The following is a 115343-nucleotide window of genomic DNA, read 5'->3' as shown; positions in this document are numbered from 1 at the left end:
CAAGACCGCGCGCATGTCGAGGCGCTGATGGAGCGCCACCGGCAACTGCTGAAGCCGAAGTTCGACGCGGTGCTGGCGCAATTCGACCTCTACCTTGGCGCTATTGACGGTGTAAGGTGGACGCGGCCGGCAGGCGGATATTTCATCGACCTCGTTACTCCGCCGGGTTGCGCCAAACGCACTATTGCGCTGGCAAAAGAGCTCGGCATCACGCTGACCGCCGCCGGCGCTGCTTTCCCCTATGGCCGCGATGAGGAAGACCGCCATATCCGCATCGCCCCGAGTTTTCCGTCGCTGGCCGAGATTTCGCAGGCGGCCAAGGGGATTGCACTTGCCTTGAGAACAGCATTGGAAGAGCTACATCGCTAGCGTAGTGCTTCCAGCCGGCCACGCGGTTCGGATCAGAACTTATAGTTCACGCCTGCCGACACGCCTTGCACACGCCCGCCGGCATAGCAGTTGGGCGCGCCCGATGCGATCGTCTGGCCATCGTGGCAATCGGTAGTCACGCCGCGTCCTCCGGCGCCCAGGTCATAGTGCGCCAAGGGACGATTCATGGTCACCGCATAGTTGGCGTACCAGGTGGTTTGCTTGTCGATCTTGTGCTTGTAAGCCAGGGTGTACATATTGGCGCCGTTGTCCGGATTGCTGGTGCCGATGCCGTCCGCGGCGCTGGTATTGTGCTGACCCGGATCGCCGGGAGTGGCGTTGGCGTGCGCCCAGCCTAGCGACAGGCTGTCGTCCGGCGTCAGTTCTTGCGTCAATGCCAGCCAGTAGCCGTTGCGCGAGCGCTCGTTCTGCTCGGCCAGGTAAGCCGGGATATTCCTGCGCATCACCTCATAGATGGCGCTGACGGTGGTTTTGGTGGGGAAGGCGTACTGGACGCCTACTTTATAGGCATACTCGTTACCGACATCGTTCTGATCCAGTCCGGTCGGACTGGCCAGCGCCTGCGGCGTCGCACTGACGTCGCCGGTACGGTTGACCCTGGAATGCAGCTCATACGCGCCGGTCACATACAGCGGCCCATTTTCATAGGCGATGTTGGCGCTGTAGGCCGAACCATAGCTGCCGTCGTTGCAAGCGACAGGACCGCCGCCGCTACCGGGAACGTTGCCGCCGGTGCAACTGGATTCGCCGCTGGCCTGGATTGAATTTTCGTAGCCGCGGTTCTGGCCCGGCGAAATCAGCGCATTGAAACTCCAGCCTTTCCACTTGGGCGATTCGTACCAGAGCGCATGATCCAGGCGCGTGCCGAATTCGACCCGGTTATCGCCGCCGGTATTGCCCATGATGACCGCGTAGTCGCCCCACATGCCGGAGAAGGGATTCATGCGGGCGGTGGAGGTTTTATACGGCGCATCGGTTTTGCCGAGCTTGAGCGCACCCCACCTGCTGTCGGCCAGGCCGAGATAGCTGTTGCGCGAGGTCAGCGCGCCTTTGACCGTGGTGTCCTGGGCACTGGTAGAGTTGGCTGAACCGGCGGTGGCGGTGATGTCGATCTGCGTTTCCAGCTGGTACACCAGCGACAGGGTGTCGCTGACAGAGTGCTTGCCGCGGATGCCGACATAGGAGAGATTGGTGGAGAGGTCGGCCTGCCAGCCGTTGTGGCCGACCGGCGAGACCACCCGGGCGCCGCCGACATCGTTATAGGAACTCTTGAATCCCTTGCTGCTGCCGTCGATCGAGACATCCAGGTTACCGTAAAATTCGACGTCCTTGATCGCCTCGAAGAATTTCCTGGCGCGCTCGTTCAACGCTTGCGGCATGGACGAAACCACATCCTCGTGCGCCTCTTTTTTCTCGGGTCTTTCCACTACCTGTTCGAGCTTTGTCGTCAGCATTTTCACCTGTTGTTCCAATGCTTCGATGCGGGCATCGGTGGCCGCATCGGCCAGGGCGGCGCTCGGGAACATGAGTGGTGGAATTGAAAATACAGCAAGCAATGCCGCATGCAGCGGCTTTGATTTGAATATCATGAGGTCTCCATCGTTGTAGAATAATTTTATGTACGACGATTCAGAGTGCCGCTGTTGAGGGCCACGCGGCGTTGACTTGGCTCAAGTTTTTCAAAAATAGATGTCGTGCGGGGCATTCAATGAACAGCTTTTGTGGCTAATTTGCGGCCTCGCTGAGATTCACGTCTTGCGTAATCACTAAAAAAGGAAGCGCTCATCCATGTCTTTACATATCGGCATCGTCGGCTGCTCCGCCGAGGGCGCAGCGCTCTGCTATCGGACTATCTGTGAAGAGGGCGCTCAGGCGCTGGGTCCGTATGCTCACCCGGAAGTATCGATGCACACACCGTCGCTGGCTGGATACGTGAATTGCCTGGAACGTGGCGACCTCGACGGCGTGGCAAGCCTGATGCTGTCGTCCGCAGAAAAACTGGCAGCGGCCGGCGCAGACTTCTTGGTCTGTCCGGACAACACCATCCACCAAGCCTTCGCCCTGGTCCAGCCGCGCTCTCCGTTGCCATGGCTGCATATTGCCGAAGTGACCGCCGAGGCCGCTGTCGTGCATGGTTTCAGGAAAGTAGGCGTCACCGGTACGCGCTGGCTGCTCGACAGTGCGGTGTATCCGGACGCTCTGAGTGCCAAGGGCCTGGATTGCGTGCTTCCCAGCCATGCTGAACGCGTGCAGATCGGCCGCATCATCATGGACGAACTGGTGCATGGCATCTTCAAGGCAGACAGCGTGGCCTACTTTCAAAGCGTCATCGCCGGACTGAAAGAGCAGGGCTGCGACAGCGTCATCCTTGGCTGCACAGAGATACCGCTGATTATCAACGACCGTAATTCGCCGTTGCCTACGCTAGACACTACCAGGTTGCTGGCGCGCGCCGCCCTGCATAAAGCGACAGCAGCGCAGGTAATATCGAATTCAAAACAATAAACCTCGCCTGCCGATTTGCCATCGACGATCTGGGTTTCCGGGTTGCCCGCTCGCTTGACGTCGGCCGCGGGTGATCCGGCACGCCAGCCGTGGGCTGGGGGAGGGAGGCTTTTCCTGCGCTGCGGGGGAAATCAAGAGGGAATAAATTGCTTGATTTATTAAATATTTCAATTATTATTGAAATATGAAAACAAAATCAGTCGTTGCCGCCCTTGCGGCGCTTGCCCAGGATTCCCGCCTTGCCATCTTCCGCGCCCTGGTGCAGGCCGGTCCTGGCGGTCTTCCCGCTGGAAAAATCGGGGAAATCACCGGCATCTCGCCATCCTCTGTATCGTTCCACATGAAGGAACTGTCGCATGCCGATATGGTGGCGTCGCGCAATGAAGGGCGGTTCGTGATTTACTCCGCCAACTTCACCACCATGAATGCACTGCTGGCATTCCTCACTGAAAATTGCTGCGGCGGCAACCCTTGCACGCCAGTCTGCAACCCTGCCTGCATCCCCGCGGATGGCGCTACATCATGCTCATGATGCGTCTGCCTGCCCATATCGCTGGTGATATTGCTGTCGAAATCGACACCGTTGAGTTTTCATCCGAGATCGCTTATGTCGATTCAATATGAAGTCGCCGGCAGGCGCGCCCCGGGCGTGCCCATGAATTTCTTCGAGCGCTACCTGACTGTCTGGGTGGCGCTCTGCATCGTCGCCGGCATCCTGCTTGGGCAGCTGCTTCCTGCTGGCGTGCAGGTAATCGGCTCGCTGGAAATCGCCAAGGTCAACCTGCCGGTCGGCGTCCTGATCTGGGTGATGATCATTCCGATGCTGCTCAAGATCGATTTCTCCGCATGGAACCAGGTCAGGGGCCATATCCGCGGCATTGGGGTAACACTATTCATCAATTGGGCGGTCAAACCGTTCTCGATGGCGCTGCTGGCCTGGCTGTTCATCCGCCATTGGTTCGCGCCGTATCTGCCCGCCGGGCAGCTGGACTCGTACGTGGCCGGGCTGATCTTGTTAGCTGCGGCGCCGTGCACGGCGATGGTGTTTGTGTGGAGCCGCCTCACTGGCGGCGATCCGTACTTCACGCTGTCGCAGGTCGCCATGAACGATGTGATCATGGTGTTCACATTTGCGCCGCTGGTGGCTCTCTTGCTGGGTGTGTCTAGCATCGCCGTACCGTGGGCGACGCTGCTGACCTCGGTGGTTTTATATATTGTGGTTCCCGTGATCATCGCCCAGGTCTGGCGCAAATCCCTGCTGCGGCACGGACAAGCCAGTTTTGACAAGCTGATGGAGCGCATCCAGCCGTGGTCGATCTCCGCGCTGCTGCTGACTTTGGTCCTGCTGTTCGCCTTCCAGGGCAATGCCATCATCGAACAGCCGCTGGTCATCGCATTGCTGGCGGTTCCCATCCTGATACAGGTCTTTTTCAATTCCGCGCTGGCCTATTGGTTGAATAAGATTGTTGGAGAAAAGCATTCCATCGCTTGCCCCTCGGCGCTGATCGGCGCCTCCAACTTCTTCGAACTGGCAGTGGCCGCGGCGATCAGCCTGTTCGGCTTCAAGTCCGGCGCCGCGCTGGCGACCGTGGTCGGGGTATTGATCGAGGTACCGGTCATGCTGCTGATCGTCGGGATCGTGAACCGTACCCAGGGCTGGTATGAAGGGCGCTGATCCTTGTGCAACGATGGCGGTCGCCCCGTAAATTTTAAGGAAAGTGCAGGCATGAACATTACGATTTACCACAATCCAGAATGCGGAACTTCCCGCAATACGCTGGCGCTCATACGCAATACCGGCATCGAGCCCGAAGTCATCGAATACCTGAAGCAGCCGCCGTCGCTGGCCGCGCTGATCAGGCTGATTGCGGATGCCGGGCTCTCGGTACGCGACGCGATCCGGCAAAAGGAAAGCCCATACGCTGAACTCGGCCTGGATGCCCCGGACCTGAGCGATACGCAATTGCTGGACGCCATGCTGGCCCATCCTATCCTGATCAACCGGCCATTTGTCGTCACACCCAAGGGCACACGCCTGTGCCGTCCGTCAGAGCTGGTGCTGGATATCCTGCCGTTGCCGCAAAAGGCGGCGTTTACCAAAGAAGACGGTGAAGTAGTGGTCGATGCGGAGGGACAACGTGTCAAGAAACCTGTCTGATTTGCCAAACATAGATATGGAGCTTTTCCATACGCCGGTCGCCGCCGATTTTTCCGCTGTGGCACGTTCTACCCATGCGCCGCGCTTCCTGCTGTTGTATGGCTCTTTGCGCGAAAAATCCTATAGCCGCCTGCTGACCAGGGAAGCGGCGCGCCTGCTGGAGGCAATGGGCGGCGAAGTCAGGATCTTTGATCCGCGCGGCCTGCCGCTGCCGGACGGCGAGCCGGAAACCCATGCCAAGGTCCTGGAACTGAGGGAGCTGGCGCAATGGGCCGAAGGCATGGTGTGGACCTCGCCCGAGCGCCACGGCGCCATGACCGGCATCATGAAGGCGCAGATCGACTGGATTCCGCTGTCCATCGGCGCGGTGCGGCCGACCCAGGGAAAAACCCTGGCGGTGATGGAAGTATCCGGCGGCTCGCAGTCGTTCAATGCTGTCAACCAGATGCGTATACTGGGCCGCTGGATGCGGATGATCACCATCCCTAACCAGTCATCGGTGGCCAAGGCGTTTCTGGAGTTCGACGAAGCAGGGCGCATGAAGCCATCGTCTTACTATGAACGCGTGGTCGACGTGATGGAAGAACTGTTCAAATTTACCTTGCTGACCCGTGACGTTTCTTCGTTCCTGGTGGATCGTTACAGCGAACGCAGGGAATGCGCCGAGGAGTTAAGCAAGCGGGTAAATCAAAGATCGATTTAGGAGAAGCGAGGCCTGATCTTTTCTCACACGTTAGCCTTGCCGACGCCGTGGCGCCTCAAAGCCACGGTTTTCAAGAACCGGCAATACGCTTCTTGCATAGGCAATCCGCGCCGGATCGATATCGGCAAAAATCAAGGCCGGCGCTTCCTCTGCTCCCGTCACAGCGACGCCCAATGGATCCACCATCATGCTGGTACCGATATTATGCGGTCCGCGCTCGTAGGCAGCCGCGATATAGCAAGTATTTGAGTCTGATTAAACTCGTTCTTGTTCAGGCGTACATTTGGCGTAATTCGGCGGAAATCATAACTAGTAAAATATACAGGTCTGTCTGTTTATTAACGTTTGAGCCTCTGTTTTTGGGTATGATTCCAGAATCCAGCCGTCAGCTTCGATGGATATGCGGTGCGGCAAGCGGTGCACTCTGCCCGGTTTTGTTGATCGAGATGCAATCTGCAGAGCCACCTTGCGAAACGCATTTTCCTGTGCTTTTTGACAGCCATACAACGGTATTTAGATGCAGTAGAATAAAATTTCTGCTTTGTGGGCTTAGTTATGTGGGACTGGTCTTATGTAGATTTTCCACTTGAATTTCAGGGACTATAAGAAGAATTCGATGAGCAAAAACCAGCCGGACTTTCGCAAATAGCCCGGCTTTCCACTTTGCTTTGTCAATGGATCAAAGTTAATTAACGGTTGAATCAGGAAAAAAAGATGAAATTAACGCCGTATGGATTATGCGTAAGAAAGATTCGATTGGAGCTTGGCCTTGCTCTGAAAGATATGGCCGCATCCTTATCCGTGAGCTCTGCTTACCTGAGTTCGATTGAACTCGGAGAGAAGGCGCTTAGTTACAAGATCGGAGACCAGGCGCTGGCATTTTTAGCGCCAAAAATCAGCGTGGAGCAATATGACGAGTTGCAGACAGCACTCGCGCAATCGATGAAAGCGGTTCCTGTTTCCGAATTACAGGTCGACGAGCGGAATCTTGTAGCCGCTTTCGCTCGAAAAATGAGCGATGGGAAAGGGGTGCCGGAGGAAGTTTTGAAATGGCTGAAATCCGGAGAGGTTGATGATAGCCACTGATTCACGCTGTCGTACAAACAGGAGGCAACTCCTGAGCTGAATCACGCCGCAGCTATGCGGAAGCACGCGGGTGCGGGGCGTGTAAATGTCACGCCACCCGCACGCTTAAGTGCTGGGCGCGGGCGCCGGCCTGGAGCGCAAACTACGGCATGTCAATCAAAGTAATTTGCATGCCTCGTCGAAATCGAGGCGAGGGCTGCGCGGGAACAGCTTGTCCGGGTCGCCGTAACCCAGATTGCACAGAAAATTGGTTTTGATGTGACTGTCCGGAAAATACTCATACTCGAAGTTCGACGATTTCGCATCCGGGAAAAACTCGTGATCCACTTTCACCTGGTCGAATCCTGACATCGGTCCGCAATCCAATCCGAGGGCGCGCGCCGCCAGCATGAAATACGCTCCCTGCAGGGAGCTGTTACGCCTCGCCGTGACGCCAGCGAGTTCCGGCGTATCAGCGAACCAGGCACGTGCGTCGGCATGCGGGAACAGTTTTGGCAACTGGTCATAGAATTTTCCGTCGTAACCAATGATGGCCGTGACCGGCGCCGCCATGGTTTTATCCACATTTCCAGGCGCCAACGCAGGCCGCAGACGTTCCTTGGCTTCCGCTGTCCGCAAGAACAAAATCCTTGCCGGCGAACAATTGGCGCTGGTCGGTCCCCATTTCATCACGTCGTAAAGACGACGCAGAATATCGTCGCTTACTGGCTTATCCAGCCATGCATTATGAGTGCGGGCTTTAAAAAACAGCAGGTCGAGTCCGTCTTCGCTTAATTGTTGGCTCATGGTCATCACCTCAATGCTGGTTAGATTGATCGGCGCTTTCAACACACCAGTATAGTTGGCAGGAATTAAAATGGAATGGCTTTCTGACTCTGTAGCCAAGAAGCACTCAGGGGAGGGGATAGTTCAAATATCCGGCTTACGGATTGTGGATTGGCGGGAGGAATTCAACGACGGTGGGGAAACCGCTAATTGACATTTCGCGGTTTTAGTCGGAAATATCCATTTTTATCATTCTTGCACTTATTGCCCATTGTGAGTTGAAGGCTGGCTCCACTGAGTTCGGCGAGCAGGGCGAAATGAGCGTCATCAGTGTTTCATCGAATTGACCCGGCTCGCCTGCAGGCCGCATATCGGTTAAAGAAAGCGGAACAGATCAGACGGCGTATCGATCAGCACGATGCGACGCTCTTCTGCATCAGGAAGCCAACTATCAAGCAACGTTCGGGCGTGATCATAATCGGCGTTCTTTTCGAATTGCGTATGCGGCCAGTCGCTACCCCACATCAGACGCTCCATCCCAAAGGTATTGCGCAGTAGCGGAATCGCGGCCAGTGCGGTCTGCTCACCGGCGCCGTTGCCGCCATTGCGATAGGCGGCAGACAGCTTGACCCATATGCGCCGGCTGGCCGCGCTATCCAGCAGGTAGCGGAAGCCAGGATCGTTGACGCCCAATGCCGGGTCTGGCCGGCCGAAATGGTCGACCACTACATTGACGCCGGAACGCAGCAGCGGTGGCAGGACCAGCGGCAGGTCGCGGGCTTCGCGATGTACCTCCACTTGCCAACCCAGACGAGCAAGCTGTTTGAGAAAATCTGTCCACACACGGCTAGAAAAATCCGGCAACGGCGTACCAACCAGGTTTAGCCGCACACCCGCTACGCCGGCCGCGTTAAGAGCGTCTAATTCAGGGGGGGAGATAGCTGGATCGACGACAGCGATGCCGCGCAGACGAGCGGGGGACTGGCGCAGGGCCGCCAGCATGAAGCTATTGTCCGTACCCAGAAAACTAGGTTGCACCAGCACTCCGCGTGCAATCTCGTGCTGGTCAAGCATGGCAAGATAAGTTTCCAAAGGCGCGTCGTAGTCGGGAGCATAGCGCCGCACATTCGCCAGTTTCAGTCCTCGTTTAAAAATATGGGCATGAGTGTCCACAGCAGCTAATTTCCCTTCCTTGTCTTGCTTTGCAATAGATGTGCAGCCAGGTAGTACGGCCGCTAAAGCCGAGCCGATCAGGCCGGCATTGAATTCGCGTCGGTTCATCTTGGATGTCTCGTTCCATTTTCTGTTGCTATCGGTAGCCTGCCATGCGGCCGGCTTGCGTTCTGATGTCAGGCGGATGCATGACGCTTCAAGCGCTTGCCTTGGCATCTGCCCCGGCCAGATTTTCTGTGACACACGGGTCTTCGTTCAGATTTTTACCACGTGTCTCCGGTAAGGCCAGCACTGCCAGCACCACCAGCGAGTAAGCGAGCGCCGCATCGATGCCAATGGCAGTTCCGAGCGACATCTTGCTGCTCATGTGCCCAACCAGTATTGGAAAGCCGGCCGATACAATACGGCCGAAGTTGTAGCAGAAACCCACGCCGGTGCCGCGCACACCGCTCGGATACAGTTCGTTGAACAAGGCGCCCAAGCTTGCCGGAATGCCCGCAGCAAAAAAGCCTAAGGGAAAGCCGAGGAATAGCATCGCGGTATTGCCGAGCGGTAAAAATACGTAGGCGAGCACGGTGATCACGCAGCACCCCGAAAACAGGATCAGGTTGAGCCGACGGCCAATGCGGTCAAGCAGATAGGCGCTGACCATGCAGCCGCACCAGAAAGCGACAATAATCACCGCCAGATAGCCACTGGTGCCGAGTACAGACAGGTGACGCTCGGTTTTGAGGAAGGTCGGCAGCCAGGTCATCAGCGCATAGTAGCCACCGTGTGCTCCCACGCCGATCAAAGCGCCGATCAGCGTCATGCGCAGCATGTCGGGCTTGAAGATGGCAAACAGTTCACTATAACTGGCCTTGTCCTTCTTGTTCTTCTTTTGTGCCATAACGAAAGTCGCCGGTTCTGGAATGTTGCGCCGGATGTAGATGATCAGGAAGGCCGGCAGGATGCCGATGCCGAACATCACCCGCCAGGCCATATCAGGCGACAGCAGCAGGAACAGGGTCGAATATAGCAATACGGATCCGGCCCAGCCCACGGCCCAGGCGCTTTGCACCATGCCCATCGCCTTGCCGCGGTGCTCCGGACGTATCATCTCCGCCATCAGCACCGCACCGGCGGCCCATTCGCCGCCGAAGCCGAAGCCTTGCAGTGCTTTCAGCACCAGCAATTGATTGAAACTCTGGGCAAACGCTGACAGCAGCGTAAACAACGAGAACCAGACGATGGTCAGTTGCAGCGCGCGCACCCGGCCGATGCGGTCGGACGCCGCTCCCATGACCCATCCGCCCAAGGCCGACGCCACCAGGGTAACGCCGCTGATCAGGCCGGCTTCAGCCTTGTTGAGACTGAAGGCGGCGATCAGCGCCGGAATGGCTAGACTGAACATTTGCACGTCAAGCGCATCCAGCGCCCAGCCGCTAAAGCAGCCCCAGAAGGTCTTGCGCTCAGTTGGAGTGATTTCCCGATACCAATGAAACATTGCCTATCTCCTATATATGTCGATTGGCGGGGGTTACGTTGACCCCCGCCTTGTTAGCGATTGAATATGTTAAGCAGGTGTTGACCGCCCTCAGCGGATTTCCACGTGATAGCGGAAGTGATCGGCCGGTCCGCGCGAACGACGCCACTCAAGCGGCTGGCGGTCATAGCCCAGCGCCAGGCGTTCCACCACGATTACCGGTGCGCCGGGCTGCAGTTGCAGCAAGCGGGCATACAAGTCGTTTACCGCCTCGGCGACAAGCGTTTCTTCGGCTGAAGCGATTACCTGGCCGCAGCGCTCTTCGTACAGCGGATACAGTAAATCACCGAATTCCGCTGTGTCGATTTCCAGCAAGGCGGCGAATTTTTCCTTTGGCAGCCAGATCGACTCCGCAAGCAACGGCTTCTGATCGAGTAGGCGCAATCGCGAGAAATGAATGACTTCCGTATCGGGCGCTAACCGCAAAGCTGCCGCGACCGCTGTGGGAGCCGGCATGACTTCACGGCGCAGGATGCGTCCCTCTGGAATACGCCGCTCACCAGCCTCATTCTGAAAGCGGAAAAAGCGGAATAACGAGGAATCGAAACGGGCGCGCCGCACGAATGTGCCTTTACCTTGAAAGCGCTCCAGCAACCCATCAGCCACCAGCATGTCGATGGCTTTGCGTACGGTGCCAATCGACGCCTCGAACTGCTTTACCAGTTCGCTCTCGGTAGGAATCGCTTCCCCCGGACGCCAGTGCTGATCGGCGATTCGTGCGGCAAGTTCATCGCGCAGGCGTTGATACAAGGGAAGGCGGTGATCATGGGAGATTGCGTAATTCATTCAATCCTCTAGTCATATATATGAATTAATGATTAGCTTTTTACGCTAGTAGATTTCTGATGTCAAGCTGATTTGCAGATGACAGCCCAGCTCAGTTATCGCCAGACCTAGCGGTTTTTATAGCGGATAGGCCGCCAAACAATCAAACTCGCGCGCAGTCGTGCACACTTTTTGAAAACGGTATATGATGACCATCATGTTCACGAAATCAACCCAGACTGGCGTCAAGCGCGCCACCCAGAGCCGCAAGGAAGCGACGCACGAGCGCATCGTCGAGGTGGCCGCACGCGCGATCCGGCGCAGCGGTTATGCCGGCACCGGAGTGGCGGATATCATGAAGGAAGCCGGGCTCACGCACGGCGGCTTCTACGCGCACTTCGCCTCGCGCGAGACCTTGTTGGCCGAAGCGGCCGACCGCGCCGGCGCCGAAGCGGTCGGCTTGTCGGCCAACATCGCCGCCGCTGCGGCGCCGGGGCAATCCTTGCAGGAGCTGATGCGCGCCTATTTGTCACAGCAGCACCTGGAAGACGTTGAGAATGGCTGCCCGGTGGCCGCGCTTGGCTCCGAGATGCACCGCCAAGCGCCGGAGGTGCGGCATGCGGCTACGCGCCGTATCAAGGAGATGATCGATGTGGTGGCGCGCCAGTTGCTCGACTGGGGAACGCCCGGTGCGCACGAGCAGGCCATGTTCATGGTCAGTTCGATGGTCGGCGCCATGGTGATGGCGCGCGCGGTCGATGATTCCAGGCTGTCCGAGGCGTTGCGGGAAGCGGCGCTCAAGCATTTTTCAGGGGTTGGCAAATAAGGCTGGCTTGGCAGCCATGCGCCGGGTTTTTTTGATTATAAATATGATTATCATCATATTAAATGGGAACATAAAGGGGAAGCACAATGAACCGCAAGATAGCAATCGTGACCGGAGCGTCATCGGGCATCGGCGAAGTCACTGCCGAGCAACTCGTCAGGGCAGGTTACAAGGTGTATGGCAGCAGCCGCAGTGGCGCGCAGGGGCAAAGCGGCAAGCGCACGTTTGAGATGCTGACGCTGGATGTGACCAGCGACGAATCGGTCGCCGCCGCCGTCAACCAAGTGCTGCGGCTTGAAGGGCGCATCGATCTGCTGGTCAACAACGCCGGCTTTGGCGTCGCGCCCGCCGCGGCCGAAGAGAGCTCGATCCGGCAGGCGCAGGCGATCTTCGATACCAACTTCTTCGGCGCCGTCCGCATGATCCGCGCCGTCGTGCCCCACATGCGGCAGCGCGGCAGCGGGCGTATTGTCAACATCAGTTCGGTATTGGGTTTTGTGCCGATGCCGTACATGGCACTGTACTCCGCCACCAAGCATGCGATGGAAGGCTATTCGGAATCGCTGGACCAAGAGCTGCGCACCCAGGGGATTCGTGTTTCTCTGGTCGAGCCGGCCTACATCAAGTCGGCGTTCGACGCCAACCAGTTGCAGCCCGATGAAGCGCTCGACGAGTATCGCGACCTGCGCGCGGGACTGGATCTGCGCGTGAAGGAAGCGCTGGAAGGCGCGGATGGTCCGGGCGTGGTGGCCGAGACGGTGGTGCAGGTGGCGCTGGCGGCGACGCCGAAAGTGCGCTACACCTCAGGCGCACTGGCCGGCCGCCTGCGCTTCCTGCGCCGCTTCGCGCCAGCCGCGCTGGTCGAAGCCGGCGTGCGCAAGGACTTGAGACTTGACTCCCAGCCAGCGCTGCGCAAACGCGCCACGGCCTTGTCACAATAATTTACGATAGAAACGGGAGCAATACATGAAAGCTTACTTCATCAAGCGCTACGGCAAATCGGACGTGCTGACGTCGGGCGACTTGCCCGAACCGGCAGTGCGCGAGGATGACGTCCTGGTGCAGATTCACGCTGCCGGCGTCAATCCGCTGGACAATAAAATCAGGGATGGCGAATTCAAGCTGCTGTTGCCATATAAAATGCCGTTGATTCTGGGTAACGACCTGGCCGGCGTGGTGGTGCGCGTCGGTGCCAGCGTGCGCCGTTTCAAGGTAGGCGATGAGGTCTACGCGCGGCCGGACGACGACCGCATTGGCACGTTTGCCGAATTCATCGCGATTAAAGAAGATTCGCTGGCCCTCAAGCCGGTCAACCTGACGATGGAGGACGCCTCGTCGATGCCGCTGGTGGCGCTGACCGCATGGCAGACACTGGTCGAAAAAGGCAAGCTGAAGAAGGGCCAGAAAGTGCTGATACACGCCGGTTCGGGCGGTGTCGGCACGATTGCGATTCAACTGGCCAGGCATATCGGCGCCACGGTCGCCACCACCGCCAGCGCGGCCAATGCTGACATGCTGAAGACCCTGGGCGCCGACATCGTCATCGATTACAAGAAGGACGATTTCTCGACCAAGCTGAAAGACTACGATCTGGTGCTCGACACGCAGGGCGGCGACATCCAGAAAAAATCCCTGAGCGTGCTCAAGCCGGGCGGCAAGCTGATCGGCATCGCCGGCCCGCCCGATCCCGATTTCGCCAAGCTGCGTGGCATGAACGGTTTTGTCCGCCTGGTGATGGGGCTGCTCAGTTACGGCATCCGGAAAGCGGCCAGGCGCAGCGGCGCCAGCTATTCCTTCCACTTCATGACTGCTAACGGCCAGCAATTGGGCGAGATCACCAGCTTGATTGAAGCCGGCCATATCCGGCCGGTGGTCGACCGCGTCTTCCCGTTCGAGGAAACCAGACAGGCGCTGGACTATGTCGAAACCGGACGCACGAAAGGGAAAGTTGTGATCAAAGTGCGCTAGCGGGCATCCGATTGCAGTGCTGCTACCAGCGCAGCAAACGCGGCCCGCAAAGTGCTCCGACCAAGGTCGGGATCAGCATGCCCAGCACATACCAGACACCCCAGAACGGCACGCCCATTTCCGGACAGTGCAGGCAGTAGGCGGCGGTGGCAATTGCACCGGACAGGAGACCGGCGGCCGCACCAGCCAAGCGCAAGCGCGTCGGCGCCAGCCCGCGCATGGCCCAGAATACTGCAATCAGCGAGGGCGCCGACAGCAGCGCAATATTGAACGGACAACTGCGCCAGGTCGCGCCCATGAGCAAGGAGGCACGCAGTTCCTGTGGCGCCGACCAGAGGATCAATGCGGATGCGCTCCACACCAGCAGCAGCGGCAATGCCAAGGCTGGCCAGGCATTGCCCGCGGCCAGGCCGGGACGCGCCAGGCGTGAAGCCAGCAGCAGGGCGGCAGCGCCCAACAGAAGCGGGAATGCCAGTTTGAGCCAGAACAGGGGAGTGCCGAGCATGGCGTGGATATCCGGCCGTACTCCGTAAAACAGCACGATCAGGATGACAGCGCCCAAGCCGCCCAGCAGCAGTGCGCGGCCGAAGCCCTTGGCCGATGCGTGACGGTCCACCGGCGCTACGCCGGCCGCCAATAAGGAAACAAAGTCGTCTGTTTTCATGCCAAACCTCTGATTTTCGCCGCCAATGCCTTCAGGCCGCGGTGCACGCCTATTTTAACTGCGGACTCTGACAGGCCGGTGAGCTGTGCCGTTTCCGCCACTGACAAGCCTTCCAGTTTTACGTGCACGATCGGCAGGCGCTGACGATCCGGCAACAATTCGAGCAATTTGCCGATATCGCGCTTGGCCGCTGCGGGCTGTTCGTCGCTGCCGGTAAAAATCTCCAGATAATCGTCGAGCGGCTCGTTCAAAGCCTCGTGGCGTGACCGCGCGCGCAGGAAATCACTCAGCTTGTAGCGGGCAATCGCGTAGACCCAGGCTGTCAGGGGCTGGTCGGCACGGAAGGTGTGGCGGCCGTTATGCACCGCCAGCAGGGTTTCCTGCACCACGTCCTCAACATCATCCTGCAGATGGTATAGACGCTTTCTCAGGAACGCACGCAAACGCCCGCTCAGTTCATCCAGGAAGCTGCGGTATGCCGCTGCGTCGCCATCCATCCCCGCAAGCAGCAACATTTTCAGGCGTTCTTCTATCGGCTGTATGGCTTCTGTTTCGCTTATTCGCTTCATGGCATCTTGATTAAAACGAACCTTAATTCAGTCGGAGGGCAGCTTGTTTGCCGCCCGCCGCGCCGACGGGCAAGATTGGAGGGTTGCTCATCGTCGCCGCTTTCTTCCTTTGTGACAAGAGAAACCGCGGTAGCGGCGTTCACCAGCGCAGCCAGCGCGGACCGAGCAGGGCCCCTGCCAGCGTCGGGATCAGCATGCCGAGCGCATACCACACGCCCCAGAACGGCGGCGCCATTTCGATGCAGTATACGGTGTAGACCAGCACCGCCTGCGCTCCCGCCAGCAAGCCGGCGCCGGCGCCGGCCAGCCGCAGCCGGGTCGGCGCCAGGCCGCGCATGGCCCAGAACACAGCGCAGAAGGTTGGCGCAGACAAGATCACGATGTTCAAGGTGCAGATGCGCCAGGTGCTGCCGAGCACCAGACCCAGCCGCAGCGCCGGCGGCGTCGCCAGGAGGAAGCCGGCGGCAGCGCTCCAGACCGCCAGCAAAGGCAGCGCCAGCATCAGCCAGCCGAGCTTGCTGTCCATGCCAGGGCGCGCCAGCCGGCTGGCGATCAGCAGTGCTGCCAGCAGCACTGCCAGCGGAAATGCCGCTTTCAGCCAGAACAGCGGCGTCACCAGCATTTGCGGCATGTCGCTGCGGACGCCGTAAATCGCCAGCAGCAGGGCGGTCGCGCCCAGCAATCCCATTATCAGGGCGACGCCGAAGCGCTTGGCCAGTACATGGGGATCGGCGGGTTGCACGCCGGTCGCCAGCATGGCGACTAGTTCAGGGGTATTCATGGTGTTTCTCCAGACACGCTTGCGCAGGCGCGCATGGATAGTTATTCGCCGCAGCCGTGCCTTCGGTTACAGCTGCCGCAAAAAATATTTTTTCAATTATTTTGCTTGCCGCTGTAACCGGATGCTCGGTCCTGGCGAATTACCTGTCAGATCGCTTGCACAACACAGTTTCCAGTGCAATCGATCGGTTCTTTTACCTAACCTTTTCTGGAGCAGACATCATGAATGCACGTAATCTCGTTACCGCCGCTTTTACCCTGGCAGCCCTGACTTCCGGCGTCGCCATGGCGCAAGACCACGCTACACCGGCCAAACCGGCCGTGGAAAAATGCTACGGCGTGTCAGCCGCCGGCAAGAATGACTGCAAGGCAGGCGAGGGCACCACCTGCGCCGGCACCGCCAAGGTCGACTATCAAGGCAATGCCTGGAAAAACGTCCCTACCGGTACTTGCACCAGCATCAAGACGCCGCATGGCATGGGTTCCCTGACTCCAGCCTGATGCAGACACGGCCGGCTCATCATGGATAACCGACTTGGCGCAGGCCTGGGCCTGAAACCCCAGCACTACGACGATGCGCTGGATTGCAGCGCGGACGGCCTCTGGTTCGAGGTCCATCCGGAAAACTACATGGTGGCCGGCGGCCCTCGGCTGGCCTGGCTTGAAGCAATCCGCCAGCGTCATCCGCTGGCCTTGCACGGCGTCTCGCTGTCGCTGGCGGCCGACGCAGCGCCGGATGAGGCGCACTTGCGCAAGCTGGCGCAACTGGTGCGGCGTTTCCAGCCGGCGCTGGTGTCGGAGCATCTGGCATGGTCGGCATGGAACGGCAATTACTATCCCGATCTGCTGCCGGCGCCGCGCACCGGCGAAGCACTGCTGCGCATCGCCGCCAATATTGCGCGCACCCAGGATGCCCTGGGTTGCCGCATCGCTGTAGAAAACCCTACCCACTACCTGCGCATGGAACAGCATGCCTGGAGCGAAGTGGAATTCCTGACGGAGCTGACACGCCGCACAGGCTGCGGCCTGCTGACCGACGTCAACAATATCTTCATCAGCGCCCACAATCTGCAGTTCGATGCCGCTGCCTATATCGACAGCCTCCCGGCCGCCGCCATCATGGAAGTTCACCTGGCCGGCTACAGCGCGGATGCCGATATCGGCGCCGCCTTGCTGATCGATTCGCACGACACCCCGGTAGCGCCGGCGGTATGGGATCTGTACCGCCGCCTGGTCGAGCGCATCGGCGCGCGCCCCACGCTGATCGAGCGCGATGACCACTTACCTGATTTCAGCGTCCTGCTGGCCGAGCGCCGGCAGGCGCAAGACATCCTCGATCTGCAAGGAGCATCGCATGAGCGCGCCGCTTAAGCAGTTCCAGGATGATTTTATCCGCGCCTTGTATGGCGAAGGAGATGCAAGCCCGCACTTGGCGGAATTGAGCGCACAGCCCGGTTTTGCGGTTTACCGGAATACGGTGATCAAGGGCTGCATCGATACCTTGGCGGCAAATTTTCCGACCGTACAGCGGCTGGTAAGCGAGCAATGGTTTCGTTCCGCCGCCCTGCTGTACGTGCGGGCGACGCCGCCGCGTGTGGTCAGCATGATGGATTACGGTGAGGATTTTCCGCAATTCCTGGCGCAATTTCCACCGGCGGCTGAGCTACCGTATCTGGCCGGCGTCGCTCGGCTGGACCGATTCTGGATTGAATCTCATGCCGCATCGGATGACACCCGGCTCGACGCCGCGGTGCTAGGTGCCCTGGCGCCGCAAGCGCTGGCACAGACTGTCCTGCGGCCGCGGGCCAGCACGCGCTGGCAGTGGTTCGCAGAGAACCCGGCTTACCCCATCTGGAGCGTCAACCGGGCGCAGCAAGAGATGCCCGGCGATCTGGCCTGGAAAGCGGAAGGCGCCTTGCTGACACGCCGTGATGGCGTTGTCTGCTGGCAGCCGCTGGATTTTGCGGGCTGCGTACTGCTCGACGCCTGCGCTGCCGGCCTGCCGCTGGAAGCCGCCGCCAGCCGCGCCGCGCAAGCGGACCCCGCGCAGGATGTGGCGCGTACGCTGGCGCACTTGATGACTGCCGGCGCGTTTGCCACAACATAACAACCACTCATTTATCCATGGAGATCAATATGAACACACCCGCCATCACCGCCGCTGCAATGCCAACCGGCTTGCGCCAGCGCTGGAACAGCATCGCCGACAGCTTGTCCGGCCTGGTTGGCCATTCCTTGCTGGCGCTGATCGCCCGCATCGGCATCGCCGCCATGTTTTTCCTGTCAGGACGCACCAAGGTGACGGGATTCCTGACTTTAACGGAAAGCACTTACTCCTTGTTCCGCGAGGAATACAAGATTCCGCTGATCCCGCCTGAAATCGCGGCGCACATGGCCGCCTATGCCGAACACCTTTTTCCGCTGCTGCTGGTGCTGGGTCTGTTTACGCGCTTTGCTGCGCTGGCGCTGCTCGGCATGACGCTGGTGATTGAGGTATTCGTGTATCCGGATGCCTGGCCCATCCATCTGTCGTGGGCCGGATTGCTGCTTTATCTTGTGGGGCGCGGCGGCGGCGGGCTGTCTATGGATAACTGGCTGGGCGTCAAATGATGGGGCATCGCTAGATTGAAGAATGCCCGGGTGATATTTGCTGGAGGAAGCCCGGTCGATTGTTGTTCTGGATATATCGCCCATTGCATGAGGCCGGTCGATATGCATTTATCTTGGAGATGAACGATGAAATCTACTCGCCGCGTTTTTCTGGGTGCCGGCTTGTTTGCCGGCCTGTCTGTCGGGCTGGGCTCCTTGCTCACTACGACTTCCCGCGTCACCGCCGCCGAAACGCAGGAGCATTTCGATGTAACGCACACGGACGCCGAATGGCGCAGTTTGCTGGGCGCCAGCAGTTACGCCGTGCTGCGGCAGGAAGCTACGGAACGTCCGTACAGCAGCCCCTTGAATGCGCAGCATGGCGCCGGCGTGTTTACCTGCGCCGGCTGCGCCCGTCCCTTATTTTCGTCCAGGACCAAGTTCGACAGCCACACCGGCTGGCCCAGTTTCTGGCAGCCGCTGGAGAACGCAGTGCGAAATCGCGAGGACAGCACGTTTGGCATGCGGCGCACGGAAGTGCATTGCCAGCGCTGCGGCGGCCACCTCGGCCACGTCTTCGACGATGGACCCAAGCCGACCGGGCTGCGTTATTGCATGAACGGGATCGCGATGAGTTTTACCGAATCCGCAACCTGAGCAAAGGTAAGCAGAAGCTCATCCATTTTCTGCTTCTAACTTACGAGCCATGCTGAAAAGTTGCTGTTCAAGGATTTTGATTTTCTTGTCTTGGGTACTCTCGACAGCTGGAGCATCCCGAGCTGGTTCAGCGATAGCCGGAAAGGCTTCTTGGATTTTTTGGCATCGGGATAGGTCGAAAGATCAACCGTTGCTGCTTACGTGTCAGCTGGCGGTATCGACCGACACCTGCCAGCTGGAGCGATTTAGCGTTGAGATTTTGAAGCCAAACTAGATTTTTCTGAGCCAAGCGAGAACGCCGGCGCCAAGCAAGAATGCAACTGCATGGCTAACCACCAGCCACATTACAAGCCTGTCTTTGACTGTTGCTTCGGTGTTACCTGATTCCATGAAACCTCCCCAGGTTAAGCTAGGGATGAGGGGCAGGTGAGGGCAGTCCTTAGGGGATCGTTATGCGCCTCGGTCGTCAAACAGGAACATCTGCATGCTCTCATCCTCCGGAGCATAGAGTAGACGATCAGCAGCACAAGCCCGTCCGCATTCGGAAGCGAATGCCTGCGTGATAGCTGCAAGCGAATCAAAATGCAGAATCCCGACAAGGTAAGGATCTTCAGCACCTGCCAATGCGACGATTGGTCCTTTGCTGATTTCGTACTTTCTGAGCCCGGGGAGCTGCTTAGCCAAGGGCAGATGGATATCGAAGTAGTGTTTGTCGAAAGCGACAGGATCTTTTGGGGTCTTATAGATTACCAACATGCGTGCCATTGCGTTCTCCTTGTGGTTGCTTCGAATTCGTCCTATGAGTTAAGACGAAATTTCTATCCAAAAGGAATCGAGCTGACACGATTTTTTTGATCCGCGTTTGCCGGGGTGCGGCTACTGCTGGATCAGTGGCGTCCAAGAGCTCGATAGGGTGCCTGTCTAGGGCCTTCCAGCACATCTGATGCTGCTTGCGGCGGCGGAGAGGGGCGGGCCTCGCCAGGCAATGGATCTGTCTCTCACCGATGGCTCTTGACTCAGGCAATAGACCGTATTTCTATTCGTTCCATCGCATATCGCGCATACAGAAAGTCGCGAATGCCAACGACCTGGCCGCCGGCAAATTCGAGCGCCACAAAATAGGCCGGCGTATCGAGCGACACGTTGCGGTCAAAAACCAGCATCGCGGCGCCTCCCTCAACCATGGCCGGTGAGAACGCCCATTGCACGGCGGTGGCGTAGGCGCCGAAGTATTCGCCGACTTCGCTCTTGCCGTTGCGCCGCAGTTTGGTCACAAGCTCAAGCCTGACATCTTCGGCCAGCATGGCGCGTACCGTATCGAAATCACCGCTCTTGAATCCGTCCACATAAGCAAGCAGCCGGGCACTGGCGGCGCCATCGATAACGGTCAATGCCAGCTCCTCGGGCTCGCTGGCAACCGCGCGAAGCCGTTCGCGCCCCCGCTGCAGCGCCGATTTGACGGCCGGCTCGCTGGAGCCGGTGATCAGCGCCGCTTCCCCCAGCGAATGGCCGAGCACGTCCTTCAGAATCACCGCGCTGCGCTGCAGCGCCGGCAGCCGCATGAAGCTGCGCAGGCAGGTCGCGGCAATCTCAGGGTCGGGGACGTCGGGGGTCGCCAACCTGGCGAGCTCCTCTTCGTCCTCCATCAGCGGCGCACGCGCGCGGTGCCGCAGAAAATCGAGCGAAGCATTGTGAGCGATCCGGTACAGCCAGGCCTGGGGATTGTCCAGCCCGCCAAAGGACGCACGTGCGGCAAATGCCTTCGCCAGCGCATCCTGGACGATGTCTTCGCCATCGACCACGGACCCCGTCATACGGGCACAATAGCGATGAAGTTTTGGTCGCATCTCGCCGAGCAGTTTTTCAAAATCTTGCGCTACATCGTCCATCGCGGCCTGTCTCAGGTTCACTTGCTGACTGCGTTCGTATCTATCGGCACGATGCCGGTGCCGGCGCAGAATCGATGGCCAACGTCCCCGGCAAAGGCCGGGTCGTCGACCCATTTCGACACGATCTTACCAAACCTGTCGGATTCCAGGCCGGTTGCTCAAGCCTTGGCCGCGTGGACGACTTCGCCCGTGATGGCTTCGATCGTAGCGAGGGCGGCCAGTTTTGGATAGTAGGCGACCATCCGAGGGTCGGTTTGCATCGCCCTGACCGCAGCGGCGTCACGCCATTGAGAATGAATAACGATTCGCGTTCCGTCCGCGGTCGCCATCAGGTTGGTGGCAATCCACCCGTCAAGCGTGCGGATCACCGTATGGATATTGTCGCGCAACATATCGAGAACTTGGGTCTGGTTGGCAGGATCGACCGTCAGGGGAATCAGCAAGGTTGTCATGGTTCGTCTCAGGTTATACAGGTCCGCCGATCGGGCCTGTAATCTGTTAGACGATGAACTGCAGCAAAACGGATCGGACCTGGAGAAAAATCATGGAAGCTCGCCGCTTCCAACCATGTGCTGTGCCATGGCGTTCGCCTGTCAAGTTATCCATATGCGGCAGCGTTTGAGAAAACCATCGATACATTGCACGGTACCGGCGTGGCGACGGATAATAGCGGCTACATCAATTTTAGAGTTCCCCCATGGAAATTAAGGTCAACTTTCTCGATAAGCTACGTCTTGAAGCCAAGTTCGATGACTTCACGGTAGTGGCCGACCAGCCTATCCGCTATAAGGGCGATGGCTCGGCGCCAGGTCCGTTCGATTATTTTCTGGCCTCATCGGCCTTGTGCGCAGCTTATTTTGTGAAGTTGTATTGTGTAACTCGCAACATTTCTACCGAAAATATCCGCCTGTCGCAGAACAATATTGTCGATCCGGAAAACCGGTACCAGCAGATTTTCAAGATTCAGGTTGAGTTGCCGGCGGATATCTCTGCCAAAGACCGCCAGGGGATTTTGCGCTCCATCGACCGCTGTACGGTGAAAAAAGTGGTGCAAGCCGGACCCGAGTTTGTGATTGAAGAGGTTGAGAACCTGGATGCCGATGCTCAGGCCTTGCTGACGTTGAAGCCGGCGTCCGACGTCAGCACCTATATTGCGGGCAAGGATCTGCCGTTGGAGCAAACCATCGCCAATATGTCGGGCGTTTTGGCGAACTTGGGCATCAAGATTGAAATCGCTTCGTGGCGCAATCTGGTTCCCAATGTGTGGTCGCTGCATATCCGCGATGCGCACTCGCCGATGTGTTTTACCAATGGCAAGGGAGCAACCAAGGAAAGCGCGTTGGCGTCGGCGTTGGGAGAGTATATCGAGCGGCTCAATAACAACCATTTCTACGCCGGTTCGTTTTGGGGCGAAGACATCGCTAACGCGGCGTTCGTCCATTACCCGAACGAGCGCTGGTTCAAGCCTGGCCGTAAAGATGCGCTGCCGGCTGAAATTCTGGATGAGTACTGTCTGCCAATTTACAATCCCGACGGCGATTTATTTGGCTCGCATCTGATTGACACCAACTCCGGCAATGCGCAGCGCGGAATTTGTTCGCTGCCGTATGTGCGGCAGTCGGACGGCGAGGTGGTGTATTTTCCGTCCAACCTGGTCGAAAACCTCTACGTCAGCAATGGCATGAGTGCCGGTAACACGCTGGCCGAAGCGCAGGTGCAATGTCTGTCGGAAATTTTCGAACGGGCGGTAAAACGCGAAATTCTGGAAGGTGAAATCACCTTGCCCGATATGCCGCAGGAAGTGCTGGCGAAATACCCTGGCATTCTGGCCGGCATTCAGGGCTTGGAAGAGCAGGGCTTTCCGGTGCTGGTGAAGGATGCGTCGCTGGGAGGGGTATACCCAGTGATGTGCGTCACTTTGATGAACCCGCGGACAGGCGGTGTATTTGCCTCGTTCGGCGCGCACCCAAGCTTGGAGGTGGCGCTGGAGCGTAGTCTGACGGAATTGCTGCAGGGTCGCAGTTTTGAAGGCCTGAACGAATTACCTCGGCCCACCTTTGCAAGTGAAGCCGTGACTGAGCCAAATAATTTTGTCGAGCACTTCATCGATTCCAGCGGCATTGTGTCATGGCGCTTTTTCAGTGCCAAAGCGGATTTCAATTTTGTTGAATGGGATTTTTCTGGCCAGGGTGAAAACTCCAATGCCGAGGAAGCCGCGACCTTGTTCGGTATTCTCGAAGAAATGGGCAAACAGGTGTACATGGCGGCGTATGACAATTTAGGCGCCGTAGCCTGCCGGATTTTGGTGCCCGGTTATTCGGAAATTTACCCGATAGAAGATTTGGTCTGGGATAACACCAACAAGGCACTGCTGTTCCGCGCCGATATTTTGAATCTGCATCGCCTGGACAATGCCAGCCTGGAAGCGCTGCTTGATCGCCTGGATAACAATGAACTCGATGACTATTCCGACATCGCCACATTGATCGGTATCGAATTTGACGAGAATACGGGCTGGGGGCAACTGACAGTCCTCGAGTTGAAGCTGCTGATTCATCTCGCCTTACAGCAATTTGAGGACGCGCATGAACTGGTGGGTGCCTTCCTGCAGTACAACGACAACACGGTCGAGCGCGGATTGTTTTATCAGGCCTTGAATGTGGTGCTAGAGGTGCTGCTGGATGACGACCTGGAACTGGACGATTACCTGGTCAATTTCCGCCGGATGTTTGGCGACGCCCGGATGGACGCGGTAATGGGGTCAGTAGACGGCAGCGTGCGTTTCTTCGGTTTAACGCCAACGAGTATGAAACTGGAGGGGCTCGATAGGCACCAGCGCCTGATCGACAGCTACAAAAAACTGCATATGGCTCGGGCCAATGTGGCGATTACAGCCAGTTAGGGTTACGAGTCATGGCTGGGGTGGCGCTTGAAAGTTGCAGAACTGCCTAGCGTATGCGGTTTTGCCGGCATTGGTGGGAGCCTGCGGGTCAAGCGCGTCGTTATCTGGGTATCGGGGATCATTTTTTCTCGGACACCTTGGCCGGGTCTTTTTCGACGCGGTCGAATTCTTCGACGATAGCGCCATGCGCTTGCTCTCCAGCGCCGCTAGTTTTACGCTAGATTTAGGCTAGATTTAGGCTAGAGCGTTTTAGAACGCTCAACGGTATTGTCGGTAGACGGCGCTTCTTACAGATATAATTTTACATAATACAAATTATGCGTATTACAGGTAGTTTGTCGGGTGTTGCGTTTTTACACCTAAGTACCACAATAGGCATTAAGTAAATGGTATATTTTCTCGATGCTTACTTCTCCCAACAGAGAAATGATCATCCAAATCGCCAGCCCCGTTATCCCGCCGAGTCTTTCAGGACCAGTCCTGCTCGACAACTATGGCGTGCCGCGATATTGGGCGGCCGTTTGGTCGACGGCTGTGGCTGGAGCCTTCGCGCACTCGACCCACCTCAAGAAACTTCGATACATCGACAATCTTTATAGGCATGGCGACGAACTACAAGGATATGGCGCGCTAGATGATGCACTTGGCACATTAAGTGACCGCACCTTGGCTGAAATCCTCGAGTCATGGTTTATCTCGATACGCAATCAACCTGATACATCTGAAGCTGATGAGACGCGTTGGCAAGTCGGACTTGGCTTCGTTATTTCTGTCGTATCATGGATCGCGAAAAGCGGTACGGACAAGAAGCTGCGGCACATCGAAAGCCGTCTTCACCAATTGTCGGTTCTCTACAGCCAATTCCGTGTAGGCAAGCGAAATGCGCCTGAGACTCTCCGATCGCTTCCAGCCTCCACCGTCGAGGCGCTATACCAGATCCTAGATCCAGAATCTGAACAGAATCCATTCCCAAGAATTCAAACACGTTGGCGGATTTACGTGGCATTCATACTAATGCTCCATCAGGGCTTGAGACGCGGCGAAGTTTTACTTCTGCCGGTCGATGCAATCAAGAGCGCATTCGACAAAAAATTGGGTCGAGACAGATCGTGGATCAACATCCGTGAAAACAGCTACGAGAACTCTGCCACCGATCCTCGCTATTCCAAGCCGAGCATCAAGACAACTGACTCGATCCGCCAGATTCCCGTTAGCGAAACGACGACACGAATCATTGAGTCATTTATCCAAAATTACCGAGGCAGGCCTCAGCACTCCTATTTGCTTAATTCTAAGTCAAGCAAGCCATTGTCGACCGAGGCGCTGACGAAAGCATTCGCCATAATCTCCAGACAGTTGCCTCGCAACGCAATCAAGGAACTCGAAGAACGAACGGGAAAAGTGACCGCGACTCCGCATGATCTGCGGCATACCTGTGCAGTGGTTCGCCTTCACCAATTGCTGTTGCAAGGCGATTCGATGGACGAGGCGCTCCAAAAGATGCGAACTTTCTTCGGTTGGTCTCGACAGTCGACCATGCCGTCACGTTACGCGCGCGCCGTATTCGAAGACCGGCTTGCGAACGTTTGGAACGACGCGTTCGATGATCGCGTCGCGGTGCTGCGTGCGCTTCCTAAGGGACACTAATGGTTAGCCGCGAAGTGGTAGCCCCACAAGGTTCGGTCTCGGGCGAAGACGTTTTGCACCAACTTTGCGCGAGCTTGCAGCCCTTGCCATCTGTATTGCGCTACTACGATGAATTTGACGACACTATCAGGGCAATTCGCAACCCGTCGATCGAATCCGTGTTCGAATTGTTCTGTCATGGTCGTAGCGTAAAGGTGGACTTTGGCCGGCGTCGCCGCGAATGCGCGTTGATATTCAAGCACATTCTGATGCAGATGTTCAAGCAAGACCTAAGTGTCAGGACTGTTGCCAACTATTTCTCCGATTTCCATCATTTTACCGACGATGATGTTGCTGCCCTTGCTCGTACCAGTCCGCTTGACGTTGGGCTGTTATGGGCCGAATGGCGAGCACGAGAGCTGAGCCAAAGTGTATATAAACTCGCGAAGCATATGCTACAGCTCCTGTGCATTTACCGATGGAACGGCTGGTCGCAAGAATATCGAACGTTCTTGAGCACTACCCTTCCCCTGCCGGCCCATGACAAATATGCGGCGGTACGGTCGGGAGACGCGTTCCTGTCAGCTGACGAAGAAGCTGCAATTGTCCGGCATCTTGACGAAGCTGTTATTGGAATTAAGCAAGGCGAACCCATGTTGCTCGACGCGGTGGCGGATGCAGGGATGTTGCTTTGTGCGTATCAATTTGCAATGCGCCCGGTTCAGATTGGCATGTTAGACACGCGTCACGTGAGAGTTTGGAATGACGAAGTTACCGAAGATCCGACAGTACATCTGACGTTTCACATGGCAAAGCAGCGCCGGAATAAGCAACGAATTCCTCTGACAAGGCGCGTGAAACGCGAGTGGACCCCAATTTTCACCTATCTAAAAGCACACTTAGATGCTGCGAACTTAGGTGGCGTACCAAGATTTTTTCAAGTGGAGTCAGTGCAAGAAGTAAGTATTCGAATTTCCAAGCTAGTTCGGGGCTTGATCGGTTCGGAAGACATCGGCACTGCTACAGACCTTAGACACACGGCTGCCCAGCGCCTGGTGGATGCCGGCGCCAGTCATGAAGAGCTTGCAGAATTCATGGGACATGCGCAAACGAATACTGGATTAGTGTATTACGCAACGTCGGCCTCCCACGCCGAACGTGTTAACCGGGCATTGGGGGCCTCAGAGGTCTATCGGCGCGTCGCGAAAATCGGCCATGACCGTTTCATTTCGCCTGACGAACTATCGATGCTCAAGGAAGAGCAACAGATCGCAGCTGTCCCACATGGCATACCCATCTCTGGCATTGGCGGATGTCAATCTGGGCAACCGCACTGTCCATATAGTCCAGTTGCGTCGTGCTACGGATGCCGTAAGTTTATGCCGGTTGCCGACAAAGCGCTGCATGGGAAAGTGCTGAGCGACATGAGGGAAATTGTATTGTTTTTTGAACAGAGTTCCCGAGGCGATGTGAGATCACCGACCTACTTGCAGCTTCAGCGAACTATCGGCGAAATCCAAACCGTGATTGCTGAGCTTGAGGTTCCTGAACATGAATGATCATTATATTTCCTTCGTCGAACTTGGCAAGTCGATTGCCGGCGCCAAGGGATTGGACTGGAGCTTTGCGATTGACAGCGAAGGTCATGCTGCTGATGGAGCCGGTTGGAATCTGACTTCATGCGTCGGTGATGTCCCTCCCCCTGCCTATTTTCTGCGTGATCTTGGATCTGACCAGAAAACGCTGAGAGTCATCAATACGGAGCGCACGGTAGAGGGCCTTCCACCATTGAGCCGGCGCGCTCTTTCATCTGCTTGGCAGGATTTCATTAAGGCTGCTGTTGTTCAACAATTGCTAGTGAAGCGCAATACGACGAGCCACGTCCATCAAAATGTCGCTAGACCGCTTCGCGTGTTAGGAACCTGTGTTGAAAATGAGCCGTGGGAGCTGACACTGGACGATCTTCAGAAAGCAATTCGCATTGCCAAGGCAGTGCAGGCATCCGGCAAGCTGGGCGACTTACTGATTGGCTTGGTCAAAGTTGTATTGGACGCCTATCACATTTGCGATGTCGGGCACATGTACAACTTGCTTGACCTGAAGAGAATACCCGTTACGAGCGTCAGATCGAAGCAGACAATGTCTGAGGATGAACTTCGCACGAAATTGGAGCAACGAAAACGCGCCGAGAGGTTACCCACTCGACAGGCGTTCTGGGAATTGGTTCGCATCGTGATGACCGAACGACCCAAAACGTTTGTGGATGAATTACGATTTGCCGCAATTCGGACGATGATTATCACTGGGCTACGCGCCGGCGAGACCGCCCTACTCCCCGTCGACTGGAGACGCGAACGAACTTACGTTGATGCAAAGGGACAATCAGCAGGGGTGGCCGGCGGCTTCGCAAGCGCGCTGATGCTTCGACATTTCGCCGAAAAGCAGCAAGAGGAAGAGTCTGATAGCCGTGTGCTTCATGAGAGTACCCAGCCAGTGCCTGAGATGTTTCGCCAGATGTTGATTGAAACGCTAGAGCGAGTCGTTCATATCACGGCACCGCTCAGAGATACGCTTAAACTGCAATGCGAAACCGGACGATTGCTGCCTTGGTATAAGGAGCATGAGATCGCTCCCTTTACCGAACTCTACACCCGAATCAGCGGCAATCCTTTCTGGCTTGCTATCGAACGCGAGACTTTCTTGAATGAATATCGCAAGGACTTCGACCCTGCTGTATTGCGCAAGCTACATTGCTTTCAGGCTGAGAAGTATGCTGGATCGGTTCGAAAACTCGACATGTCGATCTACATGTTTGGAAATCGCCTGCAAAAACAAATGCAGGCCGAGGAAACTAGCTTACGCTTTCGCACCTCGACTGGCCGCCCGATTTATGACAATGCAAGAATGTCTTGGATCGATACCTACCTCCACATCGGGGAACTTGAGGCACACATACGAAAAATGACTCCGACGAAAATATCCGACACTCTGCCGATGCTAGGGGATTTGGGCGCGATACAACCGTGGGAGCTACTATTTTTGCATCCAAAACGATCACTCGCCGAGGAACGTAACGACGGGCTGTGCGACGTCACAAAATACATCTCAGTGAGCCGCCCTGACTCTACCCTTGTGGGTGTAGGACTTGGAGATCAATCAACGATGCCCTCGCTGTTCAAACGCTATGGCGCCACCGAGGCGGACCAGGCATTGCGTCTTGAGTCTCATATGCTGCGACATTTACAAAACACCGAGCTCTTTCGCTTGGGCGTAGCAGACACCATTATCTCGAAGCGCTATAACCGCCGCGGTGTTGCCCAGAGCTATGAATACGATCATCGCAGCCTGGCGGAAGAGTTGGAACAGATTTCGATACCTGAAGATGTCGAACTTTTTCTTGGTGAGAAAGCTACCACTGTCGCCAAGATGATCAAGACCGGGAAAGCCAACGGCCCTATTGTCGATGCATTTTTGCGAATCCAGGCGAAGGATGGTGATGCTTCCGCATACGAATACTTGCGCGTGGAGGCGGATGGTTTCCATGCTACACCTTACGGGCACTGCCTTAATTCGTTTACGGTGGATCCTTGCCCCAAGCACTTGGAATGTTTCGCAAACTGCCGTCACTTGTCTGCAACCGATTTGCCGGAAAACAAGGTTAACTTAATTCAGCTTGAAGGCAAGTTTAAAGCAGCCATTGAGACGATACGATCGCGCCCATCGGCAAGCCTAGGATGGAAAAACCAACTCCAACACGCCGAAGATCGTTTAATCGGCGTACAAAGATTGCTTGCAACGCGACCAGGTGAACGTCCGTTCCCCAATGGCGATGACCTTTCCTTACCGCATGCGCGGGCTGTGGTGGACGACTAAAAAGGCAAGACGATGCGGGAACAAGATCCGGAAATGGAAGAAATTATGGCACAATTGCTTGCAGTTGATGCAGATATCACAGCACGCGCAGTCGCTCGTTTGCATCCAACGATCAAAGCCGCATCATCGATTACGCGCAGCGAAGTCCGGAGCAAGCTGTTGGCCGACTACCAAGAGCGTCAGCGTGAATATCGCCGTTGGCAAAGCCGCGCGAGCAAGCAGTCGAGCGCCGATATATCTGCAACTTTGGCCAAGAAAGAGCTACGCATTGCTGAGCTTGAGGCCACAGTACAACTGCTGACTGCTTCCCATGTGGCTATGCTTCGCGCTGTGGGTGCCGCTGGAGGCTTCAGCAAGTGGGCTCAATTCTTCGACGCATTTAAGGAGGTGCGAGATACGTTAATTCAGGTAGGTGCTGTGCCATTGAATGTCGCACTTATCGACGAACCAAACGTTCCTCGTGCAGCAAGCAAAACGCCGAAAAGGAAGCTTTGACACCGCTATAGCGGTTGAACATCATTCGTCATGGCCGGCCTTCCCTGCTTCGGCCTCCAACCGAATGCGTTCGACAAGCTTAACGCGTTGCTTGGCCTGATCCGACTTCATTTCCTCATGTGATATCCACTGAGTATTTGGGTCGTCAGCTTCTTTCAGACCTTGCCGGACTTGCTCACGAAACCAAACATCGTAATTCGATGATTTCATATTCAATACCCCATTTCTTTTTAGTGCCAGGACGCCAGCACATTCCCGACATCGGCAGTCGATTCACAACGGCACAAGGCGACTTAACTCAACCCGCTGAAAAAATCCATCATTAGAAGATAATCCAGGTATACGATCCGAAGATGCGAGAAATCCTGGAAGAACTGCGTGCTAATGATGCAGATATAACGGCGCGAGCGGTCTCGCGTTTGCATCCAGTGATCAAAGCAGCGTCATCTACCCTCAGTAAGGTGGCTTACCGCCCGGCTGCCAATCGCTAATTCCGGAAGTAATTCCAATGAGTACATGTTATCCCTGTGCTTGCGTTATTCTCACGTACGTTCTATCTAAAATTTGTTATGACTTACCGCAGATTGCCTTCAAAGAGGTTCCTAATTTATTGAGAGAAGCTAGGATTTCGCTGACGTCTTTCTCTGAGACTACAATACGCTGCCCCTCCTTATAGGTCGTGTCTCCAGATTTTTTCATATATTGTGAATCTACCACCCCATCATTATGGGCTAAGAGGTGTCGTTTTTGGTAAAGGACCATTAGCCGCTTAAGTTCATTGCTGTCCAGCCAATCGCCGTAGCCGTGACCAATAGCAGCCTCCCATAATTTGCTACCATGGTCTATACGCTGAAAAGCATTGAAAGGTGCCGTGCCGAAGTCAGCATACAGACCTTCGCAGAATTTCTGAAATGCAACGACCCCGTCTGAAATACAAGTTTCCAATATTGACCTGCAAGTCACCTCAGCTTCATCTTTGCCGACATGGTCAATTAAGGCGCGGCGGACAATTTCTAAGTTGTCACGCTTTACTTGAATTTTATTTAGCGCATCCGAGTAGTTTCGGGTCACGGAGTTGTGGCCGCATGAAGGACAAAAAAATGCGCTACCAATTACGGCATACCGCGAACTGCATACTTCACACCGTACCTCCAACTGCATCTCTTCAGCAGCTTGAGCAGGAATGACAGAGGTTTGAACTCTGCCGCCAGTGACCTTCATAGAGATAGAAACGAAGCCGTTTCTCGACTGCTGGCGGTTAAATTTCTCTGCACCTGAAACCAAAGCATTGTGAATCTCTCCCCTTACCACTTTAAGGGCCTGCTCTCTAGCATGATTAACCTGCGCTATCGAGTGCCACTGATTTGAAGGTGCCTCATGGCGACACATAGGGCACCAAACAGCTTCGTCCTTAAATATGTTAGTCCAGTCATCGGTATGGACCTTAAAGAGAAATTCACAATCCTTTGAAGGACATTGCTTGTCGATATAACCCTTGGCGTCACCTTCTACGGGAACCGATATTGATTTCAAAGTATTAAGCTTCTTTATGAGGTCTTCAAACATATCTCACCATTCCGTAATGAAAGTAGCCAGGGCTTCGCAAGAAAGGCGCTGCATGGCATCGTTTCTGGCAACTTAATCTGCATCGCTCTTACTTGAGATTAATTTAAGCACAAGCCGAAACAGTTCGGCTTGATACTGCGCGTCATGCAACGCGTTATGGTCGCCGGCAAGCTTTGGATGCACAAACGCTGCAATGGAGCTCGATTTTGTGCCGTGCCAAGAGCAACCCGTCGCGCCCATAAATAGCGCCTTGATATCAAGCGCAGTGAAGCCAAAGGGATTTTCCCCACAGAAACGGTGAAAGTAATAGTTGACAAACGACCAGTCGAATGGCGCGTTCAATCCAACGAATACAGGCGTCACCCCTTTCGGCACATGTTCAGCAATCCAACTTTTGAACTGTGCCATCCCCAGCTCCGGCGTAAGGCCTTCCTCATCGGCTTGTCTCAAAGAGAGCCCCGTGACTTTAAGTGCCTCGGCGATAAATTTATCGCTGATTGGTTTCAACATTACAGAAAAACCGACGTTCGGATTTTCAACCAAACAAGCGCCTATGGTGAGCATGCTGTACTCGGCCACAATTGGCCCCGCCGTCTCCACATCCACGGAAATAAATACTTCTCGCTGCTCACTCATATAGTCCGCTTTCTAATAATTTTAGCCCGACTTACAACCTAGCCAGCCATCACTGGCGATGGTTGAAGACCTTTGGCCGCCTGTACGAAATGTTCCACCTTTAACGCTTGGTCAGGAAAAGCCATTGCGACTGCGGCTGGATAGAGGCGTGTGCGAATGTCCGAATAAGTCCAACCAGGTTTATCCCCATCAGGAGCAGTCGCCTTAACGAGCACCGTTACCTCTGTCGGCTTGACGTGAAGATCCGCCAAGTCTTTGCTAAACAACTCAGTGCGCTCGTCGTCTGATGGCCGGAGGAACTCTTCAACAATGGACGCCCTCCTCAGTACTGCAGCGTCGAGCGCCCCAAGGCGGTTCGTACAAAGAATGGCGAATATTCGGCCGCCATGCTTGCGTAGGTCATCGATGGCTTGAATCAGAGTATTTACGCCTACCTTGTCTTCATGGTGGCTTTGGTCTTGGCTACGGGAAGCTCCCAGCGAATCACCTTCATCTATTAATAAGAAAGCCCGCCGTGATTTGCCGATGGACTTCGCGATTTCGGCAAAAGCTTGCGAAATCAGTGTCCCCATCTCTCCAACTTGGCCTGAGCCCCGTACTCGATTGCTGAGCTTGTAAAGGATGCAGTCCTCTATCTTTGCCTCTCGCGCAAGACGGTTCGCTATCGCTTCCGCTGTTGCTGTCTTGCCTGTACCTACGTCACCGTAGAAGATTGCCAATGGATACTGCTCACTTAGCATACTGACCACCGCAAGCTTGGTTCCATGGTGCTTCTTGCTCCAAGCCTCCAGTTCGCCAGCTTGAAGCAAAAGCCGCAGCTGCATATTGACTCTTGCATAACGTGCTTCAAAACCAAGCAATCCTTTTTCTTGTCGCCCAAGATGCTGGTCTGGAAGCACTACGCTGGTCTCGAATACTGATGTGCTACTCATTTATAGTCCTTCCTGTCCGTTCCAAAGCCGTTACTGCTATAGCCACGCTCGCCGGACATCTCCAAGCTGTTATGGGTCGTATCTGCATCGGTTGGGCTCCAACCAATGCGAAGTTTTGACGAAGTCGCCGCTTTTATTTCAGTCGTGTACTTGGAACTGTAGTAGAGCACCACACGGATGTGGCCTGATGGCTCCTCAGGCCACCGTACACCACCTGGCCTCGATGAGCCAGTAGCATCGGCTCCAGTCACAAAATTGAAACGGGTGGCACGCAACTCATTGGAATTGGTCAGCAAAGTGACATCGACCGAATTTAAATAACCATTCTTTACTAGGTGCTCGATATCATGTGCGTAGTCGCGAGCCATCACCTCTGTCATTGCCTTTGTACTTGAAGCAATCATGACGAGGTCGGCAGTCACGCGACGCATCACATTTTCTACGTCTGCGACGGTATAGGTGCTGGTCTCGGTTTTAGTGAAGGTCGAACTCATTCTGCATCCTTGATCTTGAATCGCGGCCCAAATATTTCCTTCCACACGGAAACATCCCCCTCCTCAGAGGCGTGGATTGCCGTTTCCCAAGATTCGTCGGCAATCTTGACGATTTCCTCACGCTCATCCTCTGAGATTCGAGAAGCCACGTTGTTCTCGCTATTTGCTGGGTCGACGATGACTACTGGCGTCGTAAAGGCGGTAGCTGTCTTCCCATGATTTTCACGAAAGTCAATTCGCTCCTTAAGTCCAGACTGCGCGATGTAAAGTAAAAAATCACGAAAACGCTTCTCGATGCTCTCTTGTGCGCCGTCCCTATCTAGGAGATAGGCCATAATGAGTTCGATATGGAAAGACTTCAGCCCAGGAGGCTGTGCGTGGTTACGCCAACGTTTGGCCAAGCGTACCAATGTGCGGAAATGTGCGTCATCTTCTTTACGGTCACGAACGAATTTGATTTGGCAAGGCGCGCAGGTTGAGCTTTTGACTCCAGTCGATAGATCATATTGCCAGCCGTGGTTCTCGCGACTCGGGTCCTGCACTATCGGTACGACATCAACGCTGAGCCCCGAACCGATAAACGTAACGGTTGCTGCTTTTTTTTGAATTTCGAAGTCTTCGACGGACTTGCTGGGATAAATGTTGATGAGCAGGGAGTGAATCATTTCGCTCAGGCTATCTAATGTTTCCTGATTGGCATCTTTGCCGCTGATATAAAAAACTACGTCAACATCTACGGGGTCGTCCGTTGTTTTCCTGAGAATTGTGTATTTAGCGAACGAGCCCGCCTTGACGACCTTGGTAATCTTCAGCGCGGATTTTTCGGTCACATGCTTTCGTAGCTCATCGATAAGCCTGTCCACCTGCTGATGGTACTCCTTACGTTTCTCTGCCGGAAGTCGTAGAACGTTTCCATCGTAGTAAGAGAGTTCTGTATTCGTCAGCCCCATCCATATCCCCCCGTGATTCCGCGCCAGACAGGCGGGAGTTGAAAAATCTCTGTAAATCAGCTAGTGATAGACAGGCCGTTAGCTACGTAATCCGCTGTGACAACAGCGGCCGCCTTAGCCGCCAAGGCGTGAAACCGGTTGTCCTTAAGTGAATCGCCAAAGTCGCTGATTCCACGAATCACCAATACCGGTACATCCCGCTGCGCGCAGGCAGCAAACACTCCGGCTCCCTCCATCTCGGCAACTTCTGTCTTGCCATGCAGTTCACGCAATGCACGAAACTTGACTGGGTCACGGAGAAGCAACTCCCCGCTCGCGATGGTGGCCGGCCTCGGCATCAGGTCAGTTACGATCGGGCCAGCGTCTGTTTCGATGGGGAACACAACTTCAGCGGCCGAGTAAGCACGCTCTAACCGTACTCTTGCTGCAGTTGTGTTTGCAAGATATCCATTCAAGTCTTGCTGCACTTTCGTTCGGAGCTTGGTGATTTCAGGACGAGCTTCAACCTTTCCCCCCTCTAGCGCTGCACCACCTTCATACGCCACCATCCGGTCTGAAATTACGACCTCGCCCAACTTACACTTGTCACGCATACCTGCAGCAATCCCAAGCATTACTACATGAGCCGGACGTAGTTCTGACAGCAAAAGCGCTGTGGTGGCTGCCGCGTCTACATTACCAGCGCCCCCGAAACTTGCAATAATGCAATTAGCGAAAGTGCCGTCAGGGCGAGTAACATGAGCGCTCCAAATGTGAAATCCAGATGCTGTACGGGATGCAAATATTTCCTCGCCAATCTGAAAGGCCTGCTTGGCTGCAGCCAACTCGATAGGAAGTGCCGTCAAGACAAGGACATCCGGTGGTTCTGAAGCCCGTTTTGCCAGCACTTCCGCCTCAAAAATATCAACTATCTTTCGTGCGATTTCATCGAAGTCCAGCACCGGCTCCTGAAGCGACAACGCGGACAATTTTCTAGCCACTTCCTCTCCCGTGTGCGGCATATAGGTCAAAGGCTGCGCTCGAAAAGCCTTCATTATCGCAAGCGCTCCCTGACCATCTTCACTGTTGGCACCAAGCTGCAGGTCAAGCGGTAGAACAGGAAGAAGCTTCTTGACCATCTTTCGGCCCCTGTCTAAGACTCCCTTGCCACCGCCGAGCGCAACCATGGCAGAAGCAATATTAGTCTGCTCGTCACCGACGTTGCCACCTGTCAAAAGTTCATCGTCTATTGTTACAGACTCCGCGATACCTCTGGCGACAAGTCGATTTATGAGGACTCGTTGCTCTGGGCTTGCCTTAAGTTGCATTCGCGCATCGGAAACAACGACTTTTAATCGAACCTTAGGTGATTCACCTGGCAATGTCGCATCTATTGCGCGGACGACGGTCCAATCAAAGAGAAGAGGTTTCTGATCCAAATTGACTGGTTCAGACGAGAGGTAAACTACGAAGCCAGCTCCTGCGTCAAGAACCCTCGTCACAAAGGCTCGGACAAATTCATGGGCCCTATCAATTAGTGAATTATCGGTAGTGTCAGAGATGCTCCCGGCCAGCAGGAAATATTCATTGACTAGCGTCTTATTGGCATTTTTCATTTGTTAAATGTAACATAAGCTTGCTCTATTATTGCTCGCCAGCCACTTGATATTGTTTTAATAATAGATATACGTTGCGCCATATTATCTGGCCCGGGCTGCGCGTTCATCTTTTGCCGGCTATTAGTTATCATGTATTTAAGTCGCGACGATGCTCTATTCGCATCGAGTTGTATGCGTTGGGGACGTTGAATTTATATGCATCAATTGAAAATTTTCTCAATGGATCACACTATGAAATATTTATATTTTCCGGACTCGGATAGAGGACTTAACAAAACTGAAGTGTTTGTTTCCATGCCAATATCGCAAGACATACTGAGTGTCCATGAAGCTGTGCGATATTTACGCGACAATTTTCCATCTCCACTCCATCTGAAAATGACCTCGCAGAAAGGTATGACTGTAAAACTGAAGGTAATTGCAAATCCGCAATTTTCATTTGGCCGAGAACTCCCTCAAGAGAATTCCCAATTAGATATTGATGAAATTCTTTCGGTGCTTACTTCAAATGGACTGCCCGCCAAAATCATTTGCGAATCAAATTAAGCGAACTGCTATCAGTTTTCTGCACAACTGGCTAACAATTGCAGCGCTGCAAATGGATTGAGAAAGGCAGCACAACAAGTGTGTAGTTAGCGGTATGGTGTTGATGAACAATAAGAGTTTCATAGATGAAATTTTTCCGCGTTGCTTCACGTCAAGTAACGGAACTCGGCTTTGATGCGAAAGCGAAGAAGATGCTCTGTTAGGGGCTCTCCATGTAACACATATAGCAATAACCATACGCCTATCGATTCTTGATGGAACAAGGGAGATAGTTTTGCTCGAACGTATTCAGTTGCTGCGAAATATGGGCCAGTTCGACTCCGTGGATGGCGGCGCGCAGCTTCCGTTTGCGCGGCTAACGCTCATTTACGCGGAGAATGGGCGCGGTAAAACTACACTCGCATCGATCTTCCGCTCCCTATCGACTGGCTCGGCGAGTCTTGTTCTTGAGCGCCATCGTTTAGGCGCGGCCAATCCGCCCCACATAGTCCTTGGTGTAACAGCCGGTGTGGCGCAGTTTCACAATGGTGCGTGGGCCGCACCCATGCCAGAAATTGCCATCTTCGACGATGCCTTCGTCGCTGCCAATGTTTGCTCGGGTGTGGAGATCGATGCCGGACATCGCCAGAATTTACATGAATTGATCCTCGGCTCTCAGGGCGTCGTACTGAATGCGGCCCTGCACGGGCATGTGCAACGTATTGAGGAACATAACCGAGCGCTCACACAGAAAAACAATGCGATCCCTGCCGTCGCACGTGGCGGCATGGCCGTTGACGATTTTTGCGCGTTACCCGCCAATCCTGACATCGACGCCGCTATCGAAGCAGCCGAGCGTAATCTTGCAGCTGGACAATCGGTCGAAGCCATCCGCCAGCGAGAAGCCTTCCAGGCACTCTCGCTTCCAGCCTTTGCCCCCGATGCACTCAATGAACTCCTAGTTCGCACGCTCCCTGACCTTGAAGCTGAAGCAGCTACACGTATCCGCAATCATCTGCGCAACCTGGGTAACGGCGGCGAAACTTGGGTTGCCGATGGCATGGGGCTCGTCGAAGGAGCCTCCAATGAGCATGATCACCGTGTCTGCCCCTTCTGCGCGCAGGATCTCGCGGGTTCTGATCTGATTGCCCACTATCAAGCTTATTTCAGCGACGCTTACCGTGGACTACGAAACGCTATCAGTGAAGTTGGAGAGAACATCAATACCATGCACGGCGGCGATATTACCGCCACTTTTGAACACGCCGTGCATATCGCTAAGGAGAACCAGGCGTTCTGGAATGCCTTCACGGAAATTCCCGAAGTGTTAATCGACACTACGTTCGTTCTGGAATGCTGGATCGCAGCCAGGGATGCCGTTCTGACCACCTTGCGTGCCAAGGCGGCCGCACCGTTAGAGCATATGGAGCTCTCAGAGGGCTCGCTTACCGCCATTCGTGCTTATGGCGCCTGTCGTGACGACGTTATAGCTCTATCCAATGCGCTTCAGGCCACCAATCCGACCATCGCTTTCGTCAAACAGCAGGCTGCAGCTGCGAACCTTGCCGCTCTGGCTGCGGATTTGACACGGTTACAAGCGATTAGAACCCGTTACTCTGATCCAATTAGCGGCTTGTGCCAAGACTATTTAGATGAGAAAGCTGCGAAGACGGTCACCGAGAACCTTCGCAGCCAGGCGCGCGCCACACTCGACAATTATCGCCAGAATACCTTTCCTGCCTACGAGGTAGCGATCAACACTTATTTGCAGCGGTTCAATGCTGGTTTCCGTCTGGCTTCGGTCAATCCTGTCAACAATCGTGGCGGCTCGTCGTGCAATTACAACGTGGTGATCAACAACGTGCCGGTCGCTCTATTGGCTGACGCCGGCCCCGCCTTCCGAAACACCCTTAGTGCTGGCGACCGTAATACGTTGGCACTTGCGTTCTTCTTCGCTTCACTAGACCAAGATCCGCAGCTCGATCAAAAGATCGTCGTGATAGACGATCCGATGACAAGTCTGGATGAGCATCGCTCGCTGACGACGGTCCAGGAAATGCGTCGTCTGCTGATGCGCGTACACCAGGTGATCGTGCTTTCGCATTCCAAGCCGTTTTTGTGCCAATTGTGGGACGGAGCTGATACGGCTGCGCGCCAAGCAATCCTGATCCACCGCGAAGGAACAGGATCAAATCTCGCCGCTTGGGATGTCAATCAAGACTGCATCACCGAGCATGACCGCCGCCATGCCCTCGTTTCGGCCTATTTGCATGCGGCTGATCCGATGACAGAGCGCCGAGTTGCCGCCGCGCTGCGTCACATCCTCGAAGCCTTCATGCGAGTTGCCTATCCTGCCCCGTTCCCGCCAGGGACTTTGCTCGGACCTTTCCTCGGAATCTGCCTGCAGCGCGTCGGTCAACTGAATCAAATACTAAGTCAGGTCGATATCGATGAGGTCCGTGCCATTCTGGCCTATGCCAACCGCTTTCACCATGACACAAATCCCGCCTATGAGCTCGCTGCGATCAATGATCAGGAGTTATCCCACTTTTGTGGCCGCGTTCTCGCGTTCACCAAGCGTGGATAGCCAATGGAAGAATGACGCATTCATGCGCGACTAGCCATGCAAAGACCTTAAAAGACAACGACTCCTGAAATCTTTATGGATGCAGGAGCCGTTTTTATCCCAGTAACCCCCAAGGATTACTTATCTAAATACATATGTCGTGCACGACGAAGTAACAACTAAGAAGGTACGGTCACACCTTTGCCGGATTCCGCATCCAGGAATTTTTGCATTGATATTTTGACCGAGTGCTCAAGTGACTCCTGCGCGGAATATTCGAGCTTTTCTTCTTCGTCAAGGTCACGTAGCCATTTCAAGGTTTCCCGGACTCTCACTGCAAGATGGTCAATCATGGCTTCAGCAAAATCACAATCGGGTTTTACCCATTTTTCGTCGTCGGCGAGTTCGTCGAACACACAAAAAATATTATCTCGCACCATGTCAAAGTCTATATCCCAATTTGGCTCGTCGCCAATTTCGAACACTTCCAATATCGTGCTAACAACCGCGTGAGTGGAGACGTCCACGCGTTGACTAAAGTATTGGAAAAACGCCTGATTTGCCTGTTTATCCCCTGCTCGACTACTGGAAAAAAAGATGTCTGCAGTTTTGTCAAAATTAATTCCAGCCGCTGCATTGATAACTTCTACTGCAATGTCCGAATTAGTTCGCAGCCAAGCGAAGTCGCTCTCACTTCCGGCTACGAACGGCAAAGTACTAACGGGTACGTAACCGCCTCTCCCCTCTCTGAGTATCCCCAATCCAGTTATGTCCCCGTGAACGGGAATCACGCAGGCACCTTCGATTTTGCTAAGTACACGAGCTAGTTCGTACATTGTGTTTGACAGCTCAATTAAGTCGCTACTGATTGCTGCCGTGAACAAGGTACATGCCGTTTTGATGTCCACTTCTCGATTGCGGATTCTCATCTGCGCACGAATATTGGTCTCAGAAATGTCATTCGCCTCGATACAGCCATGGCGGTTGAGACTGGCAGAAGCTGCAGAGTAATTTCTTCCCATGACAATTTGAGCCCAGGTATCCTGTGCGGAACTCAATGGAAGGTCTAAGTTTTGATCTTTGAGCGCTTTTCTGAAGCGAGCAAATGTACTGCGCAATGTCTGGCGTGTGAATTGCATCGTCAACCTTTCGTGTTCGATAGATAATCTGGCCGCTTAAAAACATCGAACATCGTTAACGAGGAAATCCATTACCGTTGGGAATATGAATAGTGTGCTGGTCGGCCAGAACCAAGGGGACCACCCTTCGAACAACGCTTATACGCCGCTCTCCTGTAAAAATTTTAACCCATATTTATCAATAAACAAAGATAATTTTTTGACCAGTTCTCCAGCGACCTTTGTCAAATGATCGAGGACGGATCTCCGTTGTTCGCGGCAGTTGCGACGCAACAGTAAGATGCTAAACACGTCTTCAACATCGATTCCCTGTTGCGTGATGCGACAATTTAAACGCAACAAAAAGGTAATCAAAGATAGCGCAACAGATAATTGTGCTATTTGTGCTGTTTTGACGAATAATCTCTTGGAATATCTGAAGATTCGTGCAGCGCAACACCTAGCCTAAAGTACCAAGATTGCGTACTTCGTCGTGCGCAGAACAGATTGCCTTATTTCTGAAAAGAAAGAATAAAGTCTGTCGAGTTTTAATAAAGTCTGTATGGATTACCGCGATTTCCCTTTCAATCCAACCGATCCAACTATCTGTTCAATATCACCAATCGTCGTCATCTACGACGCCACCTCGATGGAAAAAGATCAGCAATTGCGCCAGATAAATATCCAAACCGTGCGCGTCAAGCTCGGACTGGTCAGCAAAACGGCAATCATCCACGAATTTCCCCGCAGAGTGTTGCCGTATAAAAACGCAATATAAGAACAGCCGCACCGGCATTGCTACACCAGAATGCATCGCAGGATAGCTGCGAATTGCGAATGTGATACATTACTTATTCGCAACTAACCTGGGGGAGGTTCTATGGAGTCCGGCAATACCGAATCAAGGTTTTCTGACAAGATTGTGATGTGGCTGGTTCTCAGCCACGCCGCAGCACTCTTAGTCGGCGCTGTTATTCACTGGCGCCTGACCGCTATCTAATTCGGCTTCAAAATCTCAACGCTAAATCGCTCCAGCTGGCAGGTGTCAGTCGATACCGCCAGCTGACACGTAATCAGCAACGGCGGATCTTTTGACGTGTCGACCGCCGCCGTCACACCCCCCCGAAGCAGACGCGCCAAACGACTTATTTGCGTAACTTCATGCCAATGAGTAGTTCGGCATTTCAGTACCGACCGACTGGTCATGGTCGTTCGCATTAACCATCCTCTTGCTGAACACGACAGCATAGCTTTTTGCGAAGCATTCATTTATAAGCAGATCAGTCTGCATTCCAGCTTGTGGTCAGCGCTAGCCACGCATTAGATCGAATTGATGATCGCAGCAGCCGAGGAAACCTGATGCGCAGCCAAGTAGCCGGCGGCCTGATCGAGTTTCTGTTCCATGCCTGTATTCCCGGAGTACTTCACTCTCTTTTGATACAAGGTATAGATCAGCTGCAATTCGCTTTGGCTCGAACTGACCCCGAAAGCTTGCTGCATGGCCGTCAGGAAGCTATATCCGAATTGCTGTGTCGGCTCTATCATCGTGCCTTCGCCATAGTCATTCCAGGTGGCGATCTGGATATTGTTGACGTCGGCGGCGGCAATGGCCTTGTTGAGCGTTGTCGAAAATGTCGCGCCATAAGGCAGGGTCCAAGCTGGCCCGGACCAGCCGCCGGCGCTATAGAACGTATTGAATCCCGGATAGGCGACGCCGAATTTGATGTTCAGGGAACGGTTATTGTAGAAACTATCGAGCCCAGCCATGCCGTCTGAGAAAATCCACGGGAATTCGCCTTTGCCGTTAGCGCCGACTTTATCGATCGTGTACCAGAGAGAGAGGAAAGTGGGCGGCGTGGAAAAGGCTGAAAGTATCGCGTTCCAGTCGGAGCCATTGAGAAAAGTCTGCGGCCCGAAGTCCATCACCAGCGGCGCACCGTTCAGCTGGATATAGTTGCTTTTCGTGGTGTAGTTGTTCTTCAGGTATGCCATGTCTTGTTTGGCTGCATCGATCTTGTTCGGGATCAGTCCGGCGTCATAGGCCATGCCTACATTATGGTCTTCATAGACCATGGCGAAACTCAATCCCATCTTTGCAGTCTGGGCCACGATGGCCTCGGCATTCTGCCGGTTCTTTGGATAATCCCAGACATTCTGGCTGCCCGGCCAGTCAATCAAGACGCCGTCGACACCTGCATATTTCATCAGGAGCAGTTGATATTCGATGATGTACGGATCGCCGGAAGCGTACGGTCCGGTTTGCGGATAATAATACGATGCGATCTGGCGCTTGCCGTTTGCATCGACGATATTCGGATTCTGATTCGCCATGGTCCAATGCTGGCCCCATGCGCCGTTGCCCGACGAACTATTGGTTTCAAACCACGGCATCATATGGACATACACTTTTTTGGTCCCTGTTTTGGGAACCGCGACAGGTCCGGTCGACGTCGATGCACTGCCGATGCTGAACCAGTTGAAGTTGCCGACCAGGCCGCCGTTGACTGCGCTGTCCAAGTGCAGCTGGATCACGTGCTGCCCTGCGCTGAGCGTCATGTTGGTGGAAAGCGTTTGCCAGTTCTGCCAGCCCTTGGTATCCGGAACCGTCAATTCCGGCGTAGCGCTCACGCCGTCTACGTTGAAATGGAAAGTGCCGCCCTGCCCTTGGCTGGCGACCCGGACTTGCACTGTGTAGTTGCCGGCAGCCGCCACATTGACTGTGTAGTTGAGCCATTCGCCGGCGGTGGTCCAGCCGACGTCATATCCAGTGCCGGTATCGGAGGTCGCTTCGATACCGACTCCTTCCGTCTTCCGATACTGGCCGCCCTGGTTGTTATTGCCCTGATTGTAGTAACCGACATTCTGTCCGCCGGTATCAAAATTTTCAGCCTGGATTGTCCCTGGAACTGCCCATGGCGTCCCGCCATAGGGAGCGCCGGCGTTGGCAGCGAGTTTCGAGCTGGCGCTAGCCGACGTCGAGCCGGATGTGCCGCCGTCGCTGCAGCTGCTCAGGAGGCACATGCCGATGAGGACAGGCGTGACGCTTTTTACTAAATATCTGATAACGGTAGTTTCCAAAATATTTTCCAATACGATTTTTACTTCGGTGTGGGGTAATTGCCGATTGGTACCGCTAACATAAAGCCGGTATTGCAGATACCCAGGCCGTCGTGTTGCAGCGCTCGGCCGCTTGGTGTGCGAAGTGCCTAGTTATAGTCCGAGAGTCGAGATGAACTTGTTGGTATGCCGGACCACGTTGCCGACCGCATAATTGACGCCGGTGCTTTCAGGTAGAGTACCGGCAGGTTGCGGCAGGTGTTGCAGTGGCTTGGCTGACCACGCTTTCCGTGGCAACCGGGCCGGCGCCACGCGCTGAGAAAACCAACTGATTGCGAATCCTTTTATCATCTTCGATTTCACTTGATTCTCCTGGATAGATTGGGAGGACTTGCTTGTTGCGAGCGCGGTCCGGGATGCCATAAATCGATGCAGAAAGTTGCCGGTCCGGGTTTTTCGCATCCGTGTAACCTATCCAATATATTTCCATATGGAAATATATTGCCTGATGACTGTAGAGGACGGGAAAATTGCAGTCAACCTGTATCTGAGTGGTATTACCAGGAAGATTTTCCGCTCATGTTGCGGCGCAATGAATGCGATGGCAGGCCGTTGTTTACAATGGATTTTCCGCAAATTATCCGGCCTGTTGTTTTTACAAGTGGACTTAATGTTTTCTCGCGAATTTTTAGTAAAAACTGGGAGACACCATTGAAATTGGGAGAATTAAGATCTGCGCGCACCAGGAAAGGCGGCACTCGCCAGAGAAATATGAACAACTGAAAAATCGACGTTTCGCCGGGCCGTTGTCCAGCGAAACGAGAGATTCTGACGGACCCGCATAATGACTTGCCTGATCCTGTCCGCTTTCAGCAAGACCAGGTCTGCGATCCCCTGCTGATTGCGCAAGCGATTGCCAGCCTTGTATAGAACACATAACAATTTAAGTTCCTGGAGCTTCCCATAGCTCGACCCGGTTACCTTCGGGATCCATCACCCACCCAAATTTGCCAAATTCCGATTCGTCAACCTTGGCATCGACAGAGCAGCCTTCCGAGCGCAACTGCGCCAGCAAAGCATGTAAATCATCGACGCGATAATTGATCATGAAAGATTGGGTGCTCGGTGCAAAATAGTCTGAGTCGCTTGGGAATAAGGACCAGACAGTTTTTTCCTTGTCGATGGGGCCATTGGCGGCATTCGGTTGAAATACCACACCGCCCCATTCTTCCAGGCTGAAACCAAGATGATCCCGATACCATTCGCGCAGTTTTTCAGGATTCTTTGCTTTAAAAAACACGCCGCCGATGCCAACAACACGCTTCATATCGCCTCCTTGGAGAGACATTTATCGAAAAAAAATCGATTCAGATAACTGATCGCCACCTCGCAGATACTACATGATCAAGTAATTCCTGTGCCCGGATTATTGCCCGCTGAAAATAAGTCCATTCAGGAAGCGGCTATGCGCCAAGCATCATCGGGCTGGGATTGATTGCTCAAGCGTAGGGCGTGCCGGCCATTGTAGCTTTCAGACCGATGGTTCCCTTGTCAACAATAGCGAGAAAGACGGCTTTCGCTTCCTCTGTATCCCGCCTCTGTCGAAAGGTCCGGTGCCCCTGGATCAGGGCCACGGTCCAGGTCGCCAAGAGCAGGCTGGCCGCCAGCTGGGCGGCGGGATCGGCAGGTTCCCGCCCTGCGCATTCGGCTAGCGCCACCGCTACCACTTGCGCGATCTCGTCGCGTATCGCCCTGGCCCGGGCCTTGAGGGTTTCGCTGCCCTCGATCGTCTCTATGAAGCCTTGGCTCTCAGCAGAAAATCTGACGTAAGGGCTATCTTCCGCAACCAGCCGATGCGCCAGCAGACGTAAGGTCTCGATCGGAGCGATGCCAGCATCGCGCTGCCGCAAAGCGTCGCGCAGGATCTCCCTGCCCTCCTCGTCACGGTCAAAGAACATATCCTCCTTGCGGGGAAAGTGATTGAACACCGTCATCCGCCCGACGTCGGCGGCTGTCGCGATCTCGTCCACCGTCACATGATCGAAGCCCCGCTCGAAGAAGAGGCGCGTGGCGGCATTGGAGATGCCTTGTCGCGTGGCGAGGCGCTTGCGGGATCGAAGGTCAGATGACATTGAAATGTAGCCTTGATATTTATATGTACTGAGTATATATTACGACTCGGTATATGTAAAGGATCAGATATATGGAAAAACAATTTGATGTTGTGGTGGTTGGAGCCGGACCGGTCGGACTCCTGACGGCCATCGAGCTGGCGTTGGGCGGCGCGGACGTCCTCGTGCTAGAGCGTCTGGCCGGCGTGAACATGACCATGAAGGCAATGTCGGTCGGACCGCTTGGCTGCGAAGCGTTGACGCGTCGCGGGATGGCCGCGGCCATTGCCGCCGCAGAGGCGAACACTTTCGCGGCGATGGATGAGTTCGCAAAGCAGACCGGAGCAGAGCTGCGTGGTCGGGCGTCGAAGTACAGTGGCCATTTCGGTGGACTGTCTCTAATCCGAAAGGACGCGCAGAAAGAGCCGCAACGGCGTCCTCGCCTGGTGCGTCAGCATGAGCTTGAAGTCATGCTGGCCGATCGCGCGCGCGTCCTTGGGATTGAGGTGCGCCGCGGGTGCGGCGTCACCAGCTTCGTCCAGCAGGCGGACGGCGTCGACCTGGAGTGGGTGTCTTCGACGGACAAAGGCCGTATCTCCTGCTCCTACCTGGTAGCTTGCGATGGCGGGCGCAGCTTCATCCGCAAGATGGCCGGCTTTGACTTCCCCGGCACGGCGCCGACGTCGACGTTCTACCAGGTTGTCGCGGAGATCGATCATCCCGACCGGCTGTTGCCTATTGGCTGGAATCGCACATCGGGCGGGGTGTTCGCCTACGGCCCCGTTCCCGGTCGATTGTTCATGCTGGACTTCATCGGTCCACCGGTGGATCGGCAGGCGCCGGTCACACGCGAGGAGATCGAAGCGGTCCTGCGCCGCATCAGCGGTGCGGACGTCCGTGTGAAAGCGCTCGAAAGCGGAAGCCGGTGGGCGGACAACACGCGGCTTGTCGATAGCTACCGGCTAGGCAGAGTGCTGCTTGCCGGTGATGCGGCGCATGTTCACTCGCCATTTGGCGGCCAGGGCCTGAACCTCGGGCTTGCGGACGCTGCAAACCTCGGTTGGAAGCTCGCCTCGGTCATCCGCGGCGAGATGCCGGAGAGTCTGCTCGACACCTACACGGCTGAGCGGCGGCCAGTCGCCAAGGCCGTGCTGGCCAACACCCTTGCCCAGATCGCCATCCTGCGGCCCGATCCGCAATCGGGTGCGATGCGGGACATCGTGGCGAACCTCATGCAATTCGATGACGTCAACCGCTTCATCGGAGAGATGATGAGCGGCCTTGCCACCCGTTACGATCTCGGCTCGAAGCTGGACGCGGTCGGACGGCTAATCGGCGACCAGCCGATCGGCCACGGCGATGCCGGCGTCTCGCTCTACGATCTCATGCAGGATGGCACGGGCGTTCTTCTCGACGCCTCAACCGAGGGGAAGGCTTCCAGGCTCGTTGCAGCCGCCACGCAGAAGATATGTTGCGTGGCCGTCGCTACAGGGCCTTCGATGCTGATCCGTCCCGATGCCTGCGTTGCCTGGGCCGGCGAGGAGGACAGCATCGATGGATTGGAGGAAACGCTCCGTCGCTGGTTCATAGATTCGGACGAGGCTTGCTATAGTCCACAACAGGTCGGACCTCTATCGAGCCCAGCCTGGCCAGAGGAATTCCCGCCGCAATCCGCACAGCCTCGTTGAGGTCGCGTGCTTCGATCACGATGAAGCCGCCCAGCACTTCCTTGGTTTCCATGAATGGGCCGTCCGTCGCCGACATCCTCCCGCCGCGGACCTGCACGGTCATCGCCTGGTCGGGCAACTGAAGGGCTAGATCCGTCACCATGTGGCCGCTGGCCTTCAACTCGTTGTTATAGGCGCCGGAATCACGCAGCGCCGCCTCGGCCTCGGCGCTTTGGTTAAAGACCTTGTGAGGATCGAAATAGACTAAGCAGGCATAGCGCATGACGGGACTCCTTTTTCGTTGTGGTGTGAAAATCAATAGTCGTCCGGCGCCATCGGAATTCGACATAACTTTCAATTTTTCGGTGGATTGTTAATTTTTTCTGGCCGGCTGTCGAAATGGCGCACTGCGAGGCGACTATGTTTACCTTAACTAGGAACTCATGAACCATGACCACCTACACCCTCTTCACCCCGCTCACCGGGGGCCGCAAATGTGGGGAAATTCGCTTCCGTATGGGAATCGCCCCGATCATCAGGGCCCGCTGCCATTGCCATCAATGCCAAAAGGTCAGCGGGTCAGGCTTTCGTACTAGCGCTATGATCGAGGTTGATCATTTGACCATCCTCGAAACCGAGTCCCAGCCATTCCATGGCGCTGACCAGCGTAGGTATTCGAGTAATGTGCCTCGCCACTACCACCGCGGAGTCCATGGCGGGTTTGCCTCGACATTTGATGGTGGGCACCATGCGATCAGGAGTAGCTGATGTCGACACCACCGAAAAACAACATGATAGTTTCGTGTTTATGCGGACGGGTCGAACTCGAAGCGATTGGCGCTCCAATTTCAAGCGTTGTCTGCTACTGCGACGATTGCCAGGAAGGTTCCCGTCAAATTGAAGCGTTACCGAATGCAAGCCCCGTTCAAGATCTCGATGGCGGGAGCGCCTACATCGTCTACCGAAAGGATCGCGTTACGTGTTCAAGGGGAGCCCTGCTGTTGAAGAGTCTTAAAATCAGAGAGAAATCGGCCACAAACCGCGTCATCGCTACCTGTTGCAATTCAGCAATGCTCCTCGGCTTCGATGACGGGAAACATTGGGTTGATGTGTACCGATCAAGGTGTAAAGGAGACCTCCCTCCTTTGCAGATGCGTATTTGCACAAAATTCAAGCCCGAGAACGGCGACGTTCCGAGCGACCTGCCCAGTTACTCGAGTTATCCCTTCAAATTTCTGGTGATGCTTTTAGCTGCCCGGATTGCAATGCTGTTCCATCGATAGGTCTCGGTCTGGGATATTCACAGCCCGGCGGCGTTAATTGACTCCTTTTCCGAATCTCGATCGTCTTAGCTATACCTAGACAATGGAGTAGAGCTGATGAGCCTCAAAGATAAGAATGTCGTCGTCACCGGCGGCAGCCGTGGTCTTGGCTTGGGACTGGTCGAGGCCCTGGTCGCGCACGGCGCCAGAGTGACGATCATTGCCCGCAGCGCCGATGCCCTCGAGTCCGTCCGCGCCCGGCTGGGCGTCGCCACGATTTGCGCCGACGTGACAGACGAGACCGCCGCCCACCGCATCCTTACCGAGGTCAGCCCGGACATCCTGGTGCTGAACGCAGGCGCGAAGCCGCGGATGGGGCGGTTGGACCAGATGAGCTGGGCGGATTTCACGGTCCCATGGGAACATGACGTCAAGGCCGGGCTCTATTGGCTGCAGGCGGCGCTCAAGCTGCCGCTCAAATCCGGAAGCCGTGTCATGGTGATATCGAGCGGCGCGGCCGTGGACGGATCGCCGATGTCGGGTGGCTACGGCGGCGCCAAGCGCATGCTGTGGTTCATGGCCAAATACGCCAACGGCATCTCGGAGCAAAAGGATCTCGGGATTCGCTTCCAGGCGATCGTGCCGCAGCAAATGGTCCGCGGCACCGGGGTCGGCGACACCGGCGCCGAAGCCTACGCAGGCGCCATGGACATCAAGCCGGAAGAGTTCGTGGCCCGCTTCGGCGCGCCGATGCCACCCCGGGAGTTCGGTGAGAAAGTTGTTTCGGTGCTGGACGACCCGAAATATGCCGAAGGCTTCGCCTTCGGGCTCAAAGGCGATACGGGAATCACCATGCTCGAGGGAGCAGTAGCTTGAACACAGGACGATCTTCGCCGAACTCCGACACCCGGGCGGAACTCTTCACCCTGGTCGGCGAACTGCGACCAGAGTTGCACCGCTATTGCGCTCGTCTGATGGGATCGGTCATCGACGGCGAGGACGTCGTGCAAGACACACTGATCCGGGCTTTGGTGGCGCTGCAAGAGTTGGACGAGACGCCACCGCTTCGACCCTGGCTGTTCCGGATCGCCCACAACCGCGCCCTCGATCTGCTACGCGGCCGGACTGTGCGCACGGCCGAACCGATCGATGCCGCCTCAGACATCGCCGACTCGACCAACCCTGATCCATTGGAGATGCTGATGCGCCAAGAAGCTGTCAAAACCGCAGTGTCGCGCTTTGCGGAACTACCCATCCTGCAGAGGAGCGTCGTCATCCTGAAAGATGTACTCGACGAGTCGCTGATAGAGATCGCCGCCCTCCTCGACCTCACGGTCGACGCCGTGAAGGGCCATCTGGCGCGGGGGCGCGCGCATCTTCGGGAGATCAACGCGCAAGCCAGCCCGCTTCCAGACGCGCGGTCGGTGTCCGCTGAAACGGCGCGTTATGTTGCGCTCTTCAACCAGCGGGACTGGGACGGTTTGCGGGCGCTCCTCGCGGATGACGTGAAACTTAAGCAGTCCGCGTACCCGCTTCGCGTCGGAGCGGCGGACGTTGGTTTGTTCTTCACAAACTACGCCAAGAGCAGCGGCGTGTGGCTCGCCCCAGCCTGGCTCGAGGGCCGGGATGTAATCGCGGTCTTCGAAGACCGCAGCGATCCAAAACCCAGCTACATGATGTGGCTCGAGTGGCGCGACGGCCTAATCAGCTTCATCCGCGACTACTACCACGTCCGCTATGTCGCCGCCGACGCAGAGTTGTCGTGGGTAGCCGGCAAGATCGGCAAACTTTGACGCAAGGTAAAAGGACAGCCCTAGTTGGTGCGGGCGTGCTAGTTCACCGAGAGCACCCGACGCCCAAGGGGCGTTACTCCACGCACTCCAGGCATCCATGGGTAATCCTGTTGAAAGAAATAATTAGCGACGGTGTCGATTCGGCGTTTCACCATTCGACTAGGTACTGTGGACCGGTGCGCCTCCGGCTGCCGTAAAAATAACCCGAGCCGTTTTGATTTGCGATTCTCCATTCGTCTAGTTATCAACAATTAACTTAATTCCGAAAGGAAATATCATGATGAAACTCTACGGATTTGCCGCCACCCGCTCACTTCGCGCGCTGTGGGCATTAAACGAACTCAATGCCGAATTCGAGTTCATACCAGTCAACCTCTTGGCCGGCGAACAGCACCGCCCGGAATTTCTCCGCCTCAACCCCGCCGGCAAGGTGCCGGTGCTGGTCGATGGCGATATGGTGCTCACCGAATCGGCAGCGATTGTCATCTACCTGGCTGAGAAATATCCTGATAAAGGGCTGCTTCCCGCCGACCGCAAGCAGTTAGCTCAAGCGTATCGCTGGGTGATGTTTGCCATGACTGAACTTGAGCAGCCGTTGTGGCGCATCACGCGCCACACCTGGTTGTACCCGGAAGACAAGCGCTTACCCGAAGAAATCCCTCGCGCCAGCCAGGAATTTGTTGCCATGGCGACCATATTAGATAAGCACATGGAAGGACGGCAGTTCATTGTCGGCGACACCATCACCGTAGCCGATTGCGTGACTGCGTACCTGATGGATTGGGCCAATGAGTATCACTTGATCGACCAACACCCTCAACTGCGCGCTTATCTGGACAGAATGTACGCGCGCCCCACTGCTCCCTTGCGGATTGCCGCGGCGTTTGCCAATCTTCAAACTGAGAAATCGACATGAAAATATACTGGATCAAAGCACAGGCGCCGCAGCGCGTACTGGCGCTGGCCAAGCATCTCGGCGTCAAGGCGGAGTTTATTGAAATCGACGTGAAGGCCGGCGGGCTCAAGACAGCTGCATATGCAGCGCTTAATCCCAACATGAAGGCGCCCACCCTGGTCGATGGCGATTTTGTGCTGTGGGAGTCTTCGGCCATCATGGCCCATCTTTGCATCAAGACCGGGTCGGACATGTGGCCTGCGCATAATCCGGCTGAGCAAGTCCAGGTGCTGCGCTGGCTGTCCTGGAACGATTGCCACTGGTCGCCCGCCGTCTCGCCGTTTTATTTCGAACATATCGTCAAGGCGACATTCGGGCTCGGAGCGCCGGACAGCGCGTCGCTGAAAACCAGCGTAGCGGATTTTGTGAAATTCGCAAAAGTCTTGGACGGCCACCTGGCGGACCGTACCTTTGTGGCGTGTGAAAGGCTTACCATCGCAGACTTCCAGCTCGCCTCGATGGCGACCTACTGGCGGGAATCGGAAATGCCGCTGGAGGCGTTTCCCAATATCGTTCGCTGGATCGACGTGTTGACACGTATTCCGGCGTGGGCCGATCCTTGGCCAGCTAAGTCGCTGGCTCCGGGTAATCACGAAATTCAGTTGGCAACGTCATCGATCGACAACTTGGCGCGATAATGATGTGCATGGCCCGTATCATTTCGCAACTGGTAAATTGCATTAATTCATTTTTCCCACACTTCCAATTCGGAGCATTCTGAAATGACGCTGGCCCTCTATGCCCACCCGTTCGCCTCCTACTGCTGGAAGGTGTTGATTGCGCTTTACGAGAACGACACGCCCTTCACCTTCCATGTGGTCGACCTTGGCGATGCAGCCTCGGCGGCTGAACTGGGACGGCTATGGCCTTTCAAGAAGTTTCCTGTCCTGCTTGATGGGGAGAAGCCGGTAATCGAATCCACGATCATCGTCGAATACCTGGATCTTCATCATCCGGGTCCGGCGCGGCTGCTCCCGCTTGATGCGGCGGCTGCGCTCGATGTGCGGTTTGCCGATCGCTTTTTCGACAACTATGTTCACACTCCGATGCAGGCGATCGTCGCCGACGCGCTACGCAGGGAGAAAAGCGACGCCGATGCGGTGGCGCGTGCTCGCGCGAACCTCGACACGGCGTATGCCTGGCTAGAGCGCCGGATGGAGAAGCACGAATGGGCGGCCGGTGATGGTTTCACCCTTGCCGACTGTTCCGCGGCTCCGGCCTTGTTCTACGCGGACTGGGTTCACCCCATCGGCGATGCTTTTCCTAACGTGCGCGCCTATCGGAATCGCCTGAATGCACGGCCGTCGGTTGCACGGACGATCGATGAAGCACGTCCCTATCGCCATTTCTTTCCGCTTGGCGCTCCGGACCGCGACTAGCAAGGCCCCGTGCTCTAAGGAGAAGGAATTACGAAATATCGATCGCGTCCAGCCGGCGCTGCAGGTAGACCCTCACAGCCGGGTGCGACGAGAGGCCGATGGCCTGGCGGAAGGCCGCCTTGGCAAGTTCACGCATGCCAAGGGAAGCGCACACCGATGCTCTGGAAGCCCAATAGGGTTGATAGGTAAGCATCCGTTCGTCCTGCCCCACCTCGTCAAGAAGCGACAATGCAGTCGCCGGACCATCTCGCTGCGCGATCGTCATTGCGCGATTGAGCCTCACCACTGGCGACGGTGAAACTAGCGCCAGCAAGTCATACAGCTGGACAATCTCATCCAAGGTTGCCGCGCCGCCGAGACGGCGCGCTATCTGCGCCGACTGGATCGCAGCCTCAATCTGAAACCTGCCGCTTCTTGGATCCTGGTTGGCCGCAATAAGCAGCTTGGTGGCAGCATGGATCATTTGGGCATCCCATTGGCTGACATCCTGCTCGCTGAGCGGTACGAAGTCGCCGCGGCCGTTGGTTCTGGCCGCGCGGCGCGCCTCGGCATACAGCATCAGCGCAAGCACGCCTTTTGCCTCCGGCTCTTCAGGCAGCAAGCCGACGACTACGGCGCCTAGCCATAAGGCCTCTTCCGCCAAATCAACTCCGGCGGCATTGTCGGCGTCTGACCAACCCTTGGTGTAGGCAGTGTATACGGCATCGAGCACCGCTTGCATCCGCTCGGGCAGCTCGCTGCGATCCGGGATCTGAAATTCGACGCCATCCTTCTTTATCCTTGCCTTCGCACGTACCAATCGTTGACTCAGGGTGCTCGGCGGGAGCAGGAAGGCCGCAGCGATTTCGGCAGCGGAAAAGCCCAACACGGTCTGCAGCATGAGCGGGGCTCGAATGCTTGGCTCGATGCCGTCATGCGCGCAGGCAAAGAGCAGCGCAGTCCGTCTATCGGGCATCTCGTCAATCTCAGGCAGTATCTGGTCCGACAAGATGCGAATCTCCGCTGCGAAGCGGTCGCCGTCAACCAGCCGACGGATCCCATCGACTTGCCGGCGTTTGGCCACCGCATGCAACCAGGCCTCCGGCCGCTCGGGGACACCGTCCACCGGCCACTGCCGCAGGGCGGCCACAAAGGCTTCCGCCAGGGAATCCTCGGCGGCGGCGACATCACCGGTGCGCGAAGAAAGATAGGCAATCAGCCGTCCATAGCTCTCGCGCGCAGCCCGCTCGGCTGCGCGCTGGGCCGCGCTGTTTTGCGGCGACGGCGTCATGGCGACGGCAGCTCCATGATCTGTCTCAATTCGACGCTCCCCCATGTCGCCGCCGGGCATCTGGTCGCCCAAAGCCTGGCGTCGTCAGGGTCTTTGACGTTGATGATGAAGTAGCCGCCGGCCTGCTCCCGGGTATCCGCATAGGGTCCGTCATGGACGCGGATCTGCCCGCCTTCCGTCGACACGGTGCAAGCCGTGGTGCTAGGCGCGAGGCCATTGGTCTGGACGAAGACGCCGGCCTTGATCAAGGCGTCTCGGTAAGCGTACATCTGATCCATGTACTTCGCCATTTCGCCAGCTGGAATGGCCGCTCCTTTGGCTTCGTCGGCGTAGAGTGTCATCAGGAATTTCATGTTGCAAGTCCTCAGTTGTTTACCGGCAGAGCCCGGCAACCTATGTCGTCAGAAATACGCCACTTTCGACACACCGCATCGTCAATTTGGAAATTTCCGAAACTGCATGATTTACGAAAAAAGCATTTCCCTTGCTCGATATAGGCCAGCAGTGTGCCATTGCCTGACGGGGCCGTTACAACAGCTATGCCTTGATCGCCTCAATCAATGCTCTGAGTCCGGCAGACTGGTGCCTGCGGCTTGGGAAATAGAGGAATAATCCTTCATCGACAACACACCAATCATCGAGACAACGTTTGAGTCTGCCATCGCGCAGGTAAGGCGCGGCGCGGTCTTCCCAGATGTATCCGAGGCCCAAACCTCGCGCCGCGGCATCCGCCATCAATTCTTGGCTATCGACCGTTAGCGCCCCCGTGACCTCGACCTGAACGCTTTCACCGTTCTTGAAGAATTCCCAATTGAAGATCGTTCCGCTGGGAAATGCATATCGGATGCAAGTATGGCTATGTAGATCATGGGGCGTCAAGGGCGGCTGCCTGCCTTCGAAATAGCTCGGCGAACCCACGACGGTGAAGCGGAACTTCGATTTGATCCGCACGGCAATCATGTCCTGCGATAGACGTTCACCGAAGCGGATTCCCGCATCGAAACCTTCTTCCACGATATCGACCAGGGTGTCGGTGGCCACGACCTCCAGCTTTAGTCCGGGATTGCGCTTCAGCAGCAGCTCCATCGCGTCGCCGAGTACATAGGGAGCAATCGAGTTGGGAACATTGATCCTGACTGTACCGAAAGGCGTGGCGCGGAAGGAGTTCAACTCATCCACGGCTGCCCGCATATCCGAAAATGCCGGCCCCAGCCGAGCAAACAGCATCTCCCCTGCTTCTGTCAGCGAAACACTGCGCGTGGTGCGATGAAAAAGGCGTACTCCCACCCGGGTTTCCAGGCTGCGTATCGAATGACTTATCGCCGACGCAGATGTGCCTCGTTCAGTAGCTGCCTGGCGAAAGCTTAGATGCTTCGCCACGACAGCAAACACGGCCAGTTCGGCAAGCTCGGTATTTTCCATTGATGAACACTATTCAGTATTGTACGAAATATTGGCTACTTTATCATATCAATTCCAAGTTGCAGAATAGCGTCCAAGGAATGAACGGAATTTTCTTTTTCCCTTCCTTAGCCCTCAACTTATTGATTATGGAGAAACAAATGAATACTTCCCTCTCACCCCAAACTCTTTCCGGAAAAGTCGCGCTGGTCACCGGCGCAAGTTCCGGCATCGGCCGCGCCACCGCCATCGAACTCGCCCGCCGTGGCGCCAAAGTGGTCGCCAGCGCACGCCGTCGGGCCGAAATCGATGCGCTCGTCGCCGAGATCAAGAAGGATGGCTACGAAGCGTCGGCTGTCGTCGCCGACATCAATATCGAACAAGATGTGATCGATCTGGTTGCCAGGACGATCTCGCTCTATGGTCGGATCGACGTTGCTTTCAACAATGCGGGTACCGAAGGTGAGTTCACACCCTTCGTGGACCAGTCGAATGAAACTTATGACACGATTTTCAACGCCAATGTCCGCGGCGTCTTCTGGTCGATGAAGCATGAAGCGAAGGCAATGCTGCTGCAAGGCGGCGGCACCATCGTCAACAATGCATCGATGGGTGGCGTGATCGGCTTCGCCAATGCCGGCCTCTATATCGCCAGCAAGCACGCGGTTCTCGGTCTGACCAAGACGGCGTCGATTGAATTATTCAAGCAGGGCGTGCGCGTCAACGCCGTTAATCCCGGCATCATCGACACCCCGTTCCAGGACCGCATCTGGCCGAGCACCGAGGCGAAGGACACCTTCGCAGCCTCGACCGTTCCCGGCCGTGCCGGCAGGTCCGAAGAGATTGCTGCCGTCGTCGCCTTCCTTGCCTCGGATGACGCCTCGTTCGTTTCCGGTCACGGCCTGCTCATTGACGGCGGCTATTCCATCGCCTGATCACCAGACAATCAGCGAAGCAAACAGGTCAAACGGTCATAGAGTAGAGCCGAGCTACCTGTCAGACTGCTTACCGAGAACTTCGACACCGACGGCGTTGCGCGACAGCCGCTGGTTTACGCAACCCAATCAAACTGGATGAACTGCATGACTATTCATTGGAAACCTCGGTGCCTGCTGGCGCTGACCTTCACTGCCCTCATTGCCACGACGCCCCTGGTTCTCGCGCAAGACGGCAATCTGCCGGCGCCGGGTGTCGGTTCGACACCGGCGGAACCACCGGCGTGGATACGTCGCGGGTTGCCTGGCGCTGGCCATGCGGCGATCGCGCCGCTGGTCGGCACATGGCATGTCCAGATGGGTATCTACGGCACGTTGGGGCGCCGGGACGACGAACCGCCCATTACGTCTGACGACATCGTGGCCCGGCGCGAATGGGTTGCAGGTGGACGCTATCTGGAGGATACCACCGAAGGCAGCCTGGAGGGCTCACGCTATTGGCGGCGTGGCTGGCTAGGCTACAGCAATATGGACCGGCGCTATGAGTGGGTCACCATTGATGCCGTCAACTCCGAGATGATGAGCTATGCCAGCAGCACCGGCTCCGGCCCGCAGACCGCCATCAGCTTAACCGGCGTATTCACCGACCAAGGCGTGGCTGGCGAAGCGTATGCCGGCAAGTCGATTCCCATGCGCACCGTGATCCGCATCGAGAGCAACGATCGCCACACGATTGAACTGTACTTCACGCGCCCAGGCGACAAGGAAAGGCTTGCAACGCGCGCGGTTTACACCCGTACAGCCCCGTGAATCCGCAGGCCAGGGCTCAAACCGCGCTACTCACGCTGGCGCTGAGCGCGTTCGTCTTCGGTACGGCCGAGTTTGTCGTCGTCGGTGTGCTGGATCTTGTCGCGCGCGACCTGGCGATACCAATCGCCACCGCCAGCCACCTAGTGATGGCGTATGCCTTGGGCATCGCCATTGGCGGCCCCATTGCCACCGCGCTGACAACGCGGTTCGAGCGCCGCTTTGTGCTGGCAGTGGCGCTGGCGGTGTTTGTCGCGTCCAACGTCGTCATCATTGTCTCGCGCCATTTTGGCTTGCTCGTGCTGGCGCGCTTCGTGCCGGGCGCCATGCACGGGCTGTTCGTGGGGGCGGCGTCCGTCGTGGCCGCGGGATTGGCGCCAGCCAGGCAGCGCGGACAGGCCATGTCCATGGTGTTTGGCGGCGTCGCCGTTGCAACCGTGCTGGGCGTGCCGCTGGGCACCTGGATGGCGCAGGCGATGGGCTGGCGGGCGGCATTCGTGGGCGTAGCCGCACTCGCTGCTCTGGCGTGGGCCGCGACACTGGTGACCGTCCCGCGTCACGATGCTAGGCCCGCTGTCGGTATCCTGGCGCAGGCGCGCGCTGCGTTTGCGCCGCGCGTATTGGCACTGCTGGCCGTGGCGGCGCTGCTGATGGGCGGACAGTTCAGCGTCTTCACCTACATCGCGCCGTACCTCAAGCAAGTCACCGGGGCGACGGACAAATCAATCGCCGTCTATCTCTTGGTCTACGGTGTCGCCAGCGCGGCGGGCATGTTCGCTGGCGGTCGTCTGGCGGACCGCAACGCGAGCGCCACTATTGTGGTCGCCAACGCCCTGCTGCTGGTCGTGCTCGGCGCACTTTACTTGTTTGGCTCCGGGGCATTCATGGCGATGCTGATTTTGGCCGCCTGGGGTGTTATCGGTTTCGGCATGGTTCCGGCCATTCAGATTCGCGTGGTCGAGCTGGCCGGGCGCGGCGGCGACCTTGCCGCTTCATTGAGCGCCTCCGCCATCAACGCGGGAATCGCGGCCGGATCTTTGATGGGTGGGTGGGCGCTGGTGCGGTTTGACGTGAACGCGGTTGTGTTGGTAGGATTGGCACTGTGCGTGCTGGCCCTGCCGGCCGCCTGGGCGACACGCAACTTCGAGACGCCGGCGCCGTCGGCATCGGCGCAGCGTCCCGACTTCCAACCCCAACTTCTGAATCGAGTCGCCCAGCCCGATGACTAACCGCTTTCAACCCATCGCCTCAAGTCGAACGCCAGACCATCTGAGCCCAGTCCTTCAGGACTTGAGGCTAACCCGCGCGTCCTACTGCCGAACCGATATGACGGCCCCTTGGGGCGTGGCGATTCCGCGGCAGGACGGCGTGTGCCTGCATTTCGTCGTCGAAGGCGGTTGCTGGTTGCGCTTGCCGTCCCAGGAACCGGTCTGGATCGAAACAGGCGACCTTGCCTTCTTACCGCGCGGCACGGGCCACGCCATCGCGGATGATCCGAACTCGGCCGTGCGGCCGCTGCAGGAATTCGAGCAGGATGCCATCGGACCGACAACTCACAACATGCGCGCGGGAGGCGGTGGCGCCCGTGCGCTAATCGTGTGCTGCGCCGTCGAATTCGAAGAGCCGGCGGTGCACCCACTTACCGAATTGATGCCGGAGCTTGTCGTGCTGCGCAGCACCGATCCAACCGACCCTGCACTTCCTACCCTGCTGTCGCTGATGGCGGCCGAAGTGGCAACCCGCCGCATAGGGTCGGCGACGGTGATGGCACGTCTGGCTGACGCGGTCGTGACGCATCTGGTGCGAGCCTGGGCCGAAGCGCAGGATGCCGACCCGAAGGGCTGGTTGGCTGGAGTCCGGGACCCTCGTATTGGGCGAGCCGTTGCCGCCATCCACCGTCAACCCGGCCATCTATGGTCGGTGGGGTCGCTGGCGCGTATCGCCACGCTTTCGCGCTCTGCGTTCACCGAGCGCTTCACCGCTGCCGTTGGCCTGTCGCCGGCGCGCTACCTGGCGCAGTGGCGCATGCACATTGCAGGCACCTGGTTGCGGCATGGCCAGCTGACCGTTGCTGATGTGGCGCAGCAGTTGGGCTATGAATCCGAAGCCTCGTTTAGCCGCGCCTTCAAGCGCCTGCATGGAGTACCTCCCGGCACACTGCGTGCTCAACCCTCCGATAAGACATTTCAAGCTCTTGACAGCAAATGACAGGAAGAATCGCGACTATCCTGCGTGTCGTTATCTGAGGAGTGACGCATTGGTTGCCAAAAACGGCGGCGTCTCCCGAGGTGATCTGCTGCAGCGCTAGCCCCCTGCCCTCAAAGCATCATGATCCTGCACGTTTGGCGTCGCGTTCTTTAGTAAATGCAGCTTCATTTTAGGCATCGTGCAATACACTGGCCAGATCGGGACGGCGCCGTGACCTATTGTTCCACGCACCGAGCCTGATAATCACGAATTTTCTGGGCATTCAAGCGCAAACGCTCCTGCCTTGTTCGCTCAGGTGAAACAGTCTGGCCAGACTCCACGTAATCAAGGCGGCGCTTCTGGCTGTCGAGATCTCGTTTTACGCTATCGAGCCGGGCCTTTTCCTGCGCGCATTCCAATTCCTTTTTTTTAACCAGCTCCGCACCGGCAGCTTGGGTACGGGTCTGGGCGTTCACAGAAAGTGCTAACACGCACAGCATCAACAACCAAGAGTTACGCATAGCACCTCCATTGACATGAACACGAAAAATTTTTTAAGGCAAAAATTACAAATTGGAAAGGATAAAACCGCTCTCAGTGGAGCGGGGCGAGGAGCGTGAGGTGCATCTGCCCCGCCCGACTACCTCCTTCGCTTCTGGGACGATCACGGTCAAGGCTACCGAGATTTACGCATTGCCGGCAAAATATATTGCAATAAAGCATGTTACTCTTGGCATTTCCAAATTACCAATCATTTGAGGACAATATGCGTATAGCGCTCGGTATCGCAGCATTGGCAATGCTAATTGGACTTTCGGGTAGCGTTTATGCCCGTGGTGGTGGGCATTCGTCATCCCACTCTTCATATTCATCCCATTCGGTTCCAAGTTACAGCTCAAGCCACACAGTTCATGGTTACACGCGCAGTAATGGGACACACGTTAATTCGTACCATGCTACCAACCGCAATTCCACCAGAAACGATAACTACGGTACCAAGGGCAACGTAAATCCATACACCGGAAAGGCCGGTACTAAACCCCGCGACGGCCAATAATTATTTGCGTCTTATTGAAGATCGCATTTAAATACTTCAGATTCGAAATCCTTTACCGATAAGTCAAGCAGCTAAAATTCGCAAAAAAAAACGGCTCCGCATGGGAGCCGTCAATGATTCGTACTATCGCCCAGGCTTCAGGGCTCGATCCGGCTGATGCGCGTTGCCCAGTTGGTCAGGGCGACGCGGCTTCCGCCGCAACTGAACAGTGCTGCAGGATCGGTGTATTGCGCCAGGGTGCATGCATGCGCAATGTATTCGTTGGCTATCCAGATATCGTTGCCGTCAACTGCTGCTGCGCCATAATCGCCCCACCGGCTGCGCGGTGTTCCAAAGGCGTTATAGGAGCCGAATTCGTCGTCGGGCCCGAGTCCGTTTGCAATGACCTTGACCGATTCGCCTCGATGTCCCTGGTCGCGGCTGAAATGGATATAGCCGGCGCTCGGATAATGATCTGCGCCAGCCACGGTGAAGCCGATCACTCCCTTGCCGTTAGGCAGAGCAGCAATTGCCGGCCGCGTGACGCTGTTGCCGGCAATCGCCAACTGGCCCTGCTTGACTACCGAGGCGCTGGCGAGATTGGCCGAAACGGATGGATTCAGCACGTAGTAGGCAATCCCGGTCTGTTCCTGGCCGGCGACATTGACGACGGTGTCCAGCGCGCCGTATAAGCGGTCGCCGGTGAAAAACACCTGCTGCATGCGCGAATCGTTTGGATCGATTGCTACCAGCGTTTCCGGGACTGCCGGCTGCACTGCGGTCAGATAATTCCAGCAGCCGACGCCGGCAGGCGTCACCAGGCTGCGGTCGTTCAGACAATCTCGCAGCGGGGCGCTGCCGGGTTTTTGCGGGATCGCCGGTGGTACGCCATAGGTATTGACGTTGACGACGTTATGCAAAAGCGTCAGAGCGGGCGCTGCATCGTCCAGCGACTTGGTATTGCCGATAGCCCACACCCGCAGGCGATTATCGTTGCCGGAATTGGAAAACACCGCGACCGAACTCAAGAGATATTCGGTACCGCGGTTGCTCCGTTCAAAATCGCCGGCTGGAGATACCGCCGGCCATACGGTGAAGCCCGGATTGCCGTCCAGCAGATAATCGGCGGTGTCCAGCTGCACTACTTGAATCGAGGCGGCGCCGCTGATCAGCGCCTTTTTCGAGATTGCATAGATCTGCGCACTGTTGAATCCCCCTGAAAACGGGAATTCATTCGTTGTCAGGTAGATGCCATGGGCGTCGGCGCCGATGTGCGGATAGTCGCCTAGGCATGGGCAATTAGGATGCTGCGGCGAGCCCTGTGTACCGTCATCCTGTGCTGCAATCTTATACACGGTCCAGCTTCCGAGCGGATCGGCTGACGAGCTGACCGCGAGGTCCAGGTGATTGCTGCCTGTCTGCGCGCCTGTGGCAGGATCGGTGTCCAGCGTCAGCACCAGGTGAAACCAGCGCCTGACGTCGGGATCGAAATAGCAGGCCGGGTCGGTAATCGAAGGTCCGAAAACTCGCGGACTGACCTGGCGGTTAATTGCCGGCGCATAGCCATAGAATGTATTCAGCGCAATATCGCCGCTCAATGCCACGCCTTTGCGGTTATAGATCTTCATGACGTCATTTAGGGATTCCATGACGTAGCCGTTGCCGGCACAGAGCCCCTGGTCCGGCGGCTCTATGGAAAATTGGTTGCCGTTGTTTGCAAGGCGCTGGTTGCGCGAGTTTTCGCCGTCAAAACTGACTTCTACGCGGCGGTCTGGCGCATCTTTGTTCAATGCTTCTGCCCACTCCCCTTTTCCCCGCGCCGTGGCGATACTGCGGTTTATCTTGAACTGCGCCACGCGCGCGAGCACGCCAGCGGTGCTTTTCGTTCCGCTGGTACCGGCAGCCGTGGGGCCGTCCGCGAGATTGGGCACGTTCGAAAATACCGGCGATGTTTCGGGTGACGACAAGCCATCGACGCCGACCGTAGTGGCTGGAATCTTCACCGTGCCGCTACTGGCTATCTGCCTTGTGACGGTGGCGCCGAATGCCGAGCCCACGGTAAAGCAGGCGAAGCTGAGGATTAATCCAAATCTACTAAAATTCCGATTCATTTTCTTCTCCAAAAATTGTCATTTTTGAACCTCTTGAGGGTAAAGAAAAAACCTTACTTTGCAGATTGCAACTGCCCGGCCAAAAGATGGTTTCTTGCGAAAATGCTTGTGGCCGCACTCGGCTGCGTTAAATCAAGATCAACTCGGACTGGGGATATTTCAGAGACAGGCGTTTTACCCAAGATCAGCGCTTGGTTGCCAATTGGTATAATTTTCCCCGTGGAAATTATATATAGGTTTCTTCGCGACATAGCACATATTTTGAGCATGTCGAAAGAGCATTGATATTGATCGAAGCGGCAGCGCGTGCGCCAATCTCGGCGTTGCAAAGATGGGAAACGATCGGATATTCGTCGCAGGATTAGCAGGCTCGCGAGACGAAGTTAGCGGAAAGCCACTACAAATTCCGCCCCCGGATCTTTGTCATGATTGACGATCAGATTCCAGTCGTGAGCAAACGAAATTTCCTTGCAGATCGACAGCCCCAGCCCCGCACCTTCATCGCGCCGGTTTTCGCCGCGCCAAAAGCGCTTGAACAGCCGCGGCAGGTTGTCCGGCGCGATCCCCCTGCCATGATCGCGAATGGAAATATAGTCGGAAGTAATGGTGATGAGCACGCCTGTCCCGACCGGGGAATGATGGAGGGCGTTTTCCAGCAGGTTTTTGACCAGCACGAACAATGCCCCGCTGTCAGCCATGGTCACCACTTTCTCCGGCGGCGCATTGCAAAGGATGAAAACACTCAAGCGATCCGCAAGCCGTCCCAGATGCTCGACCGCGCTTCTTGCCACTTCGACGACATCCACCTGTTCGAATACAAAGTTTTTGCGGTCGCTCACTTCAGCCAGATGCAGCAGCTGATGCACTTGGCGCGCCATGAAGTCGACGTCCTTCAGAAGCAGTTTGCGATCGGCCGCGCCGTCGAGTTCGATTTGCCCGCGGATCAGCGCCAGCGGCGTCTTCAGTTCATGGGCAACGGTCGCCAGGAATTCCTGCTGCAGGCGATAGCCCAGCTCCAGGCGCCCTAGCGCTTTGTTGAACGCATCTATCAGCGGCACCAGCTCGGCTGGCATATCCGCCGTGGGCAAGCGGAAATCCAGGCTGTTGGATTCAAGCAGGCTGGCGGCGTCCGATGCGACGCGCAGCGGGCGCAGCGCGCGGTTGAAGGTAAACCATACGACGATGGTAAACACCAGGATGGCGATAATCGCGGCGATACCGGAGGCGGCCATGAAACTGGCGCTGTCGCTGCCGATGATGGCCTGGTGCATGCGCTCGCTGCGCGCAACCTGGATATAGAAGGTTTTTTTCTTGCGCGAAACGGCTTTCGTAAATACGTGCAATCGCAATCCCGAGCGGGACAAGACCAGGTCGGTCGCGACCGCGCTTTTCGGGTCGAACCGCGTGCCGGCGGCAAACAGCGGGATCATGACGCCGTCGGAGGCGAGCAGGACAATGCCCTGGTCGTCCAGGATGCGGTAGATTGAATCCAGTTTCAAGGCTTCGTAAAGCAGCTGCATTTTTGGACTCAATGCTACTGCCGACAAGCTTCCCGAGGCATCAAAGCGCATGCTGTCCGCGATCTTGTCGGCATTCCTGAACATCTCTTGGCGGAACAGCAACTCGGGCTCCCACTGGTAGGTCGCGGCCAGGAAGGCGGTTGCCGCCACGGTGATGATCACCAGCGTGGCGGCGGTAGAGGCAATCAGCTTTTTTGCCAGGCTATACGGCATCGTCCATTTCCTGCAATGCAAAACCATAAGCCCTGACGTTGGCGATTTCGACGACAGAGTCGATAGCCTGCAGCTTGCGCCGCAGGCGGTGCAAAGCCACATCCAGCGCATTCGGGGTGACCGCGTCGCCGACGCCCCAGGCGGCCATTTCCAGGGCGCTCCGGCGTACCGGCTGGCCGCCGGCCCGGACCAGGCTCAGCATCACCTGCAGCTCCGAGGGCGCCAGCGACACCGAATCCTCGCCGTTGCGCATGCTGCTCAATTCCGGCGACACCTGCAAGCCAAGATAGGCCGGGACCAGGCTTTGCAATTGCGGCGGACGCCGCATCAGGGCGCGCACCCTGGCGACCAGTTCTTCCATTGAAAACGGCTTGGGCAGATAGTCGTCGGCGCCAGCTTCCAGTCCCGCCACCCGGTCGTGCAGGGCGTCAAGCGCGGTCAGCATCAGGCACGGAGTCAGCACGCCCTTGGCGCGCAGCTTGCGCAGCAGGTCCAGGCCGTCGCCATCCGGCAAGCCGCGGTCGATCACCAGCGCCGCATACGGGATGCGGGCAAAGCCGTCGACCGCATGGTCGATACGGCCATAGATATCGACTTCCACGCCGACCCCGGCCATAGCCTGCCGTATCAACTGCGCCATGCGCTCGTGGTCTTCCAGCAGGCCGATTCGATTCATCATTCTTGCTTAAAATTTATAAAGATAGCCCACCCGCACAGTTGCCGCCGACGACTTGTCGACTATCGGACTGTCCTTGACGCCGCTGCCGCGCTGCAGGTCGCCGACGTCCAGCGTGATCATTTGATTGCGGGTCAGCGGATAGTCCGCGCGCACGCCAAATTCAATATTAGCGGTCGATTTGCCAGTATAAGCCGCCCGCTCGGCGGTAGCTTCGCTGGCTTTGACGCCGTAGTAATAATTGACATACTTGCTGTCCATCCAGGTCGTGCTCAGGTGCGGCGTCAGCTGCAACCCTGCCATCGCAAACGAGTGCTCGACGCCAAGCTTGACCGTATTGCCCTTGGTGCTGCCGGCGGTCAGCCATTCCAGCGACAGCTTCGCATAGGGATTATCCCAGCTGCCGGCCACCCCGCCCCAGGCGCTGCCCTTACGTTCGTCCATGCCCCGCAGTGCATTGGAATCGCTGCCCTTGTAGCCATCGTTCAATGCATATTTGGCACGCAATGTGAAGCTGAACTGGTCGACCGACCCCAGCTTGACATCAAGCGTATTGCCAAAAAAATGGACCCAGCGGTTTTCATACAATACCAGCGGCAGAACGGAAACATGATTGCTGACGCCGCGGTAGGGCCTGCTTTCAGAACCGAGGCCGATGCCCAGCCCCCATTGGGAAGCGTCGGCGGCATGCGGCTCCTCGGTCAATGCCGTATCAGCATGACTCATGCTTGCCGCGGCGCTAAGCGTCGCTCCGATCAGCGCTGCCGAGGCCAGTCGGCAGGTAAACTTGAAATGGTGCATGTTGACTCCACAAGAGGATTGAATGATCTGCTGCTGGGAGGCATGTTCCACCATAAGCTCTTACCGCTTACTTACTGGCGTCTTGCAAGCTGAAATATTTTGACTGGGCCAGGCAAGTTGACAAGCCTTGGTTTGAAGGCAAGCGAGGCCCGCAGCCGGTGAGCGAGCAGCGCCAAGCTGAACGGCTTTACAGTGAAATCGGCAAGCTGGAGATGGAACCGGACTGGCTTAAAAAAATCCGGGATCGACCTGCCCTGATGCCGTCGACACGGATGGTCGCGAACCAAGGCGTCCCCATGGTTCGGCAGGTCACTACATTCTGTCTAGTTGCCATATCGCAGCCCGCCAAAGGAAGCTGGCTCCTTTGGCGGGCAGATGCATGGCTTATGGATGTCCGAGTGTACTGGCATCGGTCCAGGTGTAGCCCAATCCTGTAATACCCTGAACTATGCTTTGGAAATCGCTGAATCCGGTGGTGACCAGCGGCGCCAGCGACGACTCCAGCCAAAATGGATGAAAGAAGAAAGATGCAAATCCATCCCTTACCACCAAAGCATATTGGGCATTCAGATAAAGATCATGCCAGGTGTAGACCACGTTTGAATACGGATCGATAGTGCTGATGTTGTATTCCATGTCCCCCAGATTTTCCGGCACAATCCACTGGCCGTAGTAGTCTTGCTTGATGACGTAGGGGAAAAACTGTCCAACTGCAAAATCCTTGCCCTGGGCCAAGGTGAAGTTAGGGGTGTCGGAGGTGTAATACACGGCGCGCTGATAGGTTGTCTTGAATACCTGCGGTATAGCCTTCGTGGTCAACGGCGATGACTGGTAGTGCGGGGTCTCCCAGGCAAATGGCGTGTAACCGTTATTCTGGAATTCTGCCTTTCCCGCCTGGAGGCGTCCCAATGCCCATGCAGTCGAATCTTCGGCCACCGGGGTATTCGCCACGGCATTCCAGAATTCAAAATCATCGGCGCTGACCCCTGTATTCTTGTTCCGCATCGAATCGTATTGATGGGTATATCCATGCATTAGAACTTTCCCGCCTCGCGCCAGCGCGTAATTTAACGATCTCTTGAGCGTCCCGGCCTGCGACAGCGGCACTTCTTCCGCAACCCCGCCGTTGTATACACCTAGCGGGTCCATGTAATGCGGGATGGTGGCAATCGAAAATGGAATGTGTTTGCCCACCAGATAGTCCGACAGCGTTTTCATTGTGCCGTAATCCACCAACGCATCGACATCTTCCAGCCGTACCAGAGCTTTATGGCTTACCGGCTGATTGTCAGCGAAGATGTCATGCAAGATATCGCACAGGACCAGATAGCGGTCCCGCGGGCCGATGTATGACAATGGCAAGTCGGCGAAGTACCAGAAATTGCCGGAGCGGATAATATACGGCGCCTGCACGGAAGTCTTGCTGTTTGTAATCGTTACCAGTGTCTGTGCCTTGGTCGCATCAACGATCTGCGTGATCCCGACGTCGGGATCGGCGCTCACGGTGTTGCTCGCAGGATCGTAGGCATAGTACTTCACCATCGACTTACCCTTGTAGGAGACGGTATCGAAGAAACCCGGTGTCGGGTTGTTCGAACTGGGCGGCGCATTCAATCCCTGTAAGCCGCTAAAGCTGAATCCGTAATGGGTATTGAAGTTGTACGCCGTGTTCCATGCGAACTGCCACAGGTTGTATTTGAACCAGACGACGGTTTTCTGCGTGGCATTGACATCGTTGAGAAATACAGCCGGAATCGGATTGTTGTAATACGATCCCAGATAGAAAGTGGCCTGATAGGACTCGATTTTTCCGGCGCTATAGTTTTGTATCGACACCAGATCAACGGTGCTGTTGAAATGTCCCATCAGATTGCGCAGCATGATGGCGTAGGCAAATCCCAGCTTCTCATACTGATCGGGGGAAGGGGCATCGTACACAATCAATACTTTTATCGGAGTAGTCACTACCTGCGCACTTGCCGGCGACGGGCTAAGCATAAACAGTCCGGCGATCAGCACAAAAATAGTCGCAATCTTTTTCATGATTGGCCACCTGCTTTTCCGGTTTGTTTAAGCTCTTCATCATCTCTGGACTTATTTTTCTTGACGTCGCCCTTATGATGATGACCGTGCTGTATGTCTTTGCCAGGCACCTGGCCCGGCGTGATCACCGTGTCAAAAGCTGGTTTCCGAGGGGGCGCAATGTTGACATCGCCGGCATTGGCTGATGCTGCAAAACCAATGACCGCGCCGATGCCAGCCGCGAGAATATGCGACCGCATTTTATGTGTGGCTTTCATGATTTTCTCCCATTGAAGATGAGTACTTGAGCGCCAGCCCTCCCCTTTAAATCGGACTGGGATATCGCATCCGGACACTAGCAATGCAAATTTTGAATGCGGGATATTGCTGACTGTCCCGCGCGACATCGCTGTTTGATTCCGCGGGCGTCAAGACAGTGCAGATAAAATGACGAGGAACGGCTAGCAATCGACCTGCATCCGAGGGATTTTTTGACAGCAATCATGATCCGTCTTTCTACGATGCAATCTCGGGATGAGGTAAAAACCGCGCTGATTCTTTCTTATGGGAACGTTCGTCTTCATGCTACAAAATGTTAGCTTGAAGTATAGGCGAAGGTGCTATTTTAGCTAGCAGTCCATGCAACATCTTGCACAAAAATCGTGGCCGATATTGTTGTTTTCCGCCGAGTAACAGACCTGCTTTTTTCCAAGATAAAATTTGGAGTATGCTCGTCATGACGGCAACACCTGCACGCCTGAGTTTCACAAATTGATGACGAGAAAGCGGGCTTGTTGCTGCATCCAAATAGAATGCCGACTGGAAAATATAGCGCGCCATTTTTAACATGGAAGCCGGCTTCCAATAATTCCAAGTCTGGCGCCATGCCACTACCGCAGGTTGAGAATTGGTTGGCTGGACCAGAGAACAATAGGAACATGGGCGGCTATTTCAACAGAATTATCGGCAAAAAAATGCGCCGCCATGGCGCGCGTCTGCCCGCGCTCGCCAGTCTGGCTTTATTCATGCTGTTATGTGCCTGCGCCGCATACTGGCGGATGAAGCTGGTCGAGCCGCCGCTACCTGCGCTTGCGCCACCGCCGCAAGCAGAGGCGCCACAGATTGATATTTCCCAGGCGGCCGGATTGTTTGGCGATCATGGAAGTGTGGTTGCCAGCAACTACCGGCTGACGGGCGTGGTGGTAGCACAAAATGCCGCGGAAAGCGTGGCTATCCTGAGCGCAGAGGGCCAGCCCGCGCAAGTGGTCCGGGTTGGGCAGGAAGTGCAGCGGGGGACTAGCGTCAAGGAAGTGCGTAAGACCTATGTGCTGTTATTGGAAGGCGGCATTCTCAAACGGCTGATCCTGCCTGAGCATGCCGAGACCAAACCGGAGATAGCGTCAGCCGCTCTGCCTGCAGCGCCGGCGCTTCTGCCCGCGACGCCACCTGGGGAGCCGGCGGCTCTACCTGCGGCGCCTGCAATCCCACCTGCGGCGCGACCCGGCAAGCCGCATCATGCCGGCCGCTAGCCAATTTTTATTAAGTTAAAGCACAGCATTTATACAAGCAGCGCTTGTTATAAAGATTTCTATTGGCAGAAATTACATTCATCCTATAAACTGACTTGAGCGTAACAATGAATAACAAATAATTACAGTCATTCTCGCGGCAATGGCAACATTGCATGTCTGATTCATAAGGGGGACTTATGAAAATTCTCTCCATATTCGGCACCCGCCCGGAAGCCATCAAGATGGCGCCTGTACTCAAGAGTCTCGCATTGGAAGCAGAAATCGAGTCCCTTGTCTGCAGCACCGGGCAGCACCGCAGCATGCTGCGCCAGGTAATGGACGTTTTCGAATTGCAGACCGATTTCGACCTGGACCTGATGCTGCCGAACCAGACGCTGAATGGCCTGAGTTCCCGCCTTTTCGCGGCGCTCGATCCCTTGATCGAGCAAGTAAAGCCCGATCGCGTGCTGGTGCATGGAGACACGACAACGGCAATGGCGGGCGCCGTCGCCGCCTTCCATCGCGGGATTCCGGTTGCGCATGTCGAGGCCGGATTGCGTACCGGTAATTTGAAACAACCCTGGCCTGAAGAGATGAACCGCAGGGTGGTCGACGTCGTCAGCGACTTGCTGTTTGCACCGACTGAAGGATCGAAACAAAACCTGCGCAGGGAAAATCTGGCCGGCAAGGTCTATATTACCGGCAATACGGTGATCGATGCCTTGATGGCTTCCAGTACGCGGATTTCGCTTGACGACGAATTGCGCAGCAGGCTCGATGCGCAATTCCCCTTCCTCCAATCGGGCCGCAAAATGCTGCTGGTTACCGGCCACCGGAGGGAAAATTTCGGACCCGGCTTTCAGAATATCTGCACGGCGCTGGCCGAGCTGTCTGCGCGGGCGGATATTGAGATCGTCTATCCGGTGCATCTCAATCCCAATGTGCAGCAACCGGTATCGGCCGCCCTGTCCCATCTGCCCAACGTACATCTGATTGCGCCGCTGGATTACCTCTCGTTCGTACGTTTGATGCAGCGCGCGCATGTGGTTCTCACCGACTCCGGCGGCGTCCAGGAAGAAGCGCCGTCCCTGGGCAAGCCGGTGCTGGTGATGCGCGACGTCACCGAAAGACCGGAGGCGGTTCTCGCAGGCACGGTCGAACTGGTGGGCACCGAGGCGGAGCGCATCGTTACGGCTGTCCACCGGCTGTATGACGACGATGCCGCATGGAGATCGTTTGCCCAACACCACAATCCCTACGGCGACGGCTACGCCTCGCAGCGCATCGTGGCAGCCCTGCTTGACCGGACCGTATCGGAATTCGCCGCGAAGCCGGAAGCAGTGCATCAGTTCGCGGCAGATGGTCGCGAGGATCCCGTGGTTATCTAGCTTCCCATGTCCTGGGGTTTGGTTCGATTGTAAAGTCTTCTTACATGGATTTTTCCGGGCGCCATGACAACTTACTGGCTACATTTCCTTGCCGATTACTATGCGTTGCTGGAACTGACCACCGGCGTTGTCGCGCTATTGTTTCTGGTGTCGGCGGCCGACGACCTGTTTGTCGACGCCTGGTACTGGACCCGCCAGGCTTACCGCCAGCTGACCAGAACCCGCACCTATCGGCCGGTCACGGAGCGGCAACTGGAGGAACACGCCGAGCAGCCGCTTGCGATCATGGTGCCGGCGTGGCTAGAGTACGATGTGATCGCCCAAATGATCGAAAACATGGTGACGGTTCTCAATTACCACAACTATGTGGTTTTCGTCGGAACCTATGTCAATGACGCACGCACCATAGCAGAGGTAGAGCGGATGCGTCGTCGCTACAAGCAATTGCATCGGGTCGAAGTGCCCCATGCCGGCCCTACCTGCAAGGCGGACTGCCTGAATTGGATCATCAACGCGATTTTCCTGCATGAAAAGAAGCGCGGTTATCAATTTGCCGGCGTCATTCTTCACGATAGCGAAGATGTGCTGCATTCTCTCGAACTCAAATTCTTCAATTACCTGCTGCCGCGCAAGGACATGATCCAGCTTCCCGTGATGTCGCTCGAACGCAAATGGTCCGAGTTGGTGGCAGGAACCTATATGGATGAGTTCGCGGAGTCCCATGCCAAGGACATCGTTGTCAGGGAAAGCATCAGCGGCATGGTGCCTTCGGCTGGCGTCGGCACCTGTTTTTCGCGGCGCGCCCTGCAGGCGCTGGCCAACGACAATCAAAACCAGCCTTTCAACACCGACACCCTGACCGAAGACTATGACATTGGCGCGCGTCTGGCGAGCATAGGGATGACATCCATATTTGCCCGCTTTCCGGTCCACTTTTCGGTCAACCGCAAGACATGGTTCGGTTTCGGAAAAGAGCGCCAGGTCACGCTCAAGATGCCCTTATGCGTGCGCGAGTATTTTCCCGACCACTTCAAGACGGCCTACCGGCAAAAAACGCGCTGGGTATTGGGCATCAGCCTGCAAGGATGGGCGCAAATCGGCTGGCGCGGCTCGCTTGCAAACAAGTACCTGTTGTTTCGGGACCGCAAAGGCATCGTCACCGCCCTCGTCAGCGTTCCTGCCTATCTGTTGCTGTTGCAGTTCCTGCCGTTCTGGATCGCCGACCATTTCGGATTCTGGAAGCTCGCCTCCGGCTCGCTGCTGGAATCGCAAACATGGCTCCATTATGTGCTCTACGCCAACCTGACCGCACTGGCGCTGCGCGCCTCCCAGCGCGTCTATTTTGTCAGCCGCTTGTACGGACCTGTACATGGATTGCTTTCCGCGCCGCGCATGGTGGTTGCCAATTTCATCAACTTCGTGGCGGTGGCTCGGGCCTGGAAATTGTTCCTGGCGCACCTGCTGTTCGGGAAGCGCCTGGCATGGGACAAGACCATGCACGACTTCCCCTCCGACGACCGGCTCATACGCACACGCCAACGCCTCGGCGAACTGCTGGTTTCCTGGCAAGCGATCACCGAGGACGACATGAAAAAGGGATTGCAGGAACACGCGGAGATACACCTTCCCCTTGGGCATATATTAGTGTCCCGCGGTTATATCGACGAAGAAACCCTGGCCGAAGCAATCGCCTTCCAGTCCGATCTGTCGCGCGCCGAAATCAGGATCGCGGCCTCCTTGCCCGCCCCGGTATCGCTTGATATGTGTGTAAGGCTGGGCGCGATGCCGATCGGGCAGGACGCCAATGGCAAGCCGATTGTCGCAGTCGGCAAGCCACTTGCCGAAGATGCGCTCAGGGAGCTTGCCTCGGCCTTTGGCACGCAGCCCGTACAGCATATCGCGCGGGACAGCGAAATAGTCTCCGGATTACGCCTGGCCTTGGCCGAAATGCATGCAAAATCCATCAAAAGACAATTTAAAGGTGCCTCGCTCCTTGGCGAACTGCTGATCCAGAATGGAAAAATCACGCGAGAAGCGCTGGAACAGGCGATGCAGCACTATGTCTCTCCGCAACATGGACGCATTGGCGACTATCTCGTCGGTCGCGGGCTGGTGTCGCGCGACATTATCGAAGAAACTGTTCAGCAGCAAATGGCCTTGCTCAGATTAGCATTGGGAGTGGCATGAGAAAATACCCGGTTTCGCTCCATTTCCTGGGCAGCAGTCTTGTTGCCGTCGCCTTGCTTGCGGCAACTAGCGCCGGCGCCGCGGAGCGGCCGCTTAGCGGCCAGGCATATCGGATTGCCGATGAGGCCTACAAGGCTTTTGCACAAGGAGAATATGATATCGCGGCGGCAAAGGCGCGCCAGGCGATCCGCTTGCGGCCGGATGTCGCGCGCCTTCGCGACCTGCTGGAAAAGGCTGAGCTGGCGCGTCGCACGGTGCAGGCGCAGCTTGCCTTCGACGCCTCCGCGGCGTCTTACCAGGCGCTGGAGCGCCGCGACTTTGCGCAGGCTGTAGAACAGGCGCGCAAGGCTGTCGATTATCTGCCCGCCCTGCCCGCATTTCACATCGCCCTGATCAATGCGCTGGTCGCGGACGGGGAACTGGAGCAAGCAGAGCAGGCAGCCTCCGACACGATCAAGCCGGAAACGCCATCGAGCGAAGCGCTGCTCCTGCGCGGCGCCATACGCCAACAACGCGGCGCTGTCGAACCAGCGCAAGCAGACTTCGATCAAGCCCTGTCGAACGCCGCTCCGGCTGCACAGCGCGGCATCCGGCTGGTGGCTGCCGACGCCGCCTTGGCCAATGGCGATCCGCAACGGGTGCTGCGCCTGCTCGAACCACTGCAAGGCGGCGAGGACAAGGAAGCGGCGGCGCGGCGTGCGCTGGCGACCGTGATGCTTGGCCGATCCGCCCCGGTGTTCAGCTTCCCGCTGGTCAGTTGCACCTCAGGACCGGACCTGGTCTCGGCGTGCGACATCAATCCCGGCACGGCGTCCGCGGATCCCGGGTTCCTGCTTGCAGATCAGGCGTATCGTGCTTTCGCCGACAAGAACTACGCGCTGGCAAGCAGCAAGGCCGGCGCAGCGACCCAATTGTCTCCCCACGATCTTGGCTATCGCCGTTTGCACGTGCAAGCGCTGAGCGCGCAGGGATCGCTGGCCGAGGCGGAACAAGTTGCAAGTACTTCCTTGACCGACTTTGGAAACGATGCCGACATGCTGCTGGCGCGCGCCGATATCCGAAAACGCCGCGGAAACCCGGTTGCTGCCCAGGCTGATTATGTCGCCGTGCTGAGCGCCCCGGACAAAACGGCCAGGAGCGAGATCGCGGCACTGGTCGGGCTCGGCCGCAAAGAAGATGCGCACCAGCGCCTGGCAGCGGCAGCCCGCTCTCCGGAGAAAGGATCCGAACTCGAGCTGGCCTATCTCGCCCTTCAGGCGGGAGATAACCGGGATGCGCTCGATCTGTTCAGCCGCGCGGAGACGCAGGGCACGCTCACCGATGCCGCCCGCCACGACGCAGCCTACACCGCCGCCCGCCAGGGGCGCAACGAACAGGCAATCGGCTACCTCAATCGGACCGTCGACGCGGCCCAGGCAGGCCATCTTGCGCTGGATGCGCAGCAGGTCTACGATGTGCGACGCGAAACTGCCGACCTGGAGCGCCGCTGGGGGATACGCGCAACGCTGAGCGATAGAGGCGTTGCCGCGGCAGGAGTCGGGGTGCCGCATGGCGGCACGATCGACGGCACGGACATCGCCGCTGAAGCATACTGGCGTCCGTTTGGATTGCAGAACGGGACGCTGGTGGAAATCTATGGCCGGCTCAACGAAACTTTAAACGGCGGATCGGGTGTCCGGACCGGATCCGCTACGGCCCAGGCAGCGCTCGGCGCGCGCGTGAAACCGTTCAGCGAGGTCAACGCCATACTGGCGCTCGAACGCCTGGTGCCGCTGGGGAACGCTACCAGCGGCGACTGGCTTGCCCGGGCGGGTTTCTCCTCGGATGCAGGGCTGGATTTGCACGCGGATCAAGCCAGCTGGCTGAGCACGCACGTGTATGCCGAAGCCGGGCATTACTTCCAGCATCCGCAAAGTTACGCCACCCTTGAAGGGCAATTGGGGCGTAGTTATCGACTTGGCGCAAGCGGCTCGACCTTGGTCCTGTTTCCGCACCTTGTGATGGGCGCAGACTACGATTCCAGCCTGATTGAGCACGACAAAAAGGCATTCGGAAGCGGCGTCGGAACCAGCATGCGCTACTGGTTCCGGCAGGATTACTATAACGCGCCGCGCTCCTATGCCGACCTGTCGCTGCAGTACCGCTGGCGCATTGCCGGCGACAAGCGGGCCGAAGGCTGGTTCATCCGGCTCAGCGCCTCGTATTGAGCAAGCGATGCGCCGGCGCCCCTGATCAAGGAAGCGAACCATGAAGATTCACCTCGCCGTTTGCAATGTGAAGTCGAGGAAAGTTTTGCGCAGGGTCAATCGGCGCTGCATGTTAGGCATGCTGGTGCTGGCAACGCTTTGCAGCTGCCAGCACCCGCTGCAAGCCAGGCTCAAGCAATATCCGCCTGCGCAGGTGCAAGGAATCGTGTGGCAACTCGATGAGCAGACGCTGCATCCCATGGGAAACTGGGAAAGGCTCGGGGCGCGTGAACTGCTCATCCAATGGACGGCCGTGGATGGCATCAGCTATCTGCCGGGCGCCGAGGGGCCCACTGCGGCACATTTGCCGGACTGGAAACGGATTGCGGCTGAACCATGGGCGGACAAAGTGATTGTCGGCTTGGCAGGCAAATTCGACGAAACGGCGGCCCGCGCCAATGCTGCCGCGCTAATCGAAGAGTCGCGCAAGCTCGCCGCGTTGCCGACGCCGCTGCACGTGGCGGGTTGGTTCTTTCCGCTAGAGGTCGATTCGAGCTGGTCCGACGCAGCCCGCCTTGGTCCGCTGCTGGCAGCTTTGCCTCGGCCGCTGTGGATCAGCGTGTACGACAGCGCCAATGTCGGCGCCGATACGCTGTCGCAATGGCTTGCTTCCTGGCTGCCGCCAGACGTCGGTATCTTCTTTCAGGATGGCGTCGGCATCCACGCGCGCGAGGCAAGCGTAGCCCGGCATTATGCCGACGTGCTGGCTGCCCGCTTTGGAAAGCAGCGGGTACGCATCATCGCCGAAGCGTTTCGTCCCCGCCAGGGAGGAGGATTCCGCCCGGTCGCAGCTGCGGAACTCAGGCCGCAACTTGCCGCTTATGACGGCTTTTCCGTTTACTTGTTCGATGGCCCGCATTACCTGAACCGCGACCTGGTGAATGAGCTGGCCGGCCCTGAAAACGCAAAAGAAAATGGCGGATCTTAGCCGAACGACATCAGAGCTGAGGTCGTCCTTCAAGGCAGCACGAGCGGATTGTTATCAACTGCCCGATAACACGCTATTCAATGTCGACCACAGCGGTTGCGTGTACGGCACCAAGTCTTCTTTGCCATACCACCAGAAATAGCCGCCGATATAGTTTTTTACCGGTGGCTTCAAGGTGTAGTAGCGCGTCAGGTAGGCGGCCTTGTTGGTAGTGGTAGTGCCGGTTTCGCCAAATCCGACTTTGGAGTTCGGAAACATGGCTGACAGCTTCGTAAACACTGCATTCCAATCAGGAACCAAGCCGTTGCAGTCCTCTTCGTAATAGCTGACCAGCACATAGTCAAGCCCGCTTTTCATGCGCGCCGGAACATTCGCATTCGCCCAGGTGAACATCTCGTTCGCTGGATTGGACCAGCAGTCCTGATTGTAGTACAGCGTCAGGGCGGCAGTCCTGCCCTGCCCTTTGGCCAGATCGTAGGCGCCGCTCATCTTGGCGACCACGTCGGCGTTATTGCCCAGCCACTCCCCATTGATTTCGTTGCCGACTTCCCAGATATTCACCACGTCGCCAAGGGCTGCCATGTATTCGCTTGCGCGGCTCAGGTATTGTTGAACGGTGTACTGATCCATCGCCGACGAGTCAAGGATCTCACCCATCACATAGCTGACTTTGTTGATCGCCACAGTCGCGCTACGGTAGCCGGATGCAGGCTGCCATTCGTCGAACACAATGCGGGTGGTCGGCTTCTTCGCCAGCTTGGACAGAGCGGTGGTAGTGGCGCTCAATCCCGATATATCGTCAATGGTCACGCCGTACACTTGCGGATAGGCGTAATTGACTGCAGTAGTAGTGGTGGTGGTGGTGGTCGGCGCCGGCGGATTCCGCGATCCCCACGCGCTTGCCTCGCCTTGCAAAACCAACCCGAGCATGGCTCCTGAAATGATGATGACAGATTTCAATTTATACATTACTATTCCATAAGATTAAGAAAGAATTCATTATTTACAACCGTTGGCCGTCGCGTCCTATGCGAACCTCTTCCCACATCGGGCGCCATCGGATATGCCGAATCCAGGTCGGCGTCAATCATCGCTGCTTGATTCATGTCCGAATGGGCAGCATCGTTCGACCAAGAAACGGCTGGTGTCTTGGCGAAGAAGAAAAATCTTGAAAAACGTCTTACACGGCTGCGGGCGATAAATCGAAATTTATTGCCAGGCGTGAATCGACCTTGAAGCTGGTCGACCAGATAGCATCTCCCCCTGCCCGATGCGCGAACGCATACAACCCTGGCGCGCATGCAAATCCAGGCGCGATCCCAAAGTACTATGATCCACGGAAACAGGAGCGCCCTAGCGCTACCGAACAGGATTGTGGCGACAGCCACAGACCATGGGCGGCACGGGCATCAAGGCTACACAGCGTAAATGTCGGGGATTACTTTATTCGCGACTCCTTTTTTCTGTTGTGGTATTTGGCTTGACCGATGGTCCGGCTGCCTTCAATTGCCTTCAGCGGAACTGGACCGTTTACCAACGCGGAATAGCCCGCCAATTCCCCGAAGTCCACATGGAATAGCAAGCTGGTGTAGCAGAGACGGTCTCCGTGAAGATTCTTGACTTGAGAGAGTGGAAACATGGCGAGGTCAGAAGCGGCGGAAGAAAATCCAGCTATTTGACACAACTCGTCCGCTGCCGTAGTCGGAATTTGCGCAGTGAAGCGGGCATCCCATATTGTTTTTCCCTGGGCGCGAGTATACCCAACAATACTGCCCCACGAATTTATTCTAGCTATCGCTCAGATTGGATCAATCAATGTTTGGCCAGGAATCTTGCTAAAATTTTCCAGTGGATGCAGGAAAACCCGCACTGCTACGTGATGTTTTTTTCAAAATAGTTGATCTTTTCGTCGAACTCGGCGCGCGCCTTGGTGATGTGCGCCACATGCCCTTGCGCCCAGGCGCCAAGCGGTTCGACAGCGATCCACAAGGAGCGTCCGAGATCGGTCAGCTCGTAATCCACGCGCGGCGGAATCGTTGGAAACTGGGTTCGCGTCACCAGGCCGTCGCGCTCCAGTCCGCGCAGCGTCAAGGTAAGCATTCTCTGCGAAATACCACCCACGGCCCGCTTGATTTCATTGAAGCGTTTTGAGCCGTCGCCGAGCAAGACGATGATAAGGACGCTCCATTTATCGCCGACACGCGCCAGCACGGAACTGATGGCGCGGCAATCTGGGCTCGCGTGGTCGGGTTGCTTGACAGTCACTTCTATGTGCTCCGGTATCAAATGTGTGCCTTCTTGTGGAGCTTATCACCGGTCACTACAATAGTCTAGGTTACAGTTTGATACCTAGATTATATGCCATGCCAGGTGTGAAGCTGTTACTCGGAACGATCCTCATTGGCGCTCTGTGGCGTATGCGGATCTTTATTTCTCGACCATCAGCCAGGAGCAAAACATGAGCATCATTTCAGTGATCATCGGCAGCACGCGCGAAGGACGTTTTTCCGACCAACCGGCAAACTGGATTGCACAACATCTCAGGCAGCGTGACGGCGTCGACGTCCGGCTGCTCGATCTGCGCGACTTTCCCATGCCCTTCTTCGACCAGCCCATGCCGCCCGCCATGCCCGGCCGACCGCCCTACTCCAATGAAATCGTTCAAAAATGGACCGCCGCGATCGCACAGTCAGACGGCTTCGTCTTCGTCACCCCTGAATACAACTACGGCACCTCGGCGGTGCTCAAGAACGCCATCGACTGGGTTTATCCGGAGTGGAACCGCAAGGCTGCCGCATTCGTGAGTTATGGCGGTAGCGCCGGCGTCCGCAGCGTCCAGCAATTGCGCGAAACCGCCATCGAACTGCAGCTCGCCCCGGTGCGCTCGGCAGTACATATTCCAGCCGCTGTGCTATGGGCGCACTTCCAGGGCGGCGATGTCGGCGCCGGGCTGGCCGAGCTTGCGGAACCCGCGGCAAAAATGATCGACGATCTGCTGTGGTGGACTGCCGCCCTGAAAACGGCGCGTACAGCCGCATAAACCGCATTATTCCGAGGATAAAAATGACCCTCTCCGCCACCTATCCCAAAGTCGCACCTAGCCCCGCGCGCCGCATTGCGCAGCTCACCAGGGGGCGAACACACGGCCCGATAACGCGCCTGGCAAGTCCGTCCAACCTGGGTAAAATCATGAAGCCGTTCGTGTTTCTCGACCTGTTTGACTTCGAAGGCCAGCCCTTCGACATAGGTTTGCATCCGCATTCCGGAATCGCCACGCTGACTTACGTCATTGAAGGCGCCATCAGCTATATAGATCCGGACGGCAGCAAGGGTGTGCTGTCCGCCGGCGGCGTCGAATGGATGCAGGCCGGACGCGGCATGTGGCACGGCGGTGGCCTGGACAAGCCGGGACGGACGCGCGGATTCCAGCTCTGGATAGCTTTGCCGCCAGAGCTGGAACTAGGTCCTACTGTAAGCATGTATCAAGCATCCGAAGCGATACAGGAGGACGGCCCCGCGCGCGTCCTCCTCGGCAGCCATGGCGCCGCGGCCAGCGCTATCCAGGCGCCATCCCCTATCAATTACCTGGCCGTGCGCATGCGAGCCGCCGAGCGCTGGCGCTACCAGCCGCCGGCGGGCCACACAGTCCTGTGGGTCGCTATGGCATCGGGCACGGCAAGGGTTCCGGACGAGTTACGGCATGGGAATTTAGCGGTTTTCGAAGCGTCTGGCGACGCGGTGGAATTCGAGGCCGTGACGGATGCCGAATTCGTTATCGGCTCAGCGGTCCCGCACAAGCACGATCTCATCCTCGGCAATTATTCAGTGCATACGACGCCGGCCGCGCTGCGCAATGGCGAGGCGTATATTGCGGCGATTCGCGCCGGGAACAACGAACCCATTAACGGTCGGCGTTTGTGAAATCCGGGGATTAGTGTTGCGTTAAGTCTCGCGTGATAATTTTGCGAAGTTATGGTTGCAGCAAAGAGAGCCTTGCCTTGCGTTAAGCAAGGCAAGATCGCGTAGTCAGACCTGATGAATCACGATGAGCGAGGCTGCATAGGCCAGAGTTTTCTTGTAATGCGGCAAGCTTCTATGCGTATGGGCCGCCAACTTGGCAAGTTGCTCTTTGAATGCCAGCAAATTAAGCTCGGGATCGCCCGGTTTGGTCAGGATGAGATAGCGGCAAGCATCGTGGATGACGACAAGGATTGCAAGCTCCACGCTATCGCCATAGAGGGACAGCGCCGCCAGTGTTTGAATTTTATCTATGCATTCATCGATAAAACAGTTTTCGATGTGAACGTCCATTACGTACTCCAGAAACAGCATTGCGGAAAAGGTGCATTAAGAACAATCTTAGGGAGTGGCACGCCGCATGTCTATTGGGGTTAGCGGCATTTCACAAGAGTTTTCAAATTCAATGTTGACGGGCAATATTCCGTGTTTTTCTGACACACGGACGCCGCCAATAGTGCTTTAAAATAATCTCTCACAGCAATACTCGGTATCGCTCCCTTTGCATCTTGCCTGCCTCATTCGTACGTATGATCGTCAGTTCATCTCGTCTTGGCAAGATTCGGCGCTGCCGCTCCAGCTTCGATTTTCGTTATGACATAACCGACAGGAATCCACTGCCCTGTGGTCTGTATCATCGAAATTTTTTCCACCGCCATGCCTTTTGAAAACCGCGATGTAAATGCGATGTTGATGTATTCGCCAGGCGGCAGATTTGGCGGATCGGTGATGCGCACTATCTGCACCCATTGACGTCCGCCGATAGCTCCCAGGTCCTTTTTCACCGCCCCCTGGTACTTGATCCATCCATCCCTGCTGATATTTTTCTGCATGGCGGGACCACTCTGATCCCACATGCGATCGGCCTGGCTGGCATCCGCCATCGCTGCCCACTGGGTCGCGGTAACGACGGCACTGTCGATCGAGCCGTCTATCTGGGCCGACGCCGGATTGGCCAAAGCTAAACCGATCATTGCGAACGCCCAGACGCCGGCAGCTTTTTTAAACGCTGAAAATGAAATCATTTGTCTCTCTCAATCTGGATCAGGCTGCTGCGCATTCTCCGACGGACTTACGCCGGCTCCTCATTTCTCGCCCATGACTTCGATCTCGACACGCCGGTTGGGCTGCAGGCATTGCACCAGTTGCGGCGTAACGACTTCGCCCTGACACTGGATCACCGGCTGCGATAGCCCTGCGCCATAAGCCTTTATCGCCTTGTCCTCTAACCCTTGCTGCACAAGGTAGCTGCGGATGGTTTCAGCCCGCGCCTTGGACAAGGTGAAATTGGCAGTTTCGCTGCCGATCCGGTCTGTGTGCCCTGTCACAACCACAGAAGTCAGTTTGACGCCATCCTGCTTGAGCTGGCTCACCAGGTTGTCGATTTTTTCACGACCCGGTCCGGTCAGGTCAGCAAGAGCGGATTTGCCAAAGGCAAACAAGCCGTCTGCAGCAAGGGTGACGCGTTGATGGTACGGCTGGTCTGCGAGAACCGTCGTTGAGTTAGTCGGATTCAGGTATTTCTGGCAATCCGGATCTTTCCAGCGGGTAGACGCAACATGGTCGTCCGAGTCATAGTTGACCATGAATTGACAGGTCACGTATTCGTCGTTCTTGCCGGTGTAGAAATTGAACGCGTAATTCCAGCTGTGCACCGCAAAGATCCCCTCGCTGAAATGAGGATTGCCGATCTCCAGGCGCACCTGGTCCTTGTTAAGGCCCGGTCTGACGCGCACGACACGACCCGGGCCGACAAAGTCCCCGGTCTTCAGGTAAGAGCTGTCGAGCGCAGGGAATTTCGGCTCGTCGGCCTCCGCGGCGACTGCCGCAAAACTTGCGCACGACAGCGCAAGTACGCTCAAGACACGCCTGATGGTATTAAGTGAGAGTGGCATCTTCGTTCCTCGGTAAATTAACCGGTTAGTCGACGCATTGCGTCGTACAGCGGTCGCGCATGGCGTCGTTTTACTCAATTGATCACCCCCGCCACGCCGACCCGCGCCGCCACGCCGCCATAGGTGGTGCCAGAGATGCCGCCCGAGACGCTCCACTGAGCGTTGTCCGACGTTTTACGCAAGGAAATACCGAGCGCGCTTTGGTTCTGGTAGTAGCCGACACCCGCAGCATAGGTCCACTTGCCCGGCACATACGGCGCACTTTCCAGCGACATCGCCGCAGCGACCCCGGCATAAGCTTTTTTCGCGACATCGTTGATGTTGTTCTGCAGCTGCATACCCATCGAATTGGTGTACTGGTTGGCTTGCTGCACCGCCGCCCCGACGCCGCTATTGAGCTGCTGAACGTTGACGGCATCCGTCGGCGCGGTGCCGGCTGCGACGTTATGGACGGCTACCGGTCCCGTAGCGCTGCCGTTCCCCATGGTGACGCTGCTGTAGTTGGTCGTACCGTCAGGATTGGTGTCGTAACGCACACCGCCTGACTGCACCGCCTGCAGCTGACGCACATTGACAGCGTCGGTTGCCTGTGTGCCGCCCGCCACGTTAGTGATCTGGCGCTCGTTGCCGGCGCTGCCGACCGAAACCGCACCTTGGGTGGACGCCACCGCGGTATTGGAGAACTGCTCCTTGCCGCCGTTCATGCCGGCGCGGTCAGCCGTCGAGCCGCCGCCCAGCGCCACGCCGCCGCCGGCTGTCGCACTGGCGCCGGCGCCGATCGCCACTGCGTTCATGCTGGTGGCAGCCGCATTCTTGCCGGATGCAATTGCGTCCAGTCCCGTCGCTCCTTCGTTATGCTCATTGCTGCCGCCAGTCGAATTCACGCTGTAGTACTTGGTCTGGCCCAGCGCCACGACAGAGGTCAGGTTATTGATCGCCGTATTGGTCGCAAACAACTGGCTGCCGTTCACGGCATCGGTGCTGCTGGCAGTCAACTGGCCAGCAGCCACGTTGGTGACCTGCCGTTCGCTGCCCGCGCTGCCGACGCTGACCACGCCCACCGGCGCTGCTCCGGCGAAGGTGTAGCTGGTCCCCTTGATCGTGGTGCCGGCGGTAGCAACCGCAGCTCCGGTGGTCGAACTATTACCCAATGCCACGCTATTGGCTGTGCTGGCCGTAGCGCCCTGCCCCACGGCTGTACTGTTGGCGACGGCAGCCTGCGCGCCATTGCCCAAGGCCGTACTGTTGGTTCCGGACGCTACCGCGCCGAAGCCGCCGGCGCTGGCATTGGCGCCGCTCGAGACCGGTTGCGTCGCCGTCACGCTGCTGTCCGATACGAATGGACCAGTCTTGCCGGCAGTGAGATTATTGATCGCCGTCGTATTTCCTGCGATGTTGGTGGTGTTGATGGTGACCTGCTGGTTGGTCGCATACAATTGCGAACCGTTCACAGCATCGGTGCTGGTCGCGCTCAACTGCCCTGCCGCCACGTTCGTGATCTGACGTTCAGCCCCCACGCTGCCCACGCTCACCACGCCTGCCGGTGCTGCGCCGGCAAAGGTGTAGGCAGTGCCGCCGATCGTCGCGCCGGTGGTGGCTACTGCAGCGGTAGTCACCGTACTGCCCTGGCCCAATGCCACATTGCTGCCGCTTGTGCCAGCCGCAATGCTCGCGCCTTGCCCCAGCACTGTGGCGTCGGCGTTGCCGTTATCCGTCGCCTGATTGCCCAGCACCGTGGACGCGGCGCCGGTTGCGGTCGCGCCGAAGCCGCCGGCGCTGGCATTGGCGCCGCTCGAGACCGGCTGTACTGCCGTTACGCTGTTATCCGACACGAATGGACCGGCCTTACCGTTGGTGATATTCGTGACTGTCGTACCCAGGGTGTTTATCGCCGTATTGGTGGCAAACAATTGCGAACCATTCATTGCGTCAGTGCTGGTCGCACTGACCTGGCCGGCAGCAACGTTGGTGACAGTACGTTCCGCGCCGACCGCGCCAACGCTCACCGTACTTGTCGGCGTGGCGCCGGCAAAATTGTAAGCAGTGCCGTTGATGGTCGCGCCTGTTGTTGCTATTGGCGCCGCCGTAGTGCTTCCTGCGCCCAAAGCTACTGCGCCGGCATTGTTGGAAGACGCGCCGGAACCGATGGCAATCCCTTGCGTCGCCGCAGCCGACACCGTCGCAGTGTCGCCCAAAGCGATGGCGCCTGCATTGTTCGCCTGCGATGCGTTACCCAGCGCTACCGAGCCTTGGCCGGTAGCCGTGTTGGCATTTCCCAGCGCCACGGCGCCTTGGCCGTTAGAGGTATTGTTGGCGCCCATTGCTACCGCCCCCGTGCCGGTCGCATTGTTCGGATCGCCAATCGCCACCGCACCGTCGCCGCTGGCAGTATTGCCCACGCCTATCGAAACCGCCTTGCCGCCGGTTGCCGTCGCTGTCTGACCGATGGCGATGGCGCCGGCGGAATTTGCTATCGCTCCGGTCCCTTGCGCAATCGAATTTCCGCCTGTCGCTTGCGCGCCATTGCCTAGCGCGATATCGTTGGCAGTCGCCGGCGTGCCGTTGACGCCTGCCACCGCATTCAGGCCCTGGGCGATCGAATCATTGCCGTAGGCATTGGCGACCGGTCCGACGGCGATGCTGTCGGTACCCGCCGCGTTGCTGTCGGCCAGCGTCGAGTTGGTGTGGAAGTACTTGATGCCGCCACCGTTGTTGATGTTGTTGAGGGTATTGCCGATACCGGTTACCGCTGTATTGGTTGCGTTCAACTGCGAACCGTTCACGGCATCGGTGCTGGTAGTGCTGAGACGGCCCGCCGCGACATTGGTGATGGTACGTTCATTGCCGACGCTGCCTACGCTGACCGTCGATGCAGGGGTAGCACCTGCGAAGTTGAACGTCGCGCCATTGATCACCATGCTCGCCGTTCCCACTGCGGCCCCTGTGCTTGAACCCGCACCCAATGCCACATCATTGGCGTTGTTCGCCGTCGCGCCATTGCCGGCGGCGAAGCTGCCAGCTCCGGTTGCCACCGCTGCAGGACCAACGGCAACTGAGTCGGTACCCGTTGGCGTTGAGTCGGCCAGCGTCGAATTGGCGTGGAAGTACTTGATCCCGCCGCCATTGTTGATGGTATTGACAGCTGTATTGGTGGCAAACAGCTGCGAGCCGTTCACCGCATCCGTGCTGGCTGCACTCAACTGACCTGCCGCCACATTCGTGATCTGGCGAGCCGATCCTGCACTGCCCACGCTGACGACACCGGTAGGCGCGCCGCCGGCAAAGGTATAAGCCGTGCCGCCGATAGTTGCACCGGCGGTCGGCACCGCAGCCGCCGCCACCGTACTGCCCTGGCCCAGCGCCACATTGCTGCCGGCTGTGCCAGCCGCAATACTGGCGCCTTGGCCCAGCACCGTCGCATTGGCGTTGCCGTTGTCGGTGGACTGGTTGCCCAGTACTGTCGACGCCGCACCTGTTGCCGTTGCGCCGAAGCCGCCGGCGCTGGCATTGGCGCCGCTCGACACCGGCTGCACCGCCGTCACGCTGTTGTCCGATACGAAGGGACCGGCTTTACCGCTGGTGACTGCATACAGTTGCGAGCCATTCACAGCATCCGTGCTGGTCGCGTTCAAGGCTGCCGGCGCCAAATTGGTGATCGTTACCGGTGCGCCCGCACCAGCGCCGCCGGTCGCGCCCAGGGTGATCTTGTTGCCGCCTGCCGCATCGTACTTGACCGCGATATTGGCGGTGTTATCGATATTTGTATTCAGCGCCGTCAAGGCCCCTGCAACCGTGGTCTGTGCAGTAGGTCCCGTCACAGCTCCGGTAGCGCTCACGGTGTTGATCGGCTGACTGAAACCGCTGATCGTGCCGGTCGCCGGATTGTAAGTCGCACCGCCGCCCAGCGTGCTTGCCGTGCTATTTCCGAGATTATCCGTGTGTACCTGCACCGTACTGATGCCAGTGGACAGCGAAACGACAGAGGTGGAGGTTGAGGTTGACAGCGACGCCACGTTGCTGTTGGTTGTGCTCAGACCGGTCGAGGTTGACGTCGACAAAGATGCAACACTGCTGTTAGTCGTGCTCAAGCCCGTCGATGTTGATGTCGACAACGACGCCACGCTACTGTTAGTTGTGCTCAGGCCGGTTGAGGTCGAAGTCGACAAGCTGCTGATGTTGGAACCTACAGTGCTTGTCACGGTATACAGCTGACTGCCATTAATAGCATCCGTGCTGCTGGCGCCAATCAGTCCGGCGGCGACATTCTGTATCCGGCGCTCAGAACCTGCCGCGCCGACGCTTACCACGCCTGCGCTCGAACTGGCGCCGGCGAACGGGCCATAAGTGGTGCCGCCTATCGTGGCGTTGGTTACGCTGCCAGTGCCACCGGTAGCTGCCGATGCCGTGCTAGTTGTGGTTGCCGATTGACCTAATGCAATGGAACCAGCAACGCTAGCGTTGGCTCCGGCGCCAAGGGCGATCGAATTGCCGCCAGTCGCGCTGGCAGCGTTGCCCAAGGCAATATCGTTCGCCGTCGCCGGCGTGCCGCTGACGCCGGCTACCGCGTTCAGACCTTGCGCAATCGAGTCATTGCCGAAAGCATTGGCTACAGGCCCAACCGCAATCGCATCCGTGCCGGTCGGCGCACTATCCGCCAAGACCGAATTGGTGTGGAAATACTTGATGCCACCGCCATTGTTGATGGTATTGATAGCTGTATTGGTGGCAAACAGCTGCGAACCGTTCACCGCATCGGTGCTGGTTCCACTCAGCTGTCCTGCCGCGACGTTCGTGATCTGGCGTGCCGATCCTGCGCTACCCACACTGACGACACCGGTAGGCGCGCCGCCGGCAAAGGTATAAGCCGTGCCGCCGATAGTTGCACCGGCGGTCGGCACCGCAGCCGCCGCCACCGTGCTGCCCTGGCCCAGCGCCACATTGCTGCCGGCCGTGCCAGTTGCAATGCTGGCGCCTTGGCCCAGCACCGTCGCATTGGCGTTGCCGTTGTCGGTGGACTGGTTACCCAGTACTGTCGATGCCGCGCCTGTTGCCGTTGCACCGAAGCCGCCGGCGCTGGCATTGGCGCCGCTCGATACCGGCTGCACCGCCGTCACACTATTGTCTGACACAAAGGGACCGGCTTTGCCGCTGGTGACAGCGTACAGCTGCGAACCATTTACCGCATCGGTGCTGGTCGCATTCAAGGCCGCCGGAGCCAGGTTGGTGATCGTTACCGGCGCTCCGGCGCCCGTACCGCCTGTTGCACCTAAGGTTATCTTGGTACCGCCAGCTGCATCGTACTTGACCGCGATATTGGCCGTGTTATCGACGTTGGCATTCAATGCGGTCAAGGCAGCCGCAACTGTCGTCTGCGCGGTAGGTCCAGTCACGGCGCCGGTAGCGCTGACGCTGTTGATCGGCTGACTGAATCCAGTGATGTTGCCTGTGGCAAGATCATAGCTAGCGCCACCGCCCAACGTACTTGCCGTCGTCGTACCCAGGTTGTTGACGCCGGTGACGACTGAATTCAGCTGGGAACCGTTAATTGCATCAGTGCTGCTAGCCGAAATCACACCTGCCGCCACGTTCTGGATCTGGCGCTCAGTGCCTGCGGCGCCGACCGAAACAACGCCATTGGTCGAAGCTGCCGCCTCTACGCCGGCGGCGGTACCGCCAAATTGTGCTGTAGTGCCGGTGTGCGGCGCCGCTGTGCTTGAATGCGAACCCAAGGCAACATCGTTGGTGTTGCTGGCCACGGCAGTATCACCCAACGCTACCCCACCCGCCGCTGTCGCACTGCTGGTGTTGCCCAGCGCCACCGAGCCCTGGCCGGTAGCGGTGTTGGAATTGCCGAGCGCTACGGCGCCCTGGCCATTGGAAGTGTTGTTGGCGCCCATCGCCACGGCGCCAGTGCCGGTGGCTGAGTTCGGATCGCCGATGGCTACTGCGCCATTGCCACTGGCTGTATTACCGACACCGATCGATACCGCCTTGCCGCCGGTTGCCGTGGCCGTCTGGCCGATGGCGATCGCTCCCGCAGAATTGGCTACCGCCCCGGTGCCCTGGGCTATCGAATTGCCGCCGGTGGCCTTGGCGGCATTGCCCAAGGCAATATCGTTCGCCGTCGTCGGCGTACCGCTGACGCCAGCCACCGCATTCAAGCCTTGCGCAATCGAGTCATTGCCGAAAGCATTCGCTGCAGGCCCCACGGCGATCGCATCCGTGCCGGTCGGCGCACTATCCGCCAAGACCGAATTTGTGTGGAAATACTTGATGCCACCGCCATTGTTGATCGTATTGATAGCTGTATTGGTGGCAAACAGCTGCGAGCCGTTCACCGCATCCGTACTGGCTGCACTCAACTGACCTGCCGCCACATTCGTGATCTGGCGAGCCGATCCTGCACTGCCCACACTGACGACTCCGGTGGGCGCTCCGCCGGCAAAGGTATAAGCCGTGCCGCCGATAGTTGCACCGGCGGTCGGCACCGCAGCCGCTGCCACCGTGCTGCCCTGGCCCAGCGCCACATTGCTGCCAGCCGTGCCAGCCGCAATGCTGGTGCCTTGGCCCAATACCGTCGCATTGGCATTGCCGTTGTCGGTAGACTGGTTACCCAGCACTGTCGACGCCGCGCCTGTTGCCGTTGCGCCGAAGCCGCCGGCGCTGGCATTGGCGCCGCTCGATACCGGTTGCACTGCCGTCACATTATTGTCTGACACAAAGGGACCGGCTTTGCCGCTGGTGACAGCGTATAGCTGCGAACCATTTACCGCATCCGTGCTGGTTGCATTCAATGCCGCCGGCGCCAGGTTGGTGATCGTTACCGGAGCGCCTGCACCGGCGCCGCCAGTCGCACCTAAAGTGATCTTGGTGCCGCCGACCGCATCGTACTTGACAGCGATATTGGCCGTGTTATCAATGTTGGTATTCAATGCAGTCAGAGCACCGGCAACCGTCGTCTGAGCAGTTGGTCCCGTCACGGCGCCTGTAGCGCTGACGGTATTGATCGGCTGGCTGAAACCGCTGATGGTGCCGGTCGCCGGATTGTAAGTCGCGCCGCCGCCCAGCGTGCTTGCCGTGCTATTTCCGAGATTATCCGTGTGTGCTTGCACCGTACTGATGCCAGTGGACAGCGAAACGACAGAGGTGGAGGTTGAGGTTGACAGCGACGCCACGTTGCTATTGGTTGTGCTCAAACCGGTCGAGGTTGACGTCGACAAAGATGCAACACTGCTATTGGTCGTACTCAGGCCGGTCGAGGTCGAAGTCGATAGCGAAGCCACACTGCTATTGGTCGTACTCAGGCCGGTCGAAGTCGACGTCGACAAAGATGCAACACTGCTGTTAGTCGTGCTCAAGCCCGTCGACGTTGATGTCGACAGCGAAGCCACATTGCTATTGGTCGTGCTCAAGCCCGTCGATGTTGATGTCGACAACGAAGCCACATTGCTATTGGTCGTGCTCAAGCCCGTCGATGTTGATGTCGACAACGACGCCACATTGCTATTGGTCGTGCTCAAGCCCGTCGATGTTGATGTCGACAACGACGCCACATTGCTATTGGTCGTGCTCAAGCCCGTCGATGTTGATGTCGACAACGACGCCACGCTACTGTTAGTTGTGCTCAGGCCGGTTGAGGTCGAGGTCGACAAGCTGCTGATGTTGGAGCCTACAGTGCTTGCCACGGTGTACAGCTGACTGCCATTAATGGCATCCGTGCTGCTGGCGCCAATCAGTCCGGCGGCGACATTCTGTATCCGGCGCTCAGAACCTGCCGCGCCGACGCTTACCACGCCTGCGCTCGAACTGGCGCCGGCGAACGGGCCATAAGTAGCGCTGCCTATCGTGGCGTTGGTTACGCTGCCAGTGCCGCCGGTAGCTGCCGATGCCGTACTCGTCGTGGTTGCCGATTGACCTAATGCAATGGAACCAGCAACGCTAGCGTTGGCTCCGGCGCCAAGGGCGATCGAATTGCCGCCAGTCGCTTTGGCGGCATTGCCCAAGGCAATATCGTTCGCCGTCGCCGGCGTGCCGCTGACGCCAGCCACCGCATTCAGACCTTGTGCAATCGAGTCATTGCCGAAAGCATTGGCGACAGGACCCACCGCAATCGCATCGGTACCGGTCGGTGAACTGTCCGCCAGGACCGAGTTGGTGTGGAAGTATTTGATGCCCGCGCCGTTGTTGATGTTGTTGATCAAACTATTTGTCGCGAACAGCTGCGAACCATTGACTGCATCCGTGCTGGTTGCATTCAACGCCGCCGGCGCCAGGTTGGTGATCGTCACCGGTGCACCTGCACCGGCGCCGCCGGTGGCGCCCAGGGTGATCTTGCTGCCGCCAGCCGCATCGTACTTGACTGCGATATTGGCGGTGTTATCGACATTGGTGTTAAGGGCTGTTAAGGCAGCGGCGACCGTCGTCTGCGCCGTCGGACCGGTCACAGCTCCAGTGGCGCTCACGGTGTTGATGGGCTGACTGAAGCCGGTGATATTGCCGGTCGCCGGACTATAAGTCGCGCCACCGCCCAGCGTGCTCGCTGTGGTGGTTCCCAGATTGTTGACGCCGGTAACGACCGAATTCAGCTGCGAACCGTTGATAGCATCGGTGCTGGCCGCCGATATGACGCCAGCTGCTACGTTCTGGATCTGACGCTCAGTACCCGCAGCGCCGACCGACACCACGCCGTTGGTCGAAGCCGCCGCTTCCACGCCGGCGGCAGTGCCGCCGAATTGTGCTGTAGTGCCTGTGTGCGGCGCTGCGGTAGTTGAATGCGAACCTAAGGCGACATCATTGGTGTTATTCGCGACAGCAGTGTCGCCCAGTGCTACACCGCCAGCCGCAGCTGCATTGCTGGCATTGCCGAGCGCCACCGAGCCCTGCCCGATTGCGCTATTGCCGTTACCGATGGCAACCGCGCCATTGGCCGCAGTAGTGCCGGCAACATTGCCAGCGGCTGTGTTATTCGCACCCATCGTTACAGCGCCGGTACCGTTCGATACGTTTGGATCACCGATCGCAACGGCACCATTGCCAGTGGCTTTCTGTCCACGTCCGATTGCTACGGCCCCACCAGCAGCTGTACTGGAATTGGCTGTTGTGCCAGATGAGCCTATTGCTACGTTTTGGCCCGTTGCGCCGCTGACAATCCCGTCGCCTTGCGCAATACCGAATGCGCCATTGACAGTAGCGCCACGTCCGACCGCGATGCCCGAGGTATTAGCTGCGCCGACCGAGGACTGGCCGCCGATGGCGATCGAATTCTGCGCCGCGGCCGCCGCGCCTGCGGTCGCATTCGTGCCGATTGCCGTGGCGCCGACGCCGGAGGCTGTAGTGCTAGATCCAATCGCGGTGGAAGTACTGGCCGACGCATTGGCTAAGTAACCGAGAGCCACCGAATTTCCACCGGTGGCTTTAGCAGAATTACCTATCGCAACATCGTTCTCAATGGTCGTCGCCGAACCTGCAACGCCTGCAATGGCGTTGTCACCCAAAGCAATTGAAAAATAGCCAAACGCGTTAGCTTGAAATCCAATCGCGCTAGCGCCGGCCCCGAATGCAAAGGCCAAGTCACCGAAAGCTACCGATTCTTGGCCAGCGGCAGTCGCCCCCGCGCCTAAGACGGCAGAATTATCGCCGCTACCAATGGCGTTTATCCCGACCGCGATGGCATTTCCACCCGACGCATTGGCCTGAAGGCCGACTGCCACCGAATTGGCGCTTGACGCTTTGGCCAAGTTACCGAGAGCCACCGAATTTCCACCGATGGCTTGAGCAGAATTACCGATCGCAACATCGTTCGCAACAGTCGGCGAACCTGCCACGCCTGCAACGGCGTTGTTACCCGAAGCAATTGAAAAATTGCCAAACGAGTTAGCTTGAAATCCAATCGCGGTAGCGCTGGCCCCCGCTGCATTGCTCAAGACGCCGAGAGCCACCGAATTGCCGCCTGAGGCAACCGCCTTCGCGCCGAAGGCGGAACCATTAGTGCCGCTAGCAATGGCAGCCCACCCGACCGCGATGGCATTGCCGCCCGACGCATTCGCAGTGTAGCCAACAGCCACCGAATTGGCGGCTGAGGCAATCGACTGCGTACCTACCGCTGTTGCCAGGTTTCCGGCCTGGCTCATAAAACCCAATGCCGCACCGTAGTCTCCGGTAACCTGGGTGCCCGCACCGAACAAAGTTACGGCAAGATGATTGCCCCCAGTGGCACCACAGCCGGCAACCGTCGAGAAATAGCCATTGCCGTCGGTCTGAAACATTGCCCCTGCTCCCGGCGCCGTAAAGACCGTACCATCTGCACCTGTGAAGGTATTGCCACAAGCAGAGCCGCCGGAGTTGCTGATAGTACTGGCAAACCCAGGCAATGGCAGCGCTAGTATTAGCGCCACCACCGAAGTCTTCAATGGAAATCCGCCTCCGAAGAAAGCTCCCCATGCAGAACCGGTCGCCATAACGGGCGCGCCACCGACGCAACTGGATCCCGATCGTTTGCCTTTGGCAGCAACCAATTCAGAGACTGCAACCCAAGCATTCAGGCTCTCGCTATAGACTGTGCGATAAACTTTGTTCATGATTGGCTCCCCGCCAAAATAAGTAGAAATTGGACTTTCAGCAGCAAATCAGATTGATCGCCACAACCTAAAAGTTGAAACGCTCATGGGCGCGGATAATTTATTGTCCGGTTGCATAGCCGAATGCATTTCGAACGGCATGCATGGAAACAGTAATGCCGGTTTTGGAAAACGGACGCCTTGCGACAACTCGACGTCGTATCGCGTCCGGCGTCGGTCCTGACGCCTATTTTCTGAAGTGTTTTTTTCATTTGTCTTCTCCGTATTTCGACGCTTCAATCAATTCAAGAATCGTTCGCGTCTTATCTTTATCTCGGCCAGCCTTGATATCTGTGGCTTCAGTCTTTCTCAGGCTGAGTAAAAAGTAGCACCGTTTTTTTTAAAAGTAATTTCTACTTGTTAACATTTGACAATTCTTGCCATTTTTTAACAGTTGTTTACATTTAAATTTCCATGTGGAAATTTTCCATTTTGTGCATTCAATATGAATGCATGAGGGCTTCCCGACGCATTGCGCAACAAGGATGGTCTGTGCTTGTCAGTCGTCTTGCAGAAAGTAATGAGTGCCTCGAATGACTCAGCCAATCGGACCATCGCTACGACCGGACTTCCCTCTTGTTCATGGCATTGTTGACGAATACAGAAGCATGTTTTTTCAGGGCGCAAGTCTCCCCATTCGCAAAATGCCTGCTGCGGACAGATGGCGCCATTAATCTGAAATCGAGTTTCCCGCTTGCTCGTTTAAGCGCTCGCGGTCAGGATGGAATTTCGCTTTGTCTTCGTCTTATCTTATTTTCAAGTAACATTTTCTGACAATTAAATCCGATAAAGGACCTTGCCAGCCCTGGCCCCCTTAAACCGCCTTGGACGCCAGGAGCTCTCCCATATACAGCTTCTTGTGGTGCCTTCTGAGCAATCGTTGCTCCTTGCGCCTGGTATATAAATCGGCGTAGTCGGCAATCTCTGCCAGCATGCGCAACAGGTCCGGATCCTGGATTCTGCTTTGGGCCAGGAAGCGCCAGAAATTACTCTCAGTCCAGCGCCGGAACCGCATGTAGGTCGCGTTCCATTTGCCAAACTCGGAAGGTATGCGATGCCATAAACCTTTATTCGCCACTATCCACAAGACGGCTTCCATGAACAGCCGATTATTCCGGCCGCACATGCCGGGGTCGCTAGCCTTGCCGATCATGAACGGCTCCAGCTGCAGCCATTGATCGTCGCGCAGTTTCATCTCGTATTTATGTATCTCATCCATGAAAAAGCTCTACTGAAAATTTATTCCTGCAGTAAAATGCCGATGGCTTGGCGGCACATGCATCACGCTATCGCTATCAAAAAAGGCAGCCAGCCGATGCAAATACTTCAAATACGCTTGCACTTCATTCTTCCCCAAGCACTTCGATGTCGATGCGTCGGTTGGAGCGCAGGCAATCCTGCAACACCGCCGTCTTCACCGTGCCGGCGCACTGCGCCAGCGGTTGCCGGTCGCCCATGCCGGCAACGCGGATGAGCTTGGCGTCTATGCCTTGCTGCGCCAGCAGCTTGCTCACCGCGTCGGCCCGGGCCAGCGACAGCGCCATCTTGTCAGCCTCAGAGCCGAGACGGTCGGTATGCCCCGTCACAACCACGTAATAGATGCGCCTGAAATTACGCTTGATGTCGCTTGCCAGGCGCTCAATTTTCAAGCGGCCTTCCGGCGCCATGTCGCTTAAACCCCTGCCTTCCGCGCCGAACAAACTGTCCGCGCTCAAGGTCAGTTTTTGCGGCGTCATTGCAGCCTTCGCCTGCAGCGCTTCAACCGGCGGCGGGTCGACCAGTAATGCACAATCCGGCTTGCGCCAGTACATGCCGGCGACACGCACAGTGCCGTCGAAACGCACCATGTACTGGCAAACCACGTCCTCCGCTTCCTTGCCGCTACGCAGATGGAACAGGTAATTCCATTCCCGCACGCCGATGATGCCTTCGCTAAAATGCGGCGAACCTAGCAGCTGCCGGACCTGGTCCTTGCTCATTCCGGCCTGCATGCTGCGCAACGATTCCACATTGGGAAACGTACCCTGCCGCAAAGTGGCGGAAGCAGGATTCGGAAAATCCCTATCCTGCGGTGCAGCAAGACTGGCTCGCTCTCGCGACATGCCAGCCAGACCTTGGCCGGCACAGCCGCCGAGCAGGAAAACACCCAGGGTTGCGATAGACAGCAATAAGGACTTCATTGCCATCCGCAGGATTGCAGTCCGACCTGGTTGAACCATGATTCCATCTCCTGAAATTGCCCCACTAGCCCTGACATTTCCAGCCTGACGAAACTGCTAGTCGCCTTGTCTTGAGTTTGCATGGAGCGATGTTATTAAAAAAAAAATCCGTCGAAATCATTCTGCGAGAATTCATCAGAATTGCATTCTGCTTTATGATGACATTTAGTTGCGTAAATGAATTAAATATCGTACTACCCGCCCGCGGGCCTGGCTGGGCGACAGATTCTGACGAATTCTCGCGAGACGATCATGCCCACTGCCGTGTTTTGTATGATCTTTCATCCGAAGCAAGAACTGGCGGATCGTGGCGGCTGTCGCCGGCCGGGCCGCTTTCAGGCTGTCCGATAGCCAGGACCCAGGCAAGAATGTGTAAATTTTATGCAGTGTTGCGGACTACAATCATGGCAATCGCCTTTCTCTCTCCATCCATTTAACTGAATCCGCTCCGATGCGTATCGCCGTACTTGAAGACGAACCTAACCAGATGGAGTATCTGGTCCACACCCTCGAACACCAGCTGGCGCTGGACGACGAGAACGTCTCATGCGTCACGTTCGAACGCGGCGAGGCATTGCGGCGGGCGCTGCGGCGCGAAACCTTCGACCTGCTGGTGCTGGACTGGAACGTGCCGGACCTGGACGGCGTCGATTTGCTGCACTGGCTGCGCCAGTACCAGCAGAGTGAAACGCCGGTGATCATGCTCAGTTCGCGCTCGTCACAGAACGACGTCGCCAATGCCTTGGGCATAGGCGCCGACGACTACATCGTCAAGCCGTTGCGGCCGCTGGAGCTGGCGGCGCGGGTGCGGCGCCTGTTGCAGCGCAATCGCCCCGCCGCATCGAAATCGCTGGAACGTTACGGCAACTGGGTGTTCGACCGGCTCTCGTCCAGCGTCAGCGTGGAACAGGACGGAGAAAAACAGCGCTTCGAACTCACCGAACGCGAATTCAGGCTGGCGCTCGCCTTGTTCCGCAAGCTCGGCCAGGCGGTATCGCGCGCCTATCTGATGGAAAGCATGGGGCACGACGGAGAATTGACAACCCGTGCATTGGACAGCCAGATCTACCGCCTGCGCGCAAAACTCGGTTTATACGCGGCCCGCGGCTTGCGCTTGCAAACCGTCTACGGCCAGGGCTATCGACTAGAAACCAGCGATGACAATATACAAGATGCGGCTCCACCCACCGTTTGAAGCAGCTGCTAGCGCATTGCCGCAGCGACGTCCAGGGACGATCCGGAATCTGCTGCTGTTATTGGCGATTGCGCTGGCGGGACCGGTGTTCGCACAACAAGGCCAGACCCATGTGGTGCGCCCCGGCGATACCCTATGGGAACTGTCGCGCCAATACAAGCAATCGCCGTTGCATTGGCAGGAGATACAAAAGGACAATGCCGTGCGGGCTCCGGAGCGCCTCAAGCTCGGCCAGGTGCTGGTGCTGGGCGGAGACGTTGCGATCGTGACGGAACTGACCGGTTCCGCCTGGCTCAAGCGCGGCAACGCTGCGCAACGGCCGCTGACGCGCGGCGCCGGCGTGCAAGCCGGCGATGTGCTGGTGACCGAACAAGACGCGTTCCTGAGCATGACCCTGGTCGACGATAGCCACGTTGTCATGCCATCCAGCAGCGCTGTCAAAGTACTGGTGATCAACGGTCAGCTGGTGCAATTCGAACTATTGAGCGGACGCCTGGAATCGCATGTGGAAAAGCAGAACGGCAGGCACTTCGAGATTCGCACCAAATCAGCCGAACTCGGAGTGCGCGGCACGCATTTCCGGGTGCGTGATGAAGACAATGTGGTCACGGTTGAAGTGATTGAAGGCAAAGTCGCGGCCGACGAGATTGCGGCAGACCCGCGCAAGCTCCTGGTCGGCGTCGCGCAAGGCTCGCTGCTGGCCGGCAGCGACGCCATGCAATCGCATCCGCTGCTGCCGGCGCCGGAGCGCATCGAAGCGGCTGTCGACGGCGATGTCCTGCTGGCGTCGCAGCCGGACGCGAGCGGCTACCGGCTGCAACTCGCGCGCGATGATCGTTTCCTGCAGCTGATGCATGAGCAGCGCTCCAGCCTGCCCCGCTTTACGCTGCCCGATACGCTCGACGCGGGTTTCTACCATCTGCGCCTGACCGCTTTCGATAGCCGTCAGCTTGAGGGCTTGCCCAGCGACAGCACTGTATACATTGCAGCCAGCGCCTCTCGGAAAAGCGGCGTCGAGAGTTTGGGAAATGGCCGCTACAAGATCCGCTGGCCGGGGCGATCGGGACAGAAATTCAGGTTTGAACTAGCCCGCACGGCGGAATTCAGCCCGCTGCTGGCCGAAGACGCGGCATTCTACGGCACCAACGTGACGGTAGGACCTTTCGTCGTACCGGGAAAGTATTACTGGCGCAGCATTGAAATCGGCGGCGCGCCTGGGGATCCGTCTGCAGCTGCGGCCACCGCACAGTCTTTCAGCGGCAGCTTTGAAGTGCCTGCTCCCTGAGTCGCCGATGAAACATCGTTTCCTGATCGAATGGGCACTGATCGCATTGCTGCTACCGCCTATCATGGTGTGGCTCGGCCAGCAACCTGGCCTGGCGCAAGCCGATTTGGCAATCTACGACAAACTGATCAGCCTTGACGTGCACGAACCGTCGCCCGATATCCTGCTGATCGGCATCGATGAGCGCAGCTTGAGCGAACTAGGGCCTTGGCCGTGGCCGCGCAGCGTGCATGCGCAACTGCTGGAGCGCCTGTCTGCGTACACGCCGCGTGCCGTCCTGCTCGATCTGTTTCTCGACAAGCCCGGCCACCAATCCGAGGCGGACCAGGAGCTGGCGGCGGCGATGCTGAAGCTGCCGGTGTTCCTGCCGCTGCGCTATGCCGAAACTGGCGACAACCCGTCTGGCACTGCCAGTTTTGTGCCGCCGCTGGCCCAGTTTGCACGCAACGCCAAAGGACTCGGCCATGCCAAATTGACGCCCGACGCCGACGGCGTCGCGCGCCGCCTGTTCCGCCGTGAAGGCGTCGCCGGCAACCTGCAGCCATATGCCGGCGAGCTGATGGCCTCGCCTCACCTAGTTTCGGCGCACACCATGCTGGAAGCGTCGGATGCCGCCGGCTGGCAACGGCGGGAACCATTCGGTTTCGCGCTTGCCGGCGCCTCCAGGACTTATCGCACCGTGCCCTATGTCAGTGTCTTGCGCGGCGAAGTCCCGGCGGAATTCCTGCAAGGGAAAACACTGCTGATCGGCGCTGTCAGTGACTCTGGCTTAGGCGACGACGTGCCGGTCGCCGGCGTCGGGCCGCAGATGCGCATGCCTGGCCTGGAGCTGCATGCGAATGCCATCGATGTGCTGCAGCAGGGCCGCGCCATCGTTTTTGCAGAAGGCCGGTTGCTCTTTGCATGGACGGTCTTTCCAATCTGGCTGGTGCTCCTGCTATTCCTGCACAGCGCGCGCCATGCCTTGTCCTGCGCCTGCGGCGCCGCGCTGGGATGGCTGGCGCTGTGCGTGTTCAGCATGCTCTGGGGCCATTGCTGGCTGCCTCCGGCTGCGCCCATCCTGGGCGTGGCGATCGCCTATTTTCTGTGGAGCTGGCGCCAGCTGAATTCCCTGCTGCTGTTTTTCGGTAACCGGGTCAGCACCCTCAACGCCATCCCTGCCGGCGCCTTTGAGCCGGCGCCGGCAAATGTGCCCGCTGCGCTCCATACCGTCGAAAACCAGACGCAGGCGCTGGATCGCGCGATAGACCGGCTGTCTCAGATGCAGGCCTTGCTCAGCGAAGGCTTGTGGCAGATGCCGGTAGCTGTGCTGATCTGCCAGGACGACGGCGGCATCAGCCAGAGCAACGCCGCGGCGCAACTGCTTTTGGCGCCTGCCCAGCTACCGTCCGACGTAGCGCATGATCCGCTGCGCGGACATAGCTTGCCATCATTGCTGCACCAGATCGCCGGCAGCAATCCCCAGCAGACGGTTCACTGGTCGCAAGCCTTCGCCGGTGAATACACCACATCGCAGGGCAAGGTGTTCAGGCTGCGTACCGTCCGGCTTGACGGCAGCAACGCCGCCCCGCGCGCCTGGCTGGCCGTACTCCAGGATCTCACGATCGAGCGTCTGACGCAGCGCAAGCGCGAGCAGTGGCTCAGCTTTGTCTCGCACGACCTGCGCAGTCCGCAGGTGTCGATCCTGAGCCTGCTGAATCTTTACGAACAGCCGGGTTCCGGCATCGATGTAAGCCGTCTGGTGCACGACATACGGCGCGAAGCGCAACGCACGCTGGGACTGGCCGAAGGCTTCATGGACCTGGCCGAGGCAGAATCCGGCGACTATCGCTTCACGGAGGCCCAGGCCGGCGCCATCATGCTGGATGCCATCGACCAGGCCTGGCCTTATGCCAAAGTGCGGGGAATCTCGCTGGTGCCTACGCTAGGCGACGATGATTGTCCGATACGGGTGGATCCGGGAATGCTGACGCGCGCCCTGCTCAACCTGCTGAACAATGCCATACGCCATAGCTCGGTGGGAGGCACGGTCAATCTTTGCGTGAATATAGCTGCCGATACCGCTGAAGTGGTACTGACAGTCAGCGATGAAGGCGAGGGAATCAGTGCATCAAGACTGGCGCAGCTGATGTCGAGCTCCAACCCGGCGCGCGAGGCGGCGCGCGAAGATGTACCGCAGCCGGCGCGCAGCCGCGGCCTCGGGCTCTCGGTTGTACATGCAGTGGTCAAACGGCATCATGGCTGGTTGGATGCGCATAGCGCGCCAGGCGCAGGCGCGACCTTTCTGATCGGGCTTCCATTGTACGATTACAACAGCCAGAAGCAGACAGATTGAAAATAGCTTGAAATATGAAACCTTTAACAACAAAGGCTTATAAAGCGGAACCAGGCTAACCGCGGCGGCAACAACTCAAGGCTGCAGCGAATTCAAGTCTCCCAGCAGCGTCGGCACCAGCTCGGAAACCGTCGGATGAATATGCATCGCGCGCTGGATGGCGGTGTAAGGCTCGCCAGTGTACATGACATCAAGAATCGAATGGATCACTTCATCGCCTTCAATGCCGAGCAGCATGGCGCCAAGGATTTTCTTCGTTGCCGCATCCACCAGCACACTCATATATCCCTGGGTCTCACTGCGCTCCCGCGCGCGCCCTACCCTTGCCATCTGCATCGTGCCGACCAGCGCCGCGCGGCCGCTGGCGCGGACTTCGCGCTCGCTCATGCCGATCCTGGCAAGCGGTGGATCTATGAACAGCGCATACGCCGGGATGCGGTCGGCGACGCTGCGTGAGTCATGGTCGAGCAGATTGGCCGCCACGATTTCATAGTCATTGTAGGAAGTATGGGTAAATGCGCCGCGGCCATTGACGTCGCCCAGCGCCCAGACGCCGGCTGCGCTGGTGCGCAGCTGATCGTCCACCACGATGTAGCCCCGCTCGTCGGTCACGATGCCGGCCTTGTCGAGGCCGAGGTCGCCGCTGTTCGGCACCCGTCCTACCGCGAGTAGTAAGTGTGAGCCGGAAATTTCGTACGACGCCGTGTTGTCTGCGACGGCAAGCAGTACCTCATCGCCACGTTTCTCCACGCGCTCGATCTTGGCGGCGAGCCTGATTTGGATGCCTTCCGCTTCCAGGATCTCTCTGACCTTTGCTGACACTTGCTCGTCTTCCCGTCCGATCAGGCGCGGGCCGCCTTCTATCACCGTGACCTCGCTGCCGAAGCGGCGATACATCTGGGCGAACTCCAGGCCGATGTAGCTGCCGCCGACGATCACCAGGTGGCGCGGCAGGAAATCCACCTCCATCATGCTGGAGTTGGTGAGGAAATCCACGTCCTTCAACCCAGGCAGATCGGGCACCGTGGCGCGGCCGCCGACGTTGATGAAAATCTCGTCTGCTTCCAACAGTTCGCCATTGACCCTTACGCTGTGCGGACTCTCAAAGCGAGCGTGTCCTTCAATCACCGTGAGGTTGGGCGTGCTCCTGAGCCAGCTGGCGACGCCTTGATTGGACTGGCTGACAATCTGATCCTTGCGCGCCTTGACCTGCCTCATGTCGACCTCGACCGGGCCGTCGATCATGACGCCGAATTCGGCGGCACGGCGCGCCATGTGCGCCACGCGCGCGCTGGCGATCAGGGTCTTGGTTGGTATGCAACCGGTATTGACGCAGGTGCCGCCAAAATTCTTGCGCTCGATGATGGCGGTCTTGCGGCCGGCGTTCGCCAGCCGCACTGCCAGGGAGGGACCGGACTGTCCGGTGCCAATGACGATTGCATCGTATCGCTGGTTCATGGTTTTCTCCGTCCACAGAATGGCGCAGCTTGAGGTTGCAGCATGCTGGTGCTGATCATATCAGCACTGGATTCAGAGAGTGCGCCAGTCTCGCGCATGGAAACAGGCAGAGCCCGCATCCGGATGCGGAGCCAGTGACGCAAAAGCCACATACTTGCAAACGCTGATCATCCGTCATTCTCCTGTAACGACAGCAGGCTAGTCTCTCGCACGTTGACAATCCCCCTGCTTCCTTACAAAGGTTTTTAATGAACAAGCATTCGTATCCGGCCTTGCGCCGTAAATCACCTCGCATCGCCTTGGCTGCTTCAGCCCTGTGCGCCATCGTAGCCGGCGGCCACGCATATGCGCAAGCCGCAGCCCCGGCAAGCGCCGCCAATTCCGATACCGATATGGTAACGGCGGCCAGTGACGGCGGGCAGATCACAACAGTTGAAATTTCTACACGCAAGACGCGTTCCACAGTTTCCATGAGCGGCAGCGAAATCCAGAAAATCCTGCCTGGCGTGAATCCGCTGAAAGCACTGGAAACACTGCCTGGCGTCAGTTTCCAGACGGCCGATCCGTGGGGTAACAATGAGCAGAACCTGTCGCTGTTCGTGCACGGCTTCAACGGCCAGCAGCTCGGTTACACCATGGACGGCGTGCCGCTCGGCGACCAGCAGTACGGCAACTACAATGGCTTGTCGCCGCAGCGCGCGGTCACCAGTGAGAACGTGCGCAGCGTGGTGCTCTCGACCGGAGCCGGCGACCTGGGCACGGCGTCGACCAGCAATCTGGGCGGCGCCATTGAAACCTTTTCCAGCGATCCGCTGACGAAGTACAACGTCAACGTGCAGCAGACCGTAGGCAGCCACAACACGTCGCGCACCTTTATCCGCGTTGACACGGGCGAATTTGGTAGCGGTAACAGCGCCTATATTTCAGGTTTGCACCATGAGGCCAGGGCCTGGGACTTCAACGGCCGCCAGAGCAACGACCAGATCAACGCCAAGTTCGTGCACGACGGCAGCGCCGGCCGGCTGACCCTGTATGCCAATTATTCCGACAAGACCGAACCCAACGAAGATTCGACGGTGCACGTCGCCGGCGAGAAAGGCACACCATACACGCGCTCCTTCCTGTATCCCGATTTTGCCGGCGCGTTGGCCTATCTGTCGCCGAGCGGCGCCACCCCTGCCGCGGATGGCAGCAATTACCACAACTATTACAGCGATGCGCAGCGTACCGATTTCCTGACCTACGCCAAGTATGAAGCGAACCTCAGTGCCGACCTGAGCTGGACCAATCAAATCTATTTCCATCATGACGACGGCGTCGGCGTGGTGGCCGGACCGATCGGCGCGGCTGGCTTGCCGGCCTTGTTTGCGGTCTATTATCCGAACCAGAACCTGAAGCAGATCTTTGGCAATTCCGGCTACGCCACGCGCACCACGGAATACACCATCAACCGCAACGGCTATATCTCGACGCTGCATTGGGATATCGGCAGCCATCAGCTGGAAGCCGGTATCTGGCTTGAACACAACCGCTCCGAAGCCTACCGCCGCTGGTACGGGCTGGACGTCAACAATCCGAGTACCCCGTACACCCGCCCATCCGGCCCGCTAATCACCCAGTACGGCAGCGGCATCGACAACAAGGTGGTCCAGTTCCACTTGCAGGATGAATGGAAGCTGCGTCCTGACCTGGCGCTGCAGGCCGGCTTCAAGTCCAGCCTGCAATTTGCGGACGGCCAGTTCCCGGTGCAGGAAGCGCCGGCTGCCATCGGCGGCGGCTCGCAAGCCCTGCCGGTTGGCGAGATTGTCACCAAGAGCTGGTTCCTGCCGGGCGTCGGAGTGCGCTGGAACCTGTCGAAGCAAGATCAGGTGTTCGCCAATATCCAGAAAAACATGCGCCAGTTCGTGACTTACGGCGCCGGCGGCGCATCGCCGTGGAGCCTGGCCAGCCAGCAAGCGTTTGATCTTTTCAAATCCACGGCGAAGCCGGAAACCTCGGTTACCTATGAGCTGGGCCTGCGCGATACGCGCCAGCTGAACTGGGGCGCGCTCAAGGCTTTCGACGGCCAGATCGATCTCTACCATGTCGATTTCAGCAACCGCCTGCTGTCGATCAGCCCCACCCCGGTGATCAGTTCCATTGTCGGCGGCACCGCCATCCTGGCCAACGTCGGCAGCGTCAAAACCGATGGCGTCGACCTGGCCGGCACGCTGCATTTCGGCCACGGCGTCTCCTTCTACGACGCCGTTTCCTACAATCGTTCCCAGTATCAGGATAACTACACTTCCGGCAGCAGCGTGGTGCAGACCGCCGGCAAGACCGTGCCTGGCGCGCCGACCTGGATGAACAAGTTTGTGGCGACGGCCACCGTGGGCGGCGTCGAGGCCCAGCTGATCGGCGATTTCGTCGGCAAGCGATATGCTACTTACACCAACGACCTGCATGTCTCCAGCTATTTCCTGATGGGCTTGAATCTCTCAGGAAAATTGCCCTACATGGGCAGCCTGCTGAAAAACCCGCGCTGGAACTTCAACGTCACCAACCTGGCCAACCGGCAAGGCCCTCTGGAAGTGGTGGTGGGCGCCGCCAGCGGCACCTACAACACCTATCCGATTCCGCCGCGCCAAGGCTTCCTGACCCTGAAAGCCGATTTCTCCTGATAGCAGGTACGCGCAATCCCGGCATCTGCGCCGTCAGTGACGGCGCAGGCCGTATCAAGCCTGATCCGGCTGGCACATGTCAGTCATGGCGTGGCGCCGCGGCAAGCTGGGCGATGTGCTGGCAGGCCCGGCGTCTGGCGCAAAAATATTTCAATAAGGAAATTTTCGCACTGCGCTTCCGGTGCCGACGCCCGCCCATGCCGGCAACAGCATATCTTGCCGGAACCCGGCTAAGCAAGCCGTCGTCCACAAGCTCACCTTGCCCGCCCCGGGTATTTTAGGATAGGCTTGTCTCCTTCCCTTCCCCCTTAAGAACAAAGAGAAAATTCGTCAACTATGGATATGCCATCCCACCAGCTCACCATGACCATACTGATGTCCCCGGACATGGCCAATTTTTCCGGCAATGTGCATGGCGGCGCCATTCTCAAGCTGCTCGACCAGGTCGCCTATGCCTGCGCCAGCCGCTACGCGGCGCAATACGTGGTGACCCTGAGCGTAGACCAGGTGACTTTCCGCCAGCCTATCCATGTCGGCGAACTGGTCAGTTTCCTGGCCAGCGTCAATCACACCGGTACTTCATCGATGGAGGTCGGCATCAAGGTGGTGGCCGAGGACATCCGCACCCAAGTGGTGCGGCATGTCAACAGCTGCTTTTTCACGATGGTGGCGGTGGACCATGAACGGCGGCCGATCGCCGTGCCGCCGCTGCGGCCGTTCAGCGCGGAAGAGAAGCGGCGCTTTGAAGACGCTATCCTGCGCAAGCAGCTGCGCCAGGAGTTGGCGCGGCGCTTCGAGGAAGTCAAGTCGGCCTGATCCTGGCGTTCAGTCGAACTGCCTTGTCATTTTTTCCGGCAGCGGGATATTCAGCCATTTTTTCACAATGGCATTCAGTTCGTCGTCCTTCTTCGCCTTTGTCAGCGCGGCATTGACGGCTGCCATCAATGCCGGCTCCTCCTTGAGCAGGCCGACATAGCAGGCGGATTCCTGGATGATGTACTTCATCTGCGGCTTGTTGCCCGTTGTCTTTGCGGCCAGCGCAACGGCGACAAAATCGCCGGTGCCGACCAGTTGCACCTGCCCTGCCAGGTACGCCGAGATCATGCCGTTGTTGTCTTCATAGCGCTTGATGGTGGCGCTGGCCGGCGCCGTTTCGGTCAGCTGGCTGTCCTGGAAGGTTCCGCGCGCCACGCCGACGCTTTTGCCGGCCAGGTCGGCAGGACCGGCGACCTTGACGGCGGCCGGACCGAACACACTGTTGTTATAGGGCGAATACGGCTGGGAAAAGGCAATGACTTTCTCGCGTTCGGCATTCTTGCCCAAGGTGGAAATCACCAGGTCGGCCTTGTGTGTCTGCAGGTAGGCGATGCGGTTGGCGCTGGTGACCGGCACCAGCTCCAGTTTCAAGCCCATGTTCCCGGCGATCAGCGTTGCCACGTCGATGTCGAGTCCCTGCAGTTTGAGGTCCGCGGTGACGGATCCGAATGGTGCAAAATCCTGGGGCACAGCAATGCGCAGGACGCCGCGCTTCTGGATATCGCCCAAGCCGTCGGCATGCGCGCTCTGCACCCCCAGGATCTGCCAATTGAGGACTAACAGGAACAGCAACTTGAAAATTCTCATCAGATTCCCCTGAATGAAGAGGTTTGCGTAGGGATAGTCCCACGGGACTGCTGGCCACATGCAATCTTACGCAATAAATATGCCACAAGCCGTAATTATCCGGCGCCGCACTCAAGTACCTGCAACTACGGGATTTTTCAGCTCCAGTCCCATACGATCACACGCCATTCCGACGGCTCGGCGTCCGCCTCCGCGATGTCTCTGAACCCTACCCTCTGATGTGCGCGCATGGAGCGCGGATTCTGCAGCGAGACTTCGGTGACCACGAAATCAAAGTCAGCGCGCATCTGCGCTCTCAAGGTTTCGTACAATTTCCTGAAAACGCCCTGGCCGCGAAATGCCTGGCCGACGCAAACCTGCCCCATGACGAAGTAGGCATTGTCACGCATCGGCATGCCGTTGAAAACGGCGGCCTCCGCATCCCGGAACATATTGTCGAGAAAAGGAAATGAAGTGCGGCATTCCTTCAGCATGACCAGGGCATAGCCGATCACGGCGCCGTCGCATTTTGCAAGGACATGCCGATAAGCGCCACGCATCAGCTGCAGTTCGTCGACGGTATATTCCATGGTCACGAATCCCTCCGTGCCGCGCAGTTCGGCCGCCACGGCATCCAGCCGGTTCAAGCGCTGCAAATCAACGATTTGTTCAAGCTCATCCACCTTGCAGCTCAATTCAAAAGTAATCATGCCGGCCTCCTGTCGGCAGATTCTATACCAGCGCAGCGCCACCTTCTGGCCGCACCGCGCCATCCCGCATCGTTGCAAACACTGTACGGGGCAGTAAGTTTGAGACCTGTAAAGCTTGACAGTGACGCTTACAAATTTGTGAATGTAAAGTCACGCTGTCTTTTTAGCGGTAGGAAAGAATCCCGGTCATGCGCTGCCAGCGCTGCGTTTTCGCGTGGGTCCGGGGGACGGCAACGAGATGCGTGTAGGTGAATTCGCAGACGGCATTTTTTCTTGAACATCACCCGGTTGCCACGCAACCGGCGGGCCATCGGCCTGGAATCGAGAAACAGCGCTATCCAAAATCGACCATTCTTGAACCACGCCAATTTTCGGCAGGCGCGCTTCGCCCCTGGCCGGCAACGCCAGCCAATCGGGCGGCAACACAACGTCTGTCGAATCGTTGAGACGCGGCTGGGACATTTTGGTTATCGCTTCTTGATTAACTAAAAAGGAATTCTGGATGAGCAATTATTCTGATATCTGCATTGTTGGCGCCGGCATAGGAGGACTGACTTGTGCAAGCCGATTGATCAACGCCGACGCCAGCAAGAATCTAAGCATGCGAGTATTCGACCTGAACGCCACGGTGGGCGGCCGCATCCAGTCGAGGAAAATCGATGGCGAGGAAATCGCCGAACTCGGCGCCGCTCGCTACTCGCCGCAATTGCATCCGCATTTCCAGCAGCTCATGCAAGCCAGCGGCGATCCACATGCGGTCTATCCTTTCACGCAAGCAGTATTCCATGACCGCATGCAGGAAAAGCTGAAGGCCACCTTGCTCGGCTTGAGTTCCATGCTGAAGGAACATCCCGAGGATTCCTTCCTCGAATTCGTCAGCCACTACCTGGGCGTCGCCGAAGCCACCCGCATCATCAAGGCCACGGGCTATGACGCCTTGCTGCTGCCGATAGTCTCGGCATCGATGGCCTACGACATCATTAAAAAACACCCGGAAACGCAAAACTTTACCGAAAACGCCGGCAACCAGTGGCTGTATGCTACCGACGGCTACAGCCAGCTGCTGGGCCAGCTGCAACGCCAGGCGCAGGCCGCCGGCGTTGAATTCCAGCTGGAGCGTCGCCTGCTGTCGGTTGAAAAATCCGGCGCAGACCATATCCTCGCCTTCAGCCACAAGGGCGATACGCAGATGCACCGGGCGCGTCATCTGATCATGACCATCCCGCCATCCGCCATGGCGCGCCTGAATCTGGATTTCCCCGCCAACTGGAGTCCTTACCAATATGATTCCCTGCCTTTGTTCAAAGGATTCCTGACTTTCGACAAGGCCTGGTGGCAACAACTCGGACTGACCGACAAAGTCCTGATGGCCGACAATCCTCTAAGGAAGATCTACTTCAAGAGCGACAAATACCTGCTGTTCTATACCGACAGCGAAAGCGCCACCTATTGGCGGGACAGCCTGGCGCAAGGTGAAAACGTCTACCTGGAGCGCGTCCGCAGCTGCCTGGAAGAAGTGCTGCCGCTCAACGGCCAGCCGCTGCCGGACATCAAAGCTCACTTTTACAAACATTGGCCGCATGGCGTCGAATTCTGCCTGGAGCCGGAAGCTGAGCACCCCGCCGCCCTGCTCCACCAGGACGGCATCATCGCCTGCTCGGACGCTTACACCTCGCATTGCGGCTGGATGGAAGGCGGCCTGATCAGCGCCCAGCAAGCCAGCCGCCTGCTGCTGGAACGGCTTGCCGAACTGACCGAAGAATCCGGCAGCGACGAAACGCTCACAACCTCCTCTACCGAACGCGCATGAGCATTCTTGATTTTCCTCGTTTCCATTTTCGAGGATTTGCCCGCGCCAATGTGCCGACCGCAAATCGCAACACCCACGGCCATATCGACATCGCCACCAATGTCGTATCGATTGCGGGCGAACCCTTCGACCTGCGTCGGGCGCCGTCTGAATTCCATGCGCATCTGAAACAGCTCGCGCCCAGGTTCAACGCCGCTGGCAAGCCGGATCCGGAAGGCATATTCAGCCAGGCGGCAGGCTACAATTTTTGCGGCAACAATCATTTTTCCTGGGAAAACGCCAGGATCACGGGTGTCCAGTTGAACGCGGAAGAAGTCGACACGGAAGACAACCTGGTGGGCGCCAAGCTGGCCTTGTGGGGACACTACAACGACTATCTGCGGACCACTTTCAACCGCGCCAGATGGGTCGACAATAATCCCGGCCAGCCAGACACCACACTGATATACGCCGGCCAGTTCACGCTGAGCGGCAAGCAGGCCACTGCCAACACCCCGACCCTGCTCACGGCCGACATCCCGCAGGCGCACTCGGTACGCTGGGCCGGCAGCGGCCATATCACCGAGCGTAGCGGGCATTTTCTTGACGAGGAATTCGGCCGTTCCCGGCTGTTCCAGTTTTCCGTGGCCAAGCAGGACCGAAACTTTCTTTTCAATGCTGACACACCGCTGCCCGCCAGCCTGCGCGCCTTGCAGCAGGCGCTGGAGGACGAAGATGTGCTGGGGCTGACGGTCCAGTACGCGCTGTTCAACATGTCGACGCCGCAAAAGCCGGATTCGCCGGTGTTTTACGACCTGGCAGGCAGCATCGGCTTATGGCGCCGGCACGAGCTGGCTACCTATCCGGCCGGCCGCCTGCTGCTGCCGCGCCAGAGCAGCCTGGGACCGGTGCTGGTGAAAATCCATGCTGACCGCGTCTCGATCAATATGCCGACCGCCGTACCCTTCACCACCCGCAACGCTAGCGCCGTGTCCGAACTGCATCCCACGCATGCCTTGGGCGGCAAGCTGGCACTGGGCGATCTCATGCTGCATGGCGCATCTGGGACCCTGATAGCCAGGATCCCCGAACAGCTGTATCTGGACCATTGGCGTCGCCTTGGCGTATTCGATGTGCCGCTGCGGCACGCCGCCACAGCCACTGCCTCGCTGAGCCTGGGTAATGCGCAGGCGCAGTGGGAAGAAGCCGACTGGGTGCTGCAATCAGACAGCAACCATCTGTATCTTGAAGCTCCCAACCGGCTGAAGCAGCAGGACTTTCCGCAGACGATCACCATACAATGCCGCTTCCGTGGTGAGCTGGCGGCGCATCCAGCCCTGAAGGCGGAGGCGGAAGACGCCGAGATGCTGGCCATGCAGCTGAAGCCCTCTGCGCAAGGAGATGGCTACGCGGAACTGACGCTTACCGGCAGACGTTCCGGCGCCACCCGCATCATGCTGGGCGAAGGCAAGCAAAGGCAGTTCATCGGCGCCCGGGTGTTGCCCGACGACTGGCATCTGGACGAGGTGCCCGCCGAGCAGGTCGACTATGCCTTCCTCTACCGGCATGTGATGAGCTATTACGAGCTGGTCTACCCATTCATGTCGGACAAGGTGTTCAGCCTGGCGGACCACTGCAAATGCGAAACCTATTCGCGCCTGATGTGGCAGATGTGCGATCCGCAGAATCGCGACAAAAGCTACTACATGCCTAGCACCCGCGAGCTGTCCCTGCCGAAGTCCAAGTTGTTCTTGAAGTACCTGACCCAGGTCGAAGCCGCCGCCAAGACCGCGCTTCCCGAGCCTGGCGCAGCGCAGGTCATCAGCTGCAAGGGAGAGTTGATCGAGGAGCTGAAGAAGGCGATAGACCTGGAGCTGTCGCTCATGCTGCAGTATCTGTATGCCGCCTATTCCATCCCCAATTACGAACAAGGACTGAAGCTGGTCGAGGCTGGCCATTGGCAACCGGCTGAGCTGGAACTGGCCTGCGGTACGGAAGAGCGGCGCCGTAACAGCGGCGCACGCGGCGCCTTGCTGGAAATCGCACATGAAGAAATGATCCATTATCTGATGGTGAACAATGTGCTGATGGCGCTGGGCGAACCGTTCCACGCTGGCGCCCCGGTGCTGGGGCAGCAGGCGCGGCAGCGCTTCGGCCTGGATACGGAATTTTCCTTCGAACCGTTTTCCGAGCACGTGCTGGCCAAATTCGTGCGTTTCGAGTGGCCTGACTATATTCCCACGCCCGGGAAATCGATCGCCACGTTTTACGCAGCCATCCACCAAGCCTTGGCCGATCTGCCGGACCTGTTCGACGCCAACGGCGGCAAGCGCGGTGGCGAACACCATCTGTTCCTGAAAGAGTTGACCAACCGCGCCTATCCCGGCTACCAGCTGGAAGTCTACGACCGCGACAGCGCGCTGTTCGCCATCGACTTCGTCACCGAGCAAGGCGAAGGCGTTGCGGTCGATTCTCCGCATTTCGCCTCCTCGCATTTCCAAAGGCTGCGCGCCATGGCCGCCACTTTTTCCGCCAGGGCCAAGCCGTTCGAGCCGGCTGTGCCGGCCTTGAAAAACCCTGTACTGGAAGCGCGCGCGGACTGCATCCAGGTAACGGATGCCAAAGCCCGTTCGCTGATGCAGCTTTATCAAGGCTGCTATGAACTGGCCTTCTTGCTGATGGCGCACCATTTCGCGCAAAAGCCGCTGGGCAGCCTGCGCCGTTCGCGCCTGATGAATGCTTCCATCGACATCATGACAGGTTTGCTGCGGCCCTTGTCGGCCGCCCTGATGAACATGCCATCCGGGCTTCCCGGCCGCAATGCCGGACCACCGGTACCCGAGCCGCTCAGCGGCAAGGTCAGCAGCGACTACAGCCTGGGATGCGACATGCTGGCGCAGAAATGCCTGGCGCTGGCGCACTACGCCCGCAGCCTTGAAGCTGGCGTGGTCGGCAACGCGCAGATAGAAATGTTGGAATTCTTTAATCAGCAACTGACCGACTTATCTCGGGGAAAGATGTCAAGAGAGGCTTGAAATGCACAAAATCATCATCGTAGGCGGCGGTCTGGCAGGTAGCCTGAGCGCTATCTATCTGGCGCAACGCGGACACGACGTCCATGTCGTCGAAAAGCGCGGCGATCCGCTGCAGGAAAATTCGGCATCCGCCGATCCGCTCAGCTCGCGCGCCATCGGCGTCAGCATGACCGTGCGCGGCATCAAGGCCGTGCTGGCGGCCGGCATCAGCAAGCAGGAACTGGAGCAATGCGGCGAGCCCATCGTTGGCATGGCGTTTTCCGTGCGTGGTCAATACAAGGTGCGCGAACTGACGCCGCTGGAAGGCCTGTTTCCGCTGTCGCTGGACCGGACCGCGTTCCAGCGGCTGTTAAACAAGTACGCAGCCATGCACAAGGTGAAATATTACTTTGAGCATAAATGCCTGGATGTCGACCTGGAACAGAAGTCGGTATTGATCCAGGGCCAGGACGGTACCTTGCAGCATCTGCATGGCGACCTGATCATCGGCGCCGACGGCGCTCATTCGGCGGTGCGGCGCGCCATGCAAAGCGGCATGCGACGCTTTGAATTCAGGCAGAGTTTCTTCCGCCACGGCTACAAGACGCTGGTGCTGCCGAATGCCGCCGAACTCGGTTTCAGGAAGGACTTGCTGTATTTTTTCGGCATGGATTCCCAGGGTCAGTTCGCCGGCCGCGCGGCCACCATCCCGGACGGCAGCATCAGCTTCGCCATTTGCCTGCCCTATTCCGGCGCACCCAGCCTTAGCTCACATAATCGCGATGTCATGGCAGGCTTCTTCAGCCGCTACTTCGGCAGCCTGCCGCCGGCCAGCAGGCTGGAGATGCTGAACCAGTTCATCGCCCTGCCCAGCAACGACCTCATCAATGTCCGTTCCAGCACCTTCCACTACAAGGGCAATGTCTTGCTGATCGGCGATGCGGCGCATGCCACTGCTCCCTTCCTCGGACAAGGCATGAACATGGCGCTGGAAGACGTCTACGTAATGGTGAGCTTGCTGGAAAAGCACGGCGAGGCGCTGGCCCCTGCATTGGCTGATTTCACCCGCCAGCGCAAGGTGCAGGCGGACGCCATGCAGGACATGGCGATCGCCAACTACGAAGCGCTGAGCAACCCTAACCTGATTTTCTTCCTGCAGACCCGGTACACCCGCTACATGCACAAGAAATTCCCCCGCGTTTATCCGCCCGACATGGCGGAGAAACTGTACTTCACATCGGTTCCCTACGATCAGCTGCAGCAAATCCAGAAGAAGCAAAACGTTTGGTACAAACTTGGAAGGGTAAATTAATGAAAATTCTCGTCATCGGCGCCGGACCGGCAGGGCTGATATTTGCCAGTCAAATGAAGCAAGCCAAACCCGGCTGGGATATCAGCATCGCGGAAAAGAACACTCAAGAAGAAGTGCTGGGCTGGGGCGTGGTGCTGCCGGGACGGCCGCCACGCCATCCCGCCAACCCGCTCTCCTACCTGGAGCAGCCGGAACTGCTCAATCCGCAGTTCCTGGAAGAATTCAAGCTGGTGCACCACGACCAGCCCAACCTGATGAGCACAGGCGTAACCCTGTGCGGCGTCGAACGCCGAGCCCTGGTGCAGGCGTTGCGCGCCAAGTGCGTGGCGGCCGGCATCGCGGTCAATTACGAAACGCCGCTGGCGAGCAAGGCGCAGCTGGAAGCCGAGTACGACCTGGTAGTGGTGTCCAACGGCGTCAACCACATATCGCTGGAGCTGCCGGCCGCGTTGACGCCGCAGGTCGACTTCGGCCGCAATAAATATATCTGGTACGGTACCAGCCAGCTGTTCGACCAGATGAACCTGGTGTTCCGCGGCAATGACAAAGGCGTTTTCATCGGCCATGCCTACAAATACTCGGATACGATGAGCACCTTTATCGTCGAGTGCAGCGAACAGACTTATGCCAAGGCCGAGCTGGAGATGCATTCCGAGCGAGAAGCCGCAGCCTATATCGCCAAGACCTTCAAGGCCGAACTGGGCGAGCACGGGCTGGTCAGCCAGCCGGGCCAGGGCTGGCGCAACTTCATGACCCTGAGCCACGACCTGGCCTATGACGGCAAGTTCGTCCTGATCGGCGATGCGCTGCAATCCGGCCACTTCTCGATCGGCCATGGCACCACCTTGGCGGTGGTGGTCGCCCAGTTGCTGGTGCAAACCCTCAACTCCGAAGCCAGCACGGCTGCCGCCATGGATAGCTTCAACGCCCGCGCGCTGCCGCTGGTGCGGCTGTTCAAGGACCATGCCAACAGCAGCCGCCTGTGGTTTGAAACCGTGGGCGAGCGCATCGGCCTGAGCAATGCGGAGCTGACCGCCAGCTTCGACGCCCGCCGCAAAGACTTGCCGTCGCTGCAAGAAGCGCTGATGGCCAGCCTTGGCTACGCCCTGGGCAGATAAGGAGCCGCCATGCCAGCACACGCCGCGCCGCCGCTACTGCCGATGCAATGGAGCAGTGCCTATATTTCCTATTGGTCGCCGATGCAGGAGGAAGACCAGGTCACCTCCGGCTATTGCTGGTTCGACTATGGCCGCAATATCTGCCGCATCGACGGCTTGTTCAATCCTTGGCCGGAAAAGGATAAAGGGTACCGGCTCTGGATGTCGGAAATCGGCGACGCCAGGCGTAGCCAAAGCCGCAAGCAGAAACTAGCTTATGCCAGGGAAGCGACGGCTGCGGGCGTCAATCTTTACGAGACGGCGCTGGCGGACGAGATAACGCCGTTCCACGATTTGTTCCTGCCGCAGGCGATACTGCTTGACGGCGATGCGCATCATGACGGCTGTCACACCGTGCTGGGCCAGGCGGCAGACGCCTGGATCGTGGAGCGGCCGGGCAAGGTGCCATCGGCCTTCTACCTGCAGGCCGGCAGCAACCGCCTGCTGCGCATGGTCACCGGCAACGACCAACAGCATCTTTCAGTGCGCGACTTCCCCAATTTCCTTGCGGGCGACATCGCGGAAAGCGTGTTCACGCAGCAAGCGGGTGGCTAAGTAGGCGTTGCGCCGCAGGACAAACCCGCCTGGCTGCCGATTTTCTCGGCAGTGTCCAGGCAGGCCCCGCTCAATCGTCGACAAGCATCAATTTCATGCCTACGTGGCTGTCGGCAAAACCCAGGCGCTGATAGAAGCGATGGGCGTCGCCGCGGCTTTTGTCGGTGGTCAGCTGGACCAGTCCGCAACCTTGTTCCCGGGCATAAGCGATGGCGTGCCGGAACAGCGCTTCGCCTATGCCTTTGCCCCGATGGGCATTGGAAATCCGGACGCCTTCTATCTGCGCCCGGGTCATGCCCAGGCGCGCCAGCCCTGGTATCAAGGTCAGCTGCAGGCAGCCGACGACTTCAGCGTCTTCGACCGCCAGCAGGATGAAATTGCCTTGCTGGTTTTGGATCGCCGAAAAAGCCTGGGCGTAAGCCTGCGGCAAGGGTTCCTCATACCGTTCCCGACTGGCTCCCAGCGTATCGTCGGCCAGCAGGCGCACGATCGACGCCAGATCCTCTTTTGCGGCATGCCTGAATTCCATCATGGCGGCTTCCTTTAGGGCAGTTTACAGCTATTTATTAGTCACGAATGGAATCGGCGCCGAGCCATACATGGTGGTCGGGACGTCACCCTTCCATTGCTTGGCCCTGACCATGTCGACCTCGATCCGGCGCAGTTCCAGCACATCCTTGTTTTGTGCCAGCGCGGCGTTTTGAATCTTCAGCGCGTCCGCCTGCGCGGTGGCGATCTTCAATTGCGAGTAGGCTTCGCCGTCGGCGCTGGCCCGCATCGCCTGGGCCTCTGCTTCAGCAACCGCCACTTTCTGCTTTTGCTCGGCCTCCACGGTCTTCAGCTTGTTTTCCGCGCCCAGGCGCAACTGCTCCTGGGTGACTTTTTCGTTGATCGCCGCCATATAGGAAGGTGAGAAAGAAAAGGTCCGCATATCGATGCCGATCACCTGGGCGCCGTAGATTTTCAGCTTGTCGCGCAAGGAGGCGCTGATGTCCGTGCTCACCTGCGAACGGCGGGCGATCAGGTCGGGCGCGCTGTATTTCGCCGTGACTGCCTTGAACACTTCCTGCGTCGCGGTCTGTACATACGATGAGAGATCGCCGTCATGGCTGTACTTCTCATAGACTTCGGCGACACTGTTGGTGGAAATCGAATAACGCACCGTCATGCTGACCTTGACCGGCTGGGTATCCGAAGTGCTGCCCTCGGCGTCTTCAACGTCGGCGCGCTCGGCGCGGATGCTGAAGATGGTCAGTTTCTTCCATGGCGGCAGGATCACCAGCCCCTCATTCTCGATACCGACGATCTTGCCGAACGATGTCACCACGCCGCGGTTGCCGGTAGGCACAGAACCGAACGGCCACAGCCATAGCACCACAATCAATAAAACCAATCCAGTCAAACCTAACTTGATGAAACTTTTCTTTTGTAAATCAAGCATCTAATCCCCCTTGTTTGAAAAACCCGAATCGGCAACTCCCACTGCCGACCGATGGCATTCTTGCATGCTTTCGAGGTTTTGTCTGAGGGCAATAACGAGTGGTAAAAATACAACTTGGCGTAGCCGTTTTTTGTAGCTGTCCAAGAAACGACTGCCCATTGCCAATCAGGTAACGTCGGGGCAACAAAAGGTTTTCGCTGGCTGTCCAGGATCCGCATATGGATGCTCAAAATGATTCGTTCAACTCTGGCGGAGACGCACTATATATTGGCGGAAAGTCAAGTGAGAGCCGCCCCGATGCCATCTTCATTTCACACGCCCTCAAAC

General features: G+C 57.4%; 102 protein-coding genes and 2 pseudogenes (2 of these 104 cut by a window edge). 53 read left to right on the top strand and 51 right to left on the bottom strand.

What is annotated here, in order from left to right:
- Positions 1 to 369, top strand: partial view of an aminotransferase class I/II-fold pyridoxal phosphate-dependent enzyme gene (locus BCF11_RS24495; protein ID WP_098497052.1) — the final stretch only. Its footprint begins 858 nt before the window's first position; only the last 369 of its 1227 coding nucleotides appear in the window; its start codon lies beyond the left edge, outside the window; its stop codon occupies positions 367 to 369.
- Between the two features lie 32 nt (positions 370 to 401).
- Here the strand turns inward: BCF11_RS24495 and BCF11_RS24490 are convergent, their stop codons facing one another.
- Complete coding sequence (locus BCF11_RS24490) at positions 402 to 1979, bottom strand: porin (RefSeq protein WP_098497051.1); 1578 nt, start codon at positions 1977 to 1979, stop codon at positions 402 to 404.
- 199 nt (positions 1980 to 2178) lie between these two features.
- On the opposite strand from BCF11_RS24490, the gene BCF11_RS24485 reads away from it, so the two are divergent.
- From BCF11_RS24485 to arsH, 5 genes are all read left to right on the top strand, one after another.
- On the top strand, positions 2179 to 2895 hold the full coding sequence (locus tag BCF11_RS24485; RefSeq protein ID WP_098497050.1) for an aspartate/glutamate racemase family protein: 717 nt from the start codon (positions 2179 to 2181) through the stop codon (positions 2893 to 2895).
- A gap of 184 nt (positions 2896 to 3079) precedes the next feature.
- Complete coding sequence (locus BCF11_RS24480; protein ID WP_098497049.1) at positions 3080 to 3427, top strand: helix-turn-helix transcriptional regulator; 348 nt, start codon at positions 3080 to 3082, stop codon at positions 3425 to 3427.
- Positions 3428 to 3502: 75 nt separating this feature from the next.
- Positions 3503 to 4570: an ACR3 family arsenite efflux transporter gene (gene arsB / locus BCF11_RS24475; RefSeq protein ID WP_098497048.1), complete on the top strand. Its 1068-nt coding sequence runs from the start codon at positions 3503 to 3505 to the stop codon at positions 4568 to 4570.
- 51 nt (positions 4571 to 4621) lie between these two features.
- Entirely contained in the window at positions 4622 to 5053 is a 432-nt protein-coding gene (arsC, locus tag BCF11_RS24470) for an arsenate reductase (glutaredoxin) (RefSeq protein WP_098497047.1), read from the top strand.
- Complete coding sequence (gene arsH / locus BCF11_RS24465) at positions 5019 to 5756, top strand: arsenical resistance protein ArsH (protein WP_143751458.1); 738 nt, start codon at positions 5019 to 5021, stop codon at positions 5754 to 5756. The genes arsC and arsH overlap by 35 nt, the downstream gene beginning before the upstream one ends.
- A gap of 30 nt (positions 5757 to 5786) precedes the next feature.
- On the opposite strand, the pseudogene BCF11_RS24460 reads toward arsH, so the two are convergent.
- Positions 5787 to 6002 (bottom strand): annotated as a pseudogene (locus BCF11_RS24460) (hydrolase); the annotation flags it as partial.
- Positions 6003 to 6470: 468 nt separating this feature from the next.
- Between BCF11_RS24460 and BCF11_RS24455 the strand changes: the two are divergent.
- Complete coding sequence (locus tag BCF11_RS24455; protein ID WP_098497045.1) at positions 6471 to 6842, top strand: helix-turn-helix transcriptional regulator; 372 nt, start codon at positions 6471 to 6473, stop codon at positions 6840 to 6842.
- Positions 6843 to 6998: 156 nt separating this feature from the next.
- On the opposite strand, the gene BCF11_RS24450 is transcribed toward BCF11_RS24455, so the two are convergent.
- From BCF11_RS24450 to BCF11_RS24435, 4 genes are all read right to left on the bottom strand, one after another.
- A complete protein-coding gene (locus BCF11_RS24450) occupies positions 6999 to 7628 on the bottom strand; it encodes a malonic semialdehyde reductase (protein ID WP_098497683.1) in 630 nt (209 codons plus the stop codon).
- Positions 7629 to 7982: 354 nt separating this feature from the next.
- The gene (locus tag BCF11_RS24445) at positions 7983 to 8888 is read right to left on the bottom strand and encodes an amidohydrolase (RefSeq protein ID WP_098497044.1); all 906 of its coding nucleotides are present in this window, start codon (positions 8886 to 8888) and stop codon (positions 7983 to 7985) included.
- Positions 8889 to 8976: 88 nt separating this feature from the next.
- On the bottom strand, positions 8977 to 10266 hold the full coding sequence (locus BCF11_RS24440) for an MFS transporter (protein WP_098497043.1): 1290 nt from the start codon (positions 10264 to 10266) through the stop codon (positions 8977 to 8979).
- Positions 10267 to 10356: 90 nt separating this feature from the next.
- Complete coding sequence (locus BCF11_RS24435; protein WP_098497042.1) at positions 10357 to 11091, bottom strand: GntR family transcriptional regulator; 735 nt, start codon at positions 11089 to 11091, stop codon at positions 10357 to 10359.
- A 184-nt stretch (positions 11092 to 11275) separates the two neighbouring features.
- Between BCF11_RS24435 and BCF11_RS24430 the strand changes: the two genes are divergently transcribed.
- The 3 genes from BCF11_RS24430 (at position 11276) to BCF11_RS24420 (ending at position 13864) form a co-directional block, all read left to right on the top strand.
- The gene (locus BCF11_RS24430; RefSeq protein ID WP_098497041.1) at positions 11276 to 11896 is read left to right on the top strand and encodes a TetR/AcrR family transcriptional regulator; all 621 of its coding nucleotides are present in this window, start codon (positions 11276 to 11278) and stop codon (positions 11894 to 11896) included.
- A gap of 86 nt (positions 11897 to 11982) precedes the next feature.
- Positions 11983 to 12837, top strand: coding sequence for an oxidoreductase (locus tag BCF11_RS24425; protein WP_098497040.1), 855 nt, complete (start codon positions 11983 to 11985; stop codon positions 12835 to 12837).
- A 25-nt stretch (positions 12838 to 12862) separates the two neighbouring features.
- Entirely contained in the window at positions 12863 to 13864 is a 1002-nt protein-coding gene (locus tag BCF11_RS24420; RefSeq protein ID WP_098497039.1) for an NADP-dependent oxidoreductase, read from the top strand.
- Positions 13865 to 13886: 22 nt separating this feature from the next.
- Here BCF11_RS24420 and BCF11_RS24415 read toward each other — a convergent pair whose 3' ends face one another.
- From BCF11_RS24415 to BCF11_RS24405, 3 genes are all read right to left on the bottom strand, one after another.
- Positions 13887 to 14528 (bottom strand): DUF1109 domain-containing protein, encoded by a 642-nt coding sequence (locus BCF11_RS24415; RefSeq protein WP_098497038.1) that lies wholly within the window; start codon positions 14526 to 14528, stop codon positions 13887 to 13889.
- Positions 14525 to 15097, bottom strand: a complete 573-nt coding sequence (locus tag BCF11_RS24410) for a sigma-70 family RNA polymerase sigma factor (protein ID WP_098497037.1) — start codon at positions 15095 to 15097, stop codon at positions 14525 to 14527. The genes BCF11_RS24415 and BCF11_RS24410 overlap by 4 nt, the downstream gene beginning before the upstream one ends.
- A 139-nt stretch (positions 15098 to 15236) precedes the next feature.
- Entirely contained in the window at positions 15237 to 15878 is a 642-nt protein-coding gene (locus BCF11_RS24405; protein WP_098497036.1) for a DUF1109 domain-containing protein, read from the bottom strand.
- A gap of 221 nt (positions 15879 to 16099) precedes the next feature.
- Here BCF11_RS24405 and BCF11_RS24400 point away from each other — a divergent pair, with 221 nt between their 5' ends.
- The 5 genes from BCF11_RS24400 to msrB all read left to right on the top strand — a co-directional run bounded on the left by BCF11_RS24400 (position 16100) and on the right by msrB (position 19123).
- Entirely contained in the window at positions 16100 to 16378 is a 279-nt protein-coding gene (locus BCF11_RS24400) for a DUF2282 domain-containing protein (RefSeq protein ID WP_098497035.1), read from the top strand.
- Between the two features lie 21 nt (positions 16379 to 16399).
- The gene (locus BCF11_RS24395) at positions 16400 to 17248 is read left to right on the top strand and encodes a DUF692 domain-containing protein (protein ID WP_098497034.1); all 849 of its coding nucleotides are present in this window, start codon (positions 16400 to 16402) and stop codon (positions 17246 to 17248) included.
- The gene (locus BCF11_RS24390; RefSeq protein ID WP_098497033.1) at positions 17232 to 17984 is read left to right on the top strand and encodes a DNA-binding domain-containing protein; all 753 of its coding nucleotides are present in this window, start codon (positions 17232 to 17234) and stop codon (positions 17982 to 17984) included. The genes BCF11_RS24395 and BCF11_RS24390 overlap by 17 nt, the downstream gene beginning before the upstream one ends.
- Before the next feature lie 29 nt (positions 17985 to 18013).
- A complete protein-coding gene (locus BCF11_RS24385) occupies positions 18014 to 18487 on the top strand; it encodes a DoxX family protein (protein WP_098497032.1) in 474 nt (157 codons plus the stop codon).
- A 126-nt stretch (positions 18488 to 18613) separates the two neighbouring features.
- Positions 18614 to 19123 carry a peptide-methionine (R)-S-oxide reductase MsrB gene (gene msrB / locus BCF11_RS24380; RefSeq protein WP_098497031.1) on the top strand — a complete coding sequence of 170 codons (510 nt, stop codon included), beginning with the start codon at positions 18614 to 18616 and terminating at the stop codon, positions 19121 to 19123.
- A gap of 450 nt (positions 19124 to 19573) precedes the next feature.
- Here the strand turns inward: msrB and BCF11_RS24375 are convergent, their stop codons facing one another.
- The 3 genes from BCF11_RS24375 to BCF11_RS24365 all read right to left on the bottom strand — a co-directional run bounded on the left by BCF11_RS24375 (position 19574) and on the right by BCF11_RS24365 (position 21464).
- The gene (locus BCF11_RS24375; protein WP_098497030.1) at positions 19574 to 19888 is read right to left on the bottom strand and encodes an EthD family reductase; all 315 of its coding nucleotides are present in this window, start codon (positions 19886 to 19888) and stop codon (positions 19574 to 19576) included.
- Positions 19889 to 20139: 251 nt separating this feature from the next.
- Complete coding sequence (locus tag BCF11_RS24370) at positions 20140 to 21033, bottom strand: sigma-70 family RNA polymerase sigma factor (RefSeq protein ID WP_199111031.1); 894 nt, start codon at positions 21031 to 21033, stop codon at positions 20140 to 20142.
- A 137-nt stretch (positions 21034 to 21170) separates the two neighbouring features.
- Entirely contained in the window at positions 21171 to 21464 is a 294-nt protein-coding gene (locus tag BCF11_RS24365; protein ID WP_098497028.1) for a putative quinol monooxygenase, read from the bottom strand.
- Between the two features lie 245 nt (positions 21465 to 21709).
- Here BCF11_RS24365 and BCF11_RS24360 point away from each other — a divergent pair, with 245 nt between their 5' ends.
- The 5 genes from BCF11_RS24360 (at position 21710) to BCF11_RS24340 (ending at position 29908) form a co-directional block, all read left to right on the top strand.
- Entirely contained in the window at positions 21710 to 23914 is a 2205-nt protein-coding gene (locus BCF11_RS24360; RefSeq protein ID WP_098497027.1) for an OsmC domain/YcaO domain-containing protein, read from the top strand.
- Positions 23915 to 24340: 426 nt separating this feature from the next.
- Positions 24341 to 25561, top strand: coding sequence for a site-specific integrase (locus BCF11_RS24355; protein WP_098497682.1), 1221 nt, complete (start codon positions 24341 to 24343; stop codon positions 25559 to 25561).
- Positions 25561 to 27099 carry a tyrosine-type recombinase/integrase gene (locus BCF11_RS24350; protein WP_098497026.1) on the top strand — a complete coding sequence of 513 codons (1539 nt, stop codon included), beginning with the start codon at positions 25561 to 25563 and terminating at the stop codon, positions 27097 to 27099. The genes BCF11_RS24355 and BCF11_RS24350 overlap by 1 nt, the downstream gene beginning before the upstream one ends.
- Entirely contained in the window at positions 27092 to 29413 is a 2322-nt protein-coding gene (locus BCF11_RS24345; RefSeq protein ID WP_098497025.1) for a hypothetical protein, read from the top strand. The genes BCF11_RS24350 and BCF11_RS24345 overlap by 8 nt, the downstream gene beginning before the upstream one ends.
- A gap of 12 nt (positions 29414 to 29425) precedes the next feature.
- Positions 29426 to 29908: a hypothetical protein gene (locus BCF11_RS24340; RefSeq protein WP_098497024.1), complete on the top strand. Its 483-nt coding sequence runs from the start codon at positions 29426 to 29428 to the stop codon at positions 29906 to 29908.
- A gap of 21 nt (positions 29909 to 29929) precedes the next feature.
- On the opposite strand, the gene BCF11_RS24335 is transcribed toward BCF11_RS24340, so the two are convergent.
- From BCF11_RS24335 to BCF11_RS24305, 7 genes are all read right to left on the bottom strand, one after another.
- Complete coding sequence (locus BCF11_RS24335) at positions 29930 to 30118, bottom strand: hypothetical protein (RefSeq protein WP_098497023.1); 189 nt, start codon at positions 30116 to 30118, stop codon at positions 29930 to 29932.
- 357 nt (positions 30119 to 30475) lie between these two features.
- On the bottom strand, positions 30476 to 31474 hold the full coding sequence (locus BCF11_RS24330; protein ID WP_098497022.1) for a hypothetical protein: 999 nt from the start codon (positions 31472 to 31474) through the stop codon (positions 30476 to 30478).
- Positions 31475 to 31546: 72 nt separating this feature from the next.
- Entirely contained in the window at positions 31547 to 32110 is a 564-nt protein-coding gene (locus BCF11_RS24325) for a 3'-5' exonuclease (RefSeq protein ID WP_098497021.1), read from the bottom strand.
- Between the two features lie 38 nt (positions 32111 to 32148).
- A complete protein-coding gene (locus tag BCF11_RS24320) occupies positions 32149 to 33042 on the bottom strand; it encodes an ATP-binding protein (protein ID WP_098497020.1) in 894 nt (297 codons plus the stop codon).
- Positions 33039 to 33536 carry a hypothetical protein gene (locus tag BCF11_RS24315; protein ID WP_098497019.1) on the bottom strand — a complete coding sequence of 166 codons (498 nt, stop codon included), beginning with the start codon at positions 33534 to 33536 and terminating at the stop codon, positions 33039 to 33041. Before BCF11_RS24315 ends, BCF11_RS24320 begins: the two co-directional genes overlap by 4 nt.
- The gene (locus BCF11_RS24310; protein ID WP_098497018.1) at positions 33533 to 34486 is read right to left on the bottom strand and encodes a CBASS oligonucleotide cyclase; all 954 of its coding nucleotides are present in this window, start codon (positions 34484 to 34486) and stop codon (positions 33533 to 33535) included. The genes BCF11_RS24315 and BCF11_RS24310 overlap by 4 nt, the downstream gene beginning before the upstream one ends.
- A 56-nt stretch (positions 34487 to 34542) precedes the next feature.
- Positions 34543 to 36081, bottom strand: a complete 1539-nt coding sequence (locus BCF11_RS24305) for a 5'-methylthioadenosine/S-adenosylhomocysteine nucleosidase (protein ID WP_098497017.1) — start codon at positions 36079 to 36081, stop codon at positions 34543 to 34545.
- A gap of 234 nt (positions 36082 to 36315) precedes the next feature.
- Between BCF11_RS24305 and BCF11_RS27830 the strand changes: the two genes are divergently transcribed.
- Together BCF11_RS27830 and BCF11_RS24300 are read left to right on the top strand one after the other, a co-directional pair.
- On the top strand, positions 36316 to 36630 hold the full coding sequence (locus BCF11_RS27830) for a hypothetical protein (protein WP_143751454.1): 315 nt from the start codon (positions 36316 to 36318) through the stop codon (positions 36628 to 36630).
- 274 nt (positions 36631 to 36904) lie between these two features.
- On the top strand, positions 36905 to 39196 hold the full coding sequence (locus BCF11_RS24300; RefSeq protein ID WP_098497016.1) for an AAA family ATPase: 2292 nt from the start codon (positions 36905 to 36907) through the stop codon (positions 39194 to 39196).
- Between the two features lie 158 nt (positions 39197 to 39354).
- Here BCF11_RS24300 and BCF11_RS24295 read toward each other — a convergent pair whose 3' ends face one another.
- Entirely contained in the window at positions 39355 to 40314 is a 960-nt protein-coding gene (locus BCF11_RS24295; RefSeq protein WP_143751452.1) for a hypothetical protein, read from the bottom strand.
- Positions 40315 to 40855: 541 nt separating this feature from the next.
- Between BCF11_RS24295 and BCF11_RS24290 the strand changes: the two genes are divergently transcribed.
- Positions 40856 to 41071 (top strand): hypothetical protein, encoded by a 216-nt coding sequence (locus tag BCF11_RS24290; protein ID WP_098497014.1) that lies wholly within the window; start codon positions 40856 to 40858, stop codon positions 41069 to 41071.
- 542 nt (positions 41072 to 41613) lie between these two features.
- On the opposite strand, the gene BCF11_RS24285 is transcribed toward BCF11_RS24290, so the two are convergent.
- The 4 genes from BCF11_RS24285 to BCF11_RS24265 form a co-directional block, all read right to left on the bottom strand.
- On the bottom strand, positions 41614 to 43371 hold the full coding sequence (locus tag BCF11_RS24285; RefSeq protein WP_098497013.1) for a carbohydrate-binding protein: 1758 nt from the start codon (positions 43369 to 43371) through the stop codon (positions 41614 to 41616).
- A 132-nt stretch (positions 43372 to 43503) separates the two neighbouring features.
- The gene (locus BCF11_RS24280; protein ID WP_143751450.1) at positions 43504 to 43713 is read right to left on the bottom strand and encodes a hypothetical protein; all 210 of its coding nucleotides are present in this window, start codon (positions 43711 to 43713) and stop codon (positions 43504 to 43506) included.
- 580 nt (positions 43714 to 44293) lie between these two features.
- Positions 44294 to 44677, bottom strand: a complete 384-nt coding sequence (locus BCF11_RS24270) for a VOC family protein (RefSeq protein WP_098497010.1) — start codon at positions 44675 to 44677, stop codon at positions 44294 to 44296.
- 172 nt (positions 44678 to 44849) lie between these two features.
- Entirely contained in the window at positions 44850 to 45482 is a 633-nt protein-coding gene (locus BCF11_RS24265; protein ID WP_233212620.1) for a TetR/AcrR family transcriptional regulator, read from the bottom strand.
- A gap of 71 nt (positions 45483 to 45553) precedes the next feature.
- Here BCF11_RS24265 and BCF11_RS24260 point away from each other — a divergent pair, with 71 nt between their 5' ends.
- Complete coding sequence (locus tag BCF11_RS24260; protein ID WP_098497008.1) at positions 45554 to 47149, top strand: FAD-dependent monooxygenase; 1596 nt, start codon at positions 45554 to 45556, stop codon at positions 47147 to 47149.
- On the opposite strand, the gene BCF11_RS24255 is transcribed toward BCF11_RS24260, so the two are convergent.
- Complete coding sequence (locus BCF11_RS24255; RefSeq protein ID WP_098497007.1) at positions 47046 to 47411, bottom strand: YciI family protein; 366 nt, start codon at positions 47409 to 47411, stop codon at positions 47046 to 47048. The genes BCF11_RS24260 and BCF11_RS24255 overlap by 104 nt on opposite strands.
- Positions 47412 to 47578: 167 nt before the next feature.
- Here BCF11_RS24255 and BCF11_RS28725 point away from each other — a divergent pair, with 167 nt between their 5' ends.
- The 7 genes from BCF11_RS28725 to BCF11_RS24220 all read left to right on the top strand — a co-directional run bounded on the left by BCF11_RS28725 (position 47579) and on the right by BCF11_RS24220 (position 52517).
- On the top strand, positions 47579 to 47896 hold the full coding sequence (locus BCF11_RS28725; protein ID WP_098497006.1) for a GFA family protein: 318 nt from the start codon (positions 47579 to 47581) through the stop codon (positions 47894 to 47896).
- Positions 47896 to 48411, top strand: coding sequence for a GFA family protein (locus tag BCF11_RS24245; protein ID WP_199111028.1), 516 nt, complete (start codon positions 47896 to 47898; stop codon positions 48409 to 48411). Before BCF11_RS28725 ends, BCF11_RS24245 begins: the two co-directional genes overlap by 1 nt.
- A 96-nt stretch (positions 48412 to 48507) precedes the next feature.
- On the top strand, positions 48508 to 49266 hold the full coding sequence (locus BCF11_RS24240) for an SDR family oxidoreductase (protein WP_098497004.1): 759 nt from the start codon (positions 48508 to 48510) through the stop codon (positions 49264 to 49266).
- Positions 49263 to 50183 (top strand): sigma-70 family RNA polymerase sigma factor, encoded by a 921-nt coding sequence (locus BCF11_RS24235; protein WP_098497003.1) that lies wholly within the window; start codon positions 49263 to 49265, stop codon positions 50181 to 50183. Before BCF11_RS24240 ends, BCF11_RS24235 begins: the two co-directional genes overlap by 4 nt.
- Positions 50184 to 50463: 280 nt before the next feature.
- Positions 50464 to 51099, top strand: a complete 636-nt coding sequence (locus BCF11_RS24230; RefSeq protein WP_199111219.1) for a glutathione S-transferase family protein — start codon at positions 50464 to 50466, stop codon at positions 51097 to 51099.
- On the top strand, positions 51096 to 51776 hold the full coding sequence (locus BCF11_RS24225; RefSeq protein WP_098497001.1) for a glutathione S-transferase family protein: 681 nt from the start codon (positions 51096 to 51098) through the stop codon (positions 51774 to 51776). Before BCF11_RS24230 ends, BCF11_RS24225 begins: the two co-directional genes overlap by 4 nt.
- Positions 51777 to 51860: 84 nt before the next feature.
- On the top strand, positions 51861 to 52517 hold the full coding sequence (locus BCF11_RS24220) for a glutathione S-transferase family protein (protein ID WP_098497000.1): 657 nt from the start codon (positions 51861 to 51863) through the stop codon (positions 52515 to 52517).
- A 28-nt stretch (positions 52518 to 52545) separates the two neighbouring features.
- Here the strand turns inward: BCF11_RS24220 and BCF11_RS24215 are convergent, their stop codons facing one another.
- The 3 genes from BCF11_RS24215 to BCF11_RS24205 all read right to left on the bottom strand — a co-directional run bounded on the left by BCF11_RS24215 (position 52546) and on the right by BCF11_RS24205 (position 55209).
- Complete coding sequence (locus BCF11_RS24215; RefSeq protein WP_098496999.1) at positions 52546 to 53787, bottom strand: RNA polymerase sigma factor; 1242 nt, start codon at positions 53785 to 53787, stop codon at positions 52546 to 52548.
- Positions 53784 to 54128 carry a YciI family protein gene (locus tag BCF11_RS24210; protein ID WP_199111026.1) on the bottom strand — a complete coding sequence of 115 codons (345 nt, stop codon included), beginning with the start codon at positions 54126 to 54128 and terminating at the stop codon, positions 53784 to 53786. Before BCF11_RS24210 ends, BCF11_RS24215 begins: the two co-directional genes overlap by 4 nt.
- A gap of 196 nt (positions 54129 to 54324) precedes the next feature.
- Positions 54325 to 55209: a LysR family transcriptional regulator gene (locus BCF11_RS24205; RefSeq protein WP_098496997.1), complete on the bottom strand. Its 885-nt coding sequence runs from the start codon at positions 55207 to 55209 to the stop codon at positions 54325 to 54327.
- 140 nt (positions 55210 to 55349) lie between these two features.
- On the opposite strand from BCF11_RS24205, the gene BCF11_RS24200 reads away from it, so the two are divergent.
- The 4 genes from BCF11_RS24200 (at position 55350) to BCF11_RS24185 (ending at position 59138) form a co-directional block, all read left to right on the top strand.
- A complete protein-coding gene (locus BCF11_RS24200) occupies positions 55350 to 56123 on the top strand; it encodes an SDR family NAD(P)-dependent oxidoreductase (protein ID WP_098496996.1) in 774 nt (257 codons plus the stop codon).
- Between the two features lie 147 nt (positions 56124 to 56270).
- Complete coding sequence (locus BCF11_RS24195) at positions 56271 to 56933, top strand: DUF1579 family protein (RefSeq protein ID WP_158229273.1); 663 nt, start codon at positions 56271 to 56273, stop codon at positions 56931 to 56933.
- Positions 56930 to 58159: an MFS transporter gene (locus BCF11_RS24190; RefSeq protein ID WP_098496994.1), complete on the top strand. Its 1230-nt coding sequence runs from the start codon at positions 56930 to 56932 to the stop codon at positions 58157 to 58159. Before BCF11_RS24195 ends, BCF11_RS24190 begins: the two co-directional genes overlap by 4 nt.
- Entirely contained in the window at positions 58152 to 59138 is a 987-nt protein-coding gene (locus BCF11_RS24185) for an AraC family transcriptional regulator (protein ID WP_098496993.1), read from the top strand. Before BCF11_RS24190 ends, BCF11_RS24185 begins: the two co-directional genes overlap by 8 nt.
- Positions 59139 to 59353: 215 nt before the next feature.
- On the opposite strand, the gene BCF11_RS24180 is transcribed toward BCF11_RS24185, so the two are convergent.
- From BCF11_RS24180 to BCF11_RS28090, 8 genes are all read right to left on the bottom strand, one after another.
- The gene (locus BCF11_RS24180) at positions 59354 to 59638 is read right to left on the bottom strand and encodes a hypothetical protein (RefSeq protein WP_098496992.1); all 285 of its coding nucleotides are present in this window, start codon (positions 59636 to 59638) and stop codon (positions 59354 to 59356) included.
- Between the two features lie 673 nt (positions 59639 to 60311).
- The gene (locus BCF11_RS24170; protein WP_143751448.1) at positions 60312 to 62264 is read right to left on the bottom strand and encodes a hypothetical protein; all 1953 of its coding nucleotides are present in this window, start codon (positions 62262 to 62264) and stop codon (positions 60312 to 60314) included.
- A 383-nt stretch (positions 62265 to 62647) separates the two neighbouring features.
- Positions 62648 to 63997, bottom strand: coding sequence for a cell wall metabolism sensor histidine kinase WalK (locus tag BCF11_RS24165; protein WP_158229272.1), 1350 nt, complete (start codon positions 63995 to 63997; stop codon positions 62648 to 62650).
- Entirely contained in the window at positions 63987 to 64673 is a 687-nt protein-coding gene (locus BCF11_RS24160; protein WP_098496989.1) for a response regulator transcription factor, read from the bottom strand. The genes BCF11_RS24165 and BCF11_RS24160 overlap by 11 nt, the downstream gene beginning before the upstream one ends.
- 9 nt (positions 64674 to 64682) lie before the next feature.
- A complete protein-coding gene (locus tag BCF11_RS24155; protein WP_098496988.1) occupies positions 64683 to 65474 on the bottom strand; it encodes a MipA/OmpV family protein in 792 nt (263 codons plus the stop codon).
- A 384-nt stretch (positions 65475 to 65858) separates the two neighbouring features.
- Entirely contained in the window at positions 65859 to 67517 is a 1659-nt protein-coding gene (locus BCF11_RS24150) for a DUF2334 domain-containing protein (protein WP_098496987.1), read from the bottom strand.
- Complete coding sequence (locus BCF11_RS27825; protein WP_143751445.1) at positions 67514 to 67774, bottom strand: hypothetical protein; 261 nt, start codon at positions 67772 to 67774, stop codon at positions 67514 to 67516. Before BCF11_RS27825 ends, BCF11_RS24150 begins: the two co-directional genes overlap by 4 nt.
- A gap of 307 nt (positions 67775 to 68081) precedes the next feature.
- Entirely contained in the window at positions 68082 to 68345 is a 264-nt protein-coding gene (locus tag BCF11_RS28090) for a hypothetical protein (RefSeq protein WP_158229271.1), read from the bottom strand.
- 89 nt (positions 68346 to 68434) lie between these two features.
- On the opposite strand from BCF11_RS28090, the gene BCF11_RS24140 reads away from it, so the two are divergent.
- From BCF11_RS24140 to BCF11_RS24120, 5 genes are all read left to right on the top strand, one after another.
- Positions 68435 to 69025 (top strand): type II secretion system protein N, encoded by a 591-nt coding sequence (locus tag BCF11_RS24140; protein WP_158229270.1) that lies wholly within the window; start codon positions 68435 to 68437, stop codon positions 69023 to 69025.
- A 179-nt stretch (positions 69026 to 69204) separates the two neighbouring features.
- Complete coding sequence (gene wecB, locus BCF11_RS24135) at positions 69205 to 70395, top strand: non-hydrolyzing UDP-N-acetylglucosamine 2-epimerase (protein WP_098496984.1); 1191 nt, start codon at positions 69205 to 69207, stop codon at positions 70393 to 70395.
- Between the two features lie 63 nt (positions 70396 to 70458).
- On the top strand, positions 70459 to 72582 hold the full coding sequence (locus BCF11_RS24130; RefSeq protein WP_098496983.1) for a glycosyl transferase family protein: 2124 nt from the start codon (positions 70459 to 70461) through the stop codon (positions 72580 to 72582).
- Positions 72579 to 74789 (top strand): bacteriophage N4 adsorption protein A, encoded by a 2211-nt coding sequence (locus BCF11_RS24125; RefSeq protein ID WP_098496982.1) that lies wholly within the window; start codon positions 72579 to 72581, stop codon positions 74787 to 74789. The genes BCF11_RS24130 and BCF11_RS24125 overlap by 4 nt, the downstream gene beginning before the upstream one ends.
- Before the next feature lie 40 nt (positions 74790 to 74829).
- A complete protein-coding gene (locus BCF11_RS24120; protein ID WP_098496981.1) occupies positions 74830 to 75756 on the top strand; it encodes a hypothetical protein in 927 nt (308 codons plus the stop codon).
- Positions 75757 to 75810: 54 nt separating this feature from the next.
- Here BCF11_RS24120 and BCF11_RS24115 read toward each other — a convergent pair whose 3' ends face one another.
- A complete protein-coding gene (locus tag BCF11_RS24115) occupies positions 75811 to 76725 on the bottom strand; it encodes a hypothetical protein (protein WP_098496980.1) in 915 nt (304 codons plus the stop codon).
- Between the two features lie 903 nt (positions 76726 to 77628).
- A complete protein-coding gene (locus BCF11_RS24105; RefSeq protein WP_369827869.1) occupies positions 77629 to 78027 on the bottom strand; it encodes a winged helix-turn-helix transcriptional regulator in 399 nt (132 codons plus the stop codon).
- Positions 78028 to 78214: 187 nt separating this feature from the next.
- On the opposite strand from BCF11_RS24105, the gene BCF11_RS24100 reads away from it, so the two are divergent.
- A complete protein-coding gene (locus BCF11_RS24100) occupies positions 78215 to 78796 on the top strand; it encodes an NADPH-dependent FMN reductase (protein ID WP_098496977.1) in 582 nt (193 codons plus the stop codon).
- Between the two features lie 23 nt (positions 78797 to 78819).
- Entirely contained in the window at positions 78820 to 79677 is an 858-nt protein-coding gene (locus tag BCF11_RS24095; protein WP_098496976.1) for a pirin family protein, read from the top strand.
- Positions 79678 to 79782: 105 nt separating this feature from the next.
- Here BCF11_RS24095 and BCF11_RS24090 read toward each other — a convergent pair whose 3' ends face one another.
- The 7 genes and pseudogenes from BCF11_RS24090 to bamE all read right to left on the bottom strand — a co-directional run bounded on the left by BCF11_RS24090 (position 79783) and on the right by bamE (position 94503).
- Positions 79783 to 80067: a hypothetical protein gene (locus tag BCF11_RS24090; RefSeq protein ID WP_143751441.1), complete on the bottom strand. Its 285-nt coding sequence runs from the start codon at positions 80065 to 80067 to the stop codon at positions 79783 to 79785.
- A gap of 248 nt (positions 80068 to 80315) precedes the next feature.
- A complete protein-coding gene (locus BCF11_RS24085) occupies positions 80316 to 80798 on the bottom strand; it encodes a DUF4019 domain-containing protein (protein WP_098496974.1) in 483 nt (160 codons plus the stop codon).
- A 60-nt stretch (positions 80799 to 80858) separates the two neighbouring features.
- The gene (locus BCF11_RS24080) at positions 80859 to 81668 is read right to left on the bottom strand and encodes an OmpA family protein (RefSeq protein ID WP_098496973.1); all 810 of its coding nucleotides are present in this window, start codon (positions 81666 to 81668) and stop codon (positions 80859 to 80861) included.
- 74 nt (positions 81669 to 81742) lie between these two features.
- Positions 81743 to 91933, bottom strand: a complete 10191-nt coding sequence (locus tag BCF11_RS28085) for a hypothetical protein (protein WP_233212618.1) — start codon at positions 91931 to 91933, stop codon at positions 81743 to 81745.
- Positions 91934 to 92125: 192 nt separating this feature from the next.
- Positions 92126 to 92245: pseudogene (locus BCF11_RS28720) on the bottom strand (ESPR domain-containing protein); the annotation flags it as partial.
- A gap of 853 nt (positions 92246 to 93098) precedes the next feature.
- On the bottom strand, positions 93099 to 93503 hold the full coding sequence (locus BCF11_RS23985) for a transposase (RefSeq protein WP_098496969.1): 405 nt from the start codon (positions 93501 to 93503) through the stop codon (positions 93099 to 93101).
- 124 nt (positions 93504 to 93627) lie between these two features.
- On the bottom strand, positions 93628 to 94503 hold the full coding sequence (bamE, locus tag BCF11_RS23980) for an OmpA family protein (RefSeq protein WP_098496968.1): 876 nt from the start codon (positions 94501 to 94503) through the stop codon (positions 93628 to 93630).
- A gap of 451 nt (positions 94504 to 94954) precedes the next feature.
- Here bamE and BCF11_RS23975 point away from each other — a divergent pair, with 451 nt between their 5' ends.
- The 3 genes from BCF11_RS23975 to BCF11_RS23965 are packed head-to-tail and all read left to right on the top strand — an operon-like array spanning position 94955 to position 99318.
- Positions 94955 to 95698 (top strand): response regulator transcription factor, encoded by a 744-nt coding sequence (locus tag BCF11_RS23975; RefSeq protein WP_098496967.1) that lies wholly within the window; start codon positions 94955 to 94957, stop codon positions 95696 to 95698.
- Entirely contained in the window at positions 95661 to 96983 is a 1323-nt protein-coding gene (locus BCF11_RS23970; protein WP_098496966.1) for a FecR domain-containing protein, read from the top strand. Before BCF11_RS23975 ends, BCF11_RS23970 begins: the two co-directional genes overlap by 38 nt.
- Positions 96984 to 96990: 7 nt before the next feature.
- Positions 96991 to 99318: a CHASE2 domain-containing protein gene (locus tag BCF11_RS23965; RefSeq protein ID WP_098496965.1), complete on the top strand. Its 2328-nt coding sequence runs from the start codon at positions 96991 to 96993 to the stop codon at positions 99316 to 99318.
- 75 nt (positions 99319 to 99393) lie between these two features.
- Here BCF11_RS23965 and BCF11_RS23960 read toward each other — a convergent pair whose 3' ends face one another.
- Complete coding sequence (locus BCF11_RS23960) at positions 99394 to 100776, bottom strand: FAD-containing oxidoreductase (protein ID WP_098496964.1); 1383 nt, start codon at positions 100774 to 100776, stop codon at positions 99394 to 99396.
- Positions 100777 to 101024: 248 nt separating this feature from the next.
- Between BCF11_RS23960 and BCF11_RS23955 the strand changes: the two genes are divergently transcribed.
- Positions 101025 to 103436, top strand: a complete 2412-nt coding sequence (locus BCF11_RS23955) for a TonB-dependent receptor (RefSeq protein WP_098496963.1) — start codon at positions 101025 to 101027, stop codon at positions 103434 to 103436.
- A gap of 336 nt (positions 103437 to 103772) precedes the next feature.
- Entirely contained in the window at positions 103773 to 104252 is a 480-nt protein-coding gene (locus tag BCF11_RS23950; RefSeq protein WP_098496962.1) for an acyl-CoA thioesterase, read from the top strand.
- Positions 104253 to 104261: 9 nt separating this feature from the next.
- Here BCF11_RS23950 and BCF11_RS23945 read toward each other — a convergent pair whose 3' ends face one another.
- The 3 genes from BCF11_RS23945 to BCF11_RS27785 form a co-directional block, all read right to left on the bottom strand.
- Positions 104262 to 105059, bottom strand: a complete 798-nt coding sequence (locus BCF11_RS23945; protein WP_098496961.1) for a transporter substrate-binding domain-containing protein — start codon at positions 105057 to 105059, stop codon at positions 104262 to 104264.
- Positions 105060 to 105196: 137 nt separating this feature from the next.
- Entirely contained in the window at positions 105197 to 105748 is a 552-nt protein-coding gene (locus BCF11_RS23940; protein ID WP_158229268.1) for a GNAT family N-acetyltransferase, read from the bottom strand.
- A gap of 186 nt (positions 105749 to 105934) precedes the next feature.
- Positions 105935 to 106258: a hypothetical protein gene (locus BCF11_RS27785; protein ID WP_143751439.1), complete on the bottom strand. Its 324-nt coding sequence runs from the start codon at positions 106256 to 106258 to the stop codon at positions 105935 to 105937.
- Between BCF11_RS27785 and BCF11_RS23935 the strand changes: the two genes are divergently transcribed.
- The 5 genes from BCF11_RS23935 to vioE are packed head-to-tail and all read left to right on the top strand — an operon-like array spanning position 106251 to position 113575.
- The gene (locus BCF11_RS23935) at positions 106251 to 107558 is read left to right on the top strand and encodes an FAD-dependent oxidoreductase (protein WP_098496959.1); all 1308 of its coding nucleotides are present in this window, start codon (positions 106251 to 106253) and stop codon (positions 107556 to 107558) included. The two genes, BCF11_RS27785 and BCF11_RS23935, sit on opposite strands and share 8 nt — an antisense overlap.
- Positions 107555 to 110572: an iminophenyl-pyruvate dimer synthase VioB gene (vioB, locus tag BCF11_RS23930; RefSeq protein WP_098496958.1), complete on the top strand. Its 3018-nt coding sequence runs from the start codon at positions 107555 to 107557 to the stop codon at positions 110570 to 110572. The genes BCF11_RS23935 and vioB overlap by 4 nt, the downstream gene beginning before the upstream one ends.
- A gap of 1 nt (position 110573) precedes the next feature.
- Complete coding sequence (locus BCF11_RS23925) at positions 110574 to 111863, top strand: NAD(P)/FAD-dependent oxidoreductase (RefSeq protein ID WP_098496957.1); 1290 nt, start codon at positions 110574 to 110576, stop codon at positions 111861 to 111863.
- A complete protein-coding gene (locus BCF11_RS23920) occupies positions 111863 to 112981 on the top strand; it encodes a tryptophan hydroxylase (protein WP_098496956.1) in 1119 nt (372 codons plus the stop codon). Before BCF11_RS23925 ends, BCF11_RS23920 begins: the two co-directional genes overlap by 1 nt.
- A 9-nt stretch (positions 112982 to 112990) precedes the next feature.
- A complete protein-coding gene (gene vioE / locus BCF11_RS23915) occupies positions 112991 to 113575 on the top strand; it encodes a violacein biosynthesis enzyme VioE (RefSeq protein ID WP_098496955.1) in 585 nt (194 codons plus the stop codon).
- A 70-nt stretch (positions 113576 to 113645) separates the two neighbouring features.
- On the opposite strand, the gene BCF11_RS23910 is transcribed toward vioE, so the two are convergent.
- Together BCF11_RS23910 and BCF11_RS23905 are read right to left on the bottom strand one after the other, a co-directional pair.
- Positions 113646 to 114107 (bottom strand): GNAT family N-acetyltransferase, encoded by a 462-nt coding sequence (locus BCF11_RS23910; protein WP_199111023.1) that lies wholly within the window; start codon positions 114105 to 114107, stop codon positions 113646 to 113648.
- Between the two features lie 27 nt (positions 114108 to 114134).
- On the bottom strand, positions 114135 to 115016 hold the full coding sequence (locus BCF11_RS23905; protein WP_098496954.1) for a prohibitin family protein: 882 nt from the start codon (positions 115014 to 115016) through the stop codon (positions 114135 to 114137).
- Between the two features lie 297 nt (positions 115017 to 115313).
- Here BCF11_RS23905 and BCF11_RS23900 point away from each other — a divergent pair, with 297 nt between their 5' ends.
- On the top strand, positions 115314 to 115343 hold the beginning of the coding sequence (locus BCF11_RS23900; RefSeq protein WP_098496953.1) for a fatty acid desaturase. Its footprint extends 885 nt past the window's final position; 30 of the gene's 915 nt are visible here — the first part of the coding sequence; its start codon is at positions 115314 to 115316; its stop codon lies off the right edge, out of view.

It is taken from the genome of Collimonas sp. PA-H2, from assembly GCF_002564105.1.
Lineage (GTDB): Bacteria > Pseudomonadota > Gammaproteobacteria > Burkholderiales > Burkholderiaceae_D > Collimonas.
This window is presented reverse-complemented; position numbering and strand designations above follow the sequence as displayed.

Coding starts and splice junctions, on each gene's coding strand:
- BCF11_RS24085 (WP_098496974.1), bottom strand. CDS start 80,798: ATGATTTCATTTTCAGCGTTTAAAAAAGCTGCCGGCGTCTGGGCGTTC.
- BCF11_RS24215 (WP_098496999.1), bottom strand. CDS start 53,787: ATGACGCCGTCGCCGCAAAACAGCGCGGCCCAGCGCGCAGCCGAGCGG.
- BCF11_RS24430 (WP_098497041.1), top strand. CDS start 11,276: ATGATGACCATCATGTTCACGAAATCAACCCAGACTGGCGTCAAGCGC.
- BCF11_RS23910 (WP_199111023.1), bottom strand. CDS start 114,107: ATGATGGAATTCAGGCATGCCGCAAAAGAGGATCTGGCGTCGATCGTG.
- BCF11_RS24455 (WP_098497045.1), top strand. CDS start 6,471: ATGAAATTAACGCCGTATGGATTATGCGTAAGAAAGATTCGATTGGAG.
- bamE (WP_098496968.1), bottom strand. CDS start 94,503: ATGGTTCAACCAGGTCGGACTGCAATCCTGCGGATGGCAATGAAGTCC.
- BCF11_RS24340 (WP_098497024.1), top strand. CDS start 29,426: ATGCGGGAACAAGATCCGGAAATGGAAGAAATTATGGCACAATTGCTT.
- BCF11_RS24435 (WP_098497042.1), bottom strand. CDS start 11,091: ATGAATTACGCAATCTCCCATGATCACCGCCTTCCCTTGTATCAACGC.
- BCF11_RS24100 (WP_098496977.1), top strand. CDS start 78,215: ATGAGCATCATTTCAGTGATCATCGGCAGCACGCGCGAAGGACGTTTT.
- BCF11_RS24115 (WP_098496980.1), bottom strand. CDS start 76,725: ATGTATAAATTGAAATCTGTCATCATCATTTCAGGAGCCATGCTCGGG.
- wecB (WP_098496984.1), top strand. CDS start 69,205: ATGAAAATTCTCTCCATATTCGGCACCCGCCCGGAAGCCATCAAGATG.
- BCF11_RS24410 (WP_098497037.1), bottom strand. CDS start 15,097: ATGAAGCGAATAAGCGAAACAGAAGCCATACAGCCGATAGAAGAACGC.
- BCF11_RS23920 (WP_098496956.1), top strand. CDS start 111,863: ATGAAAATTCTCGTCATCGGCGCCGGACCGGCAGGGCTGATATTTGCC.
- BCF11_RS24205 (WP_098496997.1), bottom strand. CDS start 55,209: ATGGAAAATACCGAGCTTGCCGAACTGGCCGTGTTTGCTGTCGTGGCG.
- arsC (WP_098497047.1), top strand. CDS start 4,622: ATGAACATTACGATTTACCACAATCCAGAATGCGGAACTTCCCGCAAT.
- BCF11_RS23905 (WP_098496954.1), bottom strand. CDS start 115,016: ATGCTTGATTTACAAAAGAAAAGTTTCATCAAGTTAGGTTTGACTGGA.
- BCF11_RS24310 (WP_098497018.1), bottom strand. CDS start 34,486: ATGGGGCTGACGAATACAGAACTCTCTTACTACGATGGAAACGTTCTA.
- BCF11_RS24095 (WP_098496976.1), top strand. CDS start 78,820: ATGACCCTCTCCGCCACCTATCCCAAAGTCGCACCTAGCCCCGCGCGC.
- BCF11_RS24120 (WP_098496981.1), top strand. CDS start 74,830: ATGAAGATTCACCTCGCCGTTTGCAATGTGAAGTCGAGGAAAGTTTTG.
- BCF11_RS24480 (WP_098497049.1), top strand. CDS start 3,080: ATGAAAACAAAATCAGTCGTTGCCGCCCTTGCGGCGCTTGCCCAGGAT.
- BCF11_RS24265 (WP_233212620.1), bottom strand. CDS start 45,482: ATGTCATCTGACCTTCGATCCCGCAAGCGCCTCGCCACGCGACAAGGC.
- BCF11_RS24140 (WP_158229270.1), top strand. CDS start 68,435: ATGGGCGGCTATTTCAACAGAATTATCGGCAAAAAAATGCGCCGCCAT.
- BCF11_RS24335 (WP_098497023.1), bottom strand. CDS start 30,118: ATGAAATCATCGAATTACGATGTTTGGTTTCGTGAGCAAGTCCGGCAA.
- BCF11_RS24170 (WP_143751448.1), bottom strand. CDS start 62,264: ATGAATCGGAATTTTAGTAGATTTGGATTAATCCTCAGCTTCGCCTGC.
- BCF11_RS24415 (WP_098497038.1), bottom strand. CDS start 14,528: ATGAAAACAGACGACTTTGTTTCCTTATTGGCGGCCGGCGTAGCGCCG.
- BCF11_RS24255 (WP_098497007.1), bottom strand. CDS start 47,411: ATGCGCTATGCCTGCTTAGTCTATTTCGATCCTCACAAGGTCTTTAAC.
- BCF11_RS24240 (WP_098497004.1), top strand. CDS start 48,508: ATGAGCCTCAAAGATAAGAATGTCGTCGTCACCGGCGGCAGCCGTGGT.
- BCF11_RS24315 (WP_098497019.1), bottom strand. CDS start 33,536: ATGAGTTCGACCTTCACTAAAACCGAGACCAGCACCTATACCGTCGCA.
- BCF11_RS24375 (WP_098497030.1), bottom strand. CDS start 19,888: ATGGCACGCATGTTGGTAATCTATAAGACCCCAAAAGATCCTGTCGCT.
- BCF11_RS23945 (WP_098496961.1), bottom strand. CDS start 105,059: ATGAGAATTTTCAAGTTGCTGTTCCTGTTAGTCCTCAATTGGCAGATC.
- BCF11_RS24445 (WP_098497044.1), bottom strand. CDS start 8,888: ATGAACCGACGCGAATTCAATGCCGGCCTGATCGGCTCGGCTTTAGCG.
- BCF11_RS24385 (WP_098497032.1), top strand. CDS start 18,014: ATGAACACACCCGCCATCACCGCCGCTGCAATGCCAACCGGCTTGCGC.
- BCF11_RS24420 (WP_098497039.1), top strand. CDS start 12,863: ATGAAAGCTTACTTCATCAAGCGCTACGGCAAATCGGACGTGCTGACG.
- msrB (WP_098497031.1), top strand. CDS start 18,614: ATGAAATCTACTCGCCGCGTTTTTCTGGGTGCCGGCTTGTTTGCCGGC.
- BCF11_RS23940 (WP_158229268.1), bottom strand. CDS start 105,748: ATGATTACTTTTGAATTGAGCTGCAAGGTGGATGAGCTTGAACAAATC.
- BCF11_RS24180 (WP_098496992.1), bottom strand. CDS start 59,638: ATGCGTAACTCTTGGTTGTTGATGCTGTGCGTGTTAGCACTTTCTGTG.
- BCF11_RS24325 (WP_098497021.1), bottom strand. CDS start 32,110: ATGAGTGAGCAGCGAGAAGTATTTATTTCCGTGGATGTGGAGACGGCG.
- BCF11_RS24155 (WP_098496988.1), bottom strand. CDS start 65,474: ATGCACCATTTCAAGTTTACCTGCCGACTGGCCTCGGCAGCGCTGATC.
- BCF11_RS24320 (WP_098497020.1), bottom strand. CDS start 33,042: ATGAGTAGCACATCAGTATTCGAGACCAGCGTAGTGCTTCCAGACCAG.
- arsH (WP_143751458.1), top strand. CDS start 5,019: ATGCGGAGGGACAACGTGTCAAGAAACCTGTCTGATTTGCCAAACATA.
- BCF11_RS24365 (WP_098497028.1), bottom strand. CDS start 21,464: ATGACAACCTTGCTGATTCCCCTGACGGTCGATCCTGCCAACCAGACC.
- BCF11_RS24425 (WP_098497040.1), top strand. CDS start 11,983: ATGAACCGCAAGATAGCAATCGTGACCGGAGCGTCATCGGGCATCGGC.
- BCF11_RS24305 (WP_098497017.1), bottom strand. CDS start 36,081: ATGAAAAATGCCAATAAGACGCTAGTCAATGAATATTTCCTGCTGGCC.
- BCF11_RS24355 (WP_098497682.1), top strand. CDS start 24,341: ATGATCATCCAAATCGCCAGCCCCGTTATCCCGCCGAGTCTTTCAGGA.
- BCF11_RS24080 (WP_098496973.1), bottom strand. CDS start 81,668: ATGCCACTCTCACTTAATACCATCAGGCGTGTCTTGAGCGTACTTGCG.
- BCF11_RS27825 (WP_143751445.1), bottom strand. CDS start 67,774: ATGAAAGCCACACATAAAATGCGGTCGCATATTCTCGCGGCTGGCATC.
- BCF11_RS24130 (WP_098496983.1), top strand. CDS start 70,459: ATGACAACTTACTGGCTACATTTCCTTGCCGATTACTATGCGTTGCTG.
- BCF11_RS28085 (WP_233212618.1), bottom strand. CDS start 91,933: ATGTTTCAGACCGACGGCAATGGCTATTTCTCGACGGTTGCCGGCTGT.
- BCF11_RS23935 (WP_098496959.1), top strand. CDS start 106,251: ATGAGCAATTATTCTGATATCTGCATTGTTGGCGCCGGCATAGGAGGA.
- BCF11_RS24350 (WP_098497026.1), top strand. CDS start 25,561: ATGGTTAGCCGCGAAGTGGTAGCCCCACAAGGTTCGGTCTCGGGCGAA.
- BCF11_RS24295 (WP_143751452.1), bottom strand. CDS start 40,314: ATGCAATTCACACGCCAGACATTGCGCAGTACATTTGCTCGCTTCAGA.
- vioB (WP_098496958.1), top strand. CDS start 107,555: ATGAGCATTCTTGATTTTCCTCGTTTCCATTTTCGAGGATTTGCCCGC.
- BCF11_RS23925 (WP_098496957.1), top strand. CDS start 110,574: ATGCACAAAATCATCATCGTAGGCGGCGGTCTGGCAGGTAGCCTGAGC.
- BCF11_RS23955 (WP_098496963.1), top strand. CDS start 101,025: ATGAACAAGCATTCGTATCCGGCCTTGCGCCGTAAATCACCTCGCATC.
- BCF11_RS24490 (WP_098497051.1), bottom strand. CDS start 1,979: ATGATATTCAAATCAAAGCCGCTGCATGCGGCATTGCTTGCTGTATTT.
- BCF11_RS24160 (WP_098496989.1), bottom strand. CDS start 64,673: ATGAATCGAATCGGCCTGCTGGAAGACCACGAGCGCATGGCGCAGTTG.
- BCF11_RS23960 (WP_098496964.1), bottom strand. CDS start 100,776: ATGAACCAGCGATACGATGCAATCGTCATTGGCACCGGACAGTCCGGT.
- BCF11_RS24165 (WP_158229272.1), bottom strand. CDS start 63,997: ATGCCGTATAGCCTGGCAAAAAAGCTGATTGCCTCTACCGCCGCCACG.
- BCF11_RS24260 (WP_098497008.1), top strand. CDS start 45,554: ATGGAAAAACAATTTGATGTTGTGGTGGTTGGAGCCGGACCGGTCGGA.
- BCF11_RS24290 (WP_098497014.1), top strand. CDS start 40,856: ATGGATTACCGCGATTTCCCTTTCAATCCAACCGATCCAACTATCTGT.
- BCF11_RS23975 (WP_098496967.1), top strand. CDS start 94,955: ATGCGTATCGCCGTACTTGAAGACGAACCTAACCAGATGGAGTATCTG.
- BCF11_RS23965 (WP_098496965.1), top strand. CDS start 96,991: ATGAAACATCGTTTCCTGATCGAATGGGCACTGATCGCATTGCTGCTA.
- arsB (WP_098497048.1), top strand. CDS start 3,503: ATGTCGATTCAATATGAAGTCGCCGGCAGGCGCGCCCCGGGCGTGCCC.
- BCF11_RS24360 (WP_098497027.1), top strand. CDS start 21,710: ATGGAAATTAAGGTCAACTTTCTCGATAAGCTACGTCTTGAAGCCAAG.
- BCF11_RS28725 (WP_098497006.1), top strand. CDS start 47,579: ATGACCACCTACACCCTCTTCACCCCGCTCACCGGGGGCCGCAAATGT.
- vioE (WP_098496955.1), top strand. CDS start 112,991: ATGCCAGCACACGCCGCGCCGCCGCTACTGCCGATGCAATGGAGCAGT.
- BCF11_RS24450 (WP_098497683.1), bottom strand. CDS start 7,628: ATGAGCCAACAATTAAGCGAAGACGGACTCGACCTGCTGTTTTTTAAA.
- BCF11_RS24150 (WP_098496987.1), bottom strand. CDS start 67,517: ATGAAAAAGATTGCGACTATTTTTGTGCTGATCGCCGGACTGTTTATG.
- BCF11_RS24395 (WP_098497034.1), top strand. CDS start 16,400: ATGGATAACCGACTTGGCGCAGGCCTGGGCCTGAAACCCCAGCACTAC.
- BCF11_RS24345 (WP_098497025.1), top strand. CDS start 27,092: ATGAATGATCATTATATTTCCTTCGTCGAACTTGGCAAGTCGATTGCC.
- BCF11_RS24330 (WP_098497022.1), bottom strand. CDS start 31,474: ATGTTTGAAGACCTCATAAAGAAGCTTAATACTTTGAAATCAATATCG.
- BCF11_RS27830 (WP_143751454.1), top strand. CDS start 36,316: ATGAAATATTTATATTTTCCGGACTCGGATAGAGGACTTAACAAAACT.
- BCF11_RS24400 (WP_098497035.1), top strand. CDS start 16,100: ATGAATGCACGTAATCTCGTTACCGCCGCTTTTACCCTGGCAGCCCTG.
- BCF11_RS24125 (WP_098496982.1), top strand. CDS start 72,579: ATGAGAAAATACCCGGTTTCGCTCCATTTCCTGGGCAGCAGTCTTGTT.
- BCF11_RS24230 (WP_199111219.1), top strand. CDS start 50,464: ATGAAACTCTACGGATTTGCCGCCACCCGCTCACTTCGCGCGCTGTGG.
- BCF11_RS24225 (WP_098497001.1), top strand. CDS start 51,096: ATGAAAATATACTGGATCAAAGCACAGGCGCCGCAGCGCGTACTGGCG.
- BCF11_RS28090 (WP_158229271.1), bottom strand. CDS start 68,345: ATGTTAAAAATGGCGCGCTATATTTTCCAGTCGGCATTCTATTTGGAT.
- BCF11_RS24200 (WP_098496996.1), top strand. CDS start 55,350: ATGAATACTTCCCTCTCACCCCAAACTCTTTCCGGAAAAGTCGCGCTG.
- BCF11_RS24185 (WP_098496993.1), top strand. CDS start 58,152: ATGACTAACCGCTTTCAACCCATCGCCTCAAGTCGAACGCCAGACCAT.
- BCF11_RS24090 (WP_143751441.1), bottom strand. CDS start 80,067: ATGGACGTTCACATCGAAAACTGTTTTATCGATGAATGCATAGATAAA.
- BCF11_RS24405 (WP_098497036.1), bottom strand. CDS start 15,878: ATGAATACCCCTGAACTAGTCGCCATGCTGGCGACCGGCGTGCAACCC.
- BCF11_RS24210 (WP_199111026.1), bottom strand. CDS start 54,128: ATGACACTCTACGCCGACGAAGCCAAAGGAGCGGCCATTCCAGCTGGC.
- BCF11_RS23970 (WP_098496966.1), top strand. CDS start 95,661: ATGACAATATACAAGATGCGGCTCCACCCACCGTTTGAAGCAGCTGCT.
- BCF11_RS23985 (WP_098496969.1), bottom strand. CDS start 93,503: ATGGATGAGATACATAAATACGAGATGAAACTGCGCGACGATCAATGG.
- BCF11_RS24390 (WP_098497033.1), top strand. CDS start 17,232: ATGAGCGCGCCGCTTAAGCAGTTCCAGGATGATTTTATCCGCGCCTTG.
- BCF11_RS23950 (WP_098496962.1), top strand. CDS start 103,773: ATGGATATGCCATCCCACCAGCTCACCATGACCATACTGATGTCCCCG.
- BCF11_RS24270 (WP_098497010.1), bottom strand. CDS start 44,677: ATGAAGCGTGTTGTTGGCATCGGCGGCGTGTTTTTTAAAGCAAAGAAT.
- BCF11_RS24220 (WP_098497000.1), top strand. CDS start 51,861: ATGACGCTGGCCCTCTATGCCCACCCGTTCGCCTCCTACTGCTGGAAG.
- BCF11_RS24485 (WP_098497050.1), top strand. CDS start 2,179: ATGTCTTTACATATCGGCATCGTCGGCTGCTCCGCCGAGGGCGCAGCG.
- BCF11_RS24440 (WP_098497043.1), bottom strand. CDS start 10,266: ATGTTTCATTGGTATCGGGAAATCACTCCAACTGAGCGCAAGACCTTC.
- BCF11_RS24245 (WP_199111028.1), top strand. CDS start 47,896: ATGTCGACACCACCGAAAAACAACATGATAGTTTCGTGTTTATGCGGA.
- BCF11_RS24195 (WP_158229273.1), top strand. CDS start 56,271: ATGACTATTCATTGGAAACCTCGGTGCCTGCTGGCGCTGACCTTCACT.